Annotated in this window: 111 protein-coding genes, 1 pseudogene and 1 riboswitch (2 of these 113 only partly in view); of the genes and pseudogenes, 52 read left to right on the top strand and 60 right to left on the bottom strand. The window is 65.5% G+C overall.

Going from position 1 to position 109,842, the window contains the following annotated elements; genetic code table 11:
* Nucleotides 1-560, bottom strand: partial view of a succinylglutamate desuccinylase/aspartoacylase family protein gene (locus tag GR158_RS05470; RefSeq protein ID WP_160870256.1) — the 5' portion only. Its footprint begins 499 nt before the window's first position; 560 of the gene's 1,059 nt are visible here — the first part of the coding sequence; its start codon is at nt 558-560; its stop codon lies beyond the left edge, outside the window.
* A 129-nt stretch (nt 561-689) separates the two neighbouring features.
* On the opposite strand from GR158_RS05470, the gene GR158_RS05465 reads away from it, so the two are divergent.
* The 3 genes from GR158_RS05465 (at nt 690) to GR158_RS05455 (ending at nt 2,488) form a co-directional block, all read left to right on the top strand.
* On the top strand, nt 690-1,262 hold the full coding sequence (locus tag GR158_RS05465) for a methylated-DNA--[protein]-cysteine S-methyltransferase (protein WP_160870255.1): 573 nt from the start codon (nt 690-692) through the stop codon (nt 1,260-1,262).
* Nucleotides 1,263-1,329: 67 nt separating this feature from the next.
* On the top strand, nt 1,330-1,908 hold the full coding sequence (locus GR158_RS05460; RefSeq protein ID WP_160870254.1) for a TetR/AcrR family transcriptional regulator: 579 nt from the start codon (nt 1,330-1,332) through the stop codon (nt 1,906-1,908).
* A gap of 88 nt (nt 1,909-1,996) precedes the next feature.
* A complete protein-coding gene (locus GR158_RS05455; protein ID WP_160870253.1) occupies nt 1,997-2,488 on the top strand; it encodes a hypothetical protein in 492 nt (163 codons plus the stop codon).
* Nucleotides 2,489-2,553: 65 nt separating this feature from the next.
* On the opposite strand, the gene guaA is transcribed toward GR158_RS05455, so the two are convergent.
* The 13 genes from guaA to GR158_RS05390 all read right to left on the bottom strand — a co-directional run bounded on the left by guaA (nt 2,554) and on the right by GR158_RS05390 (nt 15,991).
* Nucleotides 2,554-4,116, bottom strand: coding sequence for a glutamine-hydrolyzing GMP synthase (guaA, locus tag GR158_RS05450; RefSeq protein WP_160870252.1), 1,563 nt, complete (start codon nt 4,114-4,116; stop codon nt 2,554-2,556).
* Nucleotides 4,117-4,170: 54 nt separating this feature from the next.
* A complete protein-coding gene (locus GR158_RS05445) occupies nt 4,171-4,815 on the bottom strand; it encodes a 5'-methylthioadenosine/S-adenosylhomocysteine nucleosidase (protein ID WP_160870251.1) in 645 nt (214 codons plus the stop codon).
* The gene (locus GR158_RS05440; protein WP_134648150.1) at nt 4,812-5,261 is read right to left on the bottom strand and encodes a PaaI family thioesterase; all 450 of its coding nucleotides are present in this window, start codon (nt 5,259-5,261) and stop codon (nt 4,812-4,814) included. The genes GR158_RS05445 and GR158_RS05440 overlap by 4 nt, the downstream gene beginning before the upstream one ends.
* Nucleotides 5,262-5,357: 96 nt before the next feature.
* Nucleotides 5,358-5,813, bottom strand: a complete 456-nt coding sequence (locus tag GR158_RS05435) for a TspO/MBR family protein (RefSeq protein WP_160870250.1) — start codon at nt 5,811-5,813, stop codon at nt 5,358-5,360.
* Between the two features lie 42 nt (nt 5,814-5,855).
* The gene (locus GR158_RS05430) at nt 5,856-6,959 is read right to left on the bottom strand and encodes a DUF1513 domain-containing protein (protein ID WP_160870249.1); all 1,104 of its coding nucleotides are present in this window, start codon (nt 6,957-6,959) and stop codon (nt 5,856-5,858) included.
* Nucleotides 6,959-8,128: an imelysin family protein gene (locus GR158_RS05425; RefSeq protein WP_160870248.1), complete on the bottom strand. Its 1,170-nt coding sequence runs from the start codon at nt 8,126-8,128 to the stop codon at nt 6,959-6,961. Before GR158_RS05425 ends, GR158_RS05430 begins: the two co-directional genes overlap by 1 nt.
* On the bottom strand, nt 8,128-9,663 hold the full coding sequence (locus GR158_RS05420) for a di-heme oxidoredictase family protein (RefSeq protein WP_160870247.1): 1,536 nt from the start codon (nt 9,661-9,663) through the stop codon (nt 8,128-8,130). The genes GR158_RS05425 and GR158_RS05420 overlap by 1 nt, the downstream gene beginning before the upstream one ends.
* A gap of 48 nt (nt 9,664-9,711) precedes the next feature.
* The gene (locus GR158_RS05415; protein ID WP_160870246.1) at nt 9,712-10,989 is read right to left on the bottom strand and encodes an imelysin family protein; all 1,278 of its coding nucleotides are present in this window, start codon (nt 10,987-10,989) and stop codon (nt 9,712-9,714) included.
* A 193-nt stretch (nt 10,990-11,182) separates the two neighbouring features.
* Entirely contained in the window at nt 11,183-12,472 is a 1,290-nt protein-coding gene (locus GR158_RS05410) for an RsmB/NOP family class I SAM-dependent RNA methyltransferase (protein ID WP_160870245.1), read from the bottom strand.
* 73 nt (nt 12,473-12,545) lie between these two features.
* Nucleotides 12,546-12,908 carry a septal ring lytic transglycosylase RlpA family protein gene (locus GR158_RS05405; protein WP_134648136.1) on the bottom strand — a complete coding sequence of 121 codons (363 nt, stop codon included), beginning with the start codon at nt 12,906-12,908 and terminating at the stop codon, nt 12,546-12,548.
* 362 nt (nt 12,909-13,270) lie between these two features.
* Entirely contained in the window at nt 13,271-14,146 is an 876-nt protein-coding gene (locus GR158_RS05400; RefSeq protein WP_160870244.1) for an SDR family oxidoreductase, read from the bottom strand.
* Entirely contained in the window at nt 14,143-15,288 is a 1,146-nt protein-coding gene (gene queG, locus GR158_RS05395; RefSeq protein ID WP_160870243.1) for a tRNA epoxyqueuosine(34) reductase QueG, read from the bottom strand. The genes GR158_RS05400 and queG overlap by 4 nt, the downstream gene beginning before the upstream one ends.
* 10 nt (nt 15,289-15,298) lie before the next feature.
* Nucleotides 15,299-15,991: a glutathione S-transferase family protein gene (locus GR158_RS05390; RefSeq protein WP_134648130.1), complete on the bottom strand. Its 693-nt coding sequence runs from the start codon at nt 15,989-15,991 to the stop codon at nt 15,299-15,301.
* Nucleotides 15,992-16,177: 186 nt separating this feature from the next.
* Between GR158_RS05390 and GR158_RS05385 the strand changes: the two genes are divergently transcribed.
* The gene (locus tag GR158_RS05385) at nt 16,178-16,984 is read left to right on the top strand and encodes an undecaprenyl-diphosphate phosphatase (RefSeq protein WP_134648128.1); all 807 of its coding nucleotides are present in this window, start codon (nt 16,178-16,180) and stop codon (nt 16,982-16,984) included.
* A 39-nt stretch (nt 16,985-17,023) separates the two neighbouring features.
* Here the strand turns inward: GR158_RS05385 and GR158_RS25075 are convergent, their stop codons facing one another.
* From GR158_RS25075 to dnaN, 7 genes are all read right to left on the bottom strand, one after another.
* Nucleotides 17,024-17,173 (bottom strand): hypothetical protein, encoded by a 150-nt coding sequence (locus tag GR158_RS25075; protein WP_167718928.1) that lies wholly within the window; start codon nt 17,171-17,173, stop codon nt 17,024-17,026.
* A 252-nt stretch (nt 17,174-17,425) separates the two neighbouring features.
* Nucleotides 17,426-18,406 carry a complex I NDUFA9 subunit family protein gene (locus tag GR158_RS05380; protein WP_160870242.1) on the bottom strand — a complete coding sequence of 327 codons (981 nt, stop codon included), beginning with the start codon at nt 18,404-18,406 and terminating at the stop codon, nt 17,426-17,428.
* Nucleotides 18,407-18,526: 120 nt separating this feature from the next.
* Nucleotides 18,527-18,814, bottom strand: a complete 288-nt coding sequence (locus tag GR158_RS05375) for a DUF1330 domain-containing protein (protein ID WP_134648124.1) — start codon at nt 18,812-18,814, stop codon at nt 18,527-18,529.
* A 212-nt stretch (nt 18,815-19,026) separates the two neighbouring features.
* Entirely contained in the window at nt 19,027-19,725 is a 699-nt protein-coding gene (pyrF, locus tag GR158_RS05370; protein ID WP_160870241.1) for an orotidine-5'-phosphate decarboxylase, read from the bottom strand.
* A gap of 2 nt (nt 19,726-19,727) precedes the next feature.
* The gene (locus tag GR158_RS05365) at nt 19,728-20,309 is read right to left on the bottom strand and encodes a histidine phosphatase family protein (RefSeq protein WP_160870240.1); all 582 of its coding nucleotides are present in this window, start codon (nt 20,307-20,309) and stop codon (nt 19,728-19,730) included.
* Nucleotides 20,310-20,318: 9 nt separating this feature from the next.
* A complete protein-coding gene (gene pmtA / locus GR158_RS05360; RefSeq protein ID WP_160870297.1) occupies nt 20,319-20,921 on the bottom strand; it encodes a phospholipid N-methyltransferase PmtA in 603 nt (200 codons plus the stop codon).
* 206 nt (nt 20,922-21,127) lie between these two features.
* Nucleotides 21,128-22,246, bottom strand: a complete 1,119-nt coding sequence (dnaN, locus tag GR158_RS05355; RefSeq protein ID WP_160870239.1) for a DNA polymerase III subunit beta — start codon at nt 22,244-22,246, stop codon at nt 21,128-21,130.
* 261 nt (nt 22,247-22,507) lie between these two features.
* Here dnaN and rsmI point away from each other — a divergent pair, with 261 nt between their 5' ends.
* The 4 genes from rsmI (at nt 22,508) to GR158_RS05335 (ending at nt 26,555) form a co-directional block, all read left to right on the top strand.
* Nucleotides 22,508-23,407, top strand: a complete 900-nt coding sequence (rsmI, locus tag GR158_RS05350; protein WP_160870296.1) for a 16S rRNA (cytidine(1402)-2'-O)-methyltransferase — start codon at nt 22,508-22,510, stop codon at nt 23,405-23,407.
* Nucleotides 23,397-23,765: a YraN family protein gene (locus GR158_RS05345; RefSeq protein ID WP_134648116.1), complete on the top strand. Its 369-nt coding sequence runs from the start codon at nt 23,397-23,399 to the stop codon at nt 23,763-23,765. Before rsmI ends, GR158_RS05345 begins: the two co-directional genes overlap by 11 nt.
* Nucleotides 23,766-23,882: 117 nt before the next feature.
* Complete coding sequence (gene gshB / locus GR158_RS05340) at nt 23,883-24,827, top strand: glutathione synthase (RefSeq protein WP_160870238.1); 945 nt, start codon at nt 23,883-23,885, stop codon at nt 24,825-24,827.
* Between the two features lie 198 nt (nt 24,828-25,025).
* A complete protein-coding gene (locus GR158_RS05335) occupies nt 25,026-26,555 on the top strand; it encodes a YifB family Mg chelatase-like AAA ATPase (RefSeq protein ID WP_160870295.1) in 1,530 nt (509 codons plus the stop codon).
* Between the two features lie 178 nt (nt 26,556-26,733).
* Here the strand turns inward: GR158_RS05335 and GR158_RS05330 are convergent, their stop codons facing one another.
* From GR158_RS05330 to GR158_RS05320, 3 genes are all read right to left on the bottom strand, one after another.
* Nucleotides 26,734-27,132 carry a VOC family protein gene (locus tag GR158_RS05330; RefSeq protein WP_160870237.1) on the bottom strand — a complete coding sequence of 133 codons (399 nt, stop codon included), beginning with the start codon at nt 27,130-27,132 and terminating at the stop codon, nt 26,734-26,736.
* A 59-nt stretch (nt 27,133-27,191) separates the two neighbouring features.
* Entirely contained in the window at nt 27,192-28,157 is a 966-nt protein-coding gene (cysK, locus tag GR158_RS05325) for a cysteine synthase A (RefSeq protein WP_160870236.1), read from the bottom strand.
* A 127-nt stretch (nt 28,158-28,284) separates the two neighbouring features.
* Nucleotides 28,285-28,902, bottom strand: a complete 618-nt coding sequence (locus GR158_RS05320) for a LysE family translocator (protein WP_160870235.1) — start codon at nt 28,900-28,902, stop codon at nt 28,285-28,287.
* Between the two features lie 321 nt (nt 28,903-29,223).
* Here GR158_RS05320 and GR158_RS05315 point away from each other — a divergent pair, with 321 nt between their 5' ends.
* Nucleotides 29,224-29,808, top strand: a complete 585-nt coding sequence (locus GR158_RS05315) for a LysE family translocator (protein ID WP_202402163.1) — start codon at nt 29,224-29,226, stop codon at nt 29,806-29,808.
* Here GR158_RS05315 and GR158_RS05310 read toward each other — a convergent pair whose 3' ends face one another.
* Complete coding sequence (locus GR158_RS05310; protein ID WP_160870233.1) at nt 29,809-30,699, bottom strand: GNAT family N-acetyltransferase; 891 nt, start codon at nt 30,697-30,699, stop codon at nt 29,809-29,811. It lies immediately after the preceding gene.
* On the bottom strand, nt 30,699-31,172 hold the full coding sequence (gene dut, locus GR158_RS05305) for a dUTP diphosphatase (RefSeq protein WP_160870232.1): 474 nt from the start codon (nt 31,170-31,172) through the stop codon (nt 30,699-30,701). Before dut ends, GR158_RS05310 begins: the two co-directional genes overlap by 1 nt.
* Nucleotides 31,173-31,267: 95 nt before the next feature.
* Between dut and GR158_RS05300 the strand changes: the two genes are divergently transcribed.
* Entirely contained in the window at nt 31,268-32,848 is a 1,581-nt protein-coding gene (locus tag GR158_RS05300; protein ID WP_134648100.1) for a peptide chain release factor 3, read from the top strand.
* A gap of 52 nt (nt 32,849-32,900) precedes the next feature.
* Nucleotides 32,901-32,995, top strand: a riboswitch (TPP riboswitch).
* Between the two features lie 41 nt (nt 32,996-33,036).
* Nucleotides 33,037-33,846: a bifunctional hydroxymethylpyrimidine kinase/phosphomethylpyrimidine kinase gene (thiD, locus tag GR158_RS05295; RefSeq protein WP_160870231.1), complete on the top strand. Its 810-nt coding sequence runs from the start codon at nt 33,037-33,039 to the stop codon at nt 33,844-33,846.
* 3 nt (nt 33,847-33,849) lie between these two features.
* On the opposite strand, the gene GR158_RS05290 is transcribed toward thiD, so the two are convergent.
* From GR158_RS05290 to GR158_RS05275, 4 genes are all read right to left on the bottom strand, one after another.
* A complete protein-coding gene (locus GR158_RS05290; RefSeq protein WP_160870230.1) occupies nt 33,850-34,461 on the bottom strand; it encodes a LysE family translocator in 612 nt (203 codons plus the stop codon).
* Between the two features lie 74 nt (nt 34,462-34,535).
* Nucleotides 34,536-35,336 carry an AraC family transcriptional regulator gene (locus GR158_RS05285; protein WP_160870229.1) on the bottom strand — a complete coding sequence of 267 codons (801 nt, stop codon included), beginning with the start codon at nt 35,334-35,336 and terminating at the stop codon, nt 34,536-34,538.
* A 3-nt stretch (nt 35,337-35,339) separates the two neighbouring features.
* Nucleotides 35,340-35,744 carry a GFA family protein gene (locus tag GR158_RS05280; RefSeq protein ID WP_160870228.1) on the bottom strand — a complete coding sequence of 135 codons (405 nt, stop codon included), beginning with the start codon at nt 35,742-35,744 and terminating at the stop codon, nt 35,340-35,342.
* 55 nt (nt 35,745-35,799) lie between these two features.
* A complete protein-coding gene (locus GR158_RS05275; protein WP_160870227.1) occupies nt 35,800-36,711 on the bottom strand; it encodes a pirin family protein in 912 nt (303 codons plus the stop codon).
* A 275-nt stretch (nt 36,712-36,986) separates the two neighbouring features.
* On the opposite strand from GR158_RS05275, the gene GR158_RS05270 reads away from it, so the two are divergent.
* A complete protein-coding gene (locus GR158_RS05270) occupies nt 36,987-37,808 on the top strand; it encodes a class II glutamine amidotransferase (RefSeq protein WP_134648088.1) in 822 nt (273 codons plus the stop codon).
* Here GR158_RS05270 and coaBC read toward each other — a convergent pair.
* The 4 genes from coaBC to ubiE all read right to left on the bottom strand — a co-directional run bounded on the left by coaBC (nt 37,801) and on the right by ubiE (nt 42,341).
* The gene (gene coaBC, locus GR158_RS05265) at nt 37,801-39,006 is read right to left on the bottom strand and encodes a bifunctional phosphopantothenoylcysteine decarboxylase/phosphopantothenate--cysteine ligase CoaBC (RefSeq protein WP_160870226.1); all 1,206 of its coding nucleotides are present in this window, start codon (nt 39,004-39,006) and stop codon (nt 37,801-37,803) included. The genes GR158_RS05270 and coaBC overlap by 8 nt on opposite strands.
* A gap of 102 nt (nt 39,007-39,108) precedes the next feature.
* Nucleotides 39,109-39,912 carry an ion channel gene (locus GR158_RS05260; RefSeq protein WP_160870225.1) on the bottom strand — a complete coding sequence of 268 codons (804 nt, stop codon included), beginning with the start codon at nt 39,910-39,912 and terminating at the stop codon, nt 39,109-39,111.
* A 40-nt stretch (nt 39,913-39,952) separates the two neighbouring features.
* Entirely contained in the window at nt 39,953-41,527 is a 1,575-nt protein-coding gene (ubiB, locus tag GR158_RS05255; RefSeq protein ID WP_160870224.1) for a 2-polyprenylphenol 6-hydroxylase, read from the bottom strand.
* A gap of 37 nt (nt 41,528-41,564) precedes the next feature.
* Entirely contained in the window at nt 41,565-42,341 is a 777-nt protein-coding gene (gene ubiE, locus GR158_RS05250) for a bifunctional demethylmenaquinone methyltransferase/2-methoxy-6-polyprenyl-1,4-benzoquinol methylase UbiE (protein ID WP_134648081.1), read from the bottom strand.
* A 175-nt stretch (nt 42,342-42,516) separates the two neighbouring features.
* Here ubiE and mutM point away from each other — a divergent pair, with 175 nt between their 5' ends.
* The 4 genes from mutM (at nt 42,517) to dnaA (ending at nt 47,124) form a co-directional block, all read left to right on the top strand.
* Nucleotides 42,517-43,407: a bifunctional DNA-formamidopyrimidine glycosylase/DNA-(apurinic or apyrimidinic site) lyase gene (gene mutM / locus GR158_RS05245; protein WP_160870223.1), complete on the top strand. Its 891-nt coding sequence runs from the start codon at nt 42,517-42,519 to the stop codon at nt 43,405-43,407.
* A 48-nt stretch (nt 43,408-43,455) separates the two neighbouring features.
* Nucleotides 43,456-44,229, top strand: a complete 774-nt coding sequence (locus tag GR158_RS05240) for an enoyl-CoA hydratase (RefSeq protein ID WP_134648077.1) — start codon at nt 43,456-43,458, stop codon at nt 44,227-44,229.
* A gap of 190 nt (nt 44,230-44,419) precedes the next feature.
* Nucleotides 44,420-44,686 (top strand): 30S ribosomal protein S20, encoded by a 267-nt coding sequence (gene rpsT, locus GR158_RS05235; protein ID WP_134648075.1) that lies wholly within the window; start codon nt 44,420-44,422, stop codon nt 44,684-44,686.
* 986 nt (nt 44,687-45,672) lie between these two features.
* The gene (gene dnaA / locus GR158_RS05230; protein WP_202402147.1) at nt 45,673-47,124 is read left to right on the top strand and encodes a chromosomal replication initiator protein DnaA; all 1,452 of its coding nucleotides are present in this window, start codon (nt 45,673-45,675) and stop codon (nt 47,122-47,124) included.
* 102 nt (nt 47,125-47,226) lie between these two features.
* On the opposite strand, the gene hemW is transcribed toward dnaA, so the two are convergent.
* From hemW to rph, 4 genes are read right to left on the bottom strand one after another with little or no spacing between them, the layout of a single operon-like run.
* The gene (gene hemW, locus GR158_RS05225) at nt 47,227-48,420 is read right to left on the bottom strand and encodes a radical SAM family heme chaperone HemW (RefSeq protein ID WP_371731616.1); all 1,194 of its coding nucleotides are present in this window, start codon (nt 48,418-48,420) and stop codon (nt 47,227-47,229) included.
* Between the two features lie 7 nt (nt 48,421-48,427).
* On the bottom strand, nt 48,428-49,072 hold the full coding sequence (rdgB, locus tag GR158_RS05220) for an RdgB/HAM1 family non-canonical purine NTP pyrophosphatase (protein WP_160870221.1): 645 nt from the start codon (nt 49,070-49,072) through the stop codon (nt 48,428-48,430).
* 9 nt (nt 49,073-49,081) lie between these two features.
* A complete protein-coding gene (locus GR158_RS05215) occupies nt 49,082-49,492 on the bottom strand; it encodes a VOC family protein (RefSeq protein WP_134648069.1) in 411 nt (136 codons plus the stop codon).
* Nucleotides 49,493-49,505: 13 nt separating this feature from the next.
* A complete protein-coding gene (rph, locus tag GR158_RS05210) occupies nt 49,506-50,222 on the bottom strand; it encodes a ribonuclease PH (RefSeq protein ID WP_134648067.1) in 717 nt (238 codons plus the stop codon).
* 148 nt (nt 50,223-50,370) lie between these two features.
* Here rph and hrcA point away from each other — a divergent pair, with 148 nt between their 5' ends.
* Both hrcA and grpE read left to right on the top strand, forming a co-directional pair.
* Nucleotides 50,371-51,450 (top strand): heat-inducible transcriptional repressor HrcA, encoded by a 1,080-nt coding sequence (gene hrcA, locus GR158_RS05205; RefSeq protein ID WP_134648065.1) that lies wholly within the window; start codon nt 50,371-50,373, stop codon nt 51,448-51,450.
* 90 nt (nt 51,451-51,540) lie between these two features.
* Nucleotides 51,541-52,158, top strand: coding sequence for a nucleotide exchange factor GrpE (gene grpE, locus GR158_RS05200; RefSeq protein WP_134648063.1), 618 nt, complete (start codon nt 51,541-51,543; stop codon nt 52,156-52,158).
* An 80-nt stretch (nt 52,159-52,238) separates the two neighbouring features.
* On the opposite strand, the gene ptsN is transcribed toward grpE, so the two are convergent.
* The 6 genes from ptsN to lptC form a co-directional block, all read right to left on the bottom strand.
* Nucleotides 52,239-52,700 (bottom strand): PTS IIA-like nitrogen regulatory protein PtsN, encoded by a 462-nt coding sequence (gene ptsN, locus GR158_RS05195; protein WP_134648061.1) that lies wholly within the window; start codon nt 52,698-52,700, stop codon nt 52,239-52,241.
* 73 nt (nt 52,701-52,773) lie between these two features.
* Entirely contained in the window at nt 52,774-53,349 is a 576-nt protein-coding gene (gene hpf / locus GR158_RS05190) for a ribosome hibernation-promoting factor, HPF/YfiA family (RefSeq protein WP_134648059.1), read from the bottom strand.
* A gap of 248 nt (nt 53,350-53,597) precedes the next feature.
* The gene (gene rpoN, locus GR158_RS05185; RefSeq protein WP_160870220.1) at nt 53,598-55,151 is read right to left on the bottom strand and encodes an RNA polymerase factor sigma-54; all 1,554 of its coding nucleotides are present in this window, start codon (nt 55,149-55,151) and stop codon (nt 53,598-53,600) included.
* Nucleotides 55,152-55,291: 140 nt separating this feature from the next.
* Nucleotides 55,292-56,080 carry an LPS export ABC transporter ATP-binding protein gene (gene lptB / locus GR158_RS05180; RefSeq protein WP_134648230.1) on the bottom strand — a complete coding sequence of 263 codons (789 nt, stop codon included), beginning with the start codon at nt 56,078-56,080 and terminating at the stop codon, nt 55,292-55,294.
* A gap of 40 nt (nt 56,081-56,120) precedes the next feature.
* The gene (locus GR158_RS05175) at nt 56,121-56,678 is read right to left on the bottom strand and encodes an LptA/OstA family protein (protein WP_246665537.1); all 558 of its coding nucleotides are present in this window, start codon (nt 56,676-56,678) and stop codon (nt 56,121-56,123) included.
* 7 nt (nt 56,679-56,685) lie between these two features.
* The gene (gene lptC, locus GR158_RS05170; protein ID WP_160870218.1) at nt 56,686-57,354 is read right to left on the bottom strand and encodes an LPS export ABC transporter periplasmic protein LptC; all 669 of its coding nucleotides are present in this window, start codon (nt 57,352-57,354) and stop codon (nt 56,686-56,688) included.
* A 195-nt stretch (nt 57,355-57,549) separates the two neighbouring features.
* Here lptC and sppA point away from each other — a divergent pair, with 195 nt between their 5' ends.
* The 3 genes and pseudogenes from sppA to GR158_RS05155 all read left to right on the top strand — a co-directional run bounded on the left by sppA (nt 57,550) and on the right by GR158_RS05155 (nt 59,265).
* The gene (gene sppA / locus GR158_RS05165; protein ID WP_160870217.1) at nt 57,550-58,500 is read left to right on the top strand and encodes a signal peptide peptidase SppA; all 951 of its coding nucleotides are present in this window, start codon (nt 57,550-57,552) and stop codon (nt 58,498-58,500) included.
* An 18-nt stretch (nt 58,501-58,518) separates the two neighbouring features.
* Nucleotides 58,519-58,827, top strand: a pseudogene (locus GR158_RS05160) (integration host factor subunit beta); the annotation flags it as partial.
* A gap of 93 nt (nt 58,828-58,920) precedes the next feature.
* A complete protein-coding gene (locus GR158_RS05155; RefSeq protein ID WP_134648049.1) occupies nt 58,921-59,265 on the top strand; it encodes a LapA family protein in 345 nt (114 codons plus the stop codon).
* 1 nt (nt 59,266) lies between these two features.
* Here the strand turns inward: GR158_RS05155 and GR158_RS05150 are convergent, their stop codons facing one another.
* Nucleotides 59,267-59,716: a carbon monoxide dehydrogenase subunit G gene (locus tag GR158_RS05150; RefSeq protein ID WP_160870216.1), complete on the bottom strand. Its 450-nt coding sequence runs from the start codon at nt 59,714-59,716 to the stop codon at nt 59,267-59,269.
* A gap of 134 nt (nt 59,717-59,850) precedes the next feature.
* Between GR158_RS05150 and GR158_RS05145 the strand changes: the two genes are divergently transcribed.
* The 5 genes from GR158_RS05145 to GR158_RS05125 all read left to right on the top strand — a co-directional run bounded on the left by GR158_RS05145 (nt 59,851) and on the right by GR158_RS05125 (nt 65,595).
* Nucleotides 59,851-60,948 (top strand): class I SAM-dependent methyltransferase, encoded by a 1,098-nt coding sequence (locus tag GR158_RS05145; protein WP_371731615.1) that lies wholly within the window; start codon nt 59,851-59,853, stop codon nt 60,946-60,948.
* Complete coding sequence (locus tag GR158_RS05140; protein ID WP_202402146.1) at nt 60,945-61,799, top strand: RNA methyltransferase; 855 nt, start codon at nt 60,945-60,947, stop codon at nt 61,797-61,799. The genes GR158_RS05145 and GR158_RS05140 overlap by 4 nt, the downstream gene beginning before the upstream one ends.
* Complete coding sequence (gene lspA, locus GR158_RS05135) at nt 61,796-62,287, top strand: signal peptidase II (RefSeq protein ID WP_134648043.1); 492 nt, start codon at nt 61,796-61,798, stop codon at nt 62,285-62,287. Before GR158_RS05140 ends, lspA begins: the two co-directional genes overlap by 4 nt.
* Before the next feature lie 55 nt (nt 62,288-62,342).
* Nucleotides 62,343-64,613 carry a hybrid sensor histidine kinase/response regulator gene (locus tag GR158_RS05130; protein WP_160870214.1) on the top strand — a complete coding sequence of 757 codons (2,271 nt, stop codon included), beginning with the start codon at nt 62,343-62,345 and terminating at the stop codon, nt 64,611-64,613.
* A 103-nt stretch (nt 64,614-64,716) separates the two neighbouring features.
* Nucleotides 64,717-65,595, top strand: coding sequence for a GNAT family N-acetyltransferase (locus tag GR158_RS05125; protein WP_160870213.1), 879 nt, complete (start codon nt 64,717-64,719; stop codon nt 65,593-65,595).
* A 73-nt stretch (nt 65,596-65,668) separates the two neighbouring features.
* Here the strand turns inward: GR158_RS05125 and GR158_RS05120 are convergent, their stop codons facing one another.
* Nucleotides 65,669-67,954: an NADP-dependent malic enzyme gene (locus GR158_RS05120; protein ID WP_134648037.1), complete on the bottom strand. Its 2,286-nt coding sequence runs from the start codon at nt 67,952-67,954 to the stop codon at nt 65,669-65,671.
* Nucleotides 67,955-68,069: 115 nt separating this feature from the next.
* On the opposite strand from GR158_RS05120, the gene mutS reads away from it, so the two are divergent.
* The 3 genes from mutS (at nt 68,070) to murJ (ending at nt 75,335) form a co-directional block, all read left to right on the top strand.
* On the top strand, nt 68,070-70,808 hold the full coding sequence (gene mutS / locus GR158_RS05115) for a DNA mismatch repair protein MutS (RefSeq protein WP_371731614.1): 2,739 nt from the start codon (nt 68,070-68,072) through the stop codon (nt 70,806-70,808).
* A 94-nt stretch (nt 70,809-70,902) separates the two neighbouring features.
* Nucleotides 70,903-73,746, top strand: a complete 2,844-nt coding sequence (locus GR158_RS05110; RefSeq protein ID WP_246665552.1) for a [protein-PII] uridylyltransferase — start codon at nt 70,903-70,905, stop codon at nt 73,744-73,746.
* Nucleotides 73,743-75,335, top strand: coding sequence for a murein biosynthesis integral membrane protein MurJ (gene murJ / locus GR158_RS05105; protein ID WP_134648035.1), 1,593 nt, complete (start codon nt 73,743-73,745; stop codon nt 75,333-75,335). The genes GR158_RS05110 and murJ overlap by 4 nt, the downstream gene beginning before the upstream one ends.
* A gap of 6 nt (nt 75,336-75,341) precedes the next feature.
* Here murJ and GR158_RS05100 read toward each other — a convergent pair whose 3' ends face one another.
* Nucleotides 75,342-75,821 carry a YcbK family protein gene (locus GR158_RS05100; RefSeq protein WP_371731613.1) on the bottom strand — a complete coding sequence of 160 codons (480 nt, stop codon included), beginning with the start codon at nt 75,819-75,821 and terminating at the stop codon, nt 75,342-75,344.
* Between the two features lie 269 nt (nt 75,822-76,090).
* On the opposite strand from GR158_RS05100, the gene trpS reads away from it, so the two are divergent.
* The 15 genes from trpS (at nt 76,091) to trmB (ending at nt 89,449) form a co-directional block, all read left to right on the top strand.
* Nucleotides 76,091-77,158, top strand: coding sequence for a tryptophan--tRNA ligase (trpS, locus tag GR158_RS05095; protein ID WP_160870212.1), 1,068 nt, complete (start codon nt 76,091-76,093; stop codon nt 77,156-77,158).
* Nucleotides 77,159-77,195: 37 nt separating this feature from the next.
* A complete protein-coding gene (locus tag GR158_RS05090) occupies nt 77,196-77,687 on the top strand; it encodes a universal stress protein (protein ID WP_134648031.1) in 492 nt (163 codons plus the stop codon).
* A 97-nt stretch (nt 77,688-77,784) separates the two neighbouring features.
* Nucleotides 77,785-78,354: a NifU family protein gene (locus GR158_RS05085; RefSeq protein ID WP_134648029.1), complete on the top strand. Its 570-nt coding sequence runs from the start codon at nt 77,785-77,787 to the stop codon at nt 78,352-78,354.
* A gap of 30 nt (nt 78,355-78,384) precedes the next feature.
* The gene (tsaB, locus tag GR158_RS05080; RefSeq protein ID WP_160870211.1) at nt 78,385-79,026 is read left to right on the top strand and encodes a tRNA (adenosine(37)-N6)-threonylcarbamoyltransferase complex dimerization subunit type 1 TsaB; all 642 of its coding nucleotides are present in this window, start codon (nt 78,385-78,387) and stop codon (nt 79,024-79,026) included.
* Nucleotides 79,027-79,521, top strand: coding sequence for a GNAT family N-acetyltransferase (locus GR158_RS05075; protein WP_160870210.1), 495 nt, complete (start codon nt 79,027-79,029; stop codon nt 79,519-79,521). It begins immediately after the preceding gene.
* Between the two features lie 38 nt (nt 79,522-79,559).
* On the top strand, nt 79,560-79,985 hold the full coding sequence (locus tag GR158_RS05070) for a Fur family transcriptional regulator (RefSeq protein WP_134648023.1): 426 nt from the start codon (nt 79,560-79,562) through the stop codon (nt 79,983-79,985).
* Between the two features lie 57 nt (nt 79,986-80,042).
* Nucleotides 80,043-80,831 carry a 1-acyl-sn-glycerol-3-phosphate acyltransferase gene (locus GR158_RS05065; protein ID WP_160870209.1) on the top strand — a complete coding sequence of 263 codons (789 nt, stop codon included), beginning with the start codon at nt 80,043-80,045 and terminating at the stop codon, nt 80,829-80,831.
* 69 nt (nt 80,832-80,900) lie between these two features.
* Nucleotides 80,901-82,292: a tRNA (N6-isopentenyl adenosine(37)-C2)-methylthiotransferase MiaB gene (gene miaB / locus GR158_RS05060; protein ID WP_160870208.1), complete on the top strand. Its 1,392-nt coding sequence runs from the start codon at nt 80,901-80,903 to the stop codon at nt 82,290-82,292.
* 27 nt (nt 82,293-82,319) lie between these two features.
* A complete protein-coding gene (locus GR158_RS05055; RefSeq protein ID WP_160870207.1) occupies nt 82,320-83,372 on the top strand; it encodes a PhoH family protein in 1,053 nt (350 codons plus the stop codon).
* Nucleotides 83,373-83,386: 14 nt separating this feature from the next.
* Nucleotides 83,387-83,893, top strand: coding sequence for an rRNA maturation RNase YbeY (gene ybeY / locus GR158_RS05050; RefSeq protein ID WP_160870206.1), 507 nt, complete (start codon nt 83,387-83,389; stop codon nt 83,891-83,893).
* Between the two features lie 13 nt (nt 83,894-83,906).
* Complete coding sequence (locus tag GR158_RS05045; protein WP_134648013.1) at nt 83,907-85,058, top strand: hemolysin family protein; 1,152 nt, start codon at nt 83,907-83,909, stop codon at nt 85,056-85,058.
* 121 nt (nt 85,059-85,179) lie between these two features.
* Nucleotides 85,180-86,763: an apolipoprotein N-acyltransferase gene (gene lnt, locus GR158_RS05040; RefSeq protein ID WP_160870205.1), complete on the top strand. Its 1,584-nt coding sequence runs from the start codon at nt 85,180-85,182 to the stop codon at nt 86,761-86,763.
* 148 nt (nt 86,764-86,911) lie between these two features.
* Nucleotides 86,912-87,331, top strand: coding sequence for a helix-turn-helix domain-containing protein (locus GR158_RS05035; RefSeq protein WP_134648009.1), 420 nt, complete (start codon nt 86,912-86,914; stop codon nt 87,329-87,331).
* Nucleotides 87,332-87,501: 170 nt separating this feature from the next.
* Nucleotides 87,502-88,740, top strand: a complete 1,239-nt coding sequence (gene metK / locus GR158_RS05030) for a methionine adenosyltransferase (protein WP_160870204.1) — start codon at nt 87,502-87,504, stop codon at nt 88,738-88,740.
* 7 nt (nt 88,741-88,747) lie between these two features.
* On the top strand, nt 88,748-89,449 hold the full coding sequence (gene trmB / locus GR158_RS05025) for a tRNA (guanosine(46)-N7)-methyltransferase TrmB (protein ID WP_160870203.1): 702 nt from the start codon (nt 88,748-88,750) through the stop codon (nt 89,447-89,449).
* A 21-nt stretch (nt 89,450-89,470) separates the two neighbouring features.
* Here trmB and GR158_RS05020 read toward each other — a convergent pair whose 3' ends face one another.
* Both GR158_RS05020 and GR158_RS05015 read right to left on the bottom strand, forming a co-directional pair.
* Nucleotides 89,471-89,728: a DUF1150 family protein gene (locus GR158_RS05020; RefSeq protein ID WP_134648220.1), complete on the bottom strand. Its 258-nt coding sequence runs from the start codon at nt 89,726-89,728 to the stop codon at nt 89,471-89,473.
* A gap of 132 nt (nt 89,729-89,860) precedes the next feature.
* Nucleotides 89,861-90,292 (bottom strand): Hsp20 family protein, encoded by a 432-nt coding sequence (locus tag GR158_RS05015; protein WP_134648003.1) that lies wholly within the window; start codon nt 90,290-90,292, stop codon nt 89,861-89,863.
* A 181-nt stretch (nt 90,293-90,473) separates the two neighbouring features.
* Between GR158_RS05015 and GR158_RS05010 the strand changes: the two genes are divergently transcribed.
* Together GR158_RS05010 and GR158_RS05005 are read left to right on the top strand one after the other, a co-directional pair.
* Entirely contained in the window at nt 90,474-91,415 is a 942-nt protein-coding gene (locus tag GR158_RS05010) for a nucleoside hydrolase (protein WP_160870202.1), read from the top strand.
* Nucleotides 91,415-91,774 (top strand): hypothetical protein, encoded by a 360-nt coding sequence (locus GR158_RS05005; RefSeq protein ID WP_160870201.1) that lies wholly within the window; start codon nt 91,415-91,417, stop codon nt 91,772-91,774. The genes GR158_RS05010 and GR158_RS05005 overlap by 1 nt, the downstream gene beginning before the upstream one ends.
* A gap of 73 nt (nt 91,775-91,847) precedes the next feature.
* Here GR158_RS05005 and GR158_RS05000 read toward each other — a convergent pair whose 3' ends face one another.
* The 3 genes from GR158_RS05000 to GR158_RS04990 form a co-directional block, all read right to left on the bottom strand.
* Nucleotides 91,848-94,184, bottom strand: a complete 2,337-nt coding sequence (locus GR158_RS05000) for a methyl-accepting chemotaxis protein (protein WP_160870200.1) — start codon at nt 94,182-94,184, stop codon at nt 91,848-91,850.
* A gap of 291 nt (nt 94,185-94,475) precedes the next feature.
* A complete protein-coding gene (locus GR158_RS04995; RefSeq protein ID WP_134647995.1) occupies nt 94,476-95,375 on the bottom strand; it encodes a ribokinase in 900 nt (299 codons plus the stop codon).
* Nucleotides 95,376-95,419: 44 nt separating this feature from the next.
* On the bottom strand, nt 95,420-96,613 hold the full coding sequence (locus GR158_RS04990) for a DNA recombination protein RmuC (RefSeq protein WP_160870199.1): 1,194 nt from the start codon (nt 96,611-96,613) through the stop codon (nt 95,420-95,422).
* A 111-nt stretch (nt 96,614-96,724) separates the two neighbouring features.
* Here GR158_RS04990 and def point away from each other — a divergent pair, with 111 nt between their 5' ends.
* The 3 genes from def to truA all read left to right on the top strand — a co-directional run bounded on the left by def (nt 96,725) and on the right by truA (nt 99,022).
* The gene (def, locus tag GR158_RS04985) at nt 96,725-97,249 is read left to right on the top strand and encodes a peptide deformylase (protein WP_134647991.1); all 525 of its coding nucleotides are present in this window, start codon (nt 96,725-96,727) and stop codon (nt 97,247-97,249) included.
* 88 nt (nt 97,250-97,337) lie between these two features.
* A complete protein-coding gene (fmt, locus tag GR158_RS04980) occupies nt 97,338-98,279 on the top strand; it encodes a methionyl-tRNA formyltransferase (RefSeq protein WP_160870198.1) in 942 nt (313 codons plus the stop codon).
* A complete protein-coding gene (gene truA / locus GR158_RS04975; protein ID WP_134647987.1) occupies nt 98,279-99,022 on the top strand; it encodes a tRNA pseudouridine(38-40) synthase TruA in 744 nt (247 codons plus the stop codon). The genes fmt and truA overlap by 1 nt, the downstream gene beginning before the upstream one ends.
* Here truA and GR158_RS04970 read toward each other — a convergent pair whose 3' ends face one another.
* The 4 genes from GR158_RS04970 to dapD form a co-directional block, all read right to left on the bottom strand.
* The gene (locus tag GR158_RS04970) at nt 99,023-99,619 is read right to left on the bottom strand and encodes a hypothetical protein (protein WP_134647985.1); all 597 of its coding nucleotides are present in this window, start codon (nt 99,617-99,619) and stop codon (nt 99,023-99,025) included.
* Nucleotides 99,606-100,799 (bottom strand): succinyl-diaminopimelate desuccinylase, encoded by a 1,194-nt coding sequence (dapE, locus tag GR158_RS04965; protein ID WP_160870197.1) that lies wholly within the window; start codon nt 100,797-100,799, stop codon nt 99,606-99,608. The genes GR158_RS04970 and dapE overlap by 14 nt, the downstream gene beginning before the upstream one ends.
* An 86-nt stretch (nt 100,800-100,885) precedes the next feature.
* On the bottom strand, nt 100,886-101,269 hold the full coding sequence (locus GR158_RS04960; protein WP_160870196.1) for a DUF805 domain-containing protein: 384 nt from the start codon (nt 101,267-101,269) through the stop codon (nt 100,886-100,888).
* Nucleotides 101,270-101,275: 6 nt separating this feature from the next.
* The gene (dapD, locus tag GR158_RS04955) at nt 101,276-102,133 is read right to left on the bottom strand and encodes a 2,3,4,5-tetrahydropyridine-2,6-dicarboxylate N-succinyltransferase (RefSeq protein ID WP_160870195.1); all 858 of its coding nucleotides are present in this window, start codon (nt 102,131-102,133) and stop codon (nt 101,276-101,278) included.
* A 175-nt stretch (nt 102,134-102,308) separates the two neighbouring features.
* Between dapD and GR158_RS04950 the strand changes: the two genes are divergently transcribed.
* Nucleotides 102,309-103,199, top strand: a complete 891-nt coding sequence (locus GR158_RS04950; protein WP_134647977.1) for an LOG family protein — start codon at nt 102,309-102,311, stop codon at nt 103,197-103,199.
* Between the two features lie 143 nt (nt 103,200-103,342).
* Here GR158_RS04950 and GR158_RS04945 read toward each other — a convergent pair whose 3' ends face one another.
* Together GR158_RS04945 and GR158_RS04940 are read right to left on the bottom strand one after the other, a co-directional pair.
* On the bottom strand, nt 103,343-104,302 hold the full coding sequence (locus tag GR158_RS04945) for an EF-hand domain-containing protein (RefSeq protein WP_160870194.1): 960 nt from the start codon (nt 104,300-104,302) through the stop codon (nt 103,343-103,345).
* Nucleotides 104,303-104,440: 138 nt separating this feature from the next.
* The gene (locus GR158_RS04940; RefSeq protein WP_134647973.1) at nt 104,441-105,136 is read right to left on the bottom strand and encodes a pyrimidine 5'-nucleotidase; all 696 of its coding nucleotides are present in this window, start codon (nt 105,134-105,136) and stop codon (nt 104,441-104,443) included.
* A gap of 101 nt (nt 105,137-105,237) precedes the next feature.
* Here GR158_RS04940 and GR158_RS04935 point away from each other — a divergent pair, with 101 nt between their 5' ends.
* Complete coding sequence (locus tag GR158_RS04935) at nt 105,238-106,140, top strand: DMT family transporter (RefSeq protein WP_160870193.1); 903 nt, start codon at nt 105,238-105,240, stop codon at nt 106,138-106,140.
* Between the two features lie 32 nt (nt 106,141-106,172).
* Here the strand turns inward: GR158_RS04935 and argB are convergent, their stop codons facing one another.
* Nucleotides 106,173-107,060: an acetylglutamate kinase gene (gene argB, locus GR158_RS04930; RefSeq protein ID WP_160870192.1), complete on the bottom strand. Its 888-nt coding sequence runs from the start codon at nt 107,058-107,060 to the stop codon at nt 106,173-106,175.
* A gap of 251 nt (nt 107,061-107,311) precedes the next feature.
* Between argB and GR158_RS04925 the strand changes: the two genes are divergently transcribed.
* Entirely contained in the window at nt 107,312-107,941 is a 630-nt protein-coding gene (locus GR158_RS04925) for an anti-sigma factor (protein ID WP_160870191.1), read from the top strand.
* 26 nt (nt 107,942-107,967) lie between these two features.
* Here GR158_RS04925 and GR158_RS04920 read toward each other — a convergent pair whose 3' ends face one another.
* On the bottom strand, nt 107,968-109,842 hold the 3' portion of the coding sequence (locus tag GR158_RS04920; RefSeq protein ID WP_160870190.1) for a methyl-accepting chemotaxis protein. Its footprint extends 153 nt past the window's final position; the window shows 1,875 of its 2,028 coding nt (coding positions 154-2,028); its start codon lies off the right edge, out of view; it ends in the stop codon at nt 107,968-107,970.

Genomic DNA, 109,842 nt, shown 5'->3' with positions numbered 1-109,842 from the left:
GTGCTTTCGCCATCGGAGAGGAACACCGCCTGCATGTCGAGGGCTGCGGCGAGATCGGCCGCCTCCGGCCAGAAGGCATCGTCGATATAGGCATATTGCAGGGATTCGTCGTCGCAATGCAGGTCGAGCACGAGGTCGTGGCCGAGTGCCGTGTGGAGCAGCGTGCGTTTCAGCCGGTCGACGGCGCTGCGGCGGTCTAGGTCGGCGATGAGCGTCTCACGCTCGGCGAGCGCCACGAGCGGGAAATCCCGGTTGAAATTTGTGCGCGAGCCCAGGTCGAACCGGCCTTCCATCTCGCCGAAATGGGACTGGGCAAGCCCGATCGGATTGGCCTGCGGGATGACGGTGATGTCGCCGCGAATGGTGCCCGCAGCATCCGCCGCGCGCAGCTTTTCGAGGAGGAAATGCGCGACCGCGACGCCGGGCAGTTCATTGGCGTGGAGGGCGGCCTGCATATAGACGGAGGGCGCCGCCGCATCGCTGCCCTTGAAGCGGAAGACCGGCGCGCGCCATTCGATGCCGGCCGTATCGCCGCCGATGATGATCTCTGTCCGTTCCACGTCATGCCCTCGCTGCTTCGTTTCGCCCGGTTATGCGAAGGGATGGCGCGTTCCGCAAGCCCCGGCAAGAATCGGGTTGAAAGCGGCGGGCCAAAGCCCGATCTTCGGTGAAACGGAAAGGAACCGATCATGCCCGGCGATATCCGCTATCTGATCTTCGACACGGCTGGCGGCCCCTGCGGCATCGCCTGGACCCCGGCCGGCATCGTGCGCTTCCAGTTGCCGGGCGAGGATGCGGCGACGACGCGCCGCCTGCTGTTGCGCCGCCTGCCCGAGACCGAGACAGCGGCCGGGGCCGGCGCGCCGCCGCCGGATGTCGCCCGCGCCGTGGATGCGGTGAGGCGCTATTTCGCGGGCGAGGCTGTCGATTTTACCGGCGTCGCGCTCGACCTTGCGGGCCAGAGCGATTTCTTCCTGAAGGTCTATGAGGCCGCGCGCCGGGTGCCATGGGGCAGGACGACGACCTACGGCACGATAGCCCGCGATCTGGGTGCTGGCCCGGAAATGGCGCGCGAGGTCGGCCAGGCCATGGCGAAGAATCCCGTCGCGCTCATCATTCCCTGCCACCGCGTGCTCGCCACCGGCGGCAAGGTGGGCGGCTTCTCCGCGCCGGGCGGCTCGTCCTCCAAGCTGAAGATGCTGGCGCTGGAGGGCATCTCCTTCGCGCCGCCCGCACCGGCGCAGCAGTCCTTTGGCTTCTAGGGACGTCGACGGCGGTGCGGCGGATGATGGGACTTGCATTACGACCTACTAGTTGGTAGATAGCGACATGAGCAACCTTCCTTCCACCGCCGACGACATTCTCCGCTGCGCCCGCACCCTCCTCGTGCGCGGCGGCTATAACGGTTTCAGTTATGCCGATATCGCTGCCGTCGTCGGCATCCGCAAGGCCAGCATCCACCATCATTTTCCGGCGAAGGCCGATCTCGTCCGGGCGGTCGTCGCGCAGTATCGCGAGGAGGCGCGGCAGGGCCTGGCGACCGTGGAACAGGCCGTCGCCGATCCGCGCGCGCAGGTCGAAGCCTATCTCGGCTATTGGGAGGCCTGCATCGCCGATGCGTCGCACCCCTTCTGCGTCTGCGCGCTGCTCGCCACCGAGATGCAGCTTTTGCCCGAGGCGGTGGCGCTCGAAGTGCGCGCCCATTTCCGGCACCTCTCGGGCTGGCTCGCCGCCGTGCTGGAGCGCGGTGCCGCCGAGGGCCGCTTTACATTGGCCGGCACGGCTGGCGATAATGCGGAACTGTTCATGGCCGCCGTGCACGGCGCGATGCTTTCGGCGCGCGCCTATGGCGAGCCTGCCGCATTCGCCACGGTCTCCCGCTCCCTGCTGGAGCGCATCGCCGCCTGAAACCGGCAATTCCAATGGCGCAACGCTGACACCAATTGCCTACCAACTAGTAGATAGTTGAACCGCTCACACCAGAAAGGACAATTTGATGTTCGGAATTTCTCCCCTCGGCTGGGTCCATACGCTCGGCAGCCTGCCGGCCATACCCGTGGCGCTCTACATGTTCGCCCGGCACGGCCGCATCGTCCCGCGCTCGCGCGCGGGCATGATCTATCTCGTTTCCATGCTGATCGGCGCTGCGACCGCCTTCCTCGTCGCGCACCAGCCCGTGAGCTACGGTATCGCCGGGGCGACGATCCTGTTCCTGGCCGCAGGTTACGGGGCGCAGCGCCTGTTCGGCCGGGCGCGCCTCGCACGATATGTCGAGACGATCTGTCTCACCCTGAGCGCGTTTCTTCTGATGCTGCCGACCATTACCGAAATCCTGCGCCGGGTCCCGGACGGACACCCGCTGGCGCCCGATCTGAATTCGCCGCTGCTGCTCGGCGCGCAGGCGACGCTGCTGGCCATCCTGATCATCGGCCTGGCCGCGCAGATCCTTTTCCTGCGGCGGCAGAACGAGGCTGTCGCGGCCACATGAGCCGCAAAGCCATGGCCCGATAAAGTTTGTCCCGGCGATGAGAGGTTATCGCCGGGACAAAACCATCATTCCCACTCGATCGTGCCCGGCGGTTTCGAGGTCACGTCGTAGACGACGCGGTTGATGCCGCGGACTTCGTTGATGATGCGGGTCGCGGCGCGGCCGAGGAAGTTCATGTCGTAATGGTAGAAGTCGGCGGTCATGCCGTCGACGGAGGTGACGGCGCGCAGCGCGCAGACGAATTCATAGGTGCGGCCGTCGCCCATGACACCGACGGTCTGGACGGGGAGCAGCACGGCGAAGGCCTGCCAGATCTTGTCGTAGAGGCCCGCCTTGCGGATTTCGTCGAGATAGATCGCATCGGCTTCGCGCAGGATCTCCAGCTTGTCGCGGGTGATGCCGCCCGGGCAGCGGATGGCAAGGCCCGGACCCGGGAACGGGTGGCGGCCGATGAAGCTCTCGGGCAGGCCGAGTTCGCGGCCGAGCACGCGCACCTCGTCCTTGAAGAGTTCGCGCAGCGGTTCGACGAGCTTCATGTTCATGCGCTCGGGCAGGCCGCCGACATTGTGGTGCGACTTGATCGTGACCGACGGGCCGCCTGTAAACGACACGCTTTCGATGACATCGGGGTAAAGCGTGCCCTGCGCGAGGAATTCCGCGCCGCCGAGCTTCTTCGCTTCCTCCTCGAACACCTCGATGAACAGGCGCCCGATGATCTTGCGCTTGGTCTCGGGATCCGAAACGCCTTCCAGCTCGCCGACGAAGCGGTCGACGGCGTCGACATGGATGAGATGCAGGTTGTAGTGCTCGCGGAACATGGCGACGACATCGGCCGCCTCGTTCTTGCGCATCAGGCCGTGGTCGACGAGGATGCAGGTGAGCTGCTCGCCTACGGCCTCATGGATGAGAAGCGCCGCCACGGAACTGTCGACGCCGCCCGAAAGCGCGCAGATGACGCGCTTGTCGCCGACCTGCTCGCGGATCGCTTCCACGGCGCGGGCGCGGTAGGCCGACATCGACCAGTCGCCCTTGATGCCGGCGATCTTGTGCACGAAGTTCGACAGCAGCTTGGCGCCATCGGGCGTGTGCACCACTTCCGGGTGGAACATCGTGGTGTAGTAGCGCTTCGCCTCGTTGACGCAGATGGCGAAGGGCGCGTTTTCCGACGTGCCGATGACCTCGAAGCCCTCGGGCGCCTTGGTGACGCGGTCGCCGTGGCTCATCCAGACCGGATATTTTTGGCCGACGTCCCAGAAGCCCTCGAAAAGCGGGCTGGACTTCAGGATCTCCACATCGGCGCGGCCGAACTCGCGGGCATGGCCGCCTTCGACGGTGCCGCCGAGCTGCAGGCTCAGCGTCTGCTGGCCGTAGCAGATGCCGAGGATCGGCAGGCCGGAATCGAAAACCACCTGCGGCGCGCGCGGGCTGCCCTGGTCGAGAACCGAGGCGGGGCCGCCGGAGAAGATGATCGCCTTCGGCTTCATGCGGTGGAAGGCTTCTTCCGCCGACTGGAAGGGGATGATCTCGCAGTAGACGCCTGCTTCGCGCACGCGCCGCCCGATGAGCTGGGTCACCTGGCTGCCGAAATCGATGATGAGAACGCTGTCGGGATGGGCTGTCTGGGTCATGGCGAGCCTTTAATGAATATCCGTGCGACGCGCAACCGGGGACAGGCCGGATTTTCAGCCTTTCAGCACGATCGTGCCGTCGCGCAACGACGCTTCCAGCCGGTCGACCGCCACGGCGAGCTTTTCGTCGATGACGCCGAGATACTGCGTCCAGTCGCCGATATGGCTGAGCTCGGTCTTGCCGTCGGAAATGCCGCGCAGGCCGATGAGCCGCACGCCGAAGGCCTGGCAGGCGCGCAGCGCCCCATAGGTCTCCATCTCCACCATGTCGGCATCGATGGCCGCATAGGCGGCGCCCGAGACGATATTGGCGCCGGTGGAAAGCCGCGCTTCCGCGATACCGGGAATGCGCGCGGGAAGCGGCACCTCCGCCGGCAGCGCGAGAAAGGGCGTGGCGCCCTTGGTAAAGCCGATGGCCGAGGCGTCCATGTCGCGGTAGGAAACCGAGGTCGCCTGGTAGATGCCCGTCTGTTCCAGCGTGGCGGAGCCGGCCGAACCGAGCGAGACGACGAAATCCGGCAGGCGCGCTTCCGCCGCGAGATGGCTGAGCGCCAAGGTCAGCTGCACGGCGGTCTCGACGGGGCCGACGCCGGTCAGGAGCGGCGTGATGCGCGATTTCAGATGCGGGCCGTATTCGGCGCTCACGGCCATGACATAGAGGACACGATGGTTGCCGACGGACTTGATGGTGAAGCTCATCCCGCGACGTCCTCGCGTCCGCGCACCACCATCATCGTGCCCGTCATGGACGCGATCAGCTTGGCCGGGCCATCGGACACGGCATAGCCGCGCCCGTCGGCGACGATGATGTTGGAGCCCGGCTTGGTGACCTCGCCGCGGAACAGGAAGCGCTCGCCGCGCCCCGGCGACATGAGGTTGACCTTGAATTCGATGGTGAGGATCGAGGCATCGGGATCGATGACGGAATAGGCGGCGTAGCCGCAGGCCGCATCGAGCGCGGCGGAAATGATGCCGGCATGCAGGAAGCCGTGCTGCTGCGTCAGCTTCTCGTCGAAGGGAAGCTCGATTTCCACCGTGCCGTGGGAAATGCGGGTGAGCTCCGCGCCGATCAGGCGCATGGCGGCCTGACGCTCGAAACTCCTGGCGATGCGGTCGGCGAAACCCGACGGAGGAAAGCCTGTCATGATACTCACACGGTTGCCGGCGCGCCGGCCGAAAGCGGGACAGGCGGAAGGTTGCATGGCCGATGCTGCACTGCAAGCGTCATGATGGGACGCGTGTCAGTTCAGCATGACGATGGCGGTGTTGAGTGCCGTCGCGAAGGCGACCCAGGCAAGGTAGGGCGTAAACAGCAGGGATGCCGTGCGATCCTGCCGCCAGGAGGCGGCCATGAAGCCGATGACGGCGACCAAGAGGCCGAGGATGACGATGAGCGCGGAGGAGGGATCGCGCAGGCCGAAGAACAGCGGCGACCAGGCGAAGTTGAGGATGATCTGGGCAAACCACAGCCGCATCGCCATCGTGCGGCGGAAGGAAAGCCAGGTCCGCGCGCCGACCGCGCCGATGATGACATAGAGGATGCTCCAGACCGGCGCGAAGACCCAGTTCGGCGGGTTGAACGACGGCTTGGCGAGGGATTGATACCATTCGCCCGGCACGTTGTTGGCGCCGATGAAGAGGCCGCCGCCGAGAACGACGACGATGAAGACGAGATAGGTCAGGGTCTTGTTGCTCATGCTGCGCAAAGTAGCGCGCTCCGGCGCGTCGTCCACATGGATTCAGCGGCTGGCCGAGAGTTTCGCGATGTGCTGGTCCCAGGCCACGGGCTCGCGCCGTCCGGCGAAGTGGCCGTCATAGGAGGAGACGGCAAAACCGTGCGGCGCGGCGGCGATGCCGGCGGCATCCGCGACGGCCTCATCCCGGATGACCCGGCCGTTGTCTGCCTCCAGCACGACGAAGCGCCCGCCGTTCGGCGAGGTGAGGCCGATGAGGCCCTCGCTTCGGTTGACGGCAATGGCGCCGACATAGTTGGCAAGCCCGATCGTCGTTTCCGCCGGCAGCGAAAGGAATGTCAGGTCCTCGCCCTTGCCGAAACGGCCGACGAGCGGCGGCAGGTCGTTGCGCGGCCCCTCGTACTGGCAGGCGAACCAGATGCGGCCCTTGTCGTCGAGATCGATGTGGCGGGTCGAAAGCCGGCGCAGCTTTTCCGGCAGGGCATGGCGTTCGACGAGCGCGCCGCTCGCCGCGTCGATCAGCGCGAGCGAGGGCTCCATATGGTCGAGATTGAGCTTGGTGCGGCCGAAATCCGGGTGGGTCTCGATGCCGCCATTGGCCGCGATCAACAGCTTGCCGTCGTCGCTGACCGAAAGATCATGGGTGCCGATGCCGTAGGTCTGGTATTCGCCGATGCGGCGATAGCCGTCGCGGGCGTCGTAAAGGCCGATGACGCCGCGGCGATTGTCGAAATCGTTTTCGCTGGCATAGAGCAGCCGCCCGTCCGGCGAAAAGCAGCCGTGGCCGAAGAAATGCCGGTCCTCGGCTGCCGCGATGGTGACGGGCTCGGCCCTGCCCGTGCGGTCGATCACCAGCGCGAAGGTGCCGGGCCGCCGTGCGAAGGCGACGAGATGGCCGGTGACGGGCGAAAAGGCCATGCCGTGGCTGCGGGCGGGAAGCGGCGTGCGGTCGATGACGGTGCCGTCCTCGGTAAGCACGGCGATGCCGAACGTGCCGTCGCGGTCGCGGTAGCCGGAGGCGAAGACCGCATCGGTGCGCGACAGGGCGAAGGACGGGCGCGGCGCGAGCGCGGCGACGAAGGCCACGCCCGCCATGCGCAGGAAGGCGCGGCGCTCGATGGCCGCGCTGGACCGGCCCGCCGCGCGCATCAGTCGCCGTCCGCGAAGGAGAAGCCGGCGCCCAGCCCCATGGCCGTGCCGTATTCGCCGTTCAGCCGCTCGATCAGGTCACGGGAATTGACGAGCAGGAAGGCGATCTTCTGTTGTTCCTCGGGCGTCGATACGGCCTTTTCGATGTCCGGATCGATGGTCGGCGTGACGCGCGCCAGCGCTTTCAGCACGAAATCGATATTGCCGCCGATGGACACGAAGCCGGGATCGATGAGGCCGGCCATGCCCGACGTGTCGAACAGCGCGCGCAGCCCCTCGATATTGGCGCCGATCGACACCCAGGTGTTGCCGGAGCGCCAGAACAGAGCCGATTTCGGGCGCGCGATGCCGCCGTGCCGGTAGAAGGTCTCGATGCGCTGGTCGCGCACCGCTTCCGCACCGTGCACGAGGATGCCGAGCAGCGCGGTTATCGCCTCGCGGCCGGTGCGGAAGACCGGGTTCTGCGGGCCGGGGTGTTTCCAGTCGCGCTGCACGCCGTCGGGCGCATCCCAGGCGGCGACGAGCTGCCCCGCCGTCTTTTCGATATGGCTGGCGACGGCGGCGGCGTAACGGCAGCGGAAGCCGTCCGGCCCGGCCATCAGCGTATCCGCGCCCGTGCCGTAAAGCGCGAATTCCAGCGCGCCGAAGCCCTGGATGGCGACGCTTCTGGCGCCCATCGTGGCGGCGTCGGCATCCGCCGGATCCTGCTTTTGAAGAAGCGCCTGCACCTGCTTCAGGCCGGTGCTCTTGCGGTCGGGATAGAAGAGGATGCGTTCGAAGCGGTTGTCGTCGAGCACGGGGCCGATGCGCACGATCTCGATGCGGCCCCAGTCGGCGACCGCCTGGCGAAACGCCGTGTCGACCGCCTGCCGCGTTTCGGCGGACGGGGCCGCGCAGAAGGCATCGGTCGCCCTGGCGAGCGCGCCGGCGGAGGTGTGGAAGGCGCGGTAGCCGGGGCGGATGACCTCGTCCACGGCCTTGGTCATCACGCCGACGACGTTTTCATCGGTGAGATCAGGCGGCACCGGCGCGGTGCCCTCCTGCGCCAGTGCCGGAAGCGTGGCGGTGACCGTAAGGCAGGCGGCGAAAAGCAGGGCAGCTATCCGGGGTTTGCCCGGCTTTAGCCGCGGGCGCAGGGAAAAGCGGAGGAAAGAAAGGCGCCGGATCATCAGAGGCTCTCCAGGAATTTAAGAAGGGCGTCGCGGTCGTGTTTTTCCAGCGCGGCGAAGCGGTCGCGCGCCGCCTGTGCCTCCCCGCCGTGCCACAGGATGGCTTCGGTGAGGTTGCGGGCGCGCCCGTCATGCAGGAAGAACGTATGACCGTTGACGGTTTTTGTAAGGCCGATGCCCCAGAGCGGCGGCGTGCGCCAGTCGCGGCCGGTGGCAATGCCGACTGCCTGCCCGTCGGCAAGGCCGTCGCCCATGTCGTGCAGCAGGAAATCGGAATAAGGCCAGATCAGCTGGAAGGCATGCGCCTTGTTGTCGGCATCGCGCCGCGTCACGAATTTCGGATGGTGGCAGGACACGCAGCCCGTCTCGTAGAAGACGCGCTTGCCGACCAGCGTTTCGGGGAAACTCGCCTTGCGCCGCGCGGGCACGGCAAGGTTTTCGGCATAGAAGGTGACGAGGTCCATGACCGGCGGCGGCGCCTCCACGTCGCCGAGGCGCGGCTGCACGCCGTTCGGCCGCTCCAGGCAGGCGGTCTGCGCGGGCGTGCAATCGCCCTGGTGCAACGGCACCTCGGGCGTCGAGATGCCGATATCGAAGGCGAAGGCTTCCGCGCTCTGCCGGCGCACCGTGGCGGACTGCGCCTTCCAGCCGAAACGGCCGAGCGCCTGCTTGCCGGTCGCGGGATCGATGGCGATGGCCGCGCGGCCGCGGATGCCGTCGCCATTCGCATCGTCAGGGTCGGCAAGCGCGCGGATATCGGCCTCGTGGATCGCCTGGATCAGCCCGAGGCCGAGCATCGGCTGGGTGACGCGCGGCGAGAGCGTCGTGGCCGGGTCGAGATCACCATAGGCGAGATCGGTAACGGAATAATGCGGCCGGCGCAGCATGACCATCTCGCCGCCGGCAAGCGTCACCGGTTCCTCGGTATAGGTGACGGCCATGCGTCCCTCTGCCTTGAGGCCGGGCACGGCCTGATCCTGCAACTGGCGTCCGTAGATGGGATCAGGCAGGCTCATCTGGCCGAAACTGGCGAGGGCGGTCCTTTCGTCTTGCGTGCGCGCCGGGCGGGCAAGCCGCAGGAACATGGAGGTGGCATCGGCCGCGCCTTCCGGCGGATGGCCGCGGCCGTCGCGGATATGACAGGTCTGGCACGAGCGCGCGTTATAGAGCGGGCCGAGCCCGTCGGAGGCCTGCGTGGAGGAGGGCGAGGAGACCCAGAGCTTCTGGAAGAGAGCATTGCCGAGCTTGAAGCTCTCCCGCTCCTCGAAGGTGATGTTTTCGGAAAAATGCGAGAAGCTGTTGATGTCCGTGCGGGCGAGCGACGTCGCGGCCCCGCCGGACATGGCTTCGTACTGCTCCGCCTTGGAAAAATCGGTGGCCAGGGCGGTTGCCGCCTCGACGCGCTTTTTGTCCTTTGCGGAGAGATCGTCCCGGGCGCGCCCGGAGGAATGCGCCGCCCCAAGCGCAAAAACGCCTGCCGACACGGCGACCGCGGCGAAAACCGCGAGCAGACGGCGGGCAGGGCGTTTCGTCATGCGTGAAATCGGGCCACCGTTCCCGGGAGCGGCGGCCCGCCTTCTTTCTTATTTAAAGACAGCGTTAGGATTATCCAGGCTGTCGGAGCCTTCAAGCTCGATCTTGCCGAGATCGAGCGACGCAACGACGCGCTCGATCGTCTTGGTCTGGTCGACCAGCGTGTCGATGGCGGTCTGCACGACCTTGTTGCCCTCGGCATTGCCCTCGCCGATCATCTGGTCGTAGGCCTCGCCGCCTTCCGCGCGGTCCACCAGCGCCTTGAAGGCGGCATGGCTGGCGTCGAGCTTCCCGGTCATCTCCTTGTCGAGCGCGGCGTCCTTTTCGGCGACGAGCTCGTGGAGCGACGGGCCGGTCATCTTGGTGCCGTCCGGGCGGGTATATTCGCCCGTATAGACGGTCTGGATGCCGACGACGTCATAGTAGTGCGAATTGTGCGTGTTGTCGGAGAAGCAATCGTGTTCTTCTTCCGGATCGTGCAGCAGGAGGCCGAGCTTCATGCGCTCGCCGGCAAGCTCGCCGTAGGAGAGCGAGCCCATGCCGGTCAGCATGGCGGTGATGCCGGCCTTCGGATCGGCCGTCACGTTCTTGGTGGCGTCGCCCTCCGGCGCCCAGGCCTTGACCATGTCCTGAAGGTCGGAGACGAGCAGCGAGGCGGCCGACTTCAGGTAGGCGGCGCGGCGGTCGCAATTGCCGTTGGTGCAATTGGCCGTGTCGTAGTCGCTGGCCTGGCGGTTGCCCGCACCGGGGCCGGTGCCGTTCAGGTCCTGGCCCCACAGCAGGAACTCGATGGCGTGGTAGCCGGTCGCCACATTCGCCTCGACTTCGCCGGCCTCGTGCAGCTCCTGCAGGACCTCGGGCGTGATGGTCGTGGCGTCGATGGTCTTGCCGGCGATTTCGAGCTTCGGATTGGCGATGACATTGCCGACGAACAGCGCGTTGGTGTCGCTCTCGGTGCCGTAGCTCGCGTCGACATAGTCGATCAGGCCTTCATCGAGCGGCCAGGCGTTGACCTTGCCTTCCCATTCGTCGACGAGCGGGTTGCCGAAGCGGTAGGCTTCCGTCTGCTGGTAGGGCACGCGGGCCTTGAGCCATGCCGCGCGCGCGGCCTTCAGCGTTTCGTCGCTCGGCTTGGCGATCAGCGCGTCGACGGCGGCATCGAGCGCCTTGGCGGCATCGAGCGAGTCCGAGAACTTCGCATGCGCGATCTCGGCATAATGCTTGACGATGGCGGCCGGATCGGCAGCCGCATGCGCCGTGCCGATGGCAAGGCCGGATGTCGCGGTGGCGAGTGCAAAGACGGCCGCGCGAAGGAAGGAAGTGGTCATGACGTCTCCTGGTGTCCTGTTTGGCGTGTCCCCCGACGCCGGGCAGCAGCCGGTGGCCGCAGTCCGGACGGCCCTCAAAACCGGGGCCGGGTCTGTTCAGGCCTTGATGTCATGGACCAAATAAAAACTAGTGTCAAAGTGTATAGTTTAGAACGGTTTCAAGCTGTTCCGCGCTTTTGACACAACGCAATCTTCAGGGCTTGCGCGCCATGGCGCAGAAGAAGAAACCGTCCGTGTCGGTGGTCGCCGGGGTCAGCGTCACCGTCTTGCCGTCGCGCGAGCGCGGCTGCGGCTTGTCCTTGCCGAAAAGCGTGCTCCAGGTCTCGGTGGCCGGCAGGATTTCGAAGCCGGGATGGTCCTGGCAAAAGGCGTGGACCTGCGCCTCGTTCTCCTGCGGCAGGATGGAACAGGTGACGTATAACAGGAAACCGCCGGGGCGCACGAAGACGCTGGCATTGGCAAGCGCTTCCCGCTGCTGGGCAAGGCGCTCCTCCAGGTTTTTTTCGGTGAGGCGCCACTTGGTATCGGGGCGGCGCCGCCAGGTGCCGGTGCCCGTGCACGGCGCATCGACCAGCACGCGGTCGAAACGGTCTTTCAGGGGCGCGAGGCTGGAAAGATCCTCGTGGACCTGCACATTGCGGGTGCCGGCGCGCTTCAGCCGCTCGATGATGGGCGCAAGGCGCTTGCGGTCCGTGTCATAGGCATGGACCTGGCCCTTGTTGTGCATGGCCGCGGCCATGGCGAGGGTCTTGCCGCCGCCGCCAGCGCAGAAATCGAGCACCTGCTCGCCTTCGCGCGGCACGACGAGATCGGCGACGATCTGCGAGCCCTCGTCCTGCACCTCGAACCAGCCCTTCTGGAAGGCGAGGTCGGCGGTGACGTTGGGCAGGCGCGAGGCGCCCTCGCCGGCAGGAATGCGGATGCCCTGGCGGGCGATGGCCGAGGCGACGGCGCCGTTGCGCTCCAGCGCCTTCAGAACCTTCTCGCGGTCCGCCTTGAGCGTGTTGGCGCGAAGGTCGAGCGTCGGCCGGCCGGCAAGCGCCTTGGCCTCGGCCAGCCAGTCGGCGGCAAAATTCGTCTCGAAGGCGGGCTGGATCCATTCGGGGATATCGCCCTGAACGTGGGGCGCGGCAGCGTCGAGATTGCGGGCGCGGAAGGCGGCGAGCTTTTCGGCGCCGAGAGGTTGCGGCGCGAAGCGGTCGCCATCGAACTCCGCCGCAAGGGTTTCGGGCGTGAGGCCCCACTGGCGCAGCAGCACGGCATGGCCCAGCGCGTTGGGGCTGTCGTCGTCCATCAGATAGGCGTGCGACAGTTTCATGCGCAGCGCGTCATAGACGATATTGCCGATGGCGGCGCGGTCGCCGGAGCCGGCGAACCGGTGGGAGAGGCCCCAGTCCTTGAGCGCATCGGCGACGGGGCGTCGCCGCGTCTCGATATCCGTCAGAACCTCGATGGCTCCCGAGAGCCGCCCACCCAATCGCATCCGTTTACTCCGTTTTGCGTCGTGGTAGCGGCGGAATGCAGCAAGAGCAAGCCGGAGCCGGTAGAATTCGGGATCAGCCGATGACCTCGTAGCAGATCTTGGCATGGCCGGAGCGGATCATGCCGATGTTGGAAGCCGCCGCCTTGGAGAGATCGAGAACCCGGCCGCGGATGAACGGGCCGCGATCGTTGATGCGAACGACGACGCTCTTGCCGTTGTTGGCGTTGGTCACCTTGACCTTGGTGCCGAAGCGCAGGCTGCGATGCGCTGCCGTCATGAGGTTGGGGTTCATGCGCTCTCCCGAGGCGGTGCGCGAGTGCAGCGCATACCAGGAGGCGCGGCCACAACCGGCGGCCTGCGCATCGGAGAACGACACGAAGGAAGAGGAAGCGGCGACGAGCGCGGCGATGGCGATGCTGGAGAGCTTGGACGTCATATATCGGTGGACCTTCAGGGCAGGTTGTAGGCTTTCGCTGTGATTGGCGCCCTATGAGGAAGCAAAAATGGCAAAAACGTGCCTCAACCGGCCACACTTGCTGGCGCAAGCCCGCTGGATATACAGTCCATCGCCCGCGATGGATCTTTAACCTTCGTTAATGGGTTCGGAAAAGTTCTTTGGAATCAGTCGATAAACTGTTTCGACTTGAAAAACGGAATGGTCTTCCGGCATTAGCGCAATTTTTCGGAAAAAACTTTCAATATCCGCCGGAATCGCACAGGAATTCGGCGGCAATAATGTGGCAGATAAATTTCAGGTTGCATGAAATCGCAAAAAGACGGCCTCGCCGTCTCCCGCCTTCAGCCGCGCCAGCGGCCGGAGGAATGGAGTTCGGCAAGCGAAACGCGGTAGTTCGGATATCGAAAACCGAAGCCCGCGGCGCGCAGTTTCGCATTCGAAACGCGCTTGTTCTCGCCGTAGAAAGACCGCGCCATGGGAGAAAGTTCCGCCGTCTCGAAAGGAATATCCGGCGGCACGGGATAGCCCATCAGGCGGGCGGCCTCGGCCACCACGTCCTGCGGCGGGCCCGGTTCGTCGTCGGTGATGTTCCAGATGCCGCCAAGGCTCCGTTCCGCGAGGAAGAGGGCTGCCCCGCCGATATCCTCGACGCGGATGCGGTTGAACACCTGGTCCTTCTTGATGAGGCGGCGGGCGGTTCCCTCCTCGATGTTGCGCAGCGCGTTGCGGCCCGGCCCGTAAATGCCCGAGAGGCGCAGCACCGCGACCGGAAGGCCGGAGGCCTGCCCGAAGGCGAGCCAGTGGTTTTCGGCCTCGACACGCTCGATGGAACGGGTGGAGACCGGGTTCAAGGGCGTGTCCTCGTCCACCCAGGCGCCCTTGTGATCGCCATAGACGCCGACGGTGGAGAGATAGCCGGCCCATGCCAGCTTCGGCATCAATGCGGAAAGTGCGGGACTTGCGGCACGAAACAACGGGTCGCCATCCCGGCCCGGCGCGATGGACTGCACGACATGCGTGGCGCGCGCCATGGCGGCGGCGAGCGCATCCGACAGGTCGTTGCCGTCATAGAGGACGGGTTCGATACCCAGCGCACGGAGGCTTTCCGCCTTCTCCTCGGAGCGGGTGGTGCCGGAAACCGTATAGCCGGCCGCCCGGAAGGTTTCGCCGATGGCCTTTCCGGAAAACCCGGCGCCGAGGATCAGGAGGTGCTTCAACGCGCGTCTGCCTTTGCTCTCTCATATTCCGCGCGCACGTCCTCGTCCGCGTCCTCAACCCTTCCTGCCGCAAATCTTGCGAATTCGCCAGCATCCATCAGCCGCGACAGCGCCCATGCGGCCATGCCGCGCACCATGGGCGCCGCATCGTCGGCGAGACGGAGGCACGCAGCGATCAGGCCGCGGTCGCGCGAATTGCCGGCGGCGATCAGCGTGTTGCGCACGAAGCGGTCTCGCCCGATGCGCTTGACCGGCGAACCGGAGAAATGGCTGCGGAAGGCCGGATCGTCGAGCGCAAGGAGATCCGCGATGGCGGGCGCCTTCAGCTCCTCGCGCGCCACGAGCTTCATCTCCGAGGCTGCCGCCGCGAACTTGTTCCACGGGCAGGCGGCGAGGCAATCGTCGCAGCCATAGATGCGGTTGCCGATCTTCTCGCGCATGTCGGGCGCAATCGCGCCCTTGTGCTCGATGGTGAGATAGGAGATGCAGCGCCGCGCATCGAGCTTGTAGGGCGCGGGAAAGGCATCCGTCGGGCAGGCGTCGAGGCAGGCGCGACAGGAGCCGCAATGATCGCGCTCGGGTTCGTCGCGCAGAAGATCGGCGGTGGTGAAGAGGCTGCCGAGGAACAGCCAGGAGCCATGCGTGCGGCTGACGAGGTTGGTGTGCTTGCCCTGCCAGCCGAGGCCGGCGGCCGCGGCGAGCGGCTTTTCCATGACGGGTGCCGTATCGACGAAGACCTTGACGTCTTCTCCGCCGCGCGCGGCAAAGCGGGTCGCCACTTCCTTCAGCTTGCCCTTGATGATGTCGTGATAGTCGCGGTTTTGCGCATAGACCGAGATCGCCGCCCGGTCCGGCAGGGCGAGCACCTCGCGCGGATCGTGCGCCGGGCCGTAGTTCATGCCGAACAGCACGATGGAGCGCACGTCGCTCCACAGGACGCGCGGGTCGGCGCGGCGGGCCTGCGTCTCTGCCATCCAGTCCATGGTGCCGTGATAATCGGCGGCGAGGAAATCGGCGAGCCGGGCAGGCGCTTGCGGAATGGAATCGGGTGCGGTGATACGACAGAGGTCGAACCCCTTGTCGGCCGCTTCCGCCTTGATGAAATCGGTCAGGCGGCGCCGGATCCTCTCGTCGCCCGACATGATCAGGTCCTCAGAAATCCAGGTCCGCGTAATGCGAGACCGGCGTGACCCCGCGCACGCGCTCGGCCAGCAGCGGCCGGAAGGAGGGGCGCGATTTCAGCCGCTGGTACCAGTCCTTGGCCTGCGGCGCCTCGGTCCAGTTGATCTCGCCCATATAGTCGAGAACCGAAAGACAGGCCGCGGCGGCAAGATCGGCATAGGAGAGACGGTCGCCGGCCAGATAGGTGCGCGAGCCGGCCAGCCAGGACAGGTATTTCATGTGCTGGCGGATATTGGCGCGCGAGTTGCGCAGGATCTTGCTGTCGGGCGGCCCGCCGCCCTGGTCCGATGTCATCTGGAGCTTGAAGATGCGCTCGCGCACCAGGGGACGCGTGACGTCCTGCTCCATCTTCTGCAGGAACCATTCCGTCAGGCGGCGGATCTCCGCGCGCTGGAAAGGGTCTTCCGCCAGCAGGCGGCGGTCGCGCTTCAGGACGCCATGGGTCTCGTCGAGATATTCCGAGATGATGCTGGCGCCACAGAGCGCGCGCATGCTGTCATCGACATAGACGGGAAGCGTGCCGGCCGGGTTGAGCGCCAGGAAGTCGCGCCGGTTCTCCCAGGGTTGCTCCTCGGCGAGCTCCGTCTGGAACCCGTATTCCGCAAGGATGAGGCGGACGAAGCGGGAGGCGGCAGACATCGGGTGATGATAGAGTGTTGGCATGAACGCGGCTTTTACTCATCGTGCGGAAAGGAATGCGCCGGGCCCGCCGACTCATGCGGAACTGATTTGGCCACGGATTTGACGAACCTATAGAAATTTGGTGGTACAAACACAAGCGAATCGGGCCTCGTGCTGCAAGCCCGCTTTCGCTTCTCGCCTTTCCTCCCAAAGACTCAAGGAAGTTTCATGGCAGACCAGTCCATCGTCAGCGCCCTCATCCTCGGCCTCATCGAGGGCCTGACCGAATTCATCCCGGTGTCTTCGACCGCCCATATCCTGCTCGCCGGGCATTTCCTCGGCTTCAAGTCGCCGGGCAACACCTTCGCCGTGCTCATCCAGCTCGGCGCGATCCTGGCGATCCTGTCCGTCTACGCGGCGAAACTCTGGAAGGTCGCGGTCGCGCTGCCGTCGAGCCCGGAGGCGCGGCGCTTCGTCATCAGCGTCCTCGTGGCCTTCCTGCCGGCGGTCGTCATCGGCATGCTCGCGCATGATTTCATCAAGACGGTGCTGTTCGAAACGCCCATGCTGATCTGCATCGTGCTGATCATCGGCGGCGTCATCCTCTACGTCATCGACCGCATGCCGCTTCAGCCCCGCTATACGGATGCGATGAAGTACCCGCCGTCGCTCGCCTTCAAGATCGGCCTTTGCCAGTGCCTTGCCATGATCCCCGGCACGTCACGCTCGGGCGCCACCATTGCCGGCGCGCTGCTGATGGGCACCGACAAGCGCTCGGCGGCGGAATTCTCGTTCTTCCTGGCGATGCCGACCATGCTCGGCGCCTTCACGCTCGACCTCTACAAGAACCGCGACGCGCTGTCCTCCGACGACATCCTGATCATCGGCGTCGGCTTTATCGCCGCCTTCATCGCGGGCCTCTTCGTGGTGCGCTCGCTGCTCGACTTCGTGTCGCGCCGCGGCTTCACGATCTTCGCCATCTGGCGGATCATCGTGGGAACGCTGGGCCTGATCGCCCTTCTGATCTGGGGTTGAAAGACCGGCTTCGGCCGGTCGCTTCAGACGGGCCGAAGCTTACTTGACCGACGAGGTCGTGCAGGGGTCGACGCCATAGGCCGGCGTGCAGCCGTGTTTGCCGGCGGAGACCGTCGTGGGTGCGGCAAAGGATCCGGCCACGATGATCAGAGCCGAAAATCCGAAGAAGATTGCAATTGCCTTGCCCATTTGCGCCGAAAGCCTCTCGAGGTGCTGAAATACGCCGCACACTGCTTTCCTGCAGGACGCGACGGGGGCGGTGTTTATTCTCTGACCCTGACACAAGCAATATCGCGACATGCTGAATCCGGCGTAAATGCCGCCACGCTTTTTTTAACCGCTGCATAAGTGCAACAGCCGCCGCAAAGCCCCTTGCGCCAAACACAACGGCCGCCGCGCGAGACCTCGCACGGCGGCCGTTTTCATGGGGGAAAGGCAGGCTCAGGCGGTGCGGTCGAGGCGCGTGAACTGGCCCTGCTGGCGATAGCGAACGAGGTAGCTCGGCAGGATGGCTTCCACCAGCGCCGGCTCGATGCCGATGGCTTCCAGCGTGCGGCCCTCGCTGATGGCGGCCTGCGAGACGATGTTGTCGGAGCGCAGCAGCGTCACCTGGTCGGAGGTGAGCGGCGGCTTCACGAAGGGCACCAGCGAGGCGATGGAGCCGATCAGCGACGCGATGCCGAAGGGAAGCGAGACGAAGGGGTTCTTGCGGTCCGTCACGCGCAGCATGGTTTCGAGACACTGGCGGAAGGTCAGGACCTCCGGGCCGCCCAGCTCATAGACGCGGCCGCGTGCGATCGTGCCGTCGACGGAGCGTGCGACGGCTTCGGCGACATCGGCGACATAGACCGGCTGGAGCTTCGTGTGGCCGCCGCCGATCAACGGCAGGACGGGCGAGAAGCGCGCCATGGTGGCGAACTTGTTGAAGAAGCCGTCCTCGGGACCGAAGACGATGGACGGGCGCAGGATGACGGCATCCGGAACCGCGCGCAGCACGGCAGCCTCGCCGCGCGCCTTGGTGCGGGAATAGGTGGAGGCGGATTTTTCATCCGCACCGATGGCGGAGATGTGGGTCAGCGTCGCACCGGCCGCGCGGGTGGCCTCGGCGACGGCGCGCGCGCCGAAATCCTGCACCGCATCGAAGGTGTTGCGGCCGCTTTCCAGGAGCAGGCCGACGCAGTTGATGACATGGTCGGAGCCCGCCACGGCGCGGTCGACCGACTGCCGGTAGCGCAGGTTCGCCTGGACGAAGGAAATCTGCCCGACGCCACCCATCGGCTGAAGGAAGCCGGCGAGATCGGGACGGCGCACGGCGACGCGGATGCGGTAGCCGCGGCGCGCCAGCGCGCGCACCACATGACGCCCGACGAAGCCCGAGCCGCCGAAGACGGTGACGAGCGGCGGAAGGTTGGACAAGGTCATGAGGCTGCTCCTGAGAAATAGGATCGGTAGGTGAGGCCTACATAGCCCAAAGCATCGGCAAGGTGAAGCGCGGCGAAGCGTCTCGCGCGCCGGTTTTTCAGGCGTCGGCCCGCCGGATGCTCATATGCCCTCGACGACGACCATCTCCGCGTCCGCCACTTCCTGCCGGATGGCGGCGGCGATCTGGTATTCGGGCGAATTGTAGCAGTCGACGGCGGCCTGGAGCGAGGGGAACTCGATCACCACGTTGCGGGCGCGCACCTGGCCTTCCAGCGGCTCGAAAGCGCCGCCGCGGGCCAGGAAATTGGCGCCGTATTTCTCGAAGGCCGGCTTGGCGGCGGCGACGTAATCCTTGTAGCGCTCGGCATCGCGCACATCGACCCGTGCAATCCAGTAACCCTTCGCCATGGTTTTCTCCCTTTTGATCGTTGAAGCCCGGCCGCCCCCTCATCCGCCTGCCGGCACCTTCTCCCCGAGGGGAGAAGGGGACAAATGAGAGGTCGCCACCCTTCCTTCTCCTCGCAGGGAGAAGGGCATTGCCGCCGACGTCTCGCTTCCCTTCTCCCCTCGGGGAGAAGGTGGCCCGAAGGGTCGGATGAGGGGGCCGCCTGTCCGTTATTTCACGCCGCCAGCGCGCCGTCCATCTCGGCGAGGATCGCCTTGGCGGCGGCGAGCGGATCGGCGGCCTTGACGATGGGGCGGGCGACGACGAGATGGCTGGAGCCGGCCTTCAAGGCATCGGCGGGCGTCATCACGCGCTTCTGGTCGCCAGGCTCGGCGCCGGCCGGGCGGATGCCGGGCGTGACGATGGCCATGTCGGGGCCGACGATCTTGCGCACGGCGCGCGCCTCCTCGGCGGAGCAGACCACGCCACCCATGCCCGCGACGCGGGCCTGTTCGGCGCGGCGCAGCACCAGCGTGTGCGGATCGTATTCATAGCCGGCGTCGATGACGTCCTTGGCATCCATGGAGGTGAGCACGGTGACGCCGAGCAGGCAGAGATCCGAACCCTTCGCCGCGGCGACCGCGGCGGCCATCGCCTTCGGATAGGCATGCAGGGTCAGCATCGACATGCCCATCTTCACGATGTTCTCGACGCCCTTGGCCACCGTGTTGTCGATGTCGAGCAGTTTCATGTCGAGGAAGACCTTCTTGCCGTCCCTGGCAAGATCGCGGGCGAATTCCAGGCCGCCGGCGAAGACCAGCTGGTAGCCGATCTTGTAGAAGAGGGCGGTGTCGCCCAATGTCCTGACCACCCGTTCCGCCTCCGCGATGGTCGGTACATCGAGGCCAACGATCAGGCGGTCGCGCGCGGACATGGTCAAAACCCTTTCCAAGATTCCATTGCCGTCCAGTCGCATGTGACGGTGCGGTCCGCAAGCCGGAAAGCGAAAAGATTGCCGCCTCCGGCAGGCTGGTCCCGGTCGCGCGCGATCGGCCTGCCCTGGAGGTGGCATTTGAGCAGCGTGCCGACCCCGCCATGGCCGACGAAGGCGATGGGGGCGGAGGGATCGTGCCCGGCCAGCGCCCGCTCGACGGCCGCAACGATACGCGCCTGCGCATCCACCGCCCGCTCCCAGCCTTTGAAGCTCTCCTCGGGATGCGCAAAGAACCAGTTTGCGGCATCCTCGAAGGCGTCGGGCGGCAGGTAGCCGGTGGCGGAACGGTCGTTCTCGCCCATGGCGTGGTCCGTCTCGATCGCGACGCGCCCGGCGGAGAGGATTTCGGCCGTCTCGATGGCCTTGCGCTCGGTGCTCGCGGCAAAGCGGCCGATCTCTCCCGCCCAGCCGGAGGAGGCCGCAAGCCGCGCCCTTTCCACGCCCCTTTCGGAAAGGCCCCAGTCCGGCACCGGCACGGCCGGGTCGATGGCAACCTGCGGATGGGTGATGTAGACGGCGAACACCGCAACACCTCAATGGGTGCGGCGGTACGTCCAGAGCTGCGCCGGCGGGATGTTGCGCACGACGAAGTCGAGATGGCTGATCTGGTAGCGGTCCGGCATGGCGACGACGGGCGAGAGCGGACCGTAGGAAATCTGCACGACGGGCCGGCCGACCGGGATGCGCGACAGGAGGTCCTCGATCAGTTCCACGCGGCGGTGCATGGGGAAATTGAGCAGCGGCACGGCGGAAATGACGCTGTCGAAGGTCATGTCCTTGAGATCGCCGAGCGTCTTGTCGAGATCGAAGGCATCGCCGTTGATGAAGTTGACGCCGTGGAAGCGTTCGACGAGGTGATTGTAGAAATCCGTCGAGAATTCCACGGAAACCAGCTTGTCCGGCGCGATGCCCGCGCCGAGGATCGCCTTGGTGATGACGCCGGTGCCCGGGCCGAGCTCGAGGACCGGAAGGCCGGAGGCGGGGTTGACGACGCTCGCCATCCGCCGGGCGGTGACGGAAGAGGTCGGGATGATCGCGCCGACCGCCTTGGTGTTGCTCACCCAGCCCTTGAAGAAACGGATCTCGTCGTCGAATTTCTTGCCGAAGCGTTCCTTCACCTTCATGCGCAGCGTCATGTCGTTCCCCTTCATGGTTCATCCGCAAGCCGCTGGCGGGTTGTGCCCCCTCGACTCATCGGCCCGGCGAATATGCGACGCGGTTTGCGTCAAAAACAAGTCTGATTGCGTCGCTGTCAGGCGTTTCCGAGCGGCGGCAGGGTAAAAAAGAACCCGCCGGCGGCCGGCGGGTTCCTGAACGGTTTCCCGACGCCGCGAGACCGGCCCTAGACGCGCATCGGCATCAGAACATACAGCGCGTCGTCGCCGGCGAGATCACGCACGAGCGTCGGCGAGCCCGGATCGGCCAGCATGAACACGGCTTCCGAGCCCGAAAGCTGCGCGGTGATGTCGAGCAGGTACTTCGCGTTGAAGCCGATTTCGAGCGGATCGTTGTCGTAGCCGACGGGCAGTTCTTCCGTCGCACTTCCCGAATCCGGGTTGTTGACGGTGAGCGTCAGCTGCCCCTCGGCCAGCGCCAGCTTCACGGCGCGGCCGCGTTCCGACGAGATGGTGGAGACGCGGTCGACGGCCTGCGCGAAGGACTGGCAGTCGATCTTCAGTTCCTTGTCGTTGTTGGTCGGGATCACGCGCTGGTAATCCGGGAACGTGCCGTCGATCAGCTTGGAGGTCAGCACGATGGAGCCGATGGTGAAGCGGATCTTCGCATCCGACACCTCGACGGTGACCACGAGTTCGGGATTGTCCACCAGCTTCTGCAACTCGCCGACCGTCTTGCGCGGGATGATGATGCCCGGCATGCCCTCGGAGCCCGAAGGCGCTTCCACGTCGGCGCGCGCCAGGCGATGGCCGTCGGTGGCGACGGCGCGCAGCTTCAGCTGGCCTTCGCTCTCGATCGTGTGGATGAAGATGCCGTTGAGGTAATAGCGGGTCTCTTCGGTCGAGATCGCGAACTGCGTGCGATCGATCAGCATCTTGAGGTCCGTCGCCTTGAGGCGGAACGTGTGCGAGAAGCTGCCGGCGGTGAGATCGGGGAAATCGGACTGCGGCAGGCACTGCAGCGAGAATTTCGAGCGGCCCGACGTGACGGTCATCGAAGAGCCGTCCGCGTTGGTGGCGAGCGCGACTTCCGAACCGTCGGAAAGCTTGCGCACGATATCGTAGAGAAGGTGGGCCGGAACGGTCGTGGCGCCGGCCTGGTCGACCTGCGCCGGCGTCGCCTCGGTGATCTCGAGGTCGAGGTCCGTCGCCTTCATGTCGAGGCTGGCGCCGTCGCAGCGCAGCAGAACGTTCGAGAGGATCGGGATCGTGTTGCGCCGCTCGACCACGCGATGAACGTGGTTCAACGACTTCAGGAGATTGGACCGCTCGAGAGTAATGCGCATGAACTGTACCGCTTTCGACCGCTGGCACGCCGGAAACCGGCGCGGCATTGCCTTGAAATTCCGGCCAGGCCGGAAAGATGGGACGGGCAAAATGGCAGAATTTCGCGACGGATTGCAAGTGCTAACGGTGCGCGACACGCGATAGTCAACCGTCGTCTCTTGCGAGCGTGCCGGTGCTCGACCATAAGGGGTGGAATGCACGGCCGTTCACGCGGCCGGAAAGGCGTGGGATCGATGCGGGACGAAAGCGTGGCAAGCGGGATGGGCGAAGGCGGCAGGACGTTCCGCCTGCACAATGCCGTGGTGCCCGCCCGGCCGCTGGAGCCGGCGCTCTATCTCGTGGCGACGCCCATCGGCAACCTCTCCGACATCACGCTGCGGGCGCTCGAAACGCTGGCCGGCGCCGATGTGCTGGCCTGCGAGGACACGCGCGTCACCCGCGTGCTGCTCGACCGCTACGGCATCGTCAACCGGCCCTACGCCTATCACGAATACAATGCCGACGAGGTCGGCCCGCGCCTGATCGCGGCACTGGAGGCCGGCAAGTCCGTCGCGCTGGTGTCGGATGCCGGCACGCCGCTCGTCTCCGACCCCGGCTATCGCCTCGCATTGCTCGCCATCGAGGCCGGTCACCGCGTCGTGCCCATCCCCGGCGCTTCGGCGCCGCTCGCCGCCCTTGTCGGCGCGGGTCTTCCGAACGACGCCTTCTTCTTCGCCGGGTTCCTGCCGTCGAAGGACAAGGCCCGGCGCGACCGGCTGGCCGAGCTTGCCGGCGTTCCCGCCACGCTTCTCTTCTTCGAATCACCCCATCGCATCGCCGCCACGCTGGTGTCCGCGGCCGATGTGCTGGGCGAAAGCCGGCCGGCCTGCGTCTGCCGCGAACTGACCAAGACCTTCGAGGAATTCCGCCGCGGCACGCTCGGCGAGCTCGCGGCGCATTATGCCGAGGCCAGCGCGGTCAAGGGCGAGATCGTGCTGGTCATCGGCCCGCCGGGCGAGGCGGCCGCACCCGAGGCGGAAGACGTCGACCGCCTGCTCGCACAGCTTGTCCACGACATGCCGGCCGGCAAGGCGGCGACCGAGGCGGCCCGCCAGACCGGCCTGCCGCGGCGCGATCTCTATCAGCGCCTGCTCGACCTGAAGGACGGCGATGCGCGATAGGCCGGCGGATCCGAACCGGCTCAAGGCCTTCCGCCGCGGGCACGTCTCGGAATATCTCGCCGCGCTCTATCTTCTCGCCAAGGGCTATCGCATCCGCGCGATCCGCTACCGCACCAAGGCCGGCGAGATCGACATCATCGCCCGGCGCGGCGATCTGGTGGTCTGCGTGGAGGTCAAGGCGCGCCGCGATGCGGACAGCGCCGTCTTCGCGGTGACCGGCACGGCCCAGCGCCGCATCCGCGCGGCGAGCGAAGTCTGGCTCGCCCGCCAGCCCGACGCCCACCGTATTTCCCTGCGCTACGACATCGTCGCGGTGCGGCCATGGCGGCTGCCACGGCATTTCGTGGATGCGTTCTGACGGGAAAGAGCCCTGAAGTCTGTCCGGGCGACGCCACCGCGGATTTCGCCTCCGGCCGGCGTTGTCTTCGCGCCCGGGGCGTCCTAAATGTGAGCGGCATTCCTGAGGGGACTTTTCATGGCTAAGATCAAGAACGTCGCGGTCCAGATGGACCATGTGTCGACCATCAGCATCGCCGGCGATTCCACCTTCGCCATGAGCCTCGAGGCGCAGGCCCGCGGCTACAGGCTCTTTCACTACACGCCCGACCGGCTGAGCCTGCGGGACGGGAAGGTCTATGCGAGCGTCGAGCCGATGGAACTGCGCGACGTCAAGGGCGACCACTATACGCTGGGCGAGGCCGAGCGCGTCGATCTCTCGACCATGGACGTGGTTCTGCTGCGCCAGGATCCGCCCTTCGACATGTCCTATATCACCTCCACACACCTGCTCGAGCGGATCCATCCGAAGACGCTCGTCGTCAATGACCCGGCCTGGGTGCGCAATTCGCCGGAGAAGATCTTCGTCACCGAATTCGCCGACCTGATGCCCAAGACCCTGATCACCCGCGATCCCGCCGAGATCCGCCGCTTCCGCGACGAGATGGGCGACATGATCCTCAAGCCGCTCTATGGCAATGGCGGCGCCGGTGTCTTCCATTCGACCAAGGACGACCGCAACCTGTCGTCGCTGCTCGAAATGTTCGGCCAGATGTTCCGCGAGCCCTTCATCGCCCAGCAATATCTGCCCGACGTTCGCAAGGGCGACAAGCGCATCATCCTTGTCGATGGCGAGCCGGTGGGTGCGATCAACCGCGTGCCGGCCGAGCATGATGCGCGTTCCAACATGCATGCCGGCGGCCGCCCGGAGCCGACGGAACTGACGGCGCGCGAAAGGGAAATCTGCGCCCGCATCGGCCCTGCGCTGCGCGAGCGCGGCTTCCTGCTCGTGGGCATCGACGTCATCGGCGACTACATGACCGAGATCAACGTCACCTCGCCGACGGGGTTGCGCGAGGTGAAGAAGTTCGGCGGCGCGGACATCGCGGCCCTGCTGTGGGACGCCATCGAAAGCAAACGCTGACGCCGGCGGCGGGGCCTGTGGTTCGCCGCCACCCCGCCTTTGTTCCGCTGATACAACCGCATGCAACCGGTGCGCGGATAATTCTCGCCGAAGTTCTATAATTGTTCTTGTTTCATTCCACATTCCATGCCAGATTTGCAGCTGCAACCCTGGGGCGGGTTGATGGTCCGTTTTCGGCTGGAGCGAGCGGGGGCAATCATGGTGGCGCGTGTCGGGACAATAGCGTTTCAGGGCATCGAGGGCGTGCCTGTCGATGTGCAGGTGATGGTCGCGCCGGGCAAGGTGGGCATGCAGATCGTCGGCCTCGCCGACAAGGCGGTCGCCGAAAGCCGCGAGCGGGTGCAGGCCGCTCTGCACGCCTCCGGCCTCTCGCTGCCGCCCAAGCGGGTCACGATCAACCTTGCCCCGGCCGACCTGCCCAAGGAAGGCAGCCACTACGACCTCGCCATTGCGCTCGGCCTGATGACGGCGCTCGGGGCGGTGCCGGGCGATGCGCTGGATGATTATCTTGTCATCGGCGAACTCAATCTCGACGGCACGATCGCGCCGGTCGCCGGTGCGCTTCCGGCGGCCATGGCGGCCAACGCCCTGGGCAAGGGCCTGATCTGCCCGGCGGAAAACGGCGCGGAAGCCGCCTGGGCCGGCGGCGGTCTCGATATTCTGGCGCCCCGCAGCCTGATCGCGCTTGCCAATCATTTCAAGGGCAGCCAGGTCCTGTCGCGCCCGGCGCCGGCCATTCGCGCCGCGGCCGCCGGCCTGCCGGATCTTGCCGATATCCGCGGGCAGGAAAGCGCCAAGCGCGCGCTGGAAGTGGCGGCGGCGGGCAACCACAACCTGCTGATGGTCGGGCCGCCCGGCTCGGGCAAGTCCATGCTCGCCGCGCGGCTGGCCGCCATCCTGCCGCCGCTCTCGCCGGCGGAGCTGCTCGACGTCTCGATGATCCATTCCATCGCCGGCCAGCTTTCCGGAGGACGCCTGTCGGATCGGCGCCCGTTCCGCACGCCGCATCATTCCGCCACCATGGCGGCCCTTGTGGGCGGCGGATCGCGGGCAAGGCCCGGTGAGGTGTCGCTCGCGCACAACGGCGTGCTGTTTCTTGACGAGCTGCCGGAATTCTCGCCGCAGGCGCTCGATGCCTTGCGCCAGCCGCTGGAGACGGGCGAATGCATCATCGCGCGGGCCAACCACCGCGTCAGCTATCCCGCGGCCTTCCAGCTCGTCGCGGCGATGAATCCCTGCCGCTGCGGCATGGCGGGCGAGCCGGGACGCAGCTGCGCGCGCGGGCCGCGCTGCATGAGCGAGTATCAGGCCCGCGTTTCCGGCCCGTTCATGGACCGCATCGATATCCGTATCGACGTGCCCGCGGTGTCGGCGAGCGATCTCATCCGCCCCGTGGCCACCGAGCCGAGCGAGGCGGTTGCCCGGCGCGTCGCGACCGCGCGCGCCCTGCAGGTCGACCGGTTCGCCCGTCTGGGCATGCCCCGGGTGACGAGCAATGCCCGCGCCTCCACCGCCCTCGTCGAACGCATGGCCGAGCCCGATCCGGCGGGCCTCCAGCTGTTGCGGGATGCGGCGGAGAAGATGCGGTTTTCCGCGCGTGGCTATCATCGTGTGCTCAAGGTCGCCCGCACGCTGGCCGATCTCGACGAAGCCGCGATCGTCGGACGGATCCATCTGGCGGAAGCCATTTCCTATCGCATCGTGGGAGAGCGGATGGTCGCGGCCTAAAGCATTTCCAGCCGAAGCGAAGTCGCTTCGGCGTCGGATAATGCGGCAAAAACAGGAATCTGGAGCATTTCCGGTGAACCGGAGTTCACCGGAAATGCTCTAGCGCCGGGCCCGCGACTGGCGGCGTGAACGGGAGATGGCACGCGATATCGAGCGGGTCATGCGGCGTGCCGTGGCGTCACGCCGGCCCCTTGAAGACGGCTTCGATCCGGTGCCCGTCCGGGTCGATGACGAAGGCGGCATAATAGTCCGGGCCATACTGCGCCCGAAGCCCAGGTGCGCCGTTGTCGGTGCCGCCGGCCGCCAGTGCGGCGGCGTGGAAGCGGTCCACGGCCGCGCGGCTCGACGCGGCGAAGGCGATGTGGAAGCCCGGCCCGGGAGGATGCGCAGCGACGCCAAGTTCCTTGATGGCGAGCTTATCGCCACCGTCCGCGAGACCGTAGCCCACAGCCTGTCCGGGCTCACCCGGCCGGATGTCGGACCAGACGCGTGCATAGCCGAGCGCCGCCATCGCGGCGTCGTAGAACACGACGGCCCGGTCCAGGCTGTGAACGCCGAGGGAAAGATGGTGGAGCATGGCAGAGCCCGCCTGTTGCGGAAGGCCCACCGCGGTTGTGGCGGCGGGCCCATCCTCTGTCAGGCGAGGCCTTCGAAGAGCGCGGTCGAGAGATAGCGTTCCGCAAAGGACGGGATGATGACGACGATCGTCTTGCCAGCATTTTCCGGGCGGCTGCCCACCTTGACGGCGGCCGTAAGAGCCGCACCCGAGGAGATGCCGACCGGAACGCCTTCGAGGCGCGCCACCAGGCGGGCATTCTGGAAGGCCTCGTCATTGGTCACGGTCACGACCTCGTCGTAGACCGATTTGTCGAGGATCGCGGGGGCGAAGCCCGCGCCGATGCCCTGGATCTTGTGCGGGCCGGGATTGCCGCCTGATAGCACCGGGCTGTCGGCCGGCTCGACGGCGACGACCTTGAAGCCGGGCTTCCTGGCTTTCAGCACCTGGCCGACACCGGTGATCGTGCCGCCGGTGCCGATGCCGGACACGAGGATGTCGACGGCGCCGTCGGTGTCGTTCCAGATTTCCTCGGCCGTCGTCTTGCGGTGGATGTCCGGGTTGGCCGGGTTCTCGAACTGTTGCGGGATGACGGCGCCGGGAATGGTGCTCGCCAGCTCCTCGGCCATGGCGATGGCGCCCTTCATGCCCTTGGGCCCCTCGGTCAGCACGAGCTCGGCGCCGAGCAGGGCGAGCATCTTGCGGCGCTCGACCGACATGGTCTCGGGCATGGTGAGGATGAGACGATAGCCCTTGGCGGCCGCCGCGAAGGCCAGCGCGATGCCGGTATTGCCCGATGTCGGCTCGACCAGCGTCGACTGGCCGGGCGTGATCTTGCCCTGCGCTTCCAGCGATTCGATCATCGCCACGCCGATACGGTCCTTCACCGAGGCGATCGGATTGAAGAATTCGAGCTTGCCGAGAAGATGGGCGACGACGCCGTTTGCCTTGGCGAACTTGTCGAGCCGCACAAGGGGTGTGTCGCCGATCGTCTCGGTGATGGATGCATAGACGCGGCCGCGGCCGGGTTTGCGGGTGTCGCTCATCGGGTACCTCCTGGTTCTCGTTGACGGGAATGTAGGAGGGAATGGGCCTTTAGACGAGTCCGGATTTCGCGGCAAAAGCGCCGGTTGTGGAATAATCGGGTCGTTCCGCTGCGAAAGCCCGCTCCCGTCAGGCCGCCCTCGTCGCGATATAGGCCGCCGTGCCGGCAAGAACGCTCGCGGCGACGCGGTTCAGCCTTTGCAGGGCCTTGGGCTGCCTGAGAAGCAGCCGGGCGCGCGAGGCGAGCGCGATATAGGGAATGAGCACGGCGAGAAGCACGACGAAGGTCGCGGCCAGCAGCAGGCCGTAGTCCGCAAGGCCGACGGCGTTGAGGTCGACGAGCGTCGGCACGAGCGCCACGTAGAACAGCATCGTCTTGGGATTGCCGAGCGTCACGAGCAGGCCGGAAAGGAAGGCCGCGCCGTTGCTCGTGGTGCGGCGGGCCTCGATATCCTGCGGCAGGAGCCCGGTGGTCCACAGCTTCCAGGCGATATAGCCGAGATAGAGCGCACCGGCGATCTTGATGACCATGAAGGCCGTGGTGAAGGTCTGCGCGATGAAGGCGAGACCGAGGATGACGGCCGTCAGATAGACCATGTCGCCGAGGATGAGCCCGAGCCCCATGAAGAAGGTCGGCCGGAAACCGGAACCGAGCGCACGCGCCACGATGGCCGTGATGCCGGGGCCGGGAATGATGGCGGCGATGAAGAGCGCGCCGGAATAGGCGAGAAGAACGGCAAGCGACATGGAGGGCTCCTTGATCGGCTCCTCTTACGCCCGACGCCGTTTTCCGGCAATGGGTCGCGCGCGCGCTGATCCGTCATCTGAACGCGCGAAAACGGCGCGTGAAAGCCGGCGGGACCGGTTCATTCGGCCCGGGCAAGGCGGTATCGCGGTGCCTGCATTCGCGTCAACGGCGGGCCACGGCCGGCGGCGGCACTTGTCACCGGGACAAGGGCCCTCCTTGCGATGGCCGCAGCCGCGGCGTAGGCTTTAGGGGCGCATCAGGGAGAAACGTCCGTGCCCGACCCGACAAGCCTTGCCGCCTTCGCCCTCATCGCGCTCGGCATGGTGCTGACGCCGGGGCCGAACATGATCTATCTCGTCTCCCGCTCGATCTGCCAGGGGCCGGCGGCCGGTCTCGTCTCGCTCGGCGGTGTCGCGCTTGGCTTCGTCTTCTATGTCTTGTCGGCTGCGCTCGGCATCACCGCGTTCCTGATGGCGGTGCCCTTTGCCTATGATGCGTTGCGGCTAGCCGGCGCGCTCTATCTCGCCTGGCTTGCCTGGCAGGCGCTGCGCCCGGGCGGCCGCTCGGCCTTCGAGGTGAAGGCGCTGCCGCGCGACAGCAACCGCAGGCTCTTCTTCATGGGGTTTCTGACCAATCTCCTGAACCCGAAGATCGCGATGCTCTATCTTTCGCTTCTGCCGCAGTTCATCGATCCCGCAAAGGGGAACGTTCTCCTGCAATCGCTGGTGCTGGGCGGGGTGCAGGTGGTCATCAGCGTCAGCGTCAACGCGCTGATCGCCGTTTCGGCCGGCTCCGTCGCGGCCCTCCTTTCAGCGCGCCCGCGCTGGACACTCGTGCAGCGCTGGCTGATGGGCACGGTGCTGGCCGGGCTCGCCCTGCGCATGGCGACCGAAGCGCGCCGCTGATCAGAACGCGGCCATCGGCGGCAGGGCGAAGGGCAGGGCGGGCTGAAGATCGTCCGGGCCGCGCAGCATGAAGACCATCTCGCCGTCGTCGGCAGTCGCCTCGCCATCCCACGCCAGATGATCGGGCGCGAAATGCACGGTCACGCGCTGCGGCGTGACATCGAGGCTCGCCAGAATATCCGCGAGGGCGGGCATGCGCGTGCCGACGATGTCGAGGATATCGACATTGCCTTCGCCATCCGCCTGCCAGGCGACGACCGCGCCGGCGTCTCCCAGGAGGTCGAGCTTGAGATCCGGCATCAGCGATGCGTTGAACAGGAACATTTCCTTCTGCCGGAGCGGCGCGAAGCGGTCGGAGACGGGTGCGCGGCCATCGAGCAGACGGCTGAGCAGCGTCAGGTCCGCCTCGTTCGCGAGGTGAAGCCGGCGGGTCGCGAACGCCTGCCCGTCCGTGGGAGGCACGCCGGCGAAGCGGTGCTGCGGGAGCGGGCGAAAGCCGTGTTTCTCGTAGAGCGCCGGCTTGTCGGTCAGCAGCACGACCGCCTCGAAACCCTCGGCGTCGCAATGATCGAGCGCCGCCTCCATGACGGCGCGGTAGAGCCCGCGGCCGCGATGGCTCGGCCGGACTGCGCCGGATTGCAGGCCTGCCGCGCGCACGAAGACGCCGTCGATGACGAGCGGCATGGCGAAGGCGGTGATGTTGGCGATGCAGGCGCCGTCGGCGTCAAAGAAGCCGAAGGGCGCGCTGGTCGGGTCCGGTCCGCCCAGCTGGTCGAGGCCCGAGATGTCGATCTCGAAGATGTCCCGGAGCAGGTCGCAGAGGCCCTGCCAGGCCGCGCGGTCGTCGATGTAATGCGCGCGGAAGATGAGGCCCGCCTTGCCGGATGACATCACCGCACGCCGGTGGAGCCGAAGCCGCCGGCGCCACGCGCGGTTTCGCTTGCCTCCACGGCCTCGCGCACGGCGACCTGCGTCACGGGCGCGATGATCATCTGGGCGATGCGCATGCCGCGTTCGATGGTGAAGGCCTCCTCGCCGAGATTGACGAGCAACACCTTCACTTCGCCGCGATAATCGCTGTCGATGGTGCCGGGCGTGTTGAGGCAGGTGACGCCGTGCTTGAAGGCGAGGCCGGAGCGCGGCCGGATCTGGGCCTCGTAGCCATGCGGGATTTCGAAGATGAAGCCGGTCGGCACGAGCACGCGTTTTCCCGGCGCAAGCATAAGCGGCGCGTCGGCATCCACCGCCGCGCGCAAATCCATGCCGGCGGCGCCCGTCGTCTCGTAGGCGGGAAGCTCGATATCCGCGCCGTTGGGCAGGCGAACGAGGGAGAGTGTGGGCTTGGCGGGGGCGTGTGCGTTCATGGAACCCATAAGCCGGCCGCAGGCGCGGGCCGTCAATTGCATCTTCGCGGCGGAGCCTGTAAAGACCGCGCCAACTCACAGGATATTGCTTGAACATGGCCGAAACCCTTGCCGAGGCGGTCTCCCGCCGCCGCACCTTCGCGATCATCGCGCACCCGGACGCCGGTAAAACAACGCTCACCGAAAAGCTGCTGCTGTTCGGCGGCGCCATCCAGCTCGCCGGCGAAGTGAAGGCGAAGAAGGACCGCATCCAGACCCGTTCGGACTGGATGAAGATCGAGCGCGAGCGCGGCATCTCGGTCGTGACCTCGGTCATGACCTTCGAATATGACGGCAACGTCTTCAACATTCTCGATACGCCCGGCCACGAGGACTTCGCCGACGACACCTACCGCACGCTGACGGCGGTGGATGCGGCCGTGATGGTCATCGACGCCGCCAAGGGTATCGAGCCGCGGACGTTGAAGCTGTTCGAGGTCTGCCGCCTGCGCGATATCCCGATCATCACCTTCGTCAACAAGATGGACCGTGAGAGCCGCGATCCCTTCGAGATCCTCGACGAGGTGGAAGAGAAGCTGGCGCTGGACACCGCACCGGTCACCTGGCCGGTCGGCCGCTCCAAGACCTTCTGCGGCTCCTACCATCTGGCCGATCGCACCTTCCGCGGCTCGGACACGCAGGTCCAGCCGACGAAGATGGACGATGCCGCCGAAGTCGCCAAACACCTGCCGGAAAACGAGCGCCAGGCCTTCATCGACGAGATGGAACTGGCGCGCGAGGCCTGCCGCCCGTTCGACCGCGAAGCCTTCCTCGAAGGCCACATGACGCCGGTCTTCTTCGGTTCGGCGCTGCGCAATTTCGGGGTGCGCGATCTCATCAACGCGCTCGGCGCCTTCGCGCCGCCGCCGCGCGACCAGGTGGCGGATGTGCGCAAGGTCCACGCCGCCGAAGACAAGATGACGGCCTTCGTCTTCAAGATCCAGGCCAATATGGATCCGAACCACCGCGACCGCATCGCCTTTGCCCGTGTCTGCTCCGGCATGCTGGAGCGCGGCATGAAGGTCCGCCTTGCCCGCACCGGCAAGCAGATCGGCCTCTCGGCGCCGCAGTTCTTCTTCGCCTCGCAGCGCCAGCTCGCCGATACGGCCTATGCCGGCGACGTGGTGGGCATTCCCAACCACGGGACGCTGCGCATCGGCGATACGCTGACGGAAGGCGAGGCGCTGGTGTTCGAAGGCGTGCCGAACTTCGCGCCGGAAATCCTGCGCCGCGTGCGGCTTGAAGACGCGATGAAGGCCAAGAAGCTGAAGGAAGCGTTGCAGCAGATGGCGGAAGAGGGCGTCGTGCAGCTCTTCTCGCCGGAAGACGGCACGCCGGCCATCGTCGGTGTCGTCGGCGCGCTGCAGCTCGACGTTCTCAAGGAGCGCCTGCAGCAGGAATACGGCCTGCCGGTATCCTTCGAAATGTCGCGCTTCTCCGTCTGCCGCTGGATTTCCTCCGACAATGCGGCCGAACTCGACAAGTTCGTCACCCAGCGCCGCGGCGATATCGCCCGCGACCTCGATGGCGATCCGGTCTTCCTTGCGCAGGACAGCTTTTCGCTGCGCTACGAGGCGGAACGTTACCCCGCTATCAAGATGGTCGCCATCAAGGAGTACCACGTCACCAAGGCGTGACGGCGGCCTGTCACTTTCAAGGTGACAGGCGCCTCTCCATTTGCGAAAAGCGTTGCCGAGACAGGGGCGTCCGCGCAGGCGGGCTGAGAAGCACCCTTTGAACCTGAACCGGATCATGCCGGCGGAGGGAGTCGCTGGCACTGCATTCGCCGTTGTCCCGCGCCCGCCTCCGTCCGCAAGGAGGCGAGATGGCAGACACAATCGCAAACATCCTGTCGATCGCAGGCTCCGACCCCTCGGGCGGCGCCGGCATCCAGGCTGACCTCAAGACCTTCGCCGCCCGCGGCACCTACGGCATGGCCGTGCTGACGGCGCTGACGGCGCAGAACACGCAGGGCGTTTCCGGTCTGCATCTCGTGCCGCCGGCCTTCGTCGCCGCGCAGATCGCCGATGTCTTCGCCGATGTGCGGGTGGGCGCCGTCAAGATCGGCATGATCGCCTCGGGCGAGATCGCCGAGGCGGTCGCGAACGCGCTGTCGCCGCATCGCTCCGTCCCCGTCGTGCTCGATCCCGTCATGATCGCCAAGGGCGGGGCCTCGCTTCTGGCCGCAGACGCTGTGGAGGCCCTGACGCGCCGGCTGCTGCCGCTGTCCACGCTGCTCACGCCCAACCTGCCGGAGGCGGCCGCCCTGCTCGGCGAAGCCGAGGCGACGGACCGCGCTGCGATGGAAAGCCAGGCGAAGCGCCTGCTGGCGCTCGGGCCGAAGGCGGTTCTGCTGAAGGGCGGGCATCTGCCGGGCAACGAGAGCCCGGATGTGCTGGCCATGCCGGGCGCGCTGCGCTGGTTCGAGGGCGTGCGCGTGCTCACGCGCAACACCCACGGCACCGGCTGCACGCTGTCGAGCGCGGTGGCGGCGGAACTGGGCAAGGGGCATTCGCTGCCCGATGCCGTGGCGGCGGCCAAGAGCTTCGTCGCCGGCGCCGTGCGCGGATCCGGTGCGCTGGCGGTCGGCGCGGGCCATGGACCGCTGCACCATTTCCACGCGCTCTGGGCGTGATGGTCAGCGATCCGAAAGCGCCAGCCGCAGGCCCATGAGCCCCAGGGCCGCGGCGAAGCTGCGCTGCATCCAGGTCATGACCGCCGGTCGGCCCAGCACCTGCCGGCGCAGGCTGGCCGCAAGCGCGGCATAGACGGCGAAGACGAGGAAGGTCAGCAGCATGAACACGCCGCCGAGCAAAAGCATCTGCGCCGTCAGGTCCGGCGCGCCATCGGGCACGAACTGCGGCAGGAAGGCGAGGAAGAACAGCGAGAGCTTCGGGTTGAAGACATTGGTGAAGGCGCCCTTGCGCACGATGCGCGCGGCCGCCCCGACCGGCTGTTCCGGTGCCATGTCGAGCGCGACGCTTTCGCGCAGCATGCTCCAGGCGATGAACAGCAGATAGATGACGCCGATGATGCGCAGCATTTCGAAGGCAAGCGCGCTGGCATGCAGGATGGCGGCGAGCCCGGCGATGCTGGCCAGCATATGCGGGATGATGCCCAGCGTGCAGCCGAAGGCCGCAAGCAGGCCGGCGCGAAAGCCGCCGCTGACCCCGCGCGCCACGGTGTAGATGACGCCGGTGCCCGGAAGCAGGATGACGATGAGCGAGGTGATGAGGAATTCGGCAGTCATGTCGGGTTTCCATGCGCTTGAAGAGGCGGCAGGAAACACCGGATGGTCATCGCGGTCTTGAACGAAATTGCAGGTCAGGCGAGGGCGGCGAGATAGGCGCCCGGCGTATAGCCGTAGCGCCGCGTGAAGTTGCGCGTCATGTGGCTCTGGTCGGCGAAGCCGGCGCCGGCCGCGGCATCCGCAAGTGGATTGCCGGCGGCGATGAGGCGTCGGGCGAGATCCGTCCGGCGCTGGATGAGATAGGCGTGGGGCGTCAGCCCCGTGGCGCGGGCGAAATCCCGCACCAGCCGGAAACGGCCAAGGCCGCAATCGGCAGCGAGTACATCGAGCGTGACGGGCGAGACCGGGTCGGCGTCGATCCGCTCGCGTGCGCGGGCGATGCCGGCAGCCGCAATGCCCTCGCGGCGCGGCGCCTGCTCGCGCAGCACGGCCGCCAGCAGCAGGAGAAGACGCTCATCGCGGCAGATTGCGGCGGCCTTGCTGTCCACCAGCGCTGCCAGGGCGGCTGCGACAAGCCGGCCGACACGGCCGTCGTCCAGCACGGGCGCATGAAACTCCTCGCGGGTGCCCCCTTCGAAAATGTCCTGTGCCGCGGCCGCGACGATACCGGGCCGCATATAGAGCATGCGCCAGGCGCGGGACGCGCCGCCAACAGGCGCGCCGTCATGCACCTCGCCGGGATTGACGGTGATCGTGTTGCCGGCCTGCGCCTCCACGCGGCCGCGCCCGCTCGCCGATGTCTGCGCGCCGCGTTCGACCAGGCCGATGCCGTAGGTGTCGTGGCTGTGGCGGGCGAAGGCATGGCTGCTGTCGGCGATGACGGCTTCGACGCCGTCGATGGCCGTGTGCAGGACCTGGAAGCACCCGCTTGCCACGCTCTACTCCCGCGGCGTGCCGGGAAGGGCTTCGGTCTCGCCGAACCAGTCCATGGCCGAGGAGCACCAGATCTGGCGCTTGGGCTTGAGGGCGGCGCGCTGGTTGATGCTGCCCCAACGGATGCCCCAAAAGGCGGCCGCCTCGCCCGTGCCCGAGGAAAACAGCGGCGTTCCGCATTCCGGGCAGAAGTGCAGAAATCGCTCGCGGCCGCTTTCGGCGATCTTGGTGTAGACCTTCGGCGTCTCGCCGGTGAGGGTGAGATCGGCCCGCGGCACGCGCACGGTAACGCGATAGGGCGAGCCGGTCAGCCGCTGGCAATCCGTGCAGTGGCAGATGAGCAGCCCATCGGGATCGATCTCGGCTTCATAGGTCACGAAGCCGCAATGGCATTGTCCGTCGATCCGCATCTCTCGTCCTTCCGCCTCGGGTAAAGGCGGAAGGATAGGCGCCTGTCGCGCGACGTCAATGCGCCGGCTTGATGAAGGTGCCGTTGCGCAGTTCGCGCATGGCCTGCCGCAATTCGGCCTGCGTGTTCATCACGATGGGGCCGTGCCAGGCGACGGGCTCCTCGATGGGCTTGCCGGAGACCAGCAGGAAGCGGATGCCCTGCTCGCCGGCCTGCACCGTCACCTCGTCGCCCGTGTCGAAGACCACGAGCGTGCGGTTGCCGGAGAGATCGCGGATGTTCAGCTCCTCGCCCTGGAACTCCTTCTCCACCTTCACGCCGAAGGGCTTGGAGGCGTCGCGGAACGTGCCGGAGCCGGCGAAGATATAGGCGAAGGCCGAACGGTAGGTATCGACCGGCAGGCGCTTCGTCTTGCCCGGCGGCACCGAGATGTCGAGATAGACGGGCTCGGCGGCGATGCCGTCGACCGGGCCGGTCTTGCCCCAGAAGCTGCCAGCGATGACGCGCGCCACCGTGCCGTCGTCGTCGACGGCGACGGGAATATCGGCGGACTTGATGTCCTGATAGCGCGGCGCCGTCATCTTGAGCGACGAGGGCAGGTTGGCCCAGAGCTGGAAGCCATGCATCTTGCCGGCGAAATCGCCGCGCGGCATTTCCTGGTGCAGGATGCCGCTGCCGGCCGTCATCCACTGCACGTCGCCGGCGCCCATGACGCCGTGGTTGCCGAGGCTGTCGCCGTGCTCGACGCTGCCGGCCAGCACATAGGTGATGGTCTCGATGCCGCGGTGGGGATGCCAGGGGAAGCCGCGGATATAGTCGTCGGGATCGTTGTTGCGAAAGTCGTCCATCATGAGGAACGGGTCGGTCAGCGATGGATCGCCGAAGCCGAAGACGCGGTGCAGTTTCACGCCGGCGCCTTCCATGGCGGGGCGGGCAATGCTTTCGTGTTTGACGGGGCGTATGGACATGGGAGAAGTCCTTTCGACTGGGTTGTTTGTCCCTTCTATACGCCAGCGCCATTGTTCACGAAATCTGCCCGACATGAAACGGAGTGTTCACAAAAAGCGACGTTCGTGGCGCGCAGCCGTGCGGCTCGCCCGTGCGGGAATGACACGCATGGTTTCCGCCCGTTTACTTTCGTTAACGCATTTTTACCCATTTGCGTTGAAAATCCGGGCAGTGCCATGGTTAATGCGTCGGATCCGTCACCGGTTCGCACCGGTCCAATCAAGCAGGAAATGTCATGTGCCGTTGGGCAGCCTATCGCGGAGAGCCGCTCTTTCTCGAGGAACTCGTGTCCTCGCCCGCCCATTCGCTGATCGAACAGTCCCACTGCGCCACGCGCGCCAAGACGGCCACCAACGGTGACGGCTTCGGCATCGCCTGGTACGGCGACCGTCCGGAGCCCGGCCGCTACCGCGATATCCTGCCGGCCTGGTCCGACTGCAATCTGCGCAGCATTGCGCGGCAGGTCCGCTCGCCGCTCTTCCTCGCCCATGTCCGCGCCGCGACGGGCGGCGGCACGCGGCGCGACAATTGCCATCCCTTCGTGCACGGCATCTGGTCCTTCATGCACAATGGCCAGATCGCCGATTTCGAGCACCTGCGCCGGCCGCTCGAGACCATGCTGGACAATGATCTCTACAGCGCGCGCACCGGCTCGACGGATTCGGAACTGCTCTTCCTGCTGGCGCTGCAATTCGGCCTTGCCCGCGATCCGCTCGGCGCCATGGCCGAGACCATCGCCTTCGTCGAGCGCCTTGCCGCCCATCTGGAGCATAAGGTGCTCGTGCGGTTCACGGCCGCGTTTTCCGATGGCAAGCAGCTTTATGCCGTGCGCTATGCGACGGACTATGCGGCGCCGACGCTCTACGCCGCGCCGATGGGCGATACCGGCGGCTATTGCCTCGTGTCCGAGCCCCTGAACGACGACACGGAGGCCTGGGTGGAAATTCCGGATGGCAGCGCCGTGGTGCTCGGCGAAAACGGCGTCGACATGCGCATCTTCTCGCCTGCCGGCCGCCCGGCAGGATCGATGGAAGCCAAGCTCGCCCTCGTCAAATAAGCCGTTCGGCAATCCAGCCGGCGAGACGATCCGCGACATCGTCCTTCGACAACTCCGGCCATGCCGTGATGCCATCGGCGGTAATGAGCTTCACGCTGTTCGTCGTGCCGCCCATGATGCCGGTTTCCGGGGAGACATCGTTGGCGACGATGAGGTCTGCGCCCTTCTTCTGGAGCTTCACGCGGCCGTTGTTTTCGACATCCTGCGTCTCGGCCGCAAAGCCGACGACGACAGTCGGGCGCTTCGTGTGATGGCCGACGGTCTTCAGGATATCGGGGTTTTCCGACAGCATCAGCGGCGGCGGGCCTTCGCCGGGCTGCTTCTTGATTTTCTCCGCGTTGGGCGTCGCCACGCGCCAGTCGGCGACGGCGGCCACCATGACGGCGATATCCGCCGGCAGCGCGCCGAGCACCGCCTCCAGCATCTCCGACGCTTGCTCGACGCGGATCACCGTCACGCCTGGCGGGTCGGGGATCGTGACCGGCCCGGAAACGAGCGTCACCTCGGCTCCAAGCCGCGCGAGCGCTGCGGCGATGGCATGGCCCTGCCGGCCCGAGGAGCGGTTGGCGATGTAGCGCACGGGATCGATGGGCTCATGCGTCGGACCCGACGTGACCACGGCCTTGCGGCCGGCAAGCGGCTTCGCCCCGCCATCCAGCAGGCGCTCCACCGCCGCGACGATCTCCAGCGGTTCGGCCATGCGGCCGGCACCCGCCTCGCCGCTCTCGGCCATTTCGCCGGCATTGGGGCCGATGAAGGCGAGGCCGTCGCGGCGCAGCGTCTCGACATTGCGGCGCGTCGCGGCATGGGACCACATTTTCGGGTTCATGGCCGGCGCGAGCAGCACGGGGCGGTCGGTGGCGAGAAGCACGGTCGAGGCGAGGTCGTCGGCCAGCCCGTTCGCCATCTTGGCCATCAGGTCGGCCGTGGCGGGCGCGACGACGATGAGGTCGCAGTCGCGCGCCAGGCGGATATGGCCGACATCCTGCTCGTCCTCACGCGAGAACAGGTCCGTATAGACATGGCCGGACGACAGGGCGCCGACGGCAAGCGGCGTGACGAAGTGCTGGGCGCCCGACGTCATGACGGGCCGCACCTCTGCGCCGCGTTCGCGCAGGCGGCGGATGAGATCGAGGCTCTTGTAGGCGGCGATCCCGCCGGAAATGACGAGGAGGATGCGTTTTCCTGCAAGCGGCATGGCATGTCCCGGGCTCGTGAGGCGCAAGCGGCCCCGAAGGGCGTTCGTGATGTCCTATCGCGTCGAAACCGCATTTCCAAGCGCGCTCTTCGCCCGAACGCCTCAACTGCCCTCGTCGGGAATGTTGAGGACATGGCCGCAGGCCTTGCAATGCACGGCATCGGCGTCGTGGCGCGACAGGCCGCATTGCGGGCAGGGGAAGGTCACCTTGTAGGGCCGTACGATGGCCTGGGCGAGGCGCACGAAAAGCGAGATGCCGACGATCATCGTCACGATGGCGGTGAGCTTGCCGAGCGTGCCGGGCAGCACGATATCGCCGAACCCCGTGGTGGTGACGGTCGCGACAGAGAAATAGAGCGCGTCGACGAAGCCGGCAAAGCCCTCCGCGCCGTAGAAGAAGTTGGAGTAGACGAAGCCGGTCACGAGGAAGAGGAAGACGAGGAAGTTCACGCAGGCCTGGATGAGGTCTTCCTTGTCGCCATGCCCGGTGCGCCGCAGCGTCAGCGTGACGAGCTTGCTCTGGCTGATCGCCCAGATGCGCAGCACGCGCAGGAACGCGAAATTGTGCAGCTGGTTGGGAAAGAGCAGCGTGCCGAGAATGACGATATCCACCCAGGTCATCGGCCGCATGAGCCAGTAGCGCAGGTTGGGCGCGATCAGGGCGCGGGCACACAGTTCGAAGGCGATGACGGCGGCGATGAGATAGTCGACGATCACATAGGCCGAGCCCTTTCGCAGATAGGGCCCGGCAATGAAGAAGGCGAGGATCGCCACATCGAGCAGAAGCATGCCGATCTGGAAGCGGATCGCCTCCCGGTCGCGGCCGAAATAGAGCCCGCGCAGCTGCCGTCGCGTGCGCTCGATAAAGGATAGGGATTCGTCGACGCCGGGTGGCTCTGCGCTCATGGCAGGGAGACTAGCGCCGGGCCGGCGCCGGTCAAGCGGCTCAGGTGAGCTTCCAGGCGATGTAGACGAGTGTCGCGGCGATCAGCCAGAGCGCGACGCGGCCCGAACGGCTGTGGCGCGCTTCCGAGCGGCCGATGGCTTCCGCCGTGTCCGCGTCGAAGCGCAGGCCGCGCTCTGCCATGACCGTCAGGTCGTGCGAGAATTTCTCGGCCTTGGCGGCAATCTCCGGGGCGGCTTCCGCCAGCCGCAGGGCGGCGTGCGCGCCGTCGCGCAGGTCGACCAGGAGGCGCTTGGGGCCGAGATTGTCGCGGATCCAGTCGCCGACGACGCCTTCCGAGGCCTTCCACATGTTGAAGCGCGGGTTGAGCGTGCGCGACACGCCCTCCACCACCACCATCGTCTTCTGCAACATGACGAGCTCGGTCCGGGTCTCCATGTCGAAGAGTTCCGTGACCTCGAAAAGCAGGGTGAGCAGCTTGGCCATGGAGATGGTCTCGGCCGGCTGGCCGTGGATCGGTTCGCCGATGGCGCGGATCGCCTGGGCGAAGCTCGCGGTATCGTGGTGCGACGGCACGTAGCCGGCCTCGAAATGGACGTCGGCGACGCGCTGGTAGTCGCGCGTGATGAAGCCGTAGAGGATTTCCGCGAGAAAGCGGCGCTCCTTCTTGCCGAGCCGGCCGACAATGCCCATGTCGACCGCGACGATGACGCCCTGCGGATCGACGAACAGGTTGCCCTGGTGCATGTCGGCATGGAAGAAGCCGTCGCGCAGCGTGTGGCGCAGGAAGGACTGGATGAGCGTGTCCGCGAGATGGTCCAGATCGTGGCCGGCGGCGCGCAGGCCCTCGACATCCGACATCTTGATGCCGTCGATCCATTCCATGGTGACGACGTCGCGTCCGGTGCGCTCCCAGTCGACCTTGGGCACGCGGAAGCCGGGATCGTGGGCGGTGTTCTCGCCGAGCTCGGAAAGGGCTGCGGCTTCGAGGCGAAGGTCCATCTCGACCTTCGTCGTCTGTTCCAGCGTTCGCGTCACCTCGACGGGTTTCAGGCGGCGCGTGTTGGGCAGGATCGCTTCCTGCAGCCGCGCTGCGGCATACATCGCTTCGAGATCGTGGGTGAAGCGCTGGCGCACGCCGGGCCGGATGACCTTCACGGCGACCTTGCGCTCGCCGTTGGCGTCGCGCACCGTCGCGGGATGGACCTGCGCGATGGAAGCCGCGGCGACGGGATCGCCGAACGTGACATAGAGGTCATCGAGCCGTCGGCCGAGCGAACCTTCCACCGTCGTGACCGCCGCCTCGCGCGGGAACGTCGCCATGCGGTCCTGAAGGGTGGACAGCTCCACGGCGATCTCGGCGCCGACCACATCGGGCCGCGTCGCGAGAAACTGGCCCATCTTCACATAGGACGGACCCAGGCGCTCGATGGCGCGCGACAGCCGGTCGCCGCGATCTTCGTGCGCGGCCCTGCGGCGCGCCAGAAGGCCGGCGAAGGCGTGCGCGGTGCGCGCCAGCGGCGGCATGCCTTCGGTCGGCAGGGCGGAGACGACACCCTCGCGCACGAGAACCCAGCCCACGCGGGCGAGGCGAAGATAGGCACCGACGACGCTCATGCGGCCAGGCTGCGTGAAGACGAAAAACGGATCATGATCAGAGCTTCCAGCCCGAATGCAGCGCGGCGATGCCGCCGGTATAATTGGTGTAGGTGACGCGGGAGAACCCGGCGGCGCGGATCATCGCGGCGAAGTCTTCCTGGTTGGGGAACTTGCGGATGGATTCCACGAGATACTGGTAAGGCTCCGCATCCCCGGTGATCATCTTGCCGAACTGCGGGATCGCATTGAACGACCAGGCATCGTAGAACCTGTCGAGCAGCGGCATCTCCACTTCGGAGAATTCCAGAACCAGCAGGCGGCCGCCGCGCTTCAGCACCCGGTAGGCTTCCGAAAGCGCCACGTCGATGCGCGGCACGTTGCGGATGCCGAAGGCGATCGTATAGGCATCGAAGCTGCCGGCTTCGAACGGCAGTTCCTCGGCATTGGCCTCGACGAAATCGAGATTTGCCGAAAGCCCCTTCTTCGCGGCCCGGTCGGCGCCCACGGACAGCATCGAGCCGTTGATGTCGAGCACGGTGGAATGTGCCAGCCGGTCGGAGGCCTCGATGATGCGGAAGGCGATGTCGCCCGTACCGCCCGCCACATCGAGCGTCCTGTAGGACGGGTCCTTGCGCGGGTTGAGGCTTGCGATCATCGCATCCTTCCACGCCCGGTGGAGGCCCGCGGACATGACGTCGTTCATGATGTCGTAGCGCTTGGCGACCTTGTGGAACACGTCGTTGACGAGCGCCTGTTTCTCGCCCTCGCGAACCTCGCGAAAGCCGTAGGAGGTTTCCATGCCGCCGTCTGCGGATGTGCGCTGTTCCGTCATCGTCGTCTCCATGGGCCGGTCTGTCGCAGCCGAATTGCCGCAAGGACCATAGCGAATTGGCTGTTGCCGCGCTATCTGAACGCTTCGCGGGGTATATAGGACATAGATTGCCGAGAGGGAAATGCCGGAGCGCGGCAAATGCGCCCAAGGTTAAATCCCGTTCAAGGAGATGGATATGCCGGAACTGCCGGAAGTGGAAACCGTCAAGCGTGGCCTCGCGCCCGTGATGGAAGGTGCGCGGATAAAAAGAGCCGAACTGCGCCGTCCGGATCTGCGCTTTCCCTTTCCGCCCGCCTTCTCCGAGGCGCTCGAAGGCCAAAAGATCCTGTCGCTCGGCCGGCGCGCCAAATACCTGCTGGTCGATCTCGAGGGCGGCGATGTGGTGATCGCGCATCTGGGCATGTCCGGCTCGTTTCGCGTGGAAGGCCCCGCATTGGAAGAGACGCCCGGCGATTTTCACATGCCGCGCAGCAAGGATCCGCGTCACGACCATGTCGTGCTTCACCTGGAGACGGGGGAAGGCGAGCGCCGGGTCATCTACAACGATCCCCGCCGCTTCGGCTTCATGGATCTTGCACGGCGCGAGGATATCGCCGCCCATGCCTTCTTCCGCGATCTCGGTGCCGAGCCGACGGGCAACAGCCTGGACGCCGATTATGTCGCGGCGAAGTTCCGCGGCCGGCAGACGCCGCTGAAGGCGGCGCTGCTCGACCAGAAGAACATTGCCGGCCTCGGCAATATCTATGTGTGCGAGGCGCTCTGGCGCGCGCATCTTTCGCCCGAACGGCTGGCGGGGACGCTGGTGACGGCGGCGGGCAAGCCGAAGAAGGAGCTGGTCGCGCTGACCGAGGCGATCCGCCAGGTCATTGCCGACGCCATCGAGGCGGGCGGCTCCACCCTGCGCGATCACATCCGCACCGACGGCTCGCTCGGCTATTTCCAGCACACCTTCTCCGCCTATGATCGCGAGGGCGAGCCTTGCCGGACACCGGGTTGCACGGGCACTATCGGGCGAATCGTCCAGAGCGGCCGCTCGACCTTCCATTGCGCGGTCTGCCAGAAATAAAGCCGATGCCGGGACCGGTGTCGCGCGCCGCAAACGAGGAGACAGGACATGGCCTATGAAACCCTGCTGGTGGAGACGCGCGGACGCGTCGGTCTCGTCACGCTCAACCGGCCGCAGGCGCTGAATGCGCTGAACCGCCAACTGCTGGAGGAGCTGCAGGGCGTGCTTGCCGGGTTCGAGGCGGATGCCGGTATCGGCGCCATCGTCATCACCGGCTCGGAAAAGGCCTTCGCGGCCGGCGCCGACATCAAGGAGATGCAGCCCTACGGCTTTGCCGAGGCCGTGACGGAAGACCTCGCCGCCGGCTGGGACGCGGTGGCTGCCTGCCGCAAGCCGATGATCGCGGCCGTCAGCGGCTTTGCGCTCGGCGGCGGCTGCGAGCTCGCCATGATGTGCGATTTCATCATCGCCTCGGAAACCGCGAAATTCGGCCAGCCGGAAATCACCCTCGGCATCATTCCCGGCATGGGCGGCACGCAGAGGCTGACGCGCGCCGTCGGCAAGGCAAAGGCCATGGACCTCGTTCTCACGGGCCGCATGATGGATGCGGCGGAGGCCGAGCGGTGCGGTCTCGTCGCCCGCGTGGTCGCCCCGGAAAGGCTTCTGGACGAGGCGCTGGCGGCAGCCGAGAAGATCGCCGGCTTCTCGCTGCCGGCGGTCATGATGGCAAAGGAGGCGGTCGGCCGCGCGCAGGAAACGGTGCTGTCGGAGGGCATGCGCGCCGAGCGGCGGCTGTTCCATGCGCTGTTTGCCACCGAGGACCAGAAGGAGGGCATGGCGGCCTTCATCGAGAAGCGCAAGCCGACCTTCGCGAACCGCTGAGCATCCGTGCGGCCTTTCTTGCAGAATCCGCGTTGACGGCACCGCGGTTTCCAGCTATACGCCGCCCACAGTTTGGAAAGCCGAATTCTGAGGTTTTCCGATATTGCTCCCGAATTGCTTGGATGACAGGTCGCAGTGACCCGGCACAGCGAGGGTGGAGTTTGTGTCAGATTTCTGAAGAGAGGCATACATGGCCAATACAACCTCGGCTAAGAAGGCGACCCGCAAGATCGCCGCGCGCACCGCAGTCAACAAGTCGCGCCGCTCGCGCGTCCGTAACTTCATCCGCAAGGTCGAGGAAGCCATCGCTTCCGGCGACCAGACGGTTGCCGCTGCTGCCCTCAAGGCAGCCCAGCCGGAACTGATGCGCGCCGCCACCAAGGGCGTGCTGCACGCCAACACGGCTTCGCGCAAGGTCTCGCGCCTCGCAAACCGCGTGAAGACGATGTCGGCCTGATCGCTCAGCCCGAAGAGCTATGCATTTTTAGTCAAAGCCCGGCCATCGGCCGGGCTTTTTCTTTGCTTTTTCGGCGCCGCTATGGTTAACGCGCAAGGCTCGATCGTGTCAAAAGAGTGACGACGAAAATTGTTTAAATTCAATTACTTGTGGGAGGTTGTCCCGCTCGGGCCGGCCTTTCGTAGCGGAAGTTTGACAGCAATTTGAGTCAAGCGAATTTTTATTTTTTTCGTTTTTCGAGCCCTGCGAAAGCCAGGCGAAAACAAAGCCATTGATTCCTAACGGATTCTCTTGAGAGGCCCCGATTCCGAGTCAAAAACCCCCATCCGAGTCAACGGCCGGCCCTTAATTTTGCGTAAAATTCGCCATTGATCTTGCCCCCTGATCCTGCCTAAATGCTTTCCACAGGGGGCGCGGGACAAGCCTGAAAACAAGCATCGGCAAGGCCGTCTTTAACGGTGGCCATGGTTGTTTTTGTCCTCTGTGACGGAGCGGTCTACGCTTCGTAAAATCACCCAACCGGCAAAGCTTGCCCCAGGTGCCATCGGCACGCTGGCAAAGGCTTTTGTGACCTCAGGTTGTGCCGGTTGTCGGCGCGCGAAAGCGCGTCGATGGTGGTATGGTGTCTGCTGCGGTTCTACGAGGGAACGGCGGCGAGGCACCAATCGGGACGGTCGGCTCAGACATGGATGTCCGGTCGGTCCGAAGCGACTTGTGTTTGGGAGAAGGGACTGTGCCGGAGTTTGGGGACCGGCATGGTTCGGGGCACCCATATCCAGAACGGGGCGATTGGCTCACCCGGTTTTGGACATGGCAAACATGAAAGGCGCCGGCAATGCTGCCGGCGTGGCGAATAGAGCATGAAAGGCGGCAAGATGCAGATGAATTCGGCCAGGACGGCTGGTGCATTGGCAAACGGGGAAAATGCAAGACAAGCGCTCCCGCAAGCAGGAGCGCAAACAACGGACGCGGGGGTTCCATCCGACATGAAGCAAGACGCGCTTTTCGACCGAGTCAGCGCGCGCCTGAAGGCGCAGGTCGGTCCCGACGTCTATGCGAGCTGGTTCGGACGCCTGAAGATTCACTCCGTTTCCAAGAGCCTTGTGCGTCTTTCCGTTCCCACGACATTCCTGAAGTCGTGGATCAACAACCGGTATCTCGATCTCATCACCTCGCTCTTCCAGCAGGAAGACGCCGAGATCCTGAAGGTGGAGATCCTGGTGCGCACCGCCACCCGCGGTGCCCGTGCCGGCGCCGTGGAGGATGCCGTCGTCGAGCAGCCCGCACCGCAGGCGCAGGCCCGTCGCACCGCCTCCGGCCCGCAGGCGGTCGCCAGTGCCGTTGCATCGGTCGCCGCCGCTGCCCAGCCGCGCGCCACGCAGAACACGAGCCCGCTGTTCGGCTCGCCGCTCGATCCGCGCTACACGTTCGATGCCTTCGTGGAAGGCACGTCGAACCGCGTCGCCCTTGCCGCTGCCCGCACCATCGCGGAAGCCGGCGCCGGCGCCGTGCGCTTCAACCCGCTCTTCGTCCATTCCAGCGTCGGCCTCGGCAAGACGCATCTTCTGCAGGCCATCGCGCTCGGTGCGCTCTCCAGCGCCCGCAATCCGCGCGTCGTCTACCTGACCGCCGAATATTTCATGTGGCGCTTCGCAACCGCCATCCGCGACAACGATGCGCTGTCGCTGAAGGAAACGTTGCGCAACATCGATCTGCTCATCATCGACGACATGCAGTTCCTGCAGGGCAATTCGATCCAGAACGAATTCTGCCATCTCCTGAACATGCTGCTCGATTCCGCCAAGCAGGTCGTCGTCGCCGCCGACCGTGCGCCGTGGGAACTGGAATCGCTCGATCCGCGGGTGCGCTCGCGCCTCCAGGGCGGCGTTGCCATCGAGATGGAAGCGCCTGACTACGAGATGCGCCTGGAAATCCTCAAGCGCCGCCTTGCGGCCGCCCAGCAGGAAGACCATTCGCTCGATATCTCGCCTGAAATCCTGAGCCATGTCGCCCGCAACATCACGGCGAGCGGCCGCGAGCTGGAAGGCGCCTTCAACCAGCTGCTCTTCCGGCGTTCCTTCGAGCCGAACCTGACGATCGAGCGCGTCGACGAACTGCTCGGCCATCTCGTTGCCGCCGGCGAGCCGCGCCGCGTGCGCATCGAGGATATCCAGCGCGTCGTGGCCAAGCACTACAATGTGTCGCGCCAGGAACTCGTCTCGAACCGCCGCACCCGCGTCATCGTCAAGCCGCGCCAGATCGCCATGTATCTCTCCAAGACGCTGACGCCGCGGTCCTTCCCGGAAATCGGCCGCCGCTTCGGCGGACGCGATCACACCACGGTTCTGCATGCCGTGCGCAAGATCGAGGAACTGATCTCGGGCGACACCAAGCTCAGCCACGAGATCGAGCTGTTGAAGCGTCTGATCAACGAATAGGGATGATGGCGAATAGCGAATAGAGTATGGACACCCGTCGCGTTACGGGTATCCCGCTATTCGCTATTCGCTATTCGCTATTCGCTATTCGCTATTCGCTATTCAGCAAGCCAAATCCGCCACCACCGCATCCAGGATCAGCATCCCTGCAGGCGTGCAGCGCAGGCGGGAATTGCCGAGGCGCTCGATGAAGCCGTGTTCGATGAGGAACTGTTCGCGGTCCGGGTCCGGGTCGCGGCCCGACAGGCTCTGCCAGCGGGCAAGGTCGACGCCTTCCTTGAGGCGAAGGCCCATCAGGAGCAGTTCATCGGCCTGCGCCTCGCGCTCCAGAAGCTCCTGCTCGATCATGCCGTGCCCTTCGGCCTCCACGAGGCCGAGCCAGGCTTCCGGCTTGCGCTCGGTCGCCGTCGCGATCTTCGCGCCGCCGGTCGTCAGGCGTCCATGCGCGCCGGGGCCGATGCCGACATAATCGCCGTAGCGCCAGTAGGTCAGGTTATGGCGGCTCTCGCAGCCGGGGCGGGCGTGGTTGGAGACTTCATAAGCCGGCATGCCCTCACGCTCGGTGATCTCCTGCGTCGCCTCGTAGAGCACGGCCGACTGCTCGCCGTCGGGCACGATCAGCTTTCCGGCCTTGTGCAGGCCGTAGAAGGGCGTGCCTTCCTCGATGGTGAGCTGGTAGAGCGAAAGGTGGTCGACCGCGTAGGACACCGCCTCCTTGAGCTCCAGGTCCCACTCCGCCACCGTCTGGTTCGGGCGGGCATAGATCAGGTCGAAGGACATGCGCGGAAAGATGTCGCGCGCCAGCCTGATCGCCTTCAGCGCATCGGCGACGTCATGCAGCCGTCCCAGGAATTTCAGGTCGCGGTCGTTCAGCGCCTGCACGCCGAGCGAGACGCGGTTGACGCCGGCGGCGCGATAGCCGCGGAAACGCTCCGCCTCCACGCTGGACGGGTTGGCCTCCAGGGTGATCTCGATACCGTCAGGCACATGCCAGTGCCGCGCGATGCCGTTGAGAATGGCGTCCACCGTTTCCGGCGCCATCAGCGATGGCGTGCCGCCGCCCATGAAGATGCTGGTCACGGTGCGCGAGCCCGCCATGCGGCGCATCGTCGCCATTTCCTTCAGGAAGGCCTGCACGAAGCGCGGCTGGTCCACCGGCTGGTGGCGGACATGGCTGTTGAAGTCGCAATAGGGGCATTTGGCGGCACAGAACGGCCAGTGCACATACACGCCGAAGCCGGGATCGGAGAGATCCGTCAGGATGCTCGGCCGCATGTCGAAGGGCACTGCCGTCATGGGTCGTTTACGCCTTCAGGCAGGTTTCGACGAAGATCTTGAAGGCGCGGGCGCGGTGCGACAGCGCGGCCGCGTCGCCGGGCTTCCAGCCGTGCTTTTCCTCCGCACTCATCTCGCCGAACGTCGTCGCGTAGCCTTCCGGCTGGAATATGGGATCGTAGCCGAAGCCGCTGGTGCCGCGCGGCGGCCACACGACATGGCCCTCGACTTCGCCGCGGAAGAGTTCGGTATGACCGTCCGGCCAGGCAAGGCAAAGCACGGAGACGAAGCGCGCGGTGCGGTCCTTCGCCTCTGTCGCGCCTTTCTCGGCAAGCGCCTTCTCGACCTTCTCCATGGCCATGGCGAAGTCGCGCGTGCCGGTCGCCGTTTCCGCCCAATTTGCGGTATAGACGCCGGGGGCGCCATCAAGGGCATCGATGACGATGCCGGAATCGTCCGAAAGCGCGGGCAGGCCGGAGGCCCTGGCCGAGGCGAGCGCCTTGATGGCGGCATTCTCCTCGAAGGTCGTGCCGGTTTCGTCGGGCTCTTCGAAGTTCAGTTCGGCGGCGGATTTCGCCGAAAAGCCGAAGGGACCGATCAGGTCCTCGATCTCGCGGATCTTGCCTGCATTGTGACTGGCGACGACGATCGTCTTGGTATCGAGCTTGCGCATGAGGTTTCCCTAGGCGATGTTCCACAGGCCGGGCTCGGCACATTCGAGGCTGTTGCCGGCGGGGTCGCGGAAATAGATGGAGCGGGCGCCGTTCGGCCAGTGAAAATCCGCTTCGATGGCGATGCCGGCTTCTACGAGCTTTTCGACCCAGAAATCAAGCTCCGGCCCCGGCACGCGGAAACAGGCATGGCCCGGACCGCGCGCCCCGTGCGCGGGCACGGCGCTCCCCGGCGAGGCGTGGATGGTCTCTGCCGGATTGAAGATCAGCAGAACGCCGGGACCGCAGCGGAAGAAAACGTCGCGGTTTGCCTGGCGCGCGATCTTCTCCAGCCCCAGGATACCGCCATAGAAGGCTTCCGCCGCGTCGAGGTCGTCCACGTAGAGCGCGGTTTCGAGAATACCTTCGAGCGCGGCGGCCATGGGCAAATCCCTCTCAGGCGATGGCCTGCTTCTGCATCTCGACGAGTTCGGCAATGCCGTTGCGGGCGAGCAGCATCAGCGAGGCGAATTCCTCCTCGGTGAACGGCTTGCCTTCGGCGGTGCCCTGGATCTCGACGATGCCGCCCGAGCCCGTCATGACGAAGTTCGCGTCGGTTTCTGCGGCGGAGTCTTCGAGATAATCGAGGTCGATCACCGACTGGGCGGCGAAGATGCCGCAGGAGATGGCCGCGACATGATCCTTCAGGACCTTTTCGGTCTTGATCATGCTGCGGGCTTCCATCCACTTCAGGCAGTCGTGCAGGGCTACCCAGGCGCCGGTGATGGAGGCGGTGCGGGTGCCGCCATCGGCCTGGATGACGTCGCAGTCGATGGTGATCTGGCGTTCGCCGAGCGCTTCGAGATCGACGATGGCGCGCAGCGACCGGCCGATGAGGCGCTGGATCTCCTGCGTGCGGCCGCCCTGCTTGCCGGCTGCGGCCTCGCGCTTCATGCGGTCGCCGGTGGCGCGCGGCAGCATGCCGTATTCGGCGGTCACCCAGCCCTTGCCGCTGTTGCGCAGCCACGGCGGCGTCTTGTCCTCAAGGCTTGCGGTGACCAGAACATGCGTGTCACCGAACTTGACGAGACAGGATCCCTCGGCATGCTTGGAAACGTTGCGCTCGAAAGAAACCTTGCGCATCTGATCGGTTTTTCTGCCGGACGGCCGCATTGCGAACTCCTCATTGGTATGGTGGGAGTGCTTTAGACCGTTTCGCCGGGCGAGGGAATGCCGGTGCGGCAACTGGTTGGAAAATCCGTTTTGCGCTGCCCTCAGAAATCACTATATTCCAGGGGAGTAACAGGGTTGCAGACAGACGATGGTTTTGAGATCTCCGGGTCCTGACATTCAGGCGGCACTGGACGAACGTTCAGGGGAAGTCTTCCGCCGCATCGTGGAAAGCTATCTGGAAAGCGGCGAGCCGCTGGGTTCGCGAAACCTTTCCCGTATCCTGCCCATGTCGCTCTCGCCGGCCTCCGTGCGCAATGTTATGAGCGATCTGGAAGAGCTTGGGCTCATCTACTCCCCCCATGTCAGCGCCGGACGACTCCCCACGCAGCTCGGCCTGCGCTTTTTCGTCGATGCCTTCATGCAGGTCGGCAATATCTCGGCGGAGGATCGCGCCTCCATCGAGCGGCATGTGCGCCCGCATGGCCAGAAGCACGGCGCGGTCGAGACCATGATGAGCGAGGCGAGCCAGGCGCTGTCGGGCATGTCGCGCGGCGCAGGCCTCGTCATCACCACCAAGAACGATGCCGTTCTAAAACATGTCGAGTTCATCCGCCTGGAGCCGACCAAGGCGCTGGTCGTGCTCGTCGGCGATCACGACCAGGTGGAAAACCGCATCATCGAGTTGCCGGCCGGCGTCACCAGCTCGCAGCTCACCGAGGCTGCCAATTTCCTCAACGCGCATCTGGCCGGCAACACGCTGCTGGAGGCGCGCTCGCAGCTCGAGCGGCTGCGCGGCGAGATCAGCCGCGAGCTCGACCGGCTGTCGCAGGATCTCGTCGAGCGTGGCCTTGCCGTCTGGTCGGGCGATTTCGAGGAAAACAAGGCCACAAGGCTCATCGTGCGCGGCCGGGCCAATCTGCTGGAAGGGCTGGCCGGCGCCGACGATATCGATCGCCTGCGCCTGCTCTTCGACGATCTCGAGCGCAAGGAGAGCCTGATCGAGCTTTTGAACCTCGCCGAGACCGGCCCGGGGGTCCGCATCTTCATCGGCTCGGAGAACAAGCTGTTCTCGCTGTCCGGCTCCTCGCTGATCGTTGCGCCCTACCGCGATGGCGACGACAAGATCGTCGGTGCGGTGGGCGTCATCGGCCCGACACGGCTGAATTACTCCCGTATCGTGCCGATGGTGGACTATACGGCGCAGCTCATGTCGCGGCTTTCGCGCTGAGAGCCGGTATTCACCCTTCAGCCCTTGATTTTTCGGGTCTAAACCTCGATATCGGGCCCAAACCCCAACAGTGGCAATTCGGAGTACGTCATGACCGACGAGACCAAGAAACACGGACCTGACGAAGCGGTGGACAGCAATCTCGCCGCGGATGCAGCCGCGGAAGACGCGATCATCGAGGAGGAGGCCGTCGCCACGCCCGATCCGCTGGACGTTCTGCGCGCCGAAAACGCCGATCTCCGTGACAAGTACCTGCGGCTCGCCGCCGAGATGGACAATCTGCGCCGCCGCACCGAGCGCGATGTGAAGGACGCCAAGTCCTATTCCGTCGCCGGTTTCGCCCGCGACATGCTGGCGGTCTCCGACAACCTGCGCCGCGCGCTCGACGCCATCCCGGCCGATGCGCTGGAAAACGACGCGAGCCTGAAGGCACTGGCCGAGGGCGTGGAGATGACCGAACGGTCCATGCTGGGCGCCCTCGAGCGCCACGGCGTGCGCAAGCTCGACCCGATGGGCGAGAAGTTCGACCCGAACTTCCACCAGGCGATGTTCGAAGTGCCCAATCCCGATGTCGCCAACAACACGGTCGTCCAGGTCGTGCAGGCGGGCTTCACGATCGGCGAGCGCGTGCTGCGCCCGGCCATGGTCGGTGTGGCCAAGGGCGGCCCCAAGGCGCCCTCCGGCGAGGCGAATGCCGCGGACGCCTGATCGCGCGACAGGCTCAACGACACAAACAAAAACCGGCGGCCGAAAGGCCGCCGGTTTTTTTCATGCAGAGATGGCCGGGCTCAGGCCGCGGACGCCTGTTCCTCGCTGAGGCAGGCATAGATCGCGCTCTCGCTGTCGGAGGCGCGCAGCTTGGCGACCATCGCGGGATCGCGCAGCACGCGCGCAATGCGCGACAGGGCCTTGAGGTGATCTGCGCCTGCGCCTTCCGGCGCCAGGAGCAGGAAGACGAGATCGACCGGCTGATCGTCGAGTGCTTCGAAGTCCACGGGGGTTTCGAGCCTCGCGAAAAGGCCGACGATCTGGGTAAGTGCCCTCAGCTTGCCGTGCGGGATGGCGATGCCATTGCCCACGCCGGTCGAACCGAGCCGTTCACGCTGAAGGATGACGTCGAAGATCTCACGTTCCGGAATCCCGGTGATCTTGGCCGCTTTTGTCGCCAGTTCCTGAAGCAGCTGCTTCTTGGAATTGGCCTTCATCGCCGGAATAATCGCACTCTGCTGCAGTAGACCTGCCAATGCCATGCTTTTGTCCTCGTGCGCTGCGTGAAGGGGTTGAAGAGACGTGGTGCCGGTCAGCGGCACCACGTTCCCCCACTCAGCCTTTGATATTGGCTGCGTCGATCCAGCCAATATTTCCGTCGTTGCGTCGGTAGACGATATTGAGCTGCTCCGAGCCGGCGCTGCGGAAGAGAAGAACCGGATCGTCCGTCATGTCGAGCGCCATGACGGCACTTGCGACAGACATCGTCCTCAGTTTCTTCGTGCTTTCCGCAACGATGGTCGGTGCGTAGTCCTCGGGAAGCTCGTCGTCTTCGTCGGGGACCGAATCCATCACCGTGTAGGCTACTTCTGCAAAGGCATCGTGACCGTTGCCGTTATGGTGTGCCTTGAGCTTGCGCTTGTACCGGCGCAGGCGCTTCTCGATCCGTTCCGAGGCCGACTGGAAAGCGGCCAGAGGATCGTTTGCTTCGCCATTTGCCTGCAAGGCCATCCCCGTATCGAGGTGGATCTTGCAGTCCGCGCTGTACCGCGATCCCGCTTTTTCTACGGTGACCTGGCTCGAATATCCTCCGTCGAAATATTTGGTTACGGCATCTCCCATCTGCTCTTCAATGCGCTGACGGAAAGTTTCACCGATTTCCATATGTTTACCGGATACACGCACACTCATGGAGGTTTCCTCTCTTTCGTGATTTGCGTGCAACAGTCTATTCCAACCTCATCCACGTTCCAAGCTTTTCACGCATGTGATGTCGCGGGTATCGCCTGATAAAGAAAAACGGGGATATGTCTGGAATTCCGGCCTGTCTTCCCATTGGAATTGGGGCGCGCATTAGCCCGTCTGGCCGGTGAAGTCAATCGGCGGATTCAGCGATCGTTAACTTCCGGCCGTCGGAAGGTGGTTTGTGCAGGCCTGTTTTACGAGGCCGTGGCCCTGGCAAGCGCCCGCTTTTCCCGGCGCCGCTGCACGGACGATGGGATGTTCATCGCCTCGCGGTACTTGGCGACCGTGCGGCGTGCGAGATCCACCCCCCCCTTGCGCAGGGCATCGACGATGTCGTCGTCGGACAGTACCGCGGCAGGGTCCTCCTGCGTGATCATGGTGCGAATGCGGTGGCGTACGCTCTCGGCGGAATGGGAATCGCCGCCTTCGGCCGAGCCGATCGAGACGGTGAAGAAATATTTCAGCTCGAAAAGGCCGCGCGGCGTCAGCATGTATTTGTTGGACGTGACGCGGCTCACCGTCGATTCGTGCATCTTGATCGCGTCGGCGACCGTCTTGAGGTTCAGCGGGCGCAGATGATCGACGCCGTGCATGAGGAAGGCATCCTGCTGGCGCACGATCTCGGTGGCCACCTTCATGATGGTGCGGGCGCGCTGGTCGAGGCTGCGGGTCAGCCAGTTGGCCGTCTGGAGGCATTCGTTGAGGAAGCCGTGGTCTTCGCTGTCGCGGCGCGTGCGGCTGGAGACGTTGGCGTAGTAATCGCGGTTCACGAGCACGCGCGGCAGCGTGTCGGCGTTGAGCTCGATGTGCCAGGAGCCGTCAGGGGCAGCGCGCACGATGATGTCGGGCACCACGGCTTCCGATGCGCCCGTCTCGTAGCGCGTGCCCGGCTTGGGATCGAGCTTGCGGATTTCCGCCAGCATGTCCAGGAGGTCCTCCTCGCCCACGCCGCACAGCTTCTTGAGCGTGGCGAAATCGCGCCGGGCGAGCAGCTCGAGATTTCCCACGAGCGCGGCCATCGCCGGATCGAACCGGTCGAGCGCCCTCAGCTGGAGGGCGAGGCATTCGCTGAGCGAGCGGGCAAACACGCCGTGCGGCTCCAGCTGCTGCAGGCTTGCGAGAACGCGCTCCACCTCGGCCACCGGCTTGGCGAGCTTCAGCGCCGTCTCGGCGATATTGCCCTGCAGATAGCCGGCATCGTCCAGCTGGTCGACCAGATGCTGGGCGATCAGCCGGTCGATGGGGCTTGCGAGCGCGAAGGGGATCTGCTCGTTCAGGATATCGCGCAGCGTCTTGCGTGCGGCCACGAAGTCGTCGAGGTCATAGCCTTCGCCCGCCTCGCTGCCGGGCATCGACTTCCATTGGCCGATCAGCTCCGGGGCATCCGCGGCCCGCGGCCCGGCATCATCCGGAAACACGTTGTCGAGGCCGCCGTCGAAGGTTTCGGAGGCGTCGCCCGCGCTGCCCATCGTGGCATTGTCGTAGAGATCCGGCTGGCCGGCATCCTCATTGCCCATGCTTTCGGCAGGGCCGCGGTCGTCATTGACGAGAATATGGTCACTTGGCCCGCCACCGCCGCCATCGTCGGCCGGTGCGATTTCGAGCAGTGGATTCTTCTCGACTTCCTGCTCGATGAACTGGTTGAGCTCGAAATGCGTCATCTGCAGCAGCTGAATCGACTGCATCAGCTGCGGTGTCATGACCAGCGACTGGCTTTGGCGCAGAAAAAGGCTGGCTGCGAGTGCCATTCGGACGCGTTACTCCCCGGAAAAAACAGTTTCCGTCCGCCACGGTGGACGTGGCAAAATCCAACTGGCCCAAAAATTGCTTTTTTAGGGGGTTTGGTCAAGTCACAGCGACGAACTTGGTGAAGATCGCCGCTGTCGTCTCAAAGACTGAAGTTATCGCCGAGATAAAGGCGGCGGACATCGGGATTGTTGACGATGTCGTTCGCCCGGCCGTGGGTCAGCACTTCGCCGGCATGGATGATATAGGCCCGGTCGATCAGGCCGAGCGTCTCGCGCACATTGTGGTCGGTGATGAGAACGCCGATGCCGCGGGACGTGAGGTGGCGCACCAGCGCCTGGATATCGGAGACCGAAATGGGGTCGACGCCGGCAAAGGGTTCGTCGAGCAGCATGAAGGTCGGGTCGGTGGCCAGCGCGCGGGCGATTTCCAGACGACGGCGCTCGCCGCCCGAAAGGGCCACGGCCGGCGATTTGCGCAGATGGGAAATCGAGAACTCGGCGAGCAGGCTGTCGAGCTTGGCTTCGCGCCGCGCCTTGTCCTTGTCGTGAACTTCCAGCACGGCGCGGATGTTTTCCTCGACCGTCAGGCCGCGAAAGATTGAGGCTTCCTGCGGCAGGTAGCCGACGCCGAGCCGCGCGCGGCGGTACATCGGCATGGTGGTCACCTCGTGGCCGTTGATCTCGATCGACCCTTCGTCGACAGGCACAAGCCCGGTGATCATGTAGAAACAGGTGGTCTTGCCCGCGCCGTTCGGCCCCAGCAGCCCGACCGCCTCGCCACGGCGCACCACGAGCGACACGCCATTGACGACGCGCCTGTCGCGATAGGTCTTGGTCAGCCCGCGGGCGATGAGGGTGCCCTCATAGCGTGCCAGATCCGCTGCGTGCGGAGCATGATGCTGCGCAGCATTCTTCGGAGCGCGCGTCAGACGGGAGAGCAGGGAAGGAGCCACTGGGTAAAACGCTATATCAGTTCGTTTGCTTGCGGGACTTGGGATCCAGCTGGATCATCACGCGGCCGCCGCAGGCATCGAGCGTGGCCTCGCCGGTGCGCATGGCCACGTTGAGCTGGCAGCCGACGAAGACGTTTTCGCCTTCCGAGAGCACGACCTTCTTGCCCTTCAGCTGCATGGTCTCGTTGACCATGTTGAAGGTGCCGGTGTCGCCGGTCGCCTCCTGCTTGTCAGACTTGAGATAGACCTTGTCGAAGACGTCGATCTTCTCGATGTCGGCATTGCCGCTGGCCACCGAGCCTTCGCCCGATTTGTAATAGACCACCATCCGGCCGGCCTGCATCGTCGTGGTGCCCTGCACGACCTTCACATTGCCGGTAAACTCGGCCTTGCGCTCCTGGTCGCGGATCTCGAGCTTGTCGCTCTGGATCTGGATGGGCTGGTCGTTGGAGAGCTGCATGCCCGTCATCTGGCTCGTCTGCTGGGCGCCGGCCGGACCGGCGGCAAACGCGAAGCCCGCGACAAGAACCAAAAGGCTGGTGGCCCGGACAGGGGCGGAGAGGGTGGCGAACATGGGGCTCTTACTGTTCTTTGTTGCGGATAGCGGCCGGGTCGACATCGACGACGACCTTGCCCTCGAAGACGACGACCTTGCCTTTATCCGTCATTCGCAGCGACTGCGCAACAATGGATGCGCCGCTGGATTTGATCGAGACGGGCTTGTCCGTCGACATCGTGCCGCCATTGATATCGAGCTGGGCGGACTGGAAGGCGGCATCGAGGCCGGTATTGAGGTGGATGGTGAAGGGCGCAACCATGTCGAGCAGGTTGCGGCCGCGGTCGTAGATGCCGTTCTGGGCGACGACTTCCGCCACCGTGGATTCATTCATGGGCATTTTCGCGAGGATGTCGTGAAGCTCGATGACGTCGGGCTGCTTCATGTCCTGCAGCGCGCGTTCGGCCTTCATGGAATAGCTAATGCCGTCCTTGTTGCGGCCGGCGATGGCCGGATTGCGCATCACGATCTTGCCGTCCTCGATCGATGCGCTCTCCACCTGGAGATCGGAGGGGAGATAGGTGCGCACGATGGAAACCACGGCAAAGACGGCGCCGATGACGAGGGCGGCGACAGGCAGGGCGATCTTCAGCAGGCGCACGCGCGAGGAGTGCCGCGTCGCGAGGCGGTAGGCCTCCACGGAATTGCCTGTGCTCTGCGCACCCGTCGGTGTGTCTGCCGCGCTGTTCAGCATCCTGCCTGCTTGAATTCGAGTATCGGCAAATCGGGTCGCCCTGGTAACGGCTCCCATATGGCGATTATTCCTGAACAAACAATGGATGCCAAGAAAGTTCAGCGACGAATTGCCATTTGCACGGCCAATGCCATATCGATAGGGCCTTCGGCAAGTCACCCCAGGGTCGGCTTCCATAGGGAATGAGGACAGGGAATGGATCACTCCGCCATCGCCGACCGCCGGCAGCTGCGTCGCAAACTCACGTTCTGGCGCGTCGTCGCCATCCTGATCGCGCTTGCCGTCATCCTTGCGGCCGTCGCCTGGCGCTGGCCGGATGCGGGCGCTGGCGACCATATCGCGCGCGTCGAGATTTCCGGCATCATCCAGGACGACAAGGACCTGCTGGAACGCCTCGACCGCATCGCCAAGAACGACCGCGTCAAAGCCCTGGTGGTGACGATTTCCTCGCCGGGCGGCACGACCTATGGCGGAGAGGTCATCTTCAAGGCGCTGCGCAAGGTGGCGGAAAAGAAACCAGTCGTCTCGGATGTGCGCACGCTCGCCGCCTCCGCCGGCTATATGATCGCGACCGCCGGCGATACGATCATTGCCGGCGAAAGCTCGATCACCGGCTCCATCGGCGTTCTCTTCCAGTATCCGCAGTTGAAGGACCTCATGGACAAGGTCGGCGTCTCCCTGGAGGAGATCAAGTCGGCGCCGCTGAAGGCCGAGCCGTCGCCGTTCCATCCCGCCAGCGAAGAGGCCAAGACCATGATCCGCGCCATGGTGATGGACAGCTACGACTGGTTCGTCGACCTGGTCGCCGAGCGCCGCAAACTGCCGCGCGCCGAGGTGCTGCGCCTTGCCGACGGCAGTATCTTCACCGGCCGGCAGGCGCTCGCCGCCAAGCTGGTGGACACGCTGGGCGGGCCGGAGGCGATCCGCGCCTATCTTGCCGAGCGCAAGGTCTCGGCCGACCTTCCCGTCATCGATTACGCGCCGGCCGGCCGCACCGGCTTCCCGTTCCTTGGTTCAGGCGCGCTCGATTTCGTCCGTTCGCTTCTCGGCATGCCGCTCGACCTGCAGCCGACAATCGAAAAACTGGGCGGCCAAAAGTTGTTTCTTGACGGTCTTGTCTCCGTTTGGCAGGTTGACCATGATTGAAAAACAAGAGTTTTTGAGGGGGATACAGTGATCAAGTCCGAACTGGTTCAGATTGTCGCCGCTCGCAATCCACACCTCTACCATCGCGACGTCGAGAATATCGTCAATGCCGTGCTCGACGAGATCACCGATGCGCTTGCCGCAGGTAATCGGGTCGAGTTGCGCGGCTTCGGGGCCTTTTCGGTCAAGAACCGCCCCTCGCGCTCCGGCCGCAACCCGCGCACCGGCGACGCGGTCTTCGTCGAAGAGAAGTGGGTCCCCTTCTTCAAGACCGGCAAGGAACTGCGTGAACGCCTCAATCCCGGTCAGGCCGACCAGGACGATTGAGGCGATTAGCCAAGGGTTTCGCGGGGTTACGCGCGGAGCCGCAGGAATGGAGGCAGGGCGCCCGCGGGCGCCTCGCGCCGGAAAGGTGACGTCATGGTCAAGAGAGTTTTCAACGTCGTCGTGCTGATCCCGATCGGCATCCTGCTGATCGTTCTGTCGGTCGCCAATCGCCAGCCCGTGACCCTGGCGCTCAACCCCTTCCGGCCGGAAGACAGCGTGCTGTCCGTCACCGCGCCCTTCTTCGTCTACCTGTTCCTCGCGACGATCCTCGGCCTTGTGCTGGGTGCGCTGATCACCTGGTTTACCCAGGGCAAGTACCGCAAGCGTGCCCGTATCGAGGCCAACGAGGCGGTGAAATGGCACAGCGAGGCCGAAAAGCACCGCACCCGCGCCGAGGCGATCGCCTCGCAGGCCGTCCTGCCGTCGCCGGGAAAGTGATCTAGGCGGCCCTGCCGTTCAGCCGCGCCTCGAGATCGGCGAAGAAGCGCATCGCCAGTTTTCTGGCCGAGGAACCGATGAGGCGCGAGCCGAACTGGGCGAGCTTTCCACCAACCTGCGTGTGGATGTCATAGGCGAGGATCGTGCCCGCGTCGTCCTCGATCAACCGCACATCCGCGCTGCCCTTGGCGAGGCCGGCAATGCTGCCCTTGCCTTCGCCCGTGATCGTGTAGCTTTCGGGCGGGTTGAGGTTCGAGAGGGTGACTTCGCCGCTGAAGGTGGCCGAAACCACGCCGATCTTGAACTTCACGGTCAGGTCGAGCTCCGTCGGCGATCGCCGGACGATCTCCTGGCAGCCGGGAATGCAGGCCTTCAGCGTGTCGGGATCGTTGAGAGCGGCCCACACCGCATCGCGCGGGGCGGCTATGCGTTCCTCACCGGTCAGGTCCATCTGCGATTCTCCCTTGTGTGGTCTCAAGTTATCGTCATCGGAAAGCGCTTTGCCAAGTGGGGGAGGGATGGTATGGGAGCCGCTTGTTTTCCGGCGTTGCCGGCCAGTTTCCAACCGACGACGGACGATCCATCGTGAAGGACAGACACCGCCGGCCGAAAAGCGGCCCCGCCGCCCCCGCCAAGCCGCACGGATCCCCGCGGCCGCAGACGCAGAAGGCCCCGGCCGTAAAGACCACCGTCGCGAAGCCCGCCGCGAAGAAGGAGCCGCGCCCGGCGCCGGATGCGCCCGCACGCCCGCTGATGCGCCGCGACGGGTCAAAACCCGCCGAGCGCGTGCCGGTCATTCTCGAAACGGCGGGTTCGGATCAGTATCGCCTCATCGACACTGGCGCCGGCGAGAAGCTGGAGCAGTACGGCCCCTATCGCATCGTGCGCCCGGAAGCCCAGGCGCTCTGGCAGCGCAGCCTGCCCGACAGCCTGTGGGACAAGGCGGACGCCTTCTTCACCGGCGATACGGACGAGGACGGCATGGGGCGCTGGAAGTTTCCCCGGGAGGCTCTCGGCGAAACCTGGCCGATGCAGCTCCTGGGCGTCGATTTCCATGGCCGCTTCACCGCCTTCCGCCATGTCGGCGTCTTCCCCGAACAGCTCGCGCACTGGAGCTGGATGAAGGAGAAGGTCGAGACGGCCGGCCGCCCGGTCAAGGTGCTGAACCTCTTCGGCTATACCGGCGTGGCTTCGCTGGTGGCCGCCGCCGCCGGGGCCGAAGTCACCCATGTCGATGCCTCGAAGAAGGCGATCGGCTGGGCGCGCGAGAACCAGGCGCTCGGCCGCATGGACAAGCTGCCGATCCGCTGGATCTGTGAAGACGCGATGAAGTTCATCCAGCGCGAGGAACGCCGCGGCAGCAAATACGACATCATCCTCACCGACCCGCCGAAATTCGGCCGTGGTCCCAATGGCGAGGTCTGGCATCTCTTCGACCATCTGCCGCTGATGCTCGATGTCTGCCGCGAGATCCTGTCGCCGAAGGCCATCGGCCTCGTGCTGACGGCCTATTCGATCCGCGCGAGCTTCTATTCGATCCACGAGCTGATGCGCGAGACGATGCGCGGCGCCGGCGGCACGGTGGAATCGGGCGAACTCGTCATCCGCGAGAGCGGCACGGACGGCAGGCAAGCCGGCCGCGCGCTCTCCACCTCCCTCTTCAGCCGATGGATCAGCGCATGAGCCACGATCACCAGGGAACGCGCCGCGTCGGGCAGGTCAAGGAGGTCACGAGCCTCTCCAACCCGATCGTCAAGGACATCAAGGCGCTGTCCGACAAGAAGCACCGCGACGAGACGAAGAGCTTCATGGCCGAAGGCCTCAAGCTCGTCATCGACGCGCTGGAGCTCGGCTTCGAGATCCGCACATTGGTCCATGCCAAGAACGTCAAGGACAAGCCGCAGGTCGTGCAATGCGCGACGAAGACGGTGGCGCGCGGCGGGCTGGTGCTGGAGGTGAGCGAGAAGGTGCTCGCCTCGATCACGCGGCGCGACAATCCGCAGATGGTCGTCGGCATCTTCACCCAGCGCTGGACGAACCTGCGCGACGTGAGGCCCGGAAACGGCGAGACCTATGTCGCGCTCGATCGCGTCCGCGATCCCGGCAATCTCGGCACGATCATCCGCACGGCCGATGCCGCGGGTGCGAGCGGCGTCATCCTCGTCGGCGAAAGCACCGACCCGTTCTCGATGGAGACCGTGCGCGCCACGATGGGATCGGTCTTTGCCGTGCCGCTGGTCAGGGCCAGCCTGGCGGACTTCCTCGCCTGGAAGAAGGGGGCGGGCGTGCGCGTCGTTGCGACCCATCTCGCCGGCGCCGTCGATTACCGCACCATCGACTACAAGACGAAGCCCGTCGTGCTCCTGATGGGCAACGAGCAGTCCGGCCTGCCGGATACGCTGGCGAGCGAGGCGGATGCGCTGGCCCGCATTCCGCAGGCGGGCCTTGCGGATTCGCTCAACCTCGCCATCGCCACCGGCGTCATGCTCTTCGAGGCGCGCCGCCACCTGCTGACGCTGGAAGACCGCGCATGACCAATCGCATTCCCCTCATGTCCCGGCCGGTGCCGGTCATCATCGTCATCCTGCTCGCGCTGCTGCTCGATCAGGCGGTGAAATTCGCCGTCGAGATGTGGCTTCCCTTCCAGGAGGCGGTGCATGTCGTGCCGATGCTGGCGCTCTACCGCACCTACAATTACGGCGTCGCCTTCTCGATGCTGTCGGGCCTGGAGGGCTGGCTGATCGTGACGCTGCGCCTCTTCGTCGTGGCTTTCGTCGCCTGGCTGTGGCGGCAGACGCCGAAGGAGCGCGGCTTCGCCCATGCCGGCTACGCCTTCATCATCGCCGGCGCCTTCGGCAACCTCATCGACCGGGCGCTCTTCGGCTATGTGATCGACTATATCCTGTTCTATACGGAGACATGGTCCTTCGCGGTGTTCAATCTCGCCGACAGTTTCATCACCATCGGCGCGGGCCTGGTGATCCTCGACGAGCTGCTTCTGCTGCGCCGCAAGGATCGCTAAACTTTTAGCGACTTGCTGAAGCCGATTTGAACGGTCCGCGTGATAAGCGGATCCCATGAGCGAACCCGTCAAGCTACAGAGCCGGCTTCAGGCCGAATTCGCCGAGGCGCCGTCCCGGCCGGCTCACGGCCGCCCGGATGGAGAGATGACGCGCGACGCCTCAGCGTCCGCCGCCGCCGTGCCGGAAAGCCATGCGGCGATCCGCGCCGTCATCGCCGGCGTCGGTCTGCTTTGCGCCGCGCTGGTCCTGATCACCGGCATGGCGTCGGGCTTTTACATCGCTGCCGCCGGTCTTGGTCTCACGGGCATAGCCGGCGCCATGTTCCTCTTCCTGTCCCGCCGGCCGCCCGCCGGCATCGAGACGGTGCATGACCGCGGCTGGGAACGCAGCGAGACCTCCGAAATCCTTTCCGCGATCCATGACGTGCTGGGCGATATCATCGTCACCCGCACCCTTGATGGCCGCATCCTGCGGGCCAATGCCGTTCTGGGCGCGCTGACGGGCGTCGCCGATGTCGAAGGCCGCACGCTGGAGGCGCTCGGCCTCTCCTTCCGTTCGCAGGCCAGCGCACATCGCTACGATGTCGACGTGCAAACCGCGTCCGGCATGCGCATCTATTCCTGGCACGATGTCACGGTGCGCGATCCCGCGTCGGGCGAACTGGTGGTGCAGTCCATTGCGCGCGACGTGACGGAAGAACGCCGGGCGGAAGGCGAGCGAGAGAAGGCCCGCCAGCGCGCGGAGGCGGCGAGTGCCGCCAAGTCCCGTCTGCTGGCCACCGTCAGCCACGAAATCCGCACGCCGCTTTCCGGCATCCTCGGCATGTCGCATCTCCTGGGCCAGACCCGGCTCACGGCCGAGCAGAAGAACTACCTCGCCGGCATGCGCCAGTCCGGGCACGCGCTCGTGCAGCTCGTCGACGACCTCCTGGATTTCTCCAGCATCGAGGCAGGCCGCTTCCAGCTGCGGCCGTCGGAAGAGCCGGTGCGTCCGATGCTGGAAAGCGTCGTGGAGATGCTGTCGCCGCGCGCCCATGAAAAGGGGATCGAGATCGGTTCGTTCGTCTCCGCGGATGTGCCGGGCCTTCTTCTCTACGACGCCGCGCGCCTGCGCCAGGTGCTCTACAATGTCGTCGGCAATGCCGTGAAATTCACCCATACGGGCGGTGTCCTGCTGGAAACGGTGCTCGACGGCGATGCCATCGTCATCCGGGTGACGGATACGGGGCCCGGCATGCGGCCGGACGAGCAGGCCCGCATCTTCGAGGAATTCGAACAGACCGGCAGTGCGGCGCAGCGCAGCGGCGGCACGGGGCTGGGGCTCGCCATCTCGGCACGCATCCTTTCCGAGGCCGGCGGCGCCCTGACGCTGGAAAGCACCCCCGGCCGGGGCAGCACCTTCACCATCCGCATGCCGGTGGCGGCGCGACTGCGCCCCTCTCACGGCACGCGCAAGAGCGTGCTGCGCGGCAGCCTCGTCTTCCTGCTTGCGCCGGCGGGCCCCGCCTCGGCGGCGCTGGTGCGCACCATCGGCGCGCTCGGCGGCGCCTGCCACCTCGCCACCTCCGTCGAGGAGGCCGAAAACGTCATGCGCCACCTGGCCGCGCGGGGAGACACCCTCACCGATATCATCGTGGACAACCGCCTGGCCGGCGTCTTCCGCCGCGAACTGGCGGACATGACCTTTCTGCGCGAAAGCGCCGCCCGCCGCATCTATCTCGTCAATCCCGAGGATCGCGGCAGCCGCGCCATCGGCAAGGGCGAGGGGTACGATTCCTGGCTGATCCGGCCGCTGCGCGAGCGTTCGCTCGTCGAGGTGCTGCGCGGCCGGATGAAGGGGGTCGAGGTGCGCGACGCGATCAACGACAACCGCCCGATCCTGAAGGACCCGCCGCCGGTGGCGCCGGACCCGCGTGCGGCAGCCTCCTCGGGCATCCGGATCCTGCTGGCGGAGGACGATCCGGTCAATGCCATGCTGGTGCGTTCGGTGCTGGAGCGCGCCGGCCATACGGTGCGCCACGTGCCGGATTATCCGGCCCTCGTTTCCGCGCTCGGCGGGGCGACGGATGCGGGGCCGTTTGCGCCTGAACTGATCGTCACCGATCTCGGCATGCCGGGCGGTGAAGGGCAGGAGATGATCGCCCGGATCGTGCGCTGCGATTACGGCAATGCCCGCCTTCCCGTGATGGTGCTGACGGCGGACAACCGCACGGGCCTTGCAGAGGAACTCCTTGCCATCGGCGCCGATGCGGTGCTGGCCAAGCCCGCCGATCCCGCGCGTCTTCTGGGGGAAATCGCCCGGATCGCCCGGCGCGCACGGGCCTGACGGCCGACGCTGGCGGCTTTGCCCTATCCAAGCCGGCTTTACGTCATTATCCTGTTGCAGAATCGTGATTAAAGTCGCGAAGCTCATCAACGGGTAGACTGCCATGACGCTCGAACTCTCCCAGACCCTCGCTCCCGTGGAGATCGCTCAGAAGCCGGCCCCGGCAACGGAACGGCCGGCCTCGGACGTGCTCGGCCGCATCGGCAATCTCGAAACCCGTCTGGCCCGCTCCGTCTCCGAGATCGATGCCGCGCAAGCCGTGCGCTACCGCGTCTTCGTCGAGGAGATGAAGGCCCAGCTTTCGCCCGATGCCGTGCGCCGCAAGCGCGACATCGATGCCTGGGACATGGTCTGCGACCACCTGCTCGTGCTCGACACGGCAATCGAGGGCGATGCCGAGGAGCAGATCGTCGGCACCTATCGGCTGCTGCGGCAGGATGTGGCGGCCGTTTCCGGCGGCTTCTATTCGCAGTCCGAGTTCGATGTCGATGCGCTGGTCGCCCGCCATCCTGACAAGCGCTTCATGGAGCTCGGCCGCTCCTGCGTGCTGCCGGCCTATCGCACCAAGCGCACGGTCGAGCTGCTTTGGCAGGGCGCCTGGGCCTATTCGCTGAAACATGGCGTGGACGTGATGTTCGGCTGCGCCTCGTTCCACGGCACGGTGCCGGAGGAGCACGCGCTGGCGCTTTCCTTCCTGCACCACAATGTGCAGGCCAAGGACGACTGGAGCGTTTCGGCCCGGCCGGAACTCTTCCGCGTCATGGACCTGATGCCGGCGGAAGGCATCGATGCGCGCAAGGCGCTGGTGGCCATGCCGCCGCTCGTGAAGGGCTACCTGAGGCTCGGCGCGACCATCGGCAGCGGCGCGGTCGTGGACCACGCCTTCAACACGACGGACGTGCTGATCGTCCTGCCGATCGGCCAGATTTCCGGCCGCTATCTCAACTACTATGGCGCGGATGCCGGGCGTTTCGCGAGCTGAGGAATGAGGCGGTAGCCAATAACCGGTAGGTGTGTTGCGCTTCCCTACTGCCTACTGCCTACTGCCTACTGCCTTAACCGCCCGAATTATACGCGGCCAGCGTCGCCATGTTGACGATGTCCGAATCCTTTGCACCCATCGAGACGATCTGCACCGACTTGTCGAGGCCGACCAGAAGGGGGCCGATGACGGTGGAGCCGCCGAGTTCCTGCAGCATCTTGGTCGAGATCGACGCCGAGTGGAACGCCGGCATCACCAGCACGTTGCCGGGGCCGGAGAGGCGGCAGAATGGATATTGCTCCATGATGCGCGGATTGAGCGCCACGTCGGCCGCCATCTCGCCGTCATATTCGAAATCGACGCGGCGGCGGTCGAGGATCTTCACCGCCTCGCGCACCCGCTCGGAGCGTTCGCCCGACGGATGGCCGAAGGTGGAATAGGCGAGCATCGCCACGCGCGGCTCGTAGCCCAGGCGGCGGGCAAGGCCTGCAGCCTCTTCCGCGATATCCGCCAGTTCCTCCGAGGATGGCATGTCGTGCACGGCGGTATCGGCCACCAGCACGGCGCGGCCGCGGCAGAGCGCCAGCGACGCGCCAATGACGCGATGGCCGGGCTTGGGATCGATGCAGCGCCGCACGTCTTCCAGCGCGGTGGAATAGTTGCGGGTCAGGCCCGTCACCATCGCATCCGCATCGCCGAGCGCCACCATGCACGCCGCGAAATGGTTGCGGTCGTTATGGATCATGCGCTGCGCGTCGCGGTAGAGGAAACCCTTCCGCTGGATGCGGGCATAGAGATAGTCGATATAGGCGTCGTTGCGCGTCGAGATACGGGCATTGAGCAGCTGGATGCCGGGCCGGTCGAGATCGATGCCGGCGCGCTCGGCGATTTCGCGCATCCGGTCGTCGCGGCCGACGAGGATGGCGGTGCCGAGCTGCTGGTTGGCATAGGACACGGCGGCGCGCATCATCTGCTCTTCCTCGCCCTCGGCGAAGACGACGCGTTTCGGCTGGCGGCGCACCCGGGCATAGATCTGCTGCAGCGTCGAGGCGATCGGGTCTCGCCGTGCCTTCAGGTCGCGCGCATAGGCGTCGAGGTCGGGAATGTCCTTGCGCGCCACGCCGGTTTCCATCGCCGCCTTGGCCACGGCGACGGGAATGGCCGAGATGAGGCGCGGGTCGAAGGGCACGGGAATGATATATTGCGCCCCGAAACGCGGGCGCACGCCCTGATAGGCGGCGGCCACGTCGTCAGGCACGTCTTCCTTCGCGAGATGGGCGAGCGCTTCGGCGGCGGCGATCTTCATCGCATCGTTGATGGTCGAGGCCCGCACGTCGAGCGCGCCGCGGAAGATATAGGGAAAGCCCAGCACGTTGTTGACCTGGTTCGGATAATCCGAGCGTCCCGTCGCCACGATGGCGTCGTCGCGGATGCGCGCGACTTCCTCGGGCGTGATTTCCGGATCGGGATTGGCCATGGCGAAGATGATCGGGCGCGGGGCCATGGAGCGGATCATCTCTTCGGAGAATGCGCCCTTGGCCGAGAGGCCGAACACCACGTCGGCGCCGGCCATGGCCTCGGCCAGCGAGCGACGGTCGGTCTTGACCGCATGGGCCGATTTCCACTGGTTCATGCCGTCTTCGCGGCCCTGGTAGATCACGCCCTTCGTGTCGCAGAGGATGACGTTGTCGGGCGCGAAACCCATCGCCTTGATGAGTTCGATACAGGCGATGGCGGCCGCACCTGCGCCGTTGCAGACGAGCTTCGTCGTCTTGAAGTCGCGGCCGGTCAGCGCCAGCGCATTGATGAGGCCGGCGGCGGCGATGATGGCGGTGCCGTGCTGGTCGTCGTGGAAGACCGGGATGTCCATCAACTCGCGCAGGCGGCTTTCGATGATGAAACAGTCGGGCGCCTTGATGTCCTCGAGGTTGATGCCGCCGAAGGAGGGGCCGAGATAGCGCACGCAGTTGATGAACTCGTCGACATTCTCCGTATCGACCTCGAGGTCGATCGAATCGACGTCGGCAAAGCGCTTGAAGAGCACCGACTTGCCCTCCATGACCGGCTTGGAGGCGAGCGCGCCGAGATTGCCGAGGCCGAGAATGGCCGTGCCGTTCGAGATGACGGCGACCATGTTTCCGCGCGTGGTGTAGTCGTAGGCGGTGGAGGGGTCTTCGGCGATGGCCTTCACGGGCACGGCGACGCCGGGCGAATAGGCAAGCGACAGGTCGCGCTGCGTCGCCATCGGCTTGGTCGGCGTGATCTCCAGCTTGCCCGGACGGCCGGAGGAGTGGAAATCCAATGCTTCGATGTCCGTGACGCTGGCCTTCTGGCGATCGGATTTGGCGGTTCCCGGCATGCTGTCCCCCTTCATACTCCTGTGGGCGATAGGCCCACACCTCCACGCAGGTGTTGTTTTCTATAGCGGCACATGGCTAGGGTGACACCTCTTTTTTAGGAAGAACTGACTCTCCGTGAACGACCAGATCGCACGACCGAACGATATCCTGTCGACGGCCGAACTCGCCTCCGACGAAAGCCGCGCATCGGCCACGCCGATGATGGAGCAGTTTATCGAGATCAAGGCTGCCAATCCCGACAGCATGCTGTTCTACCGCATGGGGGATTTCTACGAGCTGTTCTTTCAGGATGCCGTGGACGCCTCGCGCGCGCTCGGCATCACGCTGACGAAACGCGGCCAGCATATGGGCCTCGACATCCCCATGTGCGGCGTGCCGGTTCATGCGGCGGACGATTATCTGCAACGGCTCATCGCGCTCGGTTTCCGCGTCGCCGTCTGCGAGCAGGTCGAGGATCCCGCGGAGGCCAAGAAGCGCGGCTCGAAATCCGTCGTGCGCCGCGATGTCGTGCGCCTCGTCACGCCGGGCACGCTGACCGAGGAAAAGCTGCTCTCGCCCTCGGACGCCAACTACCTGATGGCCGTCGCGCGCATCCGTGGCGGATCGGAACCCTCCATGGCGCTCGCCTGGATCGATATCTCGACCGGCATCTTCCGCCTGTCGGAGACCGCGCAGGGCCAGCTTCTGGCCGACATTCTGCGCATTGATCCGCGCGAGCTGATCGTGCCGGACACCCTGTTCCACGATCCCGATTTCCGCCCGGTGCTCGACGTTCTCGGCCGCGTGGCCGTGCCGCAGCCGGCCGTGCTGTTCGACAGTGCCACGGCGGAAGGCCGCATCGCGCGCTATTTCGGCGTCTCCACCCTCGACGGTTTCGGGACGTTTTCGCGCGCCGAAATGGCTGCGGCCTCCGCCGCCGTCGCCTATGTCGAAAAAACCCAGATCGCGGAGCGCCCGCCACTCGGCCGGCCGGAGCGCGAAAGCTCGGCCTCGACGCTCTTCATCGATCCAGCCACCCGCGCCAATCTCGAACTGGTCCGCACCCTGTCGGGCGAGCGCAGCGGCACGCTCCTGAAGGCGATCGACCGCACCGCCACGAGCGGCGGCGCGCGTCTTCTCGCCGAACGCCTGATGTCGCCGCTGACCGACCCCGAGGCGATCAACGCCCGGCTCGATTCGATTGCGACGCTCGCCGACCGGCCCTCCTTCTGCGAGGACCTGCGCCGCGCCCTCAAGCAGCTGCCCGACATGCCGCGCGCGCTTTCGCGTATCGCGCTCGGCCGTGGCGGCCCGCGCGATCTGGGCGCGATCCTCCAGGGGCTTTCCACCTCCGCCGAGATCGCCCGCCTGATGGCATCCGAGGCGCTGGAGGGCGAGCTGGCCGCCGCGCGCGACGCGATCGCCACGCTGCCGCTCGATCTGTCGCATCGCCTCGCCTTCATGCTGGCCGACGAACTGCCGCTTCTGAAGCGCGACGGCGGCTTCATCCGCGAGGCGGCCGATGCCGAGCTGGACGAGATGCGGGCGCTGCGCGACCAGTCCCGCCGCGTCATTGCCGGCCTCCAGCTGGAATATGCCGAGGAGACGGGCGTCAAGTCTTTGAAGATCAAGCACAACAACGTGCTCGGCTACTTCATCGAGGTTTCGGCCGGAAACGCCGCGGCGCTGACCGACAGCGACGAGGCCAAGGCGCGCTTCATCCACCGGCAGACCATGGCCGGCGCCATGCGCTTCACCACGACGGTGCTTTCGGAGCTCGAAACCAAGATCGCCAATGCCGCCGACCGGGCGCTGGCCATCGAGCTTGCCGCCTTCGACGGTCTGGTCGAGGCGGTGGTGGCCGAAGCCGAGGCGATCAAGGCGGCGGCGCGCGCGCTTGCCGTGGTGGATGTGTCCGTCGGGCTGGCGGCCCTGGCGGAAGAGCAGGCCTATTGCCGACCGGTCGTGGACGGCTCGACCATGTTCGCCATCGTCGGCGGGCGGCATCCGGTCGTGGAACAGGCGCTGCGCCGCCAGCACGGCGCCGCCTTCGTCGCCAATTCCTGCGATCTCTCGCCCCACGACGGCAAGGGCCACGGCGCGATCTGGCTGCTGACCGGTCCCAACATGGGCGGTAAGTCGACCTTCCTGCGCCAGAACGCGCTGATCGCCATCCTCGCGCAGATGGGATCCTACGTGCCGGCCGAAAGCGCCCATATCGGCGTTGTGGACCGGCTGTTCTCGCGCGTCGGCGCATCCGACGATCTGGCGCGCGGCCGGTCGACCTTCATGGTCGAGATGGTCGAGACGGCGGCGATCCTCAACCAGGCGACGGACCGCTCGCTTGTCATTCTTGATGAAATCGGCCGCGGCACCGCGACCTTCGACGGCCTGTCCATCGCCTGGGCCGCCGTCGAGCACCTGCATGAGGCCAATCGCTGCCGTGGCCTGTTCGCCACGCATTTCCACGAGCTGACGGTGCTGTCGGAGAAGCTCGCACGCCTTTCCAACGCCACAATGCGCGTCAAGGAGTGGGACGGCGACGTGATCTTCCTGCACGAGGTGGGCCCGGGGGCTGCGGATCGCTCCTATGGCATTCAGGTGGCGCGTCTTGCCGGCCTGCCGGCCTCGGTCGTGGCGCGCGCCAAGGATGTGCTCGCAAAGCTCGAGGATGCGGACCGCAAGAACCCGGCAAGCCAGCTGATCGACGATCTGCCGCTGTTCCAGGTCGCGGTGCGCCGCGAGGAGGTGCAGCGCAGCTCCGCTCCGTCGAAGGTCGAGGAACTGGTGAAGGACCTCAACCCGGATGACATGACGCCGCGTGCGGCGCTGGATGCGCTCTATGCGCTGAAGAAAGAACTTGGCAACCGGTAACGGCTAGGGTGATTGTCCTCGCGTGCCGAAAGGGTCTATAGGCATGCGCACCGAACGGGCGATGGACGACAAGCGGGACGCAAGCCGGAATCCGATGGAAAAGAAGCTTCTGGCACCGGCCGAATCCGGCCTTCTCGACGTGCCTGCACTGCGCGCAAGATGCGAATTCATTGCCAGCGCCAATGCCGATTATCGCGACCGCATGCGCAGCGCGCTCCTGGCCGAGTTCAAGAAGGCCAATAGTGAAGGCCGGGAGCGGGCGCGCGAGCTGCTGTTTTCAGACGGCAGCGGCCTGCAATGCGCCGCGCGCATCTCCTGGCTTCAGGACCAGCTGATAACGGTCCTTCACGATTTCACGCTGAACCATGTCTTCAGCGCCGGTCAGGCATCGCCCGCCGCGCGCATCACGGTCACGGCCGTCGGCGGCTACGGGCGCGGCACGCTGGCGCCGGGCTCGGATATCGACCTGCTCTTCCTGCTGCCGGCGAAGCCCGCCGCCTGGAGCGAGCCGGCCATCGAGTTCATGCTCTACATCCTGTGGGATCTGGGCTTCAAGGTCGGCCATGCGACCCGCAACATCGAGGAATGCATCCAGCTTTCCAAGGGCGACATGACCATCCGCACGGCGATCCTGGAGGCACGCTTCATCTGCGGCTCGGTCGCGCTTTTCGAGGAGCTGGGCGTGCGCTTCGACCGCGAGATCGTGCGCGGCACCGGCCCGGAATTCATCGCCGCCAAGCTCGCCGAACGCGACGAGCGCCATCGCAAGGCCGGCGACACGCGCTACCTCGTCGAGCCGAACGTCAAGGAAGGCAAGGGTGGTCTTCGCGACCTGCACACCCTGTTCTGGATCGCCAAATACTTCTATCACATCCGCGATCCGGCCGAACTGGTGAAGCTCGGCGTGCTCTCGCGGCAGGAATACAAGCTCTTCCAGAAGGCGGACGACTTCCTCTGGGCCGTGCGCTGCCACATGCATTTCCTGACCGGCAAGGCGGAAGAACGGCTGTCCTTCGACATCCAGCGCGAGATCGCCGAGTGCCTCGGTTACCAGCCGCATCCGGGCCTCTCGGCCGTCGAGCGCTTCATGAAGCACTATTTCCTCGTCGCCAAGGACGTGGGCGACCTCACGCGCATCTTCTGCGCGACGCTGGAGGACCAGCAGGCCAAGGAAGCGCCGGGCCTGACCGCGGCGATCAGCCGCTTCACCCACCGCACGCGCAAGATCCCCGGCACGCTGGATTTCGTCGAGGACCGCGGCCGCATCACCATCGCCGGTCCTGACGTCTTCAAGCGCGATCCGGTCAACATCATCAGGCTGTTCCACATCGCCGACATCAACGGGCTGGAATTCCATCCCGATGCGCTGAAGCAGGTCACGCGCTCGCTGAAGCTCGTCAATGCCGCGCTGCGCGAGGACGAGGAGGCGAACCGCCTCTTCCTGTCCATCCTGACCTCGCCGCGCGATCCCGCGCTCAGCCTGCGCCGCATGAACGAGGCGGGCGTGCTCGGCCGATTCATCCCGGAATTCGGCAAGATCGTCGCGATGATGCAGTTCAACATGTATCACCACTATACGGTCGACGAGCACCTGATCCGCGCCGTCGGCGTGCTGGCAAGCATCGACCAGGGCCGCGAGAAGGAGGCCCATCCGCTCAGCTACCAGGTGATGCCGGCCATCGAGGACCGCATCGCGCTCTATGTGGCGGTGCTGCTGCACGACATCGCCAAGGGCCGTCCCGAGGATCATTCGGTGGCCGGGGCGAAGGTCGCCCGCAAGCTCTGCCCGCGTTTCGGCCTCTCGCCGAAGCAGACGGAGCTGGTCGTCTGGCTGATCCAGGAGCATCTGACCATGTCGATGGTCGCGCAGACCCGCGACCTCAACGACCGCAAGACCATCGTCGACTTCGCCGACAAGGTGCAGTCGCTGGAGCGCCTGAAGATGCTGCTGGTGCTGACGGTGTGCGATATCCGCGCGGTCGGCCCCGGCGTCTGGAACGGCTGGAAGGGCCAGCTGCTGCGCACCCTCTACTACGAGACCGAGCTTCTGATTTCCGGTGGCTTCTCCGAATTGTCGCGCAAGGAGCGGGCGCGGGCGGCGCGCGAGGTGCTGCTGAAGGCATTGCCGGCCGACTGGAGCCAGAAGGATCGCAAGACCTATGCGAACCTCAACTACGATCCCTATCTGCTGACGGTCTCGCTGGAGGATCAGGTCCGCCATGCGGCCTTCATCCGCGAGGCCGACCGGGCGCGCCAGACGCTGGCGACGACGGTGCGCACCCATTCCTTCCATGCCATCACCGAAATCACGGTGCTCTCGCCCGACCATCCGCGGCTTTTGACCGTGATTGCCGGCGCCTGCGCGGCGGCCGGCGCCAACATCGTTGATGCGCAGATCTTCACCACATCCGACGGGCGCGCGCTGGACACGATCCTCGTCAACCGCGAATTCCCCAACGATTCCGACGAGATGCGTCGAGCCGGCACCATCGGCAAGATGATCGAGGACGTGCTGTCCGGCCGCAAGCGCCTGCCGGAAGTCATCGCCACGCGCACCAAGAGCCGCAAGCGCAGCCGCACCTTCACCGTCTCGCCGGCCGTCACCATCTCCAACACGCTGTCGAACAAGTTCACCGTCATCGAGATCGAGTGCCTCGACCGGCCCGGCCTGCTGTCGGAGGTCACGGCCGTCCTGTCCGACCTGTCGCTCGATATTGCCTCGGCGCATATCACGACCTTCGGCGAGAAGGTCATCGACACCTTCTACGTCACCGATCTGGTCGGCCAGAAGATCACGACGGACAACCGGCAGGCCAATATCATCGCGCGGCTGAAGGCCGTCATGGCGGATGAGGCGGACGAACTGCGCGACCGCATGCCGTCCGGCATGATCGCGCCGGTGCCCGCGACGCCGAAAAAGGTCAGGGCAGAACAATGAGTCTGGTCAAGAAATTCGCGACGGTGGGCGGCGCGACGCTCGGCAGCCGCGTGCTCGGCTTCGCGCGTGAGACGCTGATGGCGGCCGCGCTGGGCACGGGCCCGATGGCGGATGCCTTCTATGCCGCCTTCCGCTTCCCCAACCTCTTCCGCCGTCTCTTTGCCGAGGGCGCCTTCAACGCCGCCTTCGTGCCGCTCTTCGCCAAGGAGATCGAGGAAGGCGGTGTCGATGGCGCCAAGCGCTTCTCCGAAGAGGTCTTCGGCGTCCTGTTCACGGTCCTGCTTCTGCTGACCATCGCGATGGAGCTGCTGATGCCGCTCATCGTCGCCTGGATCATCGCGCCGGGCTTCGTGGGCGACGCGGAGAAGTTCGACGTGACGGTGAAGCTGGCCGTCGTCATGTTCCCCTATCTCATGTGCATGTCGCTGACGGCCATGCTTTCGGGCATGTTGAACTCGCTGCATCACTATTTCGCCGCCGCCGTTGCGCCCGTTTTCCTCAATGTCGTGCTGATCGGCGCGCTAGGCTACGCGCTCTGGCAGGGTGCCTCACCGCTCGATACGGCCTGGTATCTCTCCTGGGGCGTCCTGGTGGCGGGGCTGCTGCAGATGGCGGTGCTTTACGCGGGTGTGCGCCACGCCGGCATCCGGATCGGCTTTCGCAGGCCGCGCATGACGCCGAACGTCAAGCGCCTGCTGTGGCTGGCCTTTCCGGCGGCCGTGACGGGCGGCATCACCCAGATCAACCAGCTGATCGGCCAGATGATCGCCTCCACCAAGGACGGCGCCATCGCGGCCCTGCAATATGCCGACCGCGTCTACCAGCTTCCGCTCGGCGTCGTGGGCATTGCCGTCGGCGTGGTGCTGCTGCCCGAGCTTGCGCGTGCGCTCAAGGGCGGGCACCGGATCGAGGCGGCGAACATCCAGAACCGCTCCATGGAGTTCGTGCTCTTCCTCACGCTACCCGCCGCGGGCGCGCTCTGGGTCATTTCGGATGAGATCGTGCGGGTTCTCTACGAGCGCGGCGCCTTCAGCCCCGATACGACCTCGATCGTTGCCGGGACGCTCGCGATCTATGGCCTCGGCCTGCCGGGCTTCGTGATGATCAAGGCGCTCAATCCCGGTTTCTTCGCGCGCGAGGATACCAAGACGCCGATGCGCATCACCATGCTGTCGGTGGTGGTGAACTGCATCCTGGCCGTCTCGCTCTTCCCGCTTTTCCACGAGCGCGGCATCGCCACCGCCGAGGCCGTCTCCGGCTGGCTGACGGCGCTGCTTCTCTTCGTGACGCTGGTGCGGCGCGGTCACTGGCCGCTGGAGCGGGCGCTTGCCTGGCGCGTGGCGCGCCTCATCGTCGCGACGCTCGTCATGGCGGTGTCGCTGGAATACGCCTCCGGCTTCCTCGCCGACCGGCTCGCGCCATCCTCGCCGCTCCTCGAACAGCTGGCGGCGCTCGGCCTTCTGATCGGCTTCGCCATGGTCGTCTATTTCTCGGTCGCCTTCCTCATCGGCGGTGCCGATCTCGGCATGATCCGCCGCAACATGAAGCGCAAGGCGAAGGCCGTGCCGGGCGAGGGGTCCGCCGAGTAGGCCACTCTAGCGCGAGGCGGGCCGTGCGCGTGTCGTGAGCCGTGCCAGCCCGCCGCCGCAATGATGCCAGCGGCGCTTCGGCCCGACATCGACATGCACGATGCCGTTGCAATAGGTGCCGAGGCCGCCGATGGCGGGTGCCGAGCGCGCGGCCGCGAGGATGCGGTTTACCGAAACGCCGGGAACGCGGATATCCGCCGCAAGGCATTTGCGGTGATAGGAGCCGCGCCGCCCATTCGAGCGGTGGCCGGACGTGACGAGGGGCCTCCGGCCGACCGCGCGGGCGATATGCGACAGCACGCCCCTGAGCTTGCTGGGGAAACATCGGTGCCGCACGCGCGGCGTCTGGATGCTGTAAGTTTTCGCCACGACGTCCTTGTCGGTTCTGGCGGCGTGCTTGTCGTTGCGGCCTGCCGTGGTCTCCGTCGCGAAGAGCGACGTCACAGCCACGAGGCAGGCAAGCAGAATGGAACCGTTCCTTCGCACGGTGTCCTCCCGTTTTGCGCCCCTTCGTCACAAAACGGCCGATCGGGATCGACCTTCCCTCAAATCCCCGCAGTCAGGAACAACCGGAAAGTGTCATTTATAAGGACTCCCTGATGAGAGGTCCCGCCGCAAGGCCGGCCCCACTTGATCGGCGTCCCGGCGCCGTGCATAAGCGCGGCGTATTTCTTTCGCAGATCCGTCCGCAAAACCGGGCCGGAAACTGCGCGTGCAACAGGACCAGGCCCTCCACCCGCCTGAAGGAAACCGTCATGAGCGCATTCAAGCCCCTCGTCTTCTCCGGCGTGCAGCCGACCGGCAATCTCCACCTCGGCAACTATCTCGGCGCGATCCGCAAGTTCGTGGCGCTGCAGGACGATAACGACTGTATCTATTGCGTCGTGGACCTGCACGCCATTACCGCGCAGCTGGTGCACGAGGATATGCGCGGCCAGATCCGCTCGATTGCCGCCGCCTTCATCGCCGCCGGCATCGACCCGAAGAAGCACATCGTCTTCAACCAGTCCGCCGTGCCGCAGCACGCCGAGCTCGCCTGGATCTTCAACTGCGTCGCGCGCATCGGCTGGATGGAGCGCATGACCCAGTTCAAGGACAAGACCGGCGGCAAGAATGCCGAACAGGTCTCGCTCGGCCTGCTTGCCTATCCAAGCCTGATGGCCGCCGACATCCTCGTCTACCGTGCGACGCATGTGCCCGTCGGCGACGACCAGAAGCAGCACCTGGAGCTGACCCGCGACATCGCGCAGAAGTTCAACATCGACTTCGGCAATCACATCCGAAAGGCCGGCACCGGCGTCGATATCGTGGTCGGCGAGGAGCCGGTGCACGCCTATTTCCCGATGGTCGAGCCGCTGATCGGCGGACCGGCACCGCGCGTCATGAGCCTGCGCGACGGCACGAAGAAGATGTCGAAGTCCGATGCCTCCGACCTGTCGCGCATCAACCTCACAGACGATGCCGAGACGATCTCCAAGAAGATCCGCAAGGCCAAGACCGATCCGGACGCCCTGCCGAGCGAGGTCGAGGGCCTGAAGGGACGCCCCGAGGCGGACAACCTCGTCGGCATCTATGCGGCACTCGCCGACAAGACCAAGGCCGACGTTCTCGCCGAGTTCGGCGGCCAGCAGTTCTCGGCCTTCAAGCCGGCGCTGGTCGACCTTGCGGTCAACGTTCTCTCGCCGATCACGGATGAGATGCGCCGCCTGATGGACGACACGAGCCACATCGACGCCATCCTGCGCGATGGTGGCGAAAGGGCACGCGCGCGGGCCGAAAAAACCATGAAGGAAGTCCGCGACATCGTCGGTTTTGTGCAGTAAGGTCGACCCCGAAACGTCTTAGAGAGAAGGGGGCCGCATGGTTTCTCGACGACTTTCCCGCCTGGAAGGCCACCGCCGCAAATTTCTGGCCGTCATCGACGATACGCCGGAATGCCAGCGCGCCGTGCATTATGCGGGAATGCGTGCGAAGAATTCCAACGGCGCCGTCGTGCTGCTCTATGTGATCGCCAATGGCGATTTCCAGCAATGGCTGGGTGTCGAGGAGATCATGCGGGCGGAAGCGCGCGAGGAGGCCGAGGCCGTGCTGGCCAAGGCCGGCCAGGCGCTGCGCGAGGCCATCGGCATCGAGCCGGAAACCGTGATTCGCGAGGGCGTGGCCAGCGAGGCGATCAACAGCCTGATCGAGGAAGACCGCGACATCGCGATCCTCGTTCTCGCCGCCGGATCGTCAAAGGAAGGGCCGGGACCGCTCGTCACGTCGCTCGCCAGCCGCGCGCAGGCGTTTCCGATCCCCGTCACCGTCATCCCCGACCAGCTGAGCGACGAGGAACTGGACGCGCTGAGCTGAGGTCTCGACCTTGAAGATAGCGACCAAAAGGTTTATCTTCTTTTGAACGTTTCTAAAGAATATGGCCGCGAGCCTGTCCGGCCGCACGGAGAGTAAGATGTTCATCCAGACCGAATCGACGCCGAACCCGTCGACCCTGAAGTTTCTGCCGGGCAAGGTGGTGCTGGAGAGCGGCACGGCCGAGTTCCGCGACGAGACCGAAGCGCGCGCCGCGTCCCCGCTTGCCGCCCGCCTCTTCGGCATTCCCGGCGTCACGGGTGTCTTCCTCGGCTACGATTTCATCACCGTCACCAAGGACGGTGCCGACTGGCAGCACATGAAGCCGGCCATCCTCGGCAACATCATGGAACACTTCATGTCCGGCCAGCCGGTTCTGGCCAGCGGCGCCTTCGGCGGCAATGGCGATGACGAGGGCGAGTTCTTCGAGGCCGGCGACGAGACCATCGTCGCCACCATCAAGGAACTGCTCGACACGCGCGTGCGCCCGGCCGTCGCCCAGGATGGCGGCGACATCACCTTCAAGGGTTTCCGCGACGGCGTCGTCTACCTCAACATGAAGGGCGCCTGCTCGGGCTGCCCGTCCTCGACGGCGACGCTCAAGCACGGCGTCCAGAACCTTCTTCGCCATTTCGTACCGGAAGTGCAGGAAGTTGAAGCCGTCGCATAAGGCCTGCCGCGCGCATCGCCGGTGGCCGGCATGATCGTCCTGGCGATCGATACGGCGGGAACGGGCTGCTTTGCCGCGCTCTATGATTCCGACAGGGACACCGTCCTCGGCACCGCCGGCGCCGATATCGGCCGCGGCCATGCCGAGCGGCTGATGGAATTCGTCGATGCGGCGCTCGAGGCGGCCGGCATGGATCTTCCGGATATCGACCGCATTGCCGTCACCATCGGCCCCGGCTCCTTCACGGGCATCCGCGTGGGGGTCGCCGCGGCACGGGGGCTCGCGCTGGCGCTCGGCGTGCCGGCCGTCGGGGTCTCGACGCTTGCCGCCCTTGCCGCCGACCGGCCGGGACCCTCGCTCATCGCCATCGATGCCAAGCGCGACGAAGTCTATTGGCAGCGGTTCGCAGCCGATGGCAGCGCGGCCACGCCGCCGGCCATCGCCTCCGTCGAGCAGGCGCGTGCCATCGCGCTGGCTAAGGGGGAGACGCTCGGCGGCTCGGGTGCGACGCTGCTACGCGCAGATGCCGAAGCAGGGACGGACGGCGTTTCCATCGCCACCGTCGCGCGGCTTGGCGCCCGCCTCGATCCCGAGGCCAGCCAGCCGCGGCCGCTTTATCTGCGCGGGCCCGATGCCAAGCCGCAGGCGGGCTTTGCGATCCGGAGGGCGTGAATGTCTCTCAGCGACTACTTCATCCGCAAGCCCGTCTTCGAGATCTTCCCGCTCGAAAAGGATGACGTCGCGCTCGCCGCGGCCGTGCACAAGCTGCGATTTGCCCAGCCCTGGAATGACGGCGAGCTTCATTCGCTGCTGTCGCAGGACACCGTCTTCGGCTTTCTGGCTCTGAAGGCCGGCGTGGCGGAGCGTGCAGCGGGCGGTTTCGTGCTTGCGCGCGCCACGGCCGGCGAGGCGGAAATCCTCACCATCGGCGTCGACCAGCGCTTCGGGCGCGGCGGTCTCGGCTGGCGGCTCATGCTGGCAGCGCTGCGTGAGGCGAAGATGCGCGGTGCGGAGGATATTTTCCTGGAGGTTGATGCGGCCAATCAAGCCGCCTGCGGCCTCTATGCGAAGCTCGGCTTCGCCAAGGTCGGGGAGCGCAAGGCCTATTACGCCTCGGCCGATGGCGGCCGCTCCACGGCGCTTGTCATGCGGCGCGATCTTCGCTAGTCCCCTTGCGGGAGGCCGGAAGAACGAGGGCAGGTCGTATGACGTATGTCGAGAAATCGCTGGAAGAGCTGTGTGTCGAGCGCGGCATGCGCATGACCGAACAGCGCCGCGTTATCGCGCGCGTATTGGAGGGCTCCGCCGATCATCCCGACGTGGAGGAGCTTTATCGCCGCTCCTCGGCCATCGATTCGCGCATTTCCATCTCCACCGTCTATCGCACCGTCAAATTGTTCGAGGATGCCGGCATCATCGAGCGCCACGATTTCCGCGACGGACGGTCGCGCTACGAGACGGTGCCGGACGAGCATCACGATCATCTCATCGATCTGAAACATGGCCACGTCATCGAGTTCCACTCCCCGGAAATCGAGGCCCTGCAGGAGCGCATCGCCCGCGAGCACGGCTTCAAGCTGGTCGATCACCGGCTGGAGCTTTACGGCATTCCGCTCAAGGAGGGTGAGTGAGGTCCGTCGCCGTTCCCACTTTGAGACCTCTCTCCCCGACATGGGCCCGGTGAGCGCTTGATCACCTGGCTGCGCATCGCCATCGGCGCGATTGTCCTTCTTGCGGTCACGCTCCTGCTCTTGCCGTTCCAGCTCCTCGGCCTGCGCTTCAATTGGAAGATCCGCCGCTTTCTGCCGCGCCTTTGGCATCGTGTCGCCTGCCGGGTGCTTGGCATCAGGGTGCGTGTGCATGGCGTGCCGGAGGCGAAGCGTCCGCTGCTTCTGGCCGCCAACCATGCGTCCTGGAAGGATATCCTGGTGCTCGGCTCGGTCGCCGACGTCGTCTATATCGCCAAATCGGAGGTGCGCGGCTGGCCGGTCTTCGGCATTCTCGCCCGCCTCCAGGCGACGATCTTCGTGGAGCGCGAGCAGCGCCAGAAGACCGGTGAGCAGGTCAACGAGATCGCAGAGCGCCTGGCGGCCGGCGAGATCGTCGTGCTCTTTCCCGAGGGAACGACCTCCGACGGCAATCGCCTGCTGGAGGTGAAGTCCTCGCTCTTCGGTGCGGCCGCCTCCGCCGTGCCGCATGCGCCGGATGGCATCGTGCACATCCAACCCGTTTCCATTGCCTATACCGGCCTGCACGGCATGGCGATGGGCCGCTACCACCGCCCGATCGCCGCCTGGCCGGGCGATATCGAACTCATGCCCCATCTCATGGGCATCCTGCGCGCCGGGGCCGTGGACGTGGATGTCGATTTCGGCGAGCGCGTGGATTACACGCGCACGAGCAACCGCAAGGCGGTGAGCCGCACGGTCGAGGCGCGCATCCGCGCCATGCTCGGCGCACGCCTGCGCGGCCGATAGGGCGCGATCGCAACGGCGAAAACAAAGAATCGCTTCATTCTCCGGGCTTTTTCCACTATGGAAGCGGCCATGAGCGAACAGTCCCTCTCCGCCCCCGATGCCCCCGTGGCCACGCCGAACATCCGCAAGGTCTTCGTGAAGACCTACGGCTGCCAGATGAACGTCTATGATAGCGACCGCATGACGGACGCCCTGTCGAAGGACGGCTATCAGGCGACGGACGTGCTGGAAGAGGCCGATCTGGTGCTGCTCAACACCTGCCATATCCGCGAGAAGGCTGCCGAGAAGGTCTATTCCGAGCTTGGCCGCCTGCGCGAGATGAAGAAGGCGCGCGCCAGGGACGGCCGCGAGATGGTGATCGGCGTCACCGGCTGCGTCGCCCAGGCCGAGGGCAGGGAAATCCTGCGCCGCGCGCCGGCCGTGGACCTCGTCGTCGGTCCGCAGACCTATCACCGCCTGCCCGACGCGCTGCGTCGTGCCAAGGGCGGCGAGCGTGTCGTGGAGACGGACTATGCCATCGAGGACAAGTTCGAGCACCTGCCGGCGCCGGAAAAGGCCAAGACCCGCGCGCGCGGCGTCACCGCCTTCCTTACCGTGCAGGAAGGCTGCGACAAGTTCTGCACCTTCTGCGTCGTGCCCTATACGCGCGGCTCGGAGGTCTCCCGGCCGGTCGCGCAGATCGTCACGGAGGCCGAGCGACTCGTCGAGGGCGGCGTGCGCGAGATCACGCTGCTCGGCCAGAACGTCAATGCCTGGCACGGTCTCGGGCCCGATGGCACCGAGTGGGGCCTGGGCGACCTGCTTTACCGCCTCGCCGAAATCGAGGGCCTGGCGCGGCTTCGGTACACGACCAGCCATCCGCGCGACATGGACGACCGCCTGATCGAGGCCCATCGCGACCTGTCCAAGCTGATGCCCTACCTGCATCTGCCCGTGCAGTCCGGCTCCGACCGTATCCTCAAAGCGATGAACCGACGCCACACGGCCGCCGAATACATCGCCCTCATCGAGCACATCCGCGCCGTCCAGCCGGACCTCGCGATCTCGGGCGATTTCATCGTCGGCTTCCCCGGCGAGACGGATGAGGACTTCGAGGACACGATGCGCCTCATCGAAACCGTCGGTTATGCACAGGCATTTTCGTTCAAGTATTCCATCCGCCCCGGGACGCCGGGCGCGGAGATGGACGGCCATGTGGCCGAGGACGTGAAGGCCGAACGCCTTGAAAGATTGCAGGCTTTGCTGTTTCGCCAGCAGCGCGAATTCGCCAGGACCTGCATCGGCAAGGAGATCGACCTGCTCCTGGAGAAGCCCGGCCGCATGCCCGGCCAGCTCGTCGGCCGCTCGCCCTGGCTCCAGCCTGTGAATATTGATGCAAAAGGTTCTGAAATCGGTGACATTATCCGGGTACGAATCATCGATGCCGGGCCCAACAGCCTCTTCGCCGAAGCGATCGGTTGACGGGTTTCACACAAGGAGCTTGACCGCTTGAACGGACACGAACTGATGACGTCCTCGCCGCGCCAGTCGAAGACCGAGACCGACGCAAATCAATTCGTCCTGACTTTCGAGAACAATCGATACGCAAGCGAGCTCTTCGGCCAGTTCGATCAGCACCTGAAGCTCATCGAGCAGCGCCTGCACATCGATGCGCGGGCCCGCGGCAACTCCGTCGTCATCTCCGGCGACGTGGTGGCCACCAGTCAGGCCCGCCGGGCGCTGGACTATCTTTACGACCGCCTCCAGAAGGGCGGCTCCATCGAGCTTTCCGATGTCGAGGGCGCCATCCGCATGGCGATCGCAGCCGACGACCAGCTGTCGCTGCCGACCATGGAGCGCAAGGCCAAGCTGACCATGTCGCAGATCTCCACCCGCAAGAAGACGATCGCCGCCCGCACGCCGACGCAGGATACCTATATCCGCGCGCTCGAGCGCTCCGAGCTGGTCTTCGGCGTCGGTCCGGCCGGTACGGGCAAGACCTATCTTGCCGTCGCCTATGCCGCCCAGCTTCTGGAGCGCGGCGCCGTCGACCGCATCATCCTGTCGCGCCCGGCCGTGGAAGCCGGCGAGCGCCTCGGCTTCCTGCCCGGCGACATGAAGGAAAAGGTCGATCCCTATCTGCGCCCGCTCTATGACGCGCTTTACGACATGATGCCGGGCGACAAGGTCGAACGCGCCATCACCGCCGGCGTCATCGAGATCGCGCCGCTCGCCTTCATGCGCGGTCGCACGCTGGCCAATGCCGCCGTGATCCTCGACGAGGCGCAGAACACGACGTCGATGCAGATGAAGATGTGCCTGACGCGTCTTGGCGAAAACGGCCGCATGATCGTCACCGGCGACCCGAGCCAGGTGGACCTGCCGCGCGGCGTCAAGTCGGGCCTCGTCGAGGCCCTGCAGATCCTGCATGGCGTCGAGGGTGTCTCGGTCGTGCGCTTCAAGGATGTGGACGTGGTGCGCCACCCGATGGTCGCACGCATCGTGCGGGCCTACGAGGCGACGACGGCCGTGCACGACGAAAGCGAGCAGATCGACCGCTGAGGTCGGCACGTCCGATGAGCCAGCTCGACATCCAGATTTCCATAGAGGAGGGCCGATGGCCCTCCGAAGAACGCCTGTTCGACATGAGCACGCATGTGCTCGGTGCCGCCGTCGATTTCCTGCGCGAAACCGAAAAGCAGCCCTTTCCGAAGACAGGCGCGCCGGAAGTCTCCCTCGTCTTCACCAGCGATGCGGAGATCCGCGGCATCAATGCGCAATGGCGCAGCCAGGACAAGCCGACCAACGTCCTGTCCTTCCCGGCCTTCCCGCTGACACCCGGCAAAATGCCGGGGCCGATGCTCGGCGACATCATTTTTGCAGAGGAAACATTGACCCGCGAGGCTGCCGAACTCGGCAAGTCTTTCGACGATCATCTCACCCATCTGATGGTGCATGGATTTCTGCATCTCTTCGGCTATGATCACATGGACGAGGAAGAGGCGGAAAAAATGGAAGGGCTTGAGACTCGCATTCTTGCCGGGCTTGGCCTATCTGACCCCTACGGGGACGATCCCGATTAACCAGTTTGGACCAATGAGCGACTTCAGAAACCAGTCCGTAGCGACGGAAAAGCACGAGGCGGATGCCTCCAGTCAGGACGAGGCGGGCAGTAGTACCAGCGCGCCGAAGCAGGAAAACGGGGGCCGGACATCCTTCTGGTCCCGCGCAGCGCGGCTTTGGCGCATGACAGGGGCCTCCAGCCTCCGCAAGGACCTCGCAGAGGCCTTGATGACGGAAGAGAGCGGCGGCGAGCCGGCCTTCCTGCCCGAAGAACGGGCGATGCTGCACAACATTCTCCGCTTCCGCGAGGTGCGGGTCGAGGACGTGATGGTCCCGCGCGCCGATATCGAGGCCGTCGACCAGGACATCACGATCGCCGAGCTGATGGTGATCTTCGAGGATTCCGGCCGCTCGCGCATGCCGGTCTACCATGAAAGCCTCGACGATCCGCGCGGCATGGTCCATATCCGCGACCTGCTTGCCTATGTCACCAAGCAGGCCCGCAACAAGCGCCGCAGCGGCGCAAAGGCGGCGCCCGCAAACGGCGAGAAGCCGGTTCGCACGCCGAAGGCGGAATTCGACCTCGGCCGCGTCGATCTATCCAAGACCGTGGCGGAAGCCGGCATCATCCGGCAGGTGCTGTTCGTGCCGCCGTCGATGCTGGCCGCCGACCTGATGGCGCGCATGCAGGCCGATCGCACGCAGATGGCGCTCGTCATCGATGAATATGGCGGCACGGACGGTCTGGCCTCGCTGGAGGACATCGTCGAGATGGTCGTCGGCGATATCGAGGACGAGCACGACGACGAAGAGGCCATGATCCAGCGCGCCGGCGACGACGTGTTCATCGCGGATGCCCGCGTCGAGCTGGAGGAACTGGCCGAAGCGATCGGCCCGGATTTCGACATCCGCGACCAGCTGGAGGATGCCGATACGCTCGGCGGCCTGATCTTCGCATCGCTCGGACGCATCCCAGTGCGCGGCGAGGTCGTGCAGGCGGTGCCGGGCTTCGAATTCCACGTTCTGGATGCCGACCCGCGTCGCGTGAAGCGCGTGCGTGTCACCCGCAAGCGCGCCAGCGCCGTACGCCGCCGGGAACGTCGCCCGGAAGGCGAGGCGGGCGGGGTGACGCCGGAGCGCGCAACGGTTTCGGAGCCGCAGGCCGACAGCACCGGCACGGATTGAGCCGTCCTGAGATAATCTTGAAAATGATCTGCGCCTTGTCCTGCCGTGACGCGGGACAAGGCGCTGGTTTTTTGGGAGACTGGCGCGGCTGATTCGGGGAAAGCGACAAGAAGGGGACGGCATGGAGCGGCTCGCGGGCACGGTCATGCTCCTGTCTGGAAAAAGACGGGCGCTTGTTGCATTTCTTGCGGGCCTGATCGGCGTCCTGGCGCTGCCGCCCTTCGGCTTCCTCGCGGCGCTGTTCGTTTCCTTCACCCTTCTCGTCTGGCTGCTCGATGGCGCGACTGCCGCGCCTGAAGCGGGCTTCCTCCGGCGCCTGGCGCCCGCCTTCCGCATCGGCTGGCTGTTCGGCTTCGGCTACTTCGTCGGCGGATTGTGGTGGCTCGGCAATGCATTGCTGGTGGAGGCGGATGCGTTTGCCTGGGCCGTGCCGCTCGCCGTGCTGGGACTGCCGGCCTTCCTTGCCTTCTATTACGGCTTTGCCACAGCGCTCGCCCGGCTCTTCTGGTCCGACGGCATGGGCCGGATTGCCGCGCTCGCCTTCGCCTTCGGCGTCGGAGAATGGCTGCGCGGCACGCTGTTCACCGGCTTTCCCTGGAATGCCGTCGGCTATGGCATGATGCCGGTCCCGCTGCTCATGCAGTCCGCCGGCCTCGTCGGCATCGCCGGCATGAACGTGCTCGCCGTTTTCGTCTTCGCGGCCCCCGCGCTGCTCGGCACGCGGCGGGGAAGGGTGGCCGGCCTAGGCCTCGCCGTCATCCTGTTTGCCGCCCATCTCGGCTATGGCGCCTATGCGCTTCATGTCCTGCCGCTGCCGGAAAACCAGGCGACCGTCATCCGCCTCGTCCAGCCGGTCATCGACCAGGCCATGAAGCTCGATGATTCCGCCCGTGCGGATATCTTCGAAAAGCACCTGGCGCTGAGCGCGGCCAAGCCTGCCGAGGGGGGCAAGCGGCCGGACATTATCGTCTGGCCGGAAACCTCCATTCCCTTCATCCTCACGGACAATCCCGATGCGCTCGTGCGTATCGCCGAGGTCCTGGAAGACGACCAGGTGTTGATCGCCGGCGCGGTGCGCACCGAAAGTGCGGGATCCGGCAAGGCGCCGCGCTACTACAACTCCATCTACGCGATCGACGGCAAGGGGCAGATCATCGGCGCGGCCGACAAGGTTCATCTCGTGCCCTTCGGCGAATACATGCCCTTTGCCGAGGTCTTCGAAAGCCTCGGCGTATCGCCCGTCGCCATGCCCGGCGGGTTTTCCCCGGCACGCGAGCATCCGCTGTTGAACGCCCTCGGCAAGGGCCTTTATCCGCTGATCTGCTACGAGGCGATCTTCCCGTCCGAGATCGGCCCCGCATCCGACGCGGCCGCAGCCCTGCTGAATGTGACGAACGATGCCTGGTTCGGCGACACGCCCGGGCCCTACCAGCATTTCCAGCAGGCGCGTCTTCGCGCCGTGGAGCGCGGCATGCCGTTGATTCGCGCCGCCAACAACGGTATTTCCGCCGTCGTCGATGCCAGGGGCGAGGTGATTTCGGGCCTGTCCTACGACGTCACGGGTTTCGTGGATGCAACTCTTCCGGGTAAGATTGCGCAGGGCCGGTGGACGAAGTGGCGGGATTGGGTCTTTCCCGCTCTTCTTGGTCTTTTCTTTCTTGTGGCGAGCATTTCACGCATTGGTTTTAGAAACAGATTGAATTGACCAAAAACCCCTAAAATAGCATAGTGCCCGCCACCGGTCGTTCTGCTGTAGTGTCGGACTCTCCGGTGGTCGCGCATACAACGTGACGTTAAGTATTCAGTAAGGGTGCCGGTCGGGGTGGGGCCATTTCCGCGTTAGGACCAAAGTGATGATGGAAAACAAGAAGAAGCCGAATCCGATCGACATTCATGTCGGCAGCAGAATTCGGCTTCGCAGGACCATGCTCGGTATGAGCCAGGAGAAGCTGGGCGAAAGCCTCGGCATCACCTTCCAGCAGATCCAGAAATACGAGAAGGGCACGAACCGCGTCGGCGCAAGCCGGTTGCAGAACATTTCGAGCATTCTCAACGTGCCTGTCTCATTCTTTTTCGAGGATGCACCCGGTGACACCGCTGACTCCCAGAGCGGTTTCGCCGATGCTTCCAGCTCCAATTATGTGGTGGATTTCCTGTCGTCTTCCGAAGGCCTGCAGCTGAACCGCGCCTTCGTGAAGATCACCGATCCCAAGGTGCGCCGCAAGCTCGTCGATCTCGTCAAGGCGCTGGCAGCCGAAGCCGAAATCGAATGATCGCTTTCAGCGAGATGGTCTGAAAAGGCGGCCCTTCGGGGCCGTTTTTTTATGCGCGCAGGAGAAGGAAATTTCGATATAAAGATATTCTTATGTCCTTCTGTTCTTGTTTTTGGGCGATGAACTGAATAACAACATCGAAGTCTGTTTTCTTTGAGGGGACTTCCCGCATGCGCAGCAATTATCTCTTCACCAGCGAGTCCGTCGCCGAGGGGCATCCGGACAAGGTTTGCGACCGCATCTCCGACGAGATCGTGGATCTCGTCTATCGTGAGGCTGTGAAGTCGAAGGTCGATCCGTGGTCGGTCCGCATCGCATGCGAGACGCTCGCCACCACCAACCGGGTCGTCATCGCCGGTGAAGTGCGCCTGCCGCCGAGCCTTCTGAAGAAGGACAAGGACGGCAACGACGTCATCAACCCGTCGAAGTTCAAGTCCGCCGCGCGCAAGGCGATCCGTGACATCGGCTACGAGCAGGACGGCTTCCACTGGAAGACGGCGAAGATCGACGTGCTGCTGCATTCCCAGTCGGCGGATATCGCCCAGGGCGTCGACAATGCCGCCGACAGGCAGGGCGACGAGGGCGCCGGCGACCAGGGCATCATGTTCGGTTACGCCTGCCGCGAAACGGCGGAGCTGATGCCCGCACCGCTCTACTACGCGCACCGCATCCTTCAGCTGCTCGCCGAGGCCCGCAAGAAGGGCGTGGGCGATGCCGGCAAGCTCGGCCCGGATGCCAAGAGCCAGGTGACCGTGCGTTACGTCGACGGCAAGCCGGCCGACGTCGCCTCGATCGTCCTGTCCACCCAGCATCTCGATGAAAGCTGGGACTCCAAGAAGGTGCGCGAGGTCGTCGAGCCCTATATCCGCGAGGCCCTGCACGACATCGCGATCGCCGACGATTGCGTCTGGTACATCAACCCGACGGGCAAGTTCGTCATCGGCGGCCCGGATGGCGACGCCGGCCTGACCGGCCGCAAGATCATCGTCGACACCTATGGCGGCGCGGCACCCCATGGCGGCGGCGCCTTTTCCGGCAAGGACACGACCAAGGTCGACCGTTCGGCCGCCTATGCCGCCCGCTACCTTGCCAAGAACGTGGTGGCCGCCGGCCTCGCCGACCGTTGTACGATCCAGATTTCCTATGCCATCGGCGTCGCGCAGCCGCTGTCGATCTATGTCGACCTGCACGGCACGGGCAAGGTGAGCGAGGACGAAGTGGAAGCCGCGATCCGCAAGGTCATGGACCTGTCGCCATCAGGTATTCGCCGCCACCTGGACCTCAACAAGCCGATCTATGCCAAGACATCCGCCTATGGCCATTTCGGTCGCAAGGCCGGCCGTGACGGCTCTTTCTCCTGGGAGCGCCTCGACCTCGTCAAGGCACTCAAGGAAGCGCTGAAGAACTGAGATCGCCATGACCGATGCAGAGCGCCGCAGCCGCGCGACCGAAGCCTTCTTCGGTCGCCGCAAGGGAAAACCGCTGAGGGAGCGGCAGGCGCATCATCTCGAGACGCTGCTTCCGGCGCTGAAGGTCGACCTTTCGGCACCGGCGCCGGCCGACATCGCATCGCTCTATGATTTCAAACCGGCGCGCGTCCGGCTCGAAATTGGTTTCGGCGGCGGCGAGCATCTCATTCATCGCGCCCAGGAAACGCCGGATACCGCCTTCATCGGCGTCGAGCCCTTCGTCAACTCCATGGCCAAGCTCATCGGCAGCATCGAGGATACGGGCGCGAAGAACATCCGCCTCTACGACGACGATGCGACGGAATTGCTGGATTGGTTGCCGGCGGCGTCGATCGATCAGATCGATCTTCTCTACCCCGACCCGTGGCCGAAGAAGAAGCACTGGAAGCGGCGCTTCGTGTCCAGGGTCAATCTGGATCGCTTTGCCCGCGTGCTGAAACCGGGCGGGCACTTCTGTTTCGCGTCCGACATCGACACCTATGTCAACTGGACGCTGATGCATTGCGGGGCGCATCCCGCTTTCGTATGGACCGCGGAAAACGCGGCCGACTGGCTGACGCCCTATGCCGGCTGGCCGGGCACGCGCTACGAGGCCAAGGCCAAGCGCGAGGGTCGCAAGTCCGCCTACCTCACCTTCCGCCGTCTCTGACGGAAGGCTCCGGTTCCGGGGTCAGTGGAGGCTGACGGTGCGCAGGTCGTCCTCGGCAGCCTTGTAGAAGGTGCTGGAACGATTGTCGGTCAGCAGGATCGGCGTGCCGTCGGCGCCGAACAGGGCCCACAGGTCGAGGCTGGGGTCGATCTCGGGCGCCTCGGGAAAGACGCGCGAAACTTCATCCGCCTTCATTTTCCTGATGTAGCCGACTTCGCCCTCGCCCAGATGTGCGAGATCTGCCTTCGAAACGGTGGGGGTAATGGTCTTCAGTCCCATCTTTGCCTCCATGGCAATGCCGGCAAGTGCCGGCCGCTGGGCGCCCGCGTCCATAAGGGAGCTCGGTGCGTCAGCGATCAGGTTACGCTCGAGACGGTCCGGCGGGGTGTTGCCGCAGGAACGGCTCATGATCTAGTCTGATACGGAAATGTTAATTTTCTTTACCATTCGCTGCGGTTCCGGCCGGATGAGATCGACCGAGAGAAGGCCGTTCTTCAACTCGGCACCCTCCACGCGCATGCCCTCGGCAAGGACGAAGGTGCGCTGGAACTGGCGAGCGGCAATGCCGCGATAAAGATAATCCCGTTCGTTGCTGTCGGTCTGGCGACCGCGGATGACGAGCTGGCTTTCCTCTGTCGTGACATCGAGCTCCTCTTCGGAGAAGCCCGCCACGGCCAGCGTGATGCGCAGGCGCTCGGGCGCACCCGTCGCGTCGTTCGAACGCAGCCGTTCGATGTTGTAGGGGGGATAGCCATCGTTGCCCTTGGCGATGCGCTCCAGGGTTTTTTCCATGGCGTCGAAGCCCAGCAGCAGCGGGCTTGCGAAAGGGGTCATGCGAGACATACGTCCAGTCCTTGCTTTCAAGCGACCAAGACGGGACCCGAAACCGGCATCCCGACGGAACCAATATGGTGACTGTGCGCTTGCGGCGCAAGACGCTTGCGAAGCGCGATTTCGCAAATATAGTCGCCGCTTCGCCCGCGCGGTGCTGGCGAAAACCATGAAGAGACAAGGACGCAACGGCATGTCTGAGCCGAGGAAAATCATCATCGATACCGATCCTGGCCAGGACGACGCCGCCGCGATCATGCTGGCGCTCGGCAGCCCCGAGCTGGAAATCCTCGGCATCACGACCGTCGCCGGGAACGTGCCGCTGTCGCGGACCTCGACAAATGCCCGCATCATCCTGGAGTTCTGCGGCCGCACCGACATCAAGGTCTTCGCCGGCGCCGAAGGGCCGATTGCCCGTCCGCTGGTGACCGCCGAGCATGTGCATGGCAAGACCGGTCTGGACGGCCCGGAACTGCATGAGCCGCAAATGCCGCTCCAGCCGCAGCATGCCGTCGACTTCATCATCGAGACGTTGAAGCGCGAGCCGGCGGGCACCGTCACGCTCTGCACCCTCGGCCCGCTCACGAACATCGCCCTGGCGCTGGAAAAGGCGCCCGAGATCGCCGGCCGGGTGCGCGAACTGGTCATGATGGGCGGCGGCTTCTTCGAGGGCGGCAACATCACGCCGGCGGCCGAATTCAACGTCTATGTCGATCCCGAGGCGGCGGCCGCCGTCTTCATATCAGGCATTCCGATCGTCATGATGCCGCTCGATGTCACCCACAAGGTGCTGACGCTGAAGAGCCGTGTCGAAAAGCTCCGCGCCATCGGCAACCGCCCGGCCAAGGCCCTGGTGGAGATGCTGGAATTCTTCGAACGGTTCGACGTGGAGAAATATGGCTCCGACGGCGGCCCGCTGCATGATCCGACCGTCATCGCCTATCTACTGAAGCCCGACCTGTTCTCCGGCCGTGACTGCAACGTCGAGGTGGAAACGACCTCGCCGCTCACGGCCGGCATGACGGTGGTCGACTGGTGGCAGGTGACAGGCCGCAGGCACAATGCCCGGGTCATGAAGGATGTCGATGCCGACGGGTTCTTCGCGCTGCTCACCGAGCGCGTCGGGCGCCTTTGATGCGGGGTTCGCGCGTCGCCAGTCCCGCGGTGGAGGCCCGTTTCCACAAGGAGATGATGGGCCTCTACGACCGGTTCGCCGACCTCGGTTTCCGACCCGTCCTGCTGCGCCGCTTTGTGCTGCTCAACGGCGGTGTGGCGGCGGCGAAGGAACTCGTCTTCAAACCCGGCACGACCGGCCTGGAGCGTCTGCTCGATGCGGGCAAGGCCGAGCTTTCCATGGAGGCGCTGATGCTGCGGCCGGAATATCAGCGGCTCTTCTCCGAGCTTGAACTCAAGGAAGCCACGCAACGGCTTGCCAACGCCACGCGGTCGCGCTCACGCGGGCGGCTGCAGGCACAGCCGAGCCAGCCGAAGTAGCCCAGGCAGCCTCGCCCCCAAACGAAAAAGGCCGGCGGAAACGCCGGCCTTTTGCTTTGATCGCGGGAGCGGCTCAGAACTCTTCCCAGTCGTCCTGCGCCAGCGCCGTGTTGCCGGAAACCTGCGGGACCGGCCGGCTGGCCGTGCGGGCGGGCTGGTAGGCCGCGCGCTGCGGCTGGACCTGCGGGCGTGCCGCCTGCTGTATCGGCTGCACGCTTGCCGTCACCGCCGAGCCGGAGCGGAAGCGCGCGACGAGCGACTTCAGCGTCTGGGCTTCGTCGTTCAGCGCCATGCTGGCGGCGGTGGTTTCCTCCACCATCGCGGCGTTCTGCTGCGTGACCTGGTCCATCTGGTTGACGGCGGCGTTGATTTCCTTGAGCCCCACGGCCTGTTCGGACGCGGAAGAGGAAATCTGGCGGATGAGATCGTTGATCTGGTTCACCTGGTGGGCGATGTTTTCCAGCGCGTCGCCCGCACGGCCGACGAGGCTGACGCCGTCGCGCACCTGGGACTCCGACGTGTTGATCAGCGTCTTGATCTCCTTGGCGGCATTGGCCGAGCGCTGGGCAAGCTCGCGCACTTCCTGCGCCACGACCGCAAAGCCCTTGCCGGCTTCGCCGGCGCGCGCCGCTTCCACGCCGGCATTGAGCGCCAGAAGGTTGGTCTGGAAGGCGATGTCGTCGATCACGCCGATGATGTTGGAGATTTCGCGCGAGGAGCTCTCGATGCCGTGCATCGCATCGATCGCCTTCTGCACGACTTCGCCCGACCGGCTCGCATCCTCGTTCGCCGTTTCGACGGACTTGGCCGCGACCCGGGCATTCTCCGCGCTGGAATTGACCTGCGAGGTCAGCTGGTCGAGGGCGGCCGCGGTCTCCTCGAGGCTTGCGGCCTGCTGCTCGGTGCGGTGCGAAAGATCGGCCGCGCCCTTGGAGATCTCGCTGGTGCCGCCGCCGATATTGCCGACGGAGGCGTTGACCGTCTGGATCGTCTCCTCGAGGCTGGCGATGGCGGAGTTGAAGTCGGTCTTCAGCTTGCCGTATTCCCCCGGGAAATCGCCCGAAAGGCGGAAGGCCAGGTTGCCTTCGGAGAGCTGGGCGAGGCCGTCGCCGAGGCGGGCGACGATCTCGCGCTGCAGGGCGCTCGATTCCGCGCGCTCCGTTTCCGAGCGGCTGCGTTCGGCTTCCGTCAGCTCGCGCTGGCGGCTGGCTTCGGCTTCCAGCGTGCGGGTATTGGCGAGCTGGTGGCGGAACCCTTCCAGCGCCTTGGCGACGGCGCCGGTTTCATCGGACCGGTCCTGCCCGCTGACGGGCTGCGTGTAGGTGCCGCCGCTCAGCGCATCGACGTCGCGGACAAGGCCGGCAAGCGGCTTCTGCACGAACACGCGCACCGCGACGTAGAGCCCGGTCAGCACGGCGGCCAGAACGATGAGGCCACCGATGATCATCATGAAGGTCTGATCCTGCACGGGCGCATTGATCGCCGCGCGCGGCACATCGACGAGCACGATCCAGGACGTGTTGATGTCCGGCAGCGCGAAGGGGTAGACGACACGATCGAAGGCCGCGAGTTCGTCGAAGGTCACGTTCTCGACGAGACCCGGCTTGCCCGTGGAGAGCGCGGATTTGACGATATCCTCGCCGACACCTTCATAGGGCTTCATGACGAGGTCGGCATTCGGCGCGACGAGCCACTTGCCGGTCTGCGACAGCAGCAGCACGCGGCCCTCGCCGAACGGCGCCAGCTTGCTCAGCTTGTCGGAGAGGGTCTTCAGCGAGACGTCGACGCCGGTGACGCCGATACGCTTGCCGTCCGAGACGACAGGAAACGCGATCGAGGCCATGGTGAAGCCTTCGCCGGTCGAGCTTTCCTTGTAAGGCTGGGTCATCGCGCCCTTGCCTGAATTCGCCGCCAAGGCATACCACTCGGCCTTGTAATCGGATTCGAAGGTGGAGAGTGCGATAGAGCCGTCCTTGCGCTTGGTCCAGTAGGGATTGAACGAACCATCCTTGAACGTGCCGGTCTCCAGCGATTCGCCCGTCTCGCGCGACTTGCCGTCGAAGGCATTGGGCTCTTCCGCAAACCAGCTGCCCAGCGCGAAGTCGTTCTTCTCCGCATTGGCCTTGATGATATCGACCACTTCCTTTCGGTCGAAGTGAGCGTTGGCATGGCCCTGCTCGATCACGCCGGCCATCGAGCGCGCGGCGCTGGCGAGCTGTCCGATATCGGTCGCGATGTCGGACGCGATGGCTTTCGCTTCCGTATTCGCCTCCGAATAGACGAGGCCGGCGACGCGATCCTGGCTCTGCTGGATGAGCACGGTGTTGGAGGCGAGCAGCACCAGGGCGATGGTGCCGCCGGTCACTGCGATGAGCTTCGTCGCGAGCGACTTGGCCTGAAACTTGAACATGAAATCCTCACGATAGGAAGCGTCCGCGGCGGGTGCCGCGGAGAAGCACGTTCGATTGTCGGGATGGGCTCCATCATGGAGTGCGAGGCGCGCGACCTGCGTCCTGGACCGCCCGGGCCGCTTTTCGCAACGTCGGTGGTTTGAGGATTTCAATACTCTGTAGAATATTAATAAAGAGCCAAATTTCGATCCCCAGTGTCAGCGGGATCGCTGAATTACCGGGCGTCGCGGGCAAAACGACACGCGGTGTCCCCGTTGCGAAGTTCCCCCGCAACGGGCCGCGCGATGGCGTCAGACTTCCGCGTCGACGGCATTTGCGAAGGGGATGGACGGCTGGGCGCCGGGCTTCAGGCAGGCAAGCGAACCCGCGACGGCCGCACGGCGCAGTGCGTCCTTGAAGGCAAGTCCGGCATCCAGCGACGCGGCCAGGTAGCCGCAGAACGTGTCGCCCGCGCCGACCGTATCGACCGGCTCGATCTTGAGGCCGGCGGCCCGGTAGATCTCGTTCTTGCGGATGGCGACGACGCCGTCCGCCCCGAGCGTGACGATGATGGTCTGGCCGTTCTCGCCGTGGATGCGATGCATGACGGCTTCCCGCTCCTCGTCGGACAGCTCGCCCTTGCCGACGAAGAGATCGAATTCCGTTTCATTGGCGACGAGGATGTCGGCCGTGCCACCCAGCCGCTTGGCCTCGGCATTGAACGGCGCGATGTTGATGATGGAGACGACACCCTTCTGCCTGGCTGCGGCCAGCGCGGCCTCGATCGCGCTCGTCGGGATTTCGAATTGCAGCATCAGGTAATCGCCGCGCGACATGGCCGCGATAGCGCGCCGGGCGTCCTCGTCGCTGACGGTGCCGTTGGCGCCGGGAACGACGACGATCATGTTCTCGCCGTCAGGGGCGACGAGGATGTGGGCGGTGCCCGTCGCCTCGGCGGGATAGCGCACGGCGTTGAGATCCACGGCGGCATCGGCCAGCAGCGCCAGCGCCTGGCTGCCCAGGCGATCGTCACCCACGGCGCCGGCCATGCGCACCATCGCGCCGGCGCGGCGCGCGGCAAGCGCCTGGTTGGCGCCCTTGCCGCCGGCAGCGGTGGTGAAGCTGGTTCCCATCACCGTTTCGCCGGGTCTCGGCAGGCGTTCCGGCGTGGCGATGAGGTCCATGTTGATGGAGCCGAAGACGGTGATCATGAAAATAGCCCTTTGTCGTTTCCGCCGGACACTGCCCGAGGCAGTCAGTCCTCGTCAACCACCCTCAGCCGCGGCGGCGCCGTTCGTCCCTCGGCAACCGCATCGGGGCTCTCCGAAAGGGCGGCGACGGTCTCGAATTCCAGCTCGCCGATGCGCGCGCCGCGCCGGGTAAGCTTCTCCGTCGACGTCAAAATCAGGTCCACATCCTTCTGCGCGGAGGTGAAATGGCCGTGCAGCTTGCGCACCCGGTCGTCGAGCCGCGTCAAATCGTCCATCAGCCGCGCGACCTCGCCCTGGATGACATGGGCCTGCTCGCGCATGCGCTGGTCCTTCAGCAGTGCCTGCAGCACCTGCACCGACAGCATCAGCAGCGAGGGCGAGACGATGACGACGCGGGCGCGGTGCGCCCGCTGCACGACGGCCTCGAAATTCTCGTGGATGCTGGCGAAGATCGATTCGGACGGCACGAAGAGGAAGGCCGTATCCTGCGTCTCGCCGGCGATCAGGTATTTTTCCGAGATATCGCGGATGTGGACTTCCATGTCGCGGCGGAATTGCTGGGCGGCGATCTTCGCGGCCTCCGGCGAGCGCGCGTCCGACATGGCGTTCCACGCTTCGAGCGGGAATTTCGCGTCCACGACGAGCGGCGGCTGGCCGTTCGGCATGCGGATCGTGCAGTCCGGCCGCACCCCGCTCGCCAGCTGCGCCTGGAACTGATAGGCGCCGGACGGCAGCGCATCGGCGATGATGGTCTCCATGCGCGACTGGCCGAAGGCGCCGCGCGTCTGCTTGTTGGAGAGAATGGCCTGAAGCCCCACCACGTCCTTGGCCAGCGACTGGATGTTGGTCTGGGCGTTGTCGATCACCGCGAGCCGCTCCTGCAGGCGGCGCAGGTTCTCGTGGGTCGCGCGCGTCTGTTCGGAAATCGACTGGCCGAGCCGCTGCGTCAGCCCGTCGAGCCGGGTGTTGATGGCCTGGTTGGTCTCGGATTGCTTGGCGCCGAAGACCTCGGCCATGGCGGCGACGCGCCCCTGCATCTCCGTCTGCGCCTTGAGCAGTTCGGCGAAGCGCAGCTCCGCGAGGCTCGCCGCCTCGCGCTGGCGCGCCTGGCTGCGGCGGGCCGAAAGCAGGCCGAAAACCAGGATCAGGACGGCGAGAAGCAGGGCCAGCGCAGGCCCGGTTCCGCCGAGCCGGTCGAGCGTGGAGGTGAGAAGCGTATCAAGGGCAGGATCGATCATGCCGCGACCATACCACGGATGACGGCAAAAACCAGATCATACCGTGAACAAAGCCGCTGTCCGGTCGTGCAAGCCGATTGAAAGCCCGAAAAAAGCAGGTTAAGGAGGCGCATGACCATCAAGCCGCTGATTATCCTTCCCGATCCCATCCTTCGCCAGGTCTCGCAGCCCATCGAGACCGTGGATGGCGAGGTCAAGAAGCTCGCCGACGACATGCTGGAAACCATGTACGACGCGCCGGGCATCGGCCTTGCCGCCATCCAGATCGGCGTTGCGCGCCGCATGCTGGTGCTCGACGTGTCGAAGGATGGCGAGGACAAGCAGCCGCTCGTCTTCATCAATCCGGAAATCGTCTCCGCCACGGATGCGCGTTCGGTTTACGAGGAAGGCTGCCTTTCGATCCCCGACTATTACGCGGAAGTCGAGCGTCCGGCAGCGATCAAGGTCAGGCATCTCGACCGGGACGGCAAGGAGCAGCTGACGGAGGCCGACGGCCTTCTGGCGACCTGCCTCCAGCACGAGATCGATCACCTGAACGGCGTGCTGTTCATCGACCACATTTCCAAGCTGAAGCGCGAAATGGTGATCCGCAAGTTCACCAAGGCCGCCAAGCTGCGCGGCAGCAAGGCGCTCTGAGCGCGATTGCTGCGGCTTCGTTTTCACGCGGTTCAAGGCGCAAGACCGCCTTGCGGTTTTGCCGAACTGCTTTCACGGAGGCTGACCGATGGCCCTTCGCATCATTTTCATGGGCACGCCGGGCTTCTCCGTCCCGACCTTGACGGCATTGGCCGCGGCGGGCCACGAGATCGTCGCCGTCTATTCGCAGCCGCCGCGCCCGGCCGGCCGCCGCGGCCTCGAACTGGTGAAATCCCCCGTGCACCAGGCGGCGGAGCGGCTGGGCATTCCCGTCCACACGCCCGTCAATTTCCGTGAGGACGCGGAGCGCGAGGCGTTCCGCGCCCTGAAGGCGGGTGTCGCCGTCGTCGTGGCCTACGGCCTGCTGCTGCCGGAAGCGATCCTCACCGGCACGCGCCTCGGCTGCTACAACGGCCATGCCTCGCTCCTGCCGCGCTGGCGGGGGGCGGCCCCCATCCAGCGGGCGATCATGGCGGGCGATGCCGAGACCGGCATGATGATCATGAAGATGGACAAGGGCCTCGATACCGGCCCCGTCGCACTCACCGCCCGCGTGGCGATCGGCGAGACCATGACTGCAGGCGAACTGCACGATGCGCTGATGCAGGAAGGCGGCGCGCTGATGGTCGAGGCCATGGCGAAGCTGGAGGCCGGCAGCCTGCCGCTGACGCCGCAGGCCGAGGAGGGCGTGCTCTACGCCGCCAAGATCGACAAGGCCGAAACCCGTATCGGTTTTTCGAAGCCGGCTAAGGATGTGCACAACCATATCCGCGGCCTCTCGCCGTTTCCCGGCGCGTGGTTCGAACTGCCCGTCGCCGGCAAGCCGGAACGGGTGAAGGTGCTGGCAAGCGCGCTCGTCGATGAAAGCGCCGCGCATCCCGCCGGCACGGTACTCGACGATGCGCTGGCCATCGCCTGCGGCAAGGGCGCCGTCCGGCTCCTGCGCTTGCAGAAGGCCGGCGGCAAGCCGCTCGATGCCGCCGATTTCCTGCGCGGCACGCCGGTCGCGCCCGGTCAGGTCCTGGCCTGATGCCGCGCTACAAGCTCGTAATCGAATATGACGGCACGCCCTATGTGGGCTGGCAGCGGCAGGACAATGGTCCCTCCGTCCAGGGCGCCATCGAGGCCGCGATCCTGTCGCTGACCGGTGAGACCGTCTCGATCCGCGGTGCGGGGCGCACGGATTCGGGCGTGCACGCCATGGGGCAGGTCGCCCATGCCGACCTGACGCGCGACTGGAAGGAGCATACGCTCCGCAACGCCCTCAACGCCCATCTCGGCATGGCCGGCGAGCGGGTCGCGATTCTCGATGCGGCACGGGCGCCCGACGATTTCGATGCGCGCTTCTCCGCAAAGAAGCGGCACTATCTCTACCGCATCATCTCGCGCAAGGCGCCGCTGGCGCTGGAGGCGAACCGCGCCTGGTTCGTCGCCAAAGACCTCGATCACGACGCCATGCACGCGGCCGGGCAGATGCTGGTGGGAAAACACGACTTCACGACGTTCCGCGCGGCCCAATGCCAGGCGAACAGCCCGGTGCGCACCATCGACCGTCTGGAGGTGACGCGCAACGGCGATCTCATCGAGATGCGTGTGTCCGCGCAAAGCTTCCTGCACAACCAGATCCGTTCCTTTGCCGGAACGCTGAAGCTGGCCGGCGAGGGCAAGTGGACGGCCGGCGATGTGCGCGCGGCGCTGGAGGCGCGCGACCGCAAGGCCTGCGGCCCCGTCGCGCCGCCCGATGGCCTTTACTTCATGGCTGTCGATTACTGATCAGACCGGCATCGTGCCGAGAAGGCGCTGCAGTTCCTGTCCGACGATCATTGGCGGCAGCACGAAGATCGCGGTGATGGCCGCGGCCAGAAGGGCCTGCCTGCCGACGCACATCCAGACCAGCCGGTACTGCAGCACGACACTGGCGCCGAAGACCACGTAGAGAAGCAGGCCGGCGAACGGCGCGCTTGTGGGCAGCACGAGCGTCAGCGCGAAGGGAATGGCGGCCGCATAGGCAAAGGGGATCGCGACCCAGTTGCTGGCGGTCACCAGCGTTGCGAGATACTTGCCGTAGCCCAAGGGGCCGGCAAGCACCGCCAGCAGCGCGAGCGGCAGCATCCAGCCGACGACGTCGATGACGGCGAGTTTCACCAGGAAATTGAAGCCCGCCGGCGTATCGGCGGGCATGGCGGCGAGATAATAGAGCCGCCACGATGCCCAGATCACGGCAAAGGCCGGCAGGCACCACACGATCGCCCAGAACGACCGCGTGAAGCCGCGCATCGTCAGGTCCAGCCAGCCGAAGCCTTCCTGCTTCTGGCGCAGCAGCAGAACGACGCCGGTAAGATAATGCAGGACCTCGTCAAGACCGGGCATTGTCGAACCAGCGTTCGATGAAGGTCTCGTAGATCGACGTCAGCGTCTCGAGATCGGCGACGGCCACCCGCTCATCCACCATATGCATGGTCTGCCCCACAAGGCCGAACTCGACGACCGGGCAATAATCCTTGATGAAACGGGCATCGGACGTGCCGCCGGTCGTCGACAGCTTCGGCGCGCGGCCGGTCACCGCCTCCACCGCGCCCGACAGCGAGGCGATCAGCTGGTTGTTGCGCGTCAGGAAGACATGGCTGGGGCGTTCGGCCCAGGCGATATCGTAGCGCACGGGGCTGCGGCCGGGCCGCAGCCTCTCGTCGGCGGCCGCGGCATCGAGCCGGCGCACGATCTCGGCCATGACGGTCTCGGCCGTCCAGGTGTCGTTGAAGCGGATGTTGAAGCTGGCGGTCGCCTTGCCCGGCACGACATTGGTGGCGCGGTTGCCGATGTCGATGGTGGTCACTTCGAGGTTCGACGGCTGGAAGTTTTCCGTGCCGGCGTCGAAGGGCGGGTCCATCAGGGCGTCCGTCAGCGCGACGATGCCGCGCACGGCATTGTCGGCGAGGTGCGGATAGGCGGCATGACCCTGCACGCCATGCACCGTCACGGTGCCGGAGACGGAGCCGCGCCGGCCGATCTTGATCATGTCGCCGAGCTGATCGGGATTGGTCGGCTCGCCCACGAGGCAGGCATCCCAGCGCTCGCCGCGGGCGGCCGCCCATTCGAGCAGCTTGATCGTGCCGTTGACGGCCGGGCCTTCCTCGTCGCCGGTGATGAGGAAGGAGACGGAACCCGTCGGCGGGCCGTGTTTCCCGATATGGCGCGCGACGGCGGCGACGAAGCAGGCGATGCCGCCCTTCATGTCCACGGCGCCGCGGCCGAACATCTCGCCGCCGGCGATCTCCGCGCCGAACGGATCATGCGTCCAGGCAGCCTCGTCGCCGACAGGCACGACGTCGGTATGGCCGGCAAACATCAGATGCGGGCCGTCCGTGCCGATGCGGGCATAGAGGTTCTCGATATCGGGCATGCCGGGTTCGCGGGCCACCATGCGCTCCACGGTGAAGCCGAGCGGCTCCAGCATGGCGGCAAGGGCTGTCAGCGCGCCGCCCTCGGCGGGCGTCACGGACGGGCAGCGGATCAGGGTGGCGAGATTGGCAATCGGGTCGGCAGAGGTCATGGGCATGCGATCACGGCACGGAAACAGAGGGAATCGAGATGTAGCCCATCGCTCGCAAGCTGTCACGCGCGCGAGGAGCGCGGCAGTCAGTCCATCGGGCGGTCGGGCAGGCGTCCGTAGTCGTTCGGCCCCTGGGTGCCGGGCCAAACGAGAAACACGAAGAGCGCGAAGAACGAAAGCGCGGGAACGAAGAGGCAGAGGATGAGAGGGGCGGGCAGGTTCATGTCGTGCACCCGCTTGACCGAAAGCATCAGCGAGGAGATCGTCGAGACGACCGCCAGCGCCAGGAAGATGAGAACCCACGGGACGAAGGACGGATGATCCTCCGGCACGGCAAGGACGCGGGTGAAGGAGGCCGACAGGACCGTCAGCCAGAAGGCCCAGCCGAGCGCATGGGGCGCGCGGCTGAGGCGACCCGACCAGCCGAAGAAGAGCCAGGCGAGACGCGGTCGCTGCTCTTCCACGGCCATCGGGAATTAATCCCGGAGAAGTTCGTTGATGCCGGTCTTCGAACGGGTCTGGGCATCCACGCGCTTGACGATGACGGCGCAATAGAGGCTGGGCGCGGGCAGGCCGTTCGGCATGGTCTTGTCCGATGGCATGGAGCCGGCGACGACGACCGAATAGGGCGGCACTTCGCCATAGGTCACTTCGCCGGTCGCGCGGTCGACGATCTTGGTCGACTTGCCGATGAACACGCCCATGCCGAGCACGGAGCCCTCGCGCACGATGCAGCCTTCGACGACTTCCGAGCGCGCGCCGATGAAGCAATTGTCCTCGATGATGGTCGGGCCGGCCTGCATGGGTTCCAGCACGCCGCCGATGCCGACGCCGCCGGAGAGATGCACATGCTTGCCGATCTGCGCGCAGGAACCGACGGTCGCCCAGGTATCGACCATGGTGCCTTCGCCGACATAGGCGCCGAGATTGACGAAGGAGGGCATCAGGATGGCGTTCGGCGCGATATAGGCGGAGCGGCGCACGACGCAGTTCGGCACGGCGCGGAAGCCGGCCTTCTCGAATTCATTGACGCTCCAGCCGTCGAACTTGGAGGGCACCTTGTCCCACCAGGAGGACTCGCCCGGGCCGCCCTTGACGATTTCCATCGGGTTGAGGCGGAAGGAGAGCAGCACGGCCTTCTTGAGCCACTGGTTCACCGTCCAGTTGCCGTCCTCGCCGCGCTCGGCGACGCGCACCTTGCCTGCATCCAGCAGGTTGAGCGCGGTCTCGACCGCATCGCGGATTTCGCCGCGCGTGCCGGTGCTGACACCGTCGCGTTCCTCGAAGGCGCGCTCGATGATGGCGGAAAGGGTGGCGAGATCGGACGTGCTCATCGGAATTCCTTAAACTTCGACGCTTATTTTCGCTTGTCGGCAGGCCGGAAGGTCGATTTCATCAATCAGCGAAATGCTCTAGAGCAAGTGCCGGAAAAGATGAAGCCCTTTTCCGGCAGATACTGTCGCACGGACGCAATGGTGATTCCGCACGGCGGCGAGACAGGAAAAAGTGATGGCAAGACTGAAGAAAAAGAATCTGCGCCGCAAGGACGGCGTGTGGGATCCGTTGGCCGACAGCGCGCAGGACAAGCATCGCGCTTCCGTCGTGCCGCAGACGCCGCAATCGGCCCACCCGGCCTATCGGCTTGCCTATGTCGACGACGATTTCCTCTGCCGCGAGGAACTGCGTCCGGTGCGTCTCCAGCTGGAACTCCTGAAGGTGGAGATGATGCTGTCCGAGCACGGCATCAAGTCGACCATCGTGATGTTCGGCGGCGCGCGCATTCCCGCGCCCGGGCAGGATGCCTGGGCGGCCCGCAACGAAACGCAGCGCGTCAATCTGGAAGCGGCCTCGATCTATTACGAGGAAGCGCGCAAATTCGCGCGCATGTGCTCCGAGAAGTCGGCGGAGCTCGGTTTCAAGGAATATGTCGTCGTGACCGGCGGCGGGCCGGGCGTGATGGAAGCGGGCAACCGCGGCGCGGCCGATGTCGGCGCACCGTCCATCGGCCTCAACATCGTATTGCCGCACGAGCAGGCGCCGAACCCCTATGTCACGCCCGAGCTCAGCTTCAATTTCCACTATTTCGCGATCCGCAAGATGCATTTCCTGCTGCGCGCCAAGGCCGTGACGGTCTTCCCGGGCGGCTTCGGCACGCTGGACGAGCTGTTCGAGACGGTCACGCTGATGCAGACCGGCCGCATGGCGCTCGTTCCGCTCATCCTGTTCGGCAAGGAATTCTGGCACAAGATCATCGACTTCGATGCCCTTGCCGCCTTCGGCACCATCGCGCCCGGCGATGTCGAACTCCTGGAATTCGTTGAGACGGCCGAGGAGGCCTGGGACATCATCGTGAAGTTCTACGAGAAGCTCGAAGCCGAGCATGCCGTGGCTGAAGCCTGACATGAGGCAGGCCATGCACTGCCGCCAATAAAAGACGCCCCGGCATGGCCGGGGCGTTTCAGTTGGACGTGCTGGCAGGGAATGCTCTGTCGTTTCGCAGCATTGTCCGATGCCGAAGCGCTCCCGCTTCGGCTGGAAATGCTCTATTTCTGGTGGCGTTTCATGACCATTTCGTCGGCGGTGATGAAGCCGTCGCCGTTGCGGTCGCGCTGCTTGAAGAGAGCGGCGGCGGCGGTTTCCATCTCCGCCTTCGTCAGGACACCGTTCTTGTCGGTGTCGGCGCGCTCGAACATGCGTGCGCCCATGCGGTCGATACGCGCGTCACGCATCGCCTGGCGCGCGGCGTCCTTCGCCTCGCCGTCAGTCGCCTTCACCGCCTGGAACGCCTTGCGGGCATCCCGGAACGCTTCGCGCCTGGCGTCCACTTCTGCTTTGCTCACTTCGCCGTTCCTGTCCGTATCGAACCGCTCGAAGGTCGTCGTGGCATAGGCGAGCATCTCGGCCTGCGAGATCTTGCCGTCCTTGTCGGTGTCGGCGCGCTCCAGCATGCGCTGCGCACGCTCCTCGCTCTTCTTGCCGTGCCACTTGCCCTTGCCGCCGGCATCGGCCACGTCGATGGCGCCATCCTTGTTGGTGTCGCGACGTTCGAAGATCCTTTCGGCGGCAGCCATGACCTCGGCTTCCGAGAGCGTGCCGTTTTTATCGGTATCGGCGCGGTCGAACATCTTGCCCGCACCCGGCAGCATGTAGGGGCCACCGGCGCGCAGTGTCTCGCGGGCCTTGTCCTTGTCCGCATCGGCGGCGGCGCGGATGGCCTTGCGGGCATCCTTGAACGCGGCGTGGCGCGCCTTGATCTCGTCCTTCGTCACCTGCCCGTCGCCATTGGCGTCGAAGGTCTTGAAGGCGGTGGCTGCATTGGCCTTGAATTCGGCAAGCGTCACCTTGCCGTCCTTGTCCGTATCCAGCCGTTCGATCATCGCGGCATGGCGGGCATGGTGCTTGCCGTGCTTGCCTTCGTGTTTGGCGGCAAAGGCCGGGGCGGCGAGGCCCGAGAAGATAAGGCTGGCGGCAACGGCGCCGAGAAGGAGTTCCTTTTTAGCCATGGTCGTTCCTTTCATCCATTGTCGTCCCTTGGGAGCGCAGGATAGAGGGAAAGACGGCCGTGGCCAGTTACAAATTGGTAATTGAATCCTTTGACGGGAAAGGGTTTTTTCCGTGTCAGGAATGTGGCCGGCCGAATGTCAAAGAAGCGCGTTCAGAAAGGCCGTGAGGTCGGAGGTCGCATAATCGATATGCTCGTCCTCTTCCGAACGCTTCTCCCAGGCATCCACGAATTCGTGGTTCTCGTTCTGCGGAATGAGCAGCACCGTCTTCATGCCGAGCGCCTTCGGCACGAGAAGATTGCGCGGCAGGTCCTCGAACATCACCGCCTGCTGCGTCTCGATGCGGTGCAGCGCCATGAACTTGTCATAGGTCGCGCCCGCCGGCTTGGGCATGTATTCGGCCGCCACGATGTCGAAGACGTCGTCGAAATGGTCGAGGATGCCGAGCGCCTTTGCGGCCATCTCGGCATGTTTGACGCTGCCATTGGTGAAGATGAACTTGCGGCCCGGCAGTGCCCGGATCGCCTCGCCCAGCGACAGGTCCGGCGACAGCACGCCGTAGTCGATGGCATGCGCCTTTTCCAGGAAGTCCAGCGGGTCGATGTCGTGGTGGATCATCAGGCCCTTCAGCGTCGTGCCGTGGTCGTAGTAATATTGCTTCTGCAGGGCGCGCGCGTCCTCGCGCGACAGGCCGAGCAGCGCCGAGACATAGGCCGTCATGTTCTTGTCGATCTGGGCGAAGAGATCGACGTGGTGCGGATAGAGCGTGTTGTCGAGGTCGAAGACCCAGTCACGCACATGGGCGAAGTCGGCTTTGTTCGGAAGATCGGTCATGGCCGCCTTATGCCATGGGCCCGCGCGGCGGCAAACGGAAATTTGAGGCGCCGCTTTCGCTGCCGATGGATTTGCGCAAACCGGCGTGCTAGCGGCAGTGCATGGAACTCTGGATTCCCATCACCATCGCCGCCGCCTTCCTGCAGAACCTGCGCTCGGCCCTGCAGAAGCATCTTCAGGGCTCGCTCGGTACGCGCGGCGCGAGCTTCGTGCGCTTCGGCTATGGTTTCCCGCTGGCAATCCTCTATGCGCTTTCGCTGCACTGGATCGCCGGCCTGGCGTTTCCGGCGCTCAACTGGACCTTCGCGGTCTGGACGGTGATCGGTGGTCTCGCGCAGATCTTCGCGACCATGCTGCTCGTCTATCTGTTCTCGCTCAGGAACTTCGCCGTCGGAACCGCCTATTCCAAGACGGAGCCGGTGCAGGCGGCGATCTTCGGCTTCATCCTGCTTGGCGAACGCATCACGCCCGGCGCCGTCGTCGCCATCATCGTCGGCGTCATCGGGGTCATGCTGATCTCGGTCGCCCGCGCGCCGCTGTCCTGGCGCAATACCTTCGCGGCGCTGACGGGCCGCACCGCGCTGATCGGCATCGCGTCAGGCGGCGTTTTCGGCGTGTCGGCGGTCGCCTATCGCAGCGCCGCCCTGTCACTGGACGGGCCGGGGCCGATCATGAGCGCGGCCATGACGCTCGCCTGCGTGACGACCTTCCAGACGATCTTCATGCTCATCTGGATGCTGTGGAAGGACAAGAACGAGATCGTCCAGGTTCTCAAGAGCTGGCGGTCCTCGTCGCTGGTCGGCATCACCGGCGTGATGGGCTCGGCCTGCTGGATCACGGCGATGAGCCTCCAGCAGGTGGCCTATGTGCGCGCACTCGGCCAGATCGAACTGGTCTTCACCTTCATGGCCTCCTACTTCCTCTTCCACGAGCGGGTGAACCGCACGGAAGTGGCGGGATGCCTGCTGATCGTCTGCGGCATCCTCGGCCTGCTCTTCCTGTAGGCCCGGCGGCGCAGTGCCGCCGGTAAAAGCCGTCAGGGCACGATCAGCGTGCCGGCGCCATGCTCGGTGAAGAGTTCGAGCAGTACGGAATGGGCGGTCTTGCCGTTGAGGATGACCACACCCTGCACGCCCGCCTTGATGGCGTCGATGCAGGTCTCGACCTTCGGGATCATGCCGCCGGAGATCGTGCCGTCCTTGATGAGCGCGCGCGCCTGCGCCACCGACAGTTCCTTGATCAGCTGGCCGTCCTTGTCGAGCACGCCCGGAACGTCCGTCAGGAAGAGCAGGCGCGTGGCGTTCAGCGAGCCGGCGATGGCGCCGGCAAAGGTGTCGGCATTGATGTTGTAGGTGTGGCCGTCGCGGCCGGGCGCGACCGGCGCGATGACCGGGATCATCTCGGACCTGGCGAGCAGGTCGATCAGCGTGCGGTCGACTTCCACCACTTCGCCAACGAAGCCGAGGTCCAGAACGCGCTCGATATTGCTGTCGGGATCGGTGACGGTCTTCTTGGCCTTCTCGGCAAAGACCATGTTGCCGTCCTTGCCGCACAGGCCGATCGCCCATTCGCCCGTCTGGTTGATGAGCGCGACGATCTCCTTGTTGATCGAGCCGGCGAGCACCATCTCGACGATCTCGACCGTCCTCTGGTCGGTGACGCGCAGGCCGCCTTCGAACTTCGATTCGATGCCCATCTTGGTCAGCATGGCGCCGATCTGCGGGCCGCCGCCATGCACGACGATGGGGTTGACGCCGGACTGCTTGAGAAGCGCGATGTCACTGGCGAAGGCTTTGCCGAGCTCCGGGTTGCCCATGGCGTGGCCGCCATATTTCACCACGATGGTCTTGTTCTCGTAGCGCTGCATGTAGGGCAGGGCCTGAACGAGAAGGCGGGCTTGGTTTTCGCTATCGGATTGGGACATGGCGGCCTCTCGGGAATGGGTGGGCGCCTGTTTAACGCATGTTTTGTGACGATGGAATGATCCTCTTTTCACAATGCGTCGGTCGGCGCGAGAAAGCGCTTTTCATCGCGTCAGCGTCGATGGCGCAACGGCATGGGGAAGATTATGATGTCCAGGCGTGCTTGCTATGGCAAAATGCCTCCGCGTGTTCCTATATGTAAGAAAACCACCGTTGCGCGCCCTCTGCGCGAACCGAGAGAGTACACAAGGCGATGACGGCATTCGGCCGAGATATGGGCGAGACCCGCTGCGACGAAGTGATCGCCGGCGAATATGTGCTCGGCGCGCTTTCCCAGGAGGACTGCCGCAAGGTCGAGGCGCGGCTGGCATCCGACCGGCGCTTTGCCGCGATGGTCGGGCGCTGGCAGGAAACGCTCTCCACCTTCGGCGACGACGCGACCCATGCCGCACCCGATGCCGGCTTCGGCGGTCACCGGCAGGTCCTGCATATGGGACCGTGCGATGCGGTGTTTACAGGCAAGGTTTCCGGCGGCTGCTGGAATTCCCTGGGCTTCTGGCGCGGGCTTGCCTTTGCGGGCGTTGCCGTTGCGGCCGGGCTCGTCCTGTCGCTTGGCGGCTTGCTCACGCAGCGGCCCGCCGGTGCCGGCCGCCCCGTGTCCGACGCCACGGGCGAACGAGGCGCAATCGACCATTTCGTGCATTACGAAGAGACGAACGGCGCGCTCCGCCTCACGCCGGTTTCCGATGTGGGTGAAAAGAAGCGGCCGCTCGAAGTCTGGCTGAAAAAGGAAGGCGAGGCGCCGGTGTCTTTGGGCGTCGTGCCCCGGACGGCGGGAAGCGCGCTCATCCTGTCACATCAGGGCCAGCCGCCCGAAAAGTGAGACGACGCCGGTAAGTCGCCGGCGTCTCAGAACTCTTCCCAGTCCCCGCCCGATCCGGTGTCCTGGCGTGCGCCAAAGGCCCCGGCGATCTTCTCGTTGAGCGCGAGCGCGGGAGAGGACACGGCACGGGACTGGCTGGAGGCGGCCTTGACGTTCCACTGGCCCGGGGATTTGCGCACCGGAGCCGGCGTGGCAGCGACCGGCGCGGCCGGTGTCGTGGGCACGACATGCAAATGTGCCTGCATGGTGCGGCTCGATGCCGACGACGTGCCGCCCACATTGAAGCGGCTGATCAGCGCGTTCAGCGCCTGAACCTCTGCGGCGAGCCCATGGCTGGCGGCCGTGGTTTCCTCAACCATGGCGGCATTCTTCTGCGTGCCCTGGTCCATGCTGTTGACGGCGGTGTTGATTTCCTGAAGACCCACGGACTGCTCGCGTGCCGCCTCGACGATAGCGGCCACGTGGCTGTTGATCTCCTGCACCTCGGTGACGATGGTCTGCAACGCGCGACCGGTGTCGCCGACCAGGGAGACACCGGTGCGGACCTGATCGCCCGATGTGGTGATCAGCGACTTGATCTCCTTGGCGGCCTTGGCCGAGCGCTGCGCCAGCTCGCGGACTTCCTGCGCCACGACCGCAAAGCCCTTGCCGGCCTCGCCCGCGCGGGCGGCTTCCACGCCGGCATTCAGCGCCAGAAGATTGGTCTGGAAGGCGATATCGTCGATCACGCCGATGATGCTGGTGATCTCGCTGGAGGATTTCTCGATTTCGTTCATGGCCGCGACGGCGCGCCGCACGATCTCGCCCGATTTTTCGGCACCGGCGCGTGTGCGCGCAACGAGATCGCCGGCTTCTTCCGCGCGCCGGGTCGAATCCTTGACGGTGGTCGTGATCTCTTCCAGCGCGGCGGCGGTCTCCTCGACGGAAGCGGCCTGCTGTTCGGTGCGGCGCGACAGGTCGTCGGCGGCCGAACGGATCTGGCTTGCGCCCGCGTCGATCGCCGCGGCGTTCTCGCCCACTTCGCGCAGCGCATCGCTGAGGCGCGAGACGGAGGCGTTGAAGTCTGCCCGCAGCCGGTCGAGATCGCCCTCGAAGGGCTCGTCGATGCGGCAGGTCATGTCGCCGGCGGCAAGCCTGCCCAGGGCGTCGGCAAGGCTTGCGACGGCCTGCTGGACCTGGCCGCTGTCGCGCGTGCGTTCCGCCTCGCGCGCCTGCCGGTCGCTTTCGGCACGGCGGCGGTCGTCTTCGGCCTGGCGTTCGAGACGCTGGCGCTCGGCGGCGTTGTCACGGAAAACGGCGACGGTGCCGGCCATGTCGCCGATTTCGTCCTTGCGGCCGGCGCTGGGAATGGTGACGACCGTATCGCCGTCGGCCAGCCGCTTCATTGCGCCTGCAAGGCCGTTGAGCGGCCGCACGACGCGACGGTTGACCAGGAAGATCGCGGCAATGGCGAGGCCCATCGCGGCTGCGAGCGAAGCCCAGGTCAACGCGAAGGCGGAGCCTTCCTCGGCGCGCGCGGTCTCGATCGTTTCGTCGGTCACCGTCTGGGTGTGTGCCACGAGCGCGTTGAGGGCCGCGGTGATCGCATCGGCGCTCGCCTTCATCGAACCCTTGTAGATGTCGAGCGCCGGCCCCTTGGCGCCGATGGCGGAGAACTGCACGAGCTTGGCGGCTTCGTCGAGATAGGTCGTCAGCGTCGTCTTGATGGTGTCGATCCCGGCGATCGCCGCCGCATCGCCGCTATTGTCGGCGGCATGGGTCTTCACCATGGCCTCGAAGGCTTCCGTGCGTTCCTTGATGCGCGCCTCGATGCGGCCGATCTCGTCCGGGTCCATCGAAAGCAGATGTTCCGCGTAGATCGCATTGAGATCGGAGAAGGCGTGGCTCAGTTGCAGGATGGC

This window comes from Shinella sp. AETb1-6 (genome assembly GCF_009826875.1).
GTDB lineage: Bacteria > Pseudomonadota > Alphaproteobacteria > Rhizobiales > Rhizobiaceae > Shinella > Shinella sumterensis.
The sequence above is the reverse complement of the archived record's forward strand: the minus strand, read 5'-3'. Positions and strand labels throughout refer to the sequence as shown.

What these genes read in the sequence shown, in the direction of transcription:
- GR158_RS05465 (WP_160870255.1), top strand. Translation starts at nt 690, where the DNA reads ATGCCCGGCGATATCCGCTATCTGATCTTCGACACGGCTGGCGGCCCC.
- GR158_RS05460 (WP_160870254.1), top strand. Translation starts at nt 1,330, where the DNA reads ATGAGCAACCTTCCTTCCACCGCCGACGACATTCTCCGCTGCGCCCGC.
- GR158_RS05455 (WP_160870253.1), top strand. Translation starts at nt 1,997, where the DNA reads ATGTTCGGAATTTCTCCCCTCGGCTGGGTCCATACGCTCGGCAGCCTG.
- guaA (WP_160870252.1), bottom strand. Translation starts at nt 4,116, where the DNA reads ATGACCCAGACAGCCCATCCCGACAGCGTTCTCATCATCGATTTCGGC.
- GR158_RS05445 (WP_160870251.1), bottom strand. Translation starts at nt 4,815, where the DNA reads ATGAGCTTCACCATCAAGTCCGTCGGCAACCATCGTGTCCTCTATGTC.
- GR158_RS05440 (WP_134648150.1), bottom strand. Translation starts at nt 5,261, where the DNA reads ATGACAGGCTTTCCTCCGTCGGGTTTCGCCGACCGCATCGCCAGGAGT.
- GR158_RS05435 (WP_160870250.1), bottom strand. Translation starts at nt 5,813, where the DNA reads ATGAGCAACAAGACCCTGACCTATCTCGTCTTCATCGTCGTCGTTCTC.
- GR158_RS05430 (WP_160870249.1), bottom strand. Translation starts at nt 6,959, where the DNA reads ATGCGCGCGGCGGGCCGGTCCAGCGCGGCCATCGAGCGCCGCGCCTTC.
- GR158_RS05425 (WP_160870248.1), bottom strand. Translation starts at nt 8,128, where the DNA reads ATGATCCGGCGCCTTTCTTTCCTCCGCTTTTCCCTGCGCCCGCGGCTA.
- GR158_RS05420 (WP_160870247.1), bottom strand. Translation starts at nt 9,663, where the DNA reads ATGACGAAACGCCCTGCCCGCCGTCTGCTCGCGGTTTTCGCCGCGGTC.
- GR158_RS05415 (WP_160870246.1), bottom strand. Translation starts at nt 10,989, where the DNA reads ATGACCACTTCCTTCCTTCGCGCGGCCGTCTTTGCACTCGCCACCGCG.
- GR158_RS05410 (WP_160870245.1), bottom strand. Translation starts at nt 12,472, where the DNA reads ATGCGATTGGGTGGGCGGCTCTCGGGAGCCATCGAGGTTCTGACGGAT.
- GR158_RS05405 (WP_134648136.1), bottom strand. Translation starts at nt 12,908, where the DNA reads ATGACGTCCAAGCTCTCCAGCATCGCCATCGCCGCGCTCGTCGCCGCT.
- queG (WP_160870243.1), bottom strand. Translation starts at nt 15,288, where the DNA reads ATGTCGGGCGACGAGAGGATCCGGCGCCGCCTGACCGATTTCATCAAG.
- GR158_RS05390 (WP_134648130.1), bottom strand. Translation starts at nt 15,991, where the DNA reads ATGCCAACACTCTATCATCACCCGATGTCTGCCGCCTCCCGCTTCGTC.
- GR158_RS05385 (WP_134648128.1), top strand. Translation starts at nt 16,178, where the DNA reads ATGGCAGACCAGTCCATCGTCAGCGCCCTCATCCTCGGCCTCATCGAG.
- GR158_RS25075 (WP_167718928.1), bottom strand. Translation starts at nt 17,173, where the DNA reads ATGGGCAAGGCAATTGCAATCTTCTTCGGATTTTCGGCTCTGATCATC.
- GR158_RS05380 (WP_160870242.1), bottom strand. Translation starts at nt 18,406, where the DNA reads ATGACCTTGTCCAACCTTCCGCCGCTCGTCACCGTCTTCGGCGGCTCG.
- GR158_RS05375 (WP_134648124.1), bottom strand. Translation starts at nt 18,814, where the DNA reads ATGGCGAAGGGTTACTGGATTGCACGGGTCGATGTGCGCGATGCCGAG.
- pyrF (WP_160870241.1), bottom strand. Translation starts at nt 19,725, where the DNA reads ATGTCCGCGCGCGACCGCCTGATCGTTGGCCTCGATGTACCGACCATC.
- pmtA (WP_160870297.1), bottom strand. Translation starts at nt 20,921, where the DNA reads ATGACGCTGCGCATGAAGGTGAAGGAACGCTTCGGCAAGAAATTCGAC.
- dnaN (WP_160870239.1), bottom strand. Translation starts at nt 22,246, where the DNA reads ATGCGCATTACTCTCGAGCGGTCCAATCTCCTGAAGTCGTTGAACCAC.
- rsmI (WP_160870296.1), top strand. Translation starts at nt 22,508, where the DNA reads ATGGGCGAAGGCGGCAGGACGTTCCGCCTGCACAATGCCGTGGTGCCC.
- GR158_RS05345 (WP_134648116.1), top strand. Translation starts at nt 23,397, where the DNA reads ATGCGCGATAGGCCGGCGGATCCGAACCGGCTCAAGGCCTTCCGCCGC.
- gshB (WP_160870238.1), top strand. Translation starts at nt 23,883, where the DNA reads ATGGCTAAGATCAAGAACGTCGCGGTCCAGATGGACCATGTGTCGACC.
- GR158_RS05335 (WP_160870295.1), top strand. Translation starts at nt 25,026, where the DNA reads ATGGTGGCGCGTGTCGGGACAATAGCGTTTCAGGGCATCGAGGGCGTG.
- GR158_RS05330 (WP_160870237.1), bottom strand. Translation starts at nt 27,132, where the DNA reads ATGCTCCACCATCTTTCCCTCGGCGTTCACAGCCTGGACCGGGCCGTC.
- cysK (WP_160870236.1), bottom strand. Translation starts at nt 28,157, where the DNA reads ATGAGCGACACCCGCAAACCCGGCCGCGGCCGCGTCTATGCATCCATC.
- GR158_RS05320 (WP_160870235.1), bottom strand. Translation starts at nt 28,902, where the DNA reads ATGTCGCTTGCCGTTCTTCTCGCCTATTCCGGCGCGCTCTTCATCGCC.
- GR158_RS05315 (WP_202402163.1), top strand. Translation starts at nt 29,224, where the DNA reads ATGGTGCTGACGCCGGGGCCGAACATGATCTATCTCGTCTCCCGCTCG.
- GR158_RS05310 (WP_160870233.1), bottom strand. Translation starts at nt 30,699, where the DNA reads ATGTCATCCGGCAAGGCGGGCCTCATCTTCCGCGCGCATTACATCGAC.
- dut (WP_160870232.1), bottom strand. Translation starts at nt 31,172, where the DNA reads ATGAACGCACACGCCCCCGCCAAGCCCACACTCTCCCTCGTTCGCCTG.
- GR158_RS05300 (WP_134648100.1), top strand. Translation starts at nt 31,268, where the DNA reads ATGGCCGAAACCCTTGCCGAGGCGGTCTCCCGCCGCCGCACCTTCGCG.
- thiD (WP_160870231.1), top strand. Translation starts at nt 33,037, where the DNA reads ATGGCAGACACAATCGCAAACATCCTGTCGATCGCAGGCTCCGACCCC.
- GR158_RS05290 (WP_160870230.1), bottom strand. Translation starts at nt 34,461, where the DNA reads ATGACTGCCGAATTCCTCATCACCTCGCTCATCGTCATCCTGCTTCCG.
- GR158_RS05280 (WP_160870228.1), bottom strand. Translation starts at nt 35,744, where the DNA reads ATGCGGATCGACGGACAATGCCATTGCGGCTTCGTGACCTATGAAGCC.
- GR158_RS05275 (WP_160870227.1), bottom strand. Translation starts at nt 36,711, where the DNA reads ATGTCCATACGCCCCGTCAAACACGAAAGCATTGCCCGCCCCGCCATG.
- GR158_RS05270 (WP_134648088.1), top strand. Translation starts at nt 36,987, where the DNA reads ATGTGCCGTTGGGCAGCCTATCGCGGAGAGCCGCTCTTTCTCGAGGAA.
- coaBC (WP_160870226.1), bottom strand. Translation starts at nt 39,006, where the DNA reads ATGCCGCTTGCAGGAAAACGCATCCTCCTCGTCATTTCCGGCGGGATC.
- GR158_RS05260 (WP_160870225.1), bottom strand. Translation starts at nt 39,912, where the DNA reads ATGAGCGCAGAGCCACCCGGCGTCGACGAATCCCTATCCTTTATCGAG.
- ubiB (WP_160870224.1), bottom strand. Translation starts at nt 41,527, where the DNA reads ATGAGCGTCGTCGGTGCCTATCTTCGCCTCGCCCGCGTGGGCTGGGTT.
- ubiE (WP_134648081.1), bottom strand. Translation starts at nt 42,341, where the DNA reads ATGACGGAACAGCGCACATCCGCAGACGGCGGCATGGAAACCTCCTAC.
- mutM (WP_160870223.1), top strand. Translation starts at nt 42,517, where the DNA reads ATGCCGGAACTGCCGGAAGTGGAAACCGTCAAGCGTGGCCTCGCGCCC.
- GR158_RS05240 (WP_134648077.1), top strand. Translation starts at nt 43,456, where the DNA reads ATGGCCTATGAAACCCTGCTGGTGGAGACGCGCGGACGCGTCGGTCTC.
- rpsT (WP_134648075.1), top strand. Translation starts at nt 44,420, where the DNA reads ATGGCCAATACAACCTCGGCTAAGAAGGCGACCCGCAAGATCGCCGCG.
- dnaA (WP_202402147.1), top strand. Translation starts at nt 45,673, where the DNA reads ATGAAGCAAGACGCGCTTTTCGACCGAGTCAGCGCGCGCCTGAAGGCG.
- hemW (WP_371731616.1), bottom strand. Translation starts at nt 48,420, where the DNA reads ATGACGGCAGTGCCCTTCGACATGCGGCCGAGCATCCTGACGGATCTC.
- rdgB (WP_160870221.1), bottom strand. Translation starts at nt 49,072, where the DNA reads ATGCGCAAGCTCGATACCAAGACGATCGTCGTCGCCAGTCACAATGCA.
- GR158_RS05215 (WP_134648069.1), bottom strand. Translation starts at nt 49,492, where the DNA reads ATGGCCGCCGCGCTCGAAGGTATTCTCGAAACCGCGCTCTACGTGGAC.
- rph (WP_134648067.1), bottom strand. Translation starts at nt 50,222, where the DNA reads ATGCGGCCGTCCGGCAGAAAAACCGATCAGATGCGCAAGGTTTCTTTC.
- hrcA (WP_134648065.1), top strand. Translation starts at nt 50,371, where the DNA reads ATGGTTTTGAGATCTCCGGGTCCTGACATTCAGGCGGCACTGGACGAA.
- grpE (WP_134648063.1), top strand. Translation starts at nt 51,541, where the DNA reads ATGACCGACGAGACCAAGAAACACGGACCTGACGAAGCGGTGGACAGC.
- ptsN (WP_134648061.1), bottom strand. Translation starts at nt 52,700, where the DNA reads ATGGCATTGGCAGGTCTACTGCAGCAGAGTGCGATTATTCCGGCGATG.
- hpf (WP_134648059.1), bottom strand. Translation starts at nt 53,349, where the DNA reads ATGAGTGTGCGTGTATCCGGTAAACATATGGAAATCGGTGAAACTTTC.
- rpoN (WP_160870220.1), bottom strand. Translation starts at nt 55,151, where the DNA reads ATGGCACTCGCAGCCAGCCTTTTTCTGCGCCAAAGCCAGTCGCTGGTC.
- GR158_RS05175 (WP_246665537.1), bottom strand. Translation starts at nt 56,678, where the DNA reads ATGTTCGCCACCCTCTCCGCCCCTGTCCGGGCCACCAGCCTTTTGGTT.
- lptC (WP_160870218.1), bottom strand. Translation starts at nt 57,354, where the DNA reads ATGCTGAACAGCGCGGCAGACACACCGACGGGTGCGCAGAGCACAGGC.
- sppA (WP_160870217.1), top strand. Translation starts at nt 57,550, where the DNA reads ATGGATCACTCCGCCATCGCCGACCGCCGGCAGCTGCGTCGCAAACTC.
- GR158_RS05155 (WP_134648049.1), top strand. Translation starts at nt 58,921, where the DNA reads ATGGTCAAGAGAGTTTTCAACGTCGTCGTGCTGATCCCGATCGGCATC.
- GR158_RS05150 (WP_160870216.1), bottom strand. Translation starts at nt 59,716, where the DNA reads ATGGACCTGACCGGTGAGGAACGCATAGCCGCCCCGCGCGATGCGGTG.
- GR158_RS05140 (WP_202402146.1), top strand. Translation starts at nt 60,945, where the DNA reads ATGAGCCACGATCACCAGGGAACGCGCCGCGTCGGGCAGGTCAAGGAG.
- lspA (WP_134648043.1), top strand. Translation starts at nt 61,796, where the DNA reads ATGACCAATCGCATTCCCCTCATGTCCCGGCCGGTGCCGGTCATCATC.
- GR158_RS05130 (WP_160870214.1), top strand. Translation starts at nt 62,343, where the DNA reads ATGAGCGAACCCGTCAAGCTACAGAGCCGGCTTCAGGCCGAATTCGCC.
- GR158_RS05125 (WP_160870213.1), top strand. Translation starts at nt 64,717, where the DNA reads ATGACGCTCGAACTCTCCCAGACCCTCGCTCCCGTGGAGATCGCTCAG.
- GR158_RS05120 (WP_134648037.1), bottom strand. Translation starts at nt 67,954, where the DNA reads ATGCCGGGAACCGCCAAATCCGATCGCCAGAAGGCCAGCGTCACGGAC.
- GR158_RS05110 (WP_246665552.1), top strand. Translation starts at nt 70,903, where the DNA reads ATGGAAAAGAAGCTTCTGGCACCGGCCGAATCCGGCCTTCTCGACGTG.
- murJ (WP_134648035.1), top strand. Translation starts at nt 73,743, where the DNA reads ATGAGTCTGGTCAAGAAATTCGCGACGGTGGGCGGCGCGACGCTCGGC.
- trpS (WP_160870212.1), top strand. Translation starts at nt 76,091, where the DNA reads ATGAGCGCATTCAAGCCCCTCGTCTTCTCCGGCGTGCAGCCGACCGGC.
- GR158_RS05090 (WP_134648031.1), top strand. Translation starts at nt 77,196, where the DNA reads ATGGTTTCTCGACGACTTTCCCGCCTGGAAGGCCACCGCCGCAAATTT.
- GR158_RS05085 (WP_134648029.1), top strand. Translation starts at nt 77,785, where the DNA reads ATGTTCATCCAGACCGAATCGACGCCGAACCCGTCGACCCTGAAGTTT.
- tsaB (WP_160870211.1), top strand. Translation starts at nt 78,385, where the DNA reads ATGATCGTCCTGGCGATCGATACGGCGGGAACGGGCTGCTTTGCCGCG.
- GR158_RS05075 (WP_160870210.1), top strand. Translation starts at nt 79,027, where the DNA reads ATGTCTCTCAGCGACTACTTCATCCGCAAGCCCGTCTTCGAGATCTTC.
- GR158_RS05070 (WP_134648023.1), top strand. Translation starts at nt 79,560, where the DNA reads ATGACGTATGTCGAGAAATCGCTGGAAGAGCTGTGTGTCGAGCGCGGC.
- miaB (WP_160870208.1), top strand. Translation starts at nt 80,901, where the DNA reads ATGAGCGAACAGTCCCTCTCCGCCCCCGATGCCCCCGTGGCCACGCCG.
- ybeY (WP_160870206.1), top strand. Translation starts at nt 83,387, where the DNA reads ATGAGCCAGCTCGACATCCAGATTTCCATAGAGGAGGGCCGATGGCCC.
- GR158_RS05045 (WP_134648013.1), top strand. Translation starts at nt 83,907, where the DNA reads ATGAGCGACTTCAGAAACCAGTCCGTAGCGACGGAAAAGCACGAGGCG.
- lnt (WP_160870205.1), top strand. Translation starts at nt 85,180, where the DNA reads ATGGAGCGGCTCGCGGGCACGGTCATGCTCCTGTCTGGAAAAAGACGG.
- GR158_RS05035 (WP_134648009.1), top strand. Translation starts at nt 86,912, where the DNA reads ATGATGGAAAACAAGAAGAAGCCGAATCCGATCGACATTCATGTCGGC.
- metK (WP_160870204.1), top strand. Translation starts at nt 87,502, where the DNA reads ATGCGCAGCAATTATCTCTTCACCAGCGAGTCCGTCGCCGAGGGGCAT.
- trmB (WP_160870203.1), top strand. Translation starts at nt 88,748, where the DNA reads ATGACCGATGCAGAGCGCCGCAGCCGCGCGACCGAAGCCTTCTTCGGT.
- GR158_RS05020 (WP_134648220.1), bottom strand. Translation starts at nt 89,728, where the DNA reads ATGGGACTGAAGACCATTACCCCCACCGTTTCGAAGGCAGATCTCGCA.
- GR158_RS05015 (WP_134648003.1), bottom strand. Translation starts at nt 90,292, where the DNA reads ATGTCTCGCATGACCCCTTTCGCAAGCCCGCTGCTGCTGGGCTTCGAC.
- GR158_RS05010 (WP_160870202.1), top strand. Translation starts at nt 90,474, where the DNA reads ATGTCTGAGCCGAGGAAAATCATCATCGATACCGATCCTGGCCAGGAC.
- GR158_RS05005 (WP_160870201.1), top strand. Translation starts at nt 91,415, where the DNA reads ATGCGGGGTTCGCGCGTCGCCAGTCCCGCGGTGGAGGCCCGTTTCCAC.
- GR158_RS05000 (WP_160870200.1), bottom strand. Translation starts at nt 94,184, where the DNA reads ATGTTCAAGTTTCAGGCCAAGTCGCTCGCGACGAAGCTCATCGCAGTG.
- GR158_RS04995 (WP_134647995.1), bottom strand. Translation starts at nt 95,375, where the DNA reads ATGATCACCGTCTTCGGCTCCATCAACATGGACCTCATCGCCACGCCG.
- GR158_RS04990 (WP_160870199.1), bottom strand. Translation starts at nt 96,613, where the DNA reads ATGATCGATCCTGCCCTTGATACGCTTCTCACCTCCACGCTCGACCGG.
- def (WP_134647991.1), top strand. Translation starts at nt 96,725, where the DNA reads ATGACCATCAAGCCGCTGATTATCCTTCCCGATCCCATCCTTCGCCAG.
- fmt (WP_160870198.1), top strand. Translation starts at nt 97,338, where the DNA reads ATGGCCCTTCGCATCATTTTCATGGGCACGCCGGGCTTCTCCGTCCCG.
- truA (WP_134647987.1), top strand. Translation starts at nt 98,279, where the DNA reads ATGCCGCGCTACAAGCTCGTAATCGAATATGACGGCACGCCCTATGTG.
- GR158_RS04970 (WP_134647985.1), bottom strand. Translation starts at nt 99,619, where the DNA reads ATGCCCGGTCTTGACGAGGTCCTGCATTATCTTACCGGCGTCGTTCTG.
- dapE (WP_160870197.1), bottom strand. Translation starts at nt 100,799, where the DNA reads ATGACCTCTGCCGACCCGATTGCCAATCTCGCCACCCTGATCCGCTGC.
- GR158_RS04960 (WP_160870196.1), bottom strand. Translation starts at nt 101,269, where the DNA reads ATGGCCGTGGAAGAGCAGCGACCGCGTCTCGCCTGGCTCTTCTTCGGC.
- dapD (WP_160870195.1), bottom strand. Translation starts at nt 102,133, where the DNA reads ATGAGCACGTCCGATCTCGCCACCCTTTCCGCCATCATCGAGCGCGCC.
- GR158_RS04950 (WP_134647977.1), top strand. Translation starts at nt 102,309, where the DNA reads ATGGCAAGACTGAAGAAAAAGAATCTGCGCCGCAAGGACGGCGTGTGG.
- GR158_RS04945 (WP_160870194.1), bottom strand. Translation starts at nt 104,302, where the DNA reads ATGGCTAAAAAGGAACTCCTTCTCGGCGCCGTTGCCGCCAGCCTTATC.
- GR158_RS04940 (WP_134647973.1), bottom strand. Translation starts at nt 105,136, where the DNA reads ATGACCGATCTTCCGAACAAAGCCGACTTCGCCCATGTGCGTGACTGG.
- GR158_RS04935 (WP_160870193.1), top strand. Translation starts at nt 105,238, where the DNA reads ATGGAACTCTGGATTCCCATCACCATCGCCGCCGCCTTCCTGCAGAAC.
- argB (WP_160870192.1), bottom strand. Translation starts at nt 107,060, where the DNA reads ATGTCCCAATCCGATAGCGAAAACCAAGCCCGCCTTCTCGTTCAGGCC.
- GR158_RS04925 (WP_160870191.1), top strand. Translation starts at nt 107,312, where the DNA reads ATGACGGCATTCGGCCGAGATATGGGCGAGACCCGCTGCGACGAAGTG.